The sequence below is a fragment of the Halobellus clavatus genome, from assembly GCF_900107195.1.
In the GTDB taxonomy this organism is placed as follows: Archaea; Halobacteriota; Halobacteria; order Halobacteriales; family Haloferacaceae; genus Haloquadratum; species Haloquadratum clavatum.
Genome location: NZ_FNPB01000006.1, coordinates 57,282 through 170,032, shown reverse-complemented (window position 1 = coordinate 170,032; position 112,751 = coordinate 57,282). Strand labels below are relative to the sequence as shown.

106 protein-coding genes (1 of these 106 only partly in view) are annotated in these 112,751 nt (G+C 64.9%); 58 read left to right on the top strand and 48 right to left on the bottom strand.

All coding sequences use genetic code 11. The features are described 5' to 3' along the window. Together BLU74_RS10640 and BLU74_RS10635 are read right to left on the bottom strand one after the other, a co-directional pair. Window positions 1-1,398, bottom strand: partial view of an RtcB family protein gene (locus BLU74_RS10640; RefSeq protein WP_089767266.1) — the 5' portion only. Its footprint begins 123 nt before the window's first position; only the first 1,398 of its 1,521 coding nucleotides appear in the window; it begins with the start codon at window positions 1,396-1,398; its stop codon lies beyond the left edge, outside the window. A 90-nt stretch (window positions 1,399-1,488) separates the two neighbouring features. Then, complete coding sequence (locus BLU74_RS10635; protein ID WP_089767265.1) at window positions 1,489-1,929, bottom strand: DUF5799 family protein; 441 nt, start codon at window positions 1,927-1,929, stop codon at window positions 1,489-1,491. A 133-nt stretch (window positions 1,930-2,062) separates the two neighbouring features. On the opposite strand from BLU74_RS10635, the gene BLU74_RS10630 reads away from it, so the two are divergent. After that, complete coding sequence (locus BLU74_RS10630) at window positions 2,063-3,343, top strand: HAD family hydrolase (protein ID WP_089767264.1); 1,281 nt, start codon at window positions 2,063-2,065, stop codon at window positions 3,341-3,343. Window positions 3,344-3,366: 23 nt separating this feature from the next. Here the strand turns inward: BLU74_RS10630 and BLU74_RS10625 are convergent, their stop codons facing one another. The 8 genes from BLU74_RS10625 to BLU74_RS10590 all read right to left on the bottom strand — a co-directional run bounded on the left by BLU74_RS10625 (window position 3,367) and on the right by BLU74_RS10590 (window position 13,980). Then, window positions 3,367-4,611, bottom strand: coding sequence for a hypothetical protein (locus tag BLU74_RS10625; RefSeq protein ID WP_089767263.1), 1,245 nt, complete (start codon window positions 4,609-4,611; stop codon window positions 3,367-3,369). Next, a complete protein-coding gene (locus tag BLU74_RS10620; protein ID WP_089767262.1) occupies window positions 4,611-5,816 on the bottom strand; it encodes a hypothetical protein in 1,206 nt (401 codons plus the stop codon). The genes BLU74_RS10625 and BLU74_RS10620 overlap by 1 nt, the downstream gene beginning before the upstream one ends. Before the next feature lie 21 nt (window positions 5,817-5,837). Continuing rightward, on the bottom strand, window positions 5,838-6,911 hold the full coding sequence (locus BLU74_RS10615; protein WP_089767261.1) for a hypothetical protein: 1,074 nt from the start codon (window positions 6,909-6,911) through the stop codon (window positions 5,838-5,840). Further along, complete coding sequence (locus BLU74_RS10610; RefSeq protein WP_089767260.1) at window positions 6,904-8,055, bottom strand: signal peptidase I; 1,152 nt, start codon at window positions 8,053-8,055, stop codon at window positions 6,904-6,906. The genes BLU74_RS10615 and BLU74_RS10610 overlap by 8 nt, the downstream gene beginning before the upstream one ends. Before the next feature lie 268 nt (window positions 8,056-8,323). Further along, complete coding sequence (locus tag BLU74_RS10605; RefSeq protein ID WP_089767259.1) at window positions 8,324-9,073, bottom strand: hypothetical protein; 750 nt, start codon at window positions 9,071-9,073, stop codon at window positions 8,324-8,326. Between the two features lie 90 nt (window positions 9,074-9,163). Continuing rightward, window positions 9,164-10,852 carry a vWA domain-containing protein gene (locus BLU74_RS10600; RefSeq protein ID WP_089767258.1) on the bottom strand — a complete coding sequence of 563 codons (1,689 nt, stop codon included), beginning with the start codon at window positions 10,850-10,852 and terminating at the stop codon, window positions 9,164-9,166. A 129-nt stretch (window positions 10,853-10,981) separates the two neighbouring features. Continuing rightward, complete coding sequence (locus tag BLU74_RS18935; protein WP_089767257.1) at window positions 10,982-12,790, bottom strand: vWA domain-containing protein; 1,809 nt, start codon at window positions 12,788-12,790, stop codon at window positions 10,982-10,984. A 185-nt stretch (window positions 12,791-12,975) separates the two neighbouring features. Further along, window positions 12,976-13,980: a SipW-dependent-type signal peptide-containing protein gene (locus BLU74_RS10590; RefSeq protein WP_089767256.1), complete on the bottom strand. Its 1,005-nt coding sequence runs from the start codon at window positions 13,978-13,980 to the stop codon at window positions 12,976-12,978. Window positions 13,981-14,401: 421 nt separating this feature from the next. Between BLU74_RS10590 and BLU74_RS10585 the strand changes: the two genes are divergently transcribed. Both BLU74_RS10585 and BLU74_RS10580 read left to right on the top strand, forming a co-directional pair. Then, complete coding sequence (locus BLU74_RS10585; RefSeq protein WP_089767255.1) at window positions 14,402-14,938, top strand: DUF7344 domain-containing protein; 537 nt, start codon at window positions 14,402-14,404, stop codon at window positions 14,936-14,938. 112 nt (window positions 14,939-15,050) lie between these two features. Further along, window positions 15,051-15,680 carry a hypothetical protein gene (locus BLU74_RS10580; protein ID WP_089767254.1) on the top strand — a complete coding sequence of 210 codons (630 nt, stop codon included), beginning with the start codon at window positions 15,051-15,053 and terminating at the stop codon, window positions 15,678-15,680. A gap of 42 nt (window positions 15,681-15,722) precedes the next feature. Here the strand turns inward: BLU74_RS10580 and BLU74_RS10575 are convergent, their stop codons facing one another. After that, window positions 15,723-16,562: a DUF8054 domain-containing protein gene (locus tag BLU74_RS10575; protein WP_139175717.1), complete on the bottom strand. Its 840-nt coding sequence runs from the start codon at window positions 16,560-16,562 to the stop codon at window positions 15,723-15,725. Window positions 16,563-16,707: 145 nt separating this feature from the next. On the opposite strand from BLU74_RS10575, the gene BLU74_RS10570 reads away from it, so the two are divergent. Both BLU74_RS10570 and BLU74_RS10565 read left to right on the top strand, forming a co-directional pair. After that, a complete protein-coding gene (locus tag BLU74_RS10570; RefSeq protein WP_139175715.1) occupies window positions 16,708-17,292 on the top strand; it encodes a DUF7344 domain-containing protein in 585 nt (194 codons plus the stop codon). A gap of 42 nt (window positions 17,293-17,334) precedes the next feature. After that, window positions 17,335-18,567, top strand: coding sequence for a mandelate racemase/muconate lactonizing enzyme family protein (locus BLU74_RS10565; protein WP_089767251.1), 1,233 nt, complete (start codon window positions 17,335-17,337; stop codon window positions 18,565-18,567). A gap of 151 nt (window positions 18,568-18,718) precedes the next feature. Here the strand turns inward: BLU74_RS10565 and BLU74_RS10560 are convergent, their stop codons facing one another. Together BLU74_RS10560 and BLU74_RS10555 are read right to left on the bottom strand one after the other, a co-directional pair. Further along, a complete protein-coding gene (locus BLU74_RS10560) occupies window positions 18,719-19,015 on the bottom strand; it encodes a prolipoprotein diacylglyceryl transferase family protein (protein WP_089767250.1) in 297 nt (98 codons plus the stop codon). Beyond that, on the bottom strand, window positions 19,008-19,655 hold the full coding sequence (locus tag BLU74_RS10555) for a hypothetical protein (RefSeq protein ID WP_089767249.1): 648 nt from the start codon (window positions 19,653-19,655) through the stop codon (window positions 19,008-19,010). Before BLU74_RS10555 ends, BLU74_RS10560 begins: the two co-directional genes overlap by 8 nt. Window positions 19,656-19,867: 212 nt before the next feature. Here BLU74_RS10555 and BLU74_RS10550 point away from each other — a divergent pair, with 212 nt between their 5' ends. Continuing rightward, window positions 19,868-21,571: a globin-coupled sensor protein gene (locus BLU74_RS10550; protein WP_089767248.1), complete on the top strand. Its 1,704-nt coding sequence runs from the start codon at window positions 19,868-19,870 to the stop codon at window positions 21,569-21,571. 74 nt (window positions 21,572-21,645) lie between these two features. On the opposite strand, the gene BLU74_RS10545 is transcribed toward BLU74_RS10550, so the two are convergent. The 3 genes from BLU74_RS10545 to BLU74_RS10535 form a co-directional block, all read right to left on the bottom strand. After that, on the bottom strand, window positions 21,646-21,972 hold the full coding sequence (locus BLU74_RS10545; RefSeq protein ID WP_089767247.1) for a 2Fe-2S iron-sulfur cluster-binding protein: 327 nt from the start codon (window positions 21,970-21,972) through the stop codon (window positions 21,646-21,648). A gap of 88 nt (window positions 21,973-22,060) precedes the next feature. Beyond that, complete coding sequence (locus tag BLU74_RS10540) at window positions 22,061-22,504, bottom strand: universal stress protein (RefSeq protein ID WP_089767246.1); 444 nt, start codon at window positions 22,502-22,504, stop codon at window positions 22,061-22,063. A gap of 51 nt (window positions 22,505-22,555) precedes the next feature. After that, a complete protein-coding gene (locus BLU74_RS10535) occupies window positions 22,556-22,924 on the bottom strand; it encodes a DUF7964 domain-containing protein (RefSeq protein WP_245705776.1) in 369 nt (122 codons plus the stop codon). Window positions 22,925-23,056: 132 nt separating this feature from the next. Between BLU74_RS10535 and BLU74_RS10530 the strand changes: the two genes are divergently transcribed. Both BLU74_RS10530 and BLU74_RS10525 read left to right on the top strand, forming a co-directional pair. Beyond that, window positions 23,057-24,841, top strand: coding sequence for a flippase activity-associated protein Agl23 (locus BLU74_RS10530; protein WP_089767245.1), 1,785 nt, complete (start codon window positions 23,057-23,059; stop codon window positions 24,839-24,841). Next, on the top strand, window positions 24,838-26,634 hold the full coding sequence (locus BLU74_RS10525) for a PAS domain S-box protein (protein WP_089767244.1): 1,797 nt from the start codon (window positions 24,838-24,840) through the stop codon (window positions 26,632-26,634). Before BLU74_RS10530 ends, BLU74_RS10525 begins: the two co-directional genes overlap by 4 nt. An 8-nt stretch (window positions 26,635-26,642) precedes the next feature. On the opposite strand, the gene BLU74_RS10520 is transcribed toward BLU74_RS10525, so the two are convergent. Beyond that, entirely contained in the window at window positions 26,643-27,596 is a 954-nt protein-coding gene (locus BLU74_RS10520) for a transcription initiation factor IIB (RefSeq protein WP_089767243.1), read from the bottom strand. 106 nt (window positions 27,597-27,702) lie between these two features. Between BLU74_RS10520 and BLU74_RS10515 the strand changes: the two genes are divergently transcribed. Further along, complete coding sequence (locus tag BLU74_RS10515; protein WP_089767242.1) at window positions 27,703-28,686, top strand: lamin tail domain-containing protein; 984 nt, start codon at window positions 27,703-27,705, stop codon at window positions 28,684-28,686. A gap of 137 nt (window positions 28,687-28,823) precedes the next feature. Then, complete coding sequence (locus BLU74_RS10510; RefSeq protein WP_089767241.1) at window positions 28,824-29,456, top strand: METTL5 family protein; 633 nt, start codon at window positions 28,824-28,826, stop codon at window positions 29,454-29,456. Window positions 29,457-29,469: 13 nt separating this feature from the next. Here BLU74_RS10510 and BLU74_RS10505 read toward each other — a convergent pair whose 3' ends face one another. From BLU74_RS10505 to BLU74_RS10490, 4 genes are all read right to left on the bottom strand, one after another. After that, window positions 29,470-31,122 (bottom strand): rhomboid family intramembrane serine protease, encoded by a 1,653-nt coding sequence (locus BLU74_RS10505; RefSeq protein WP_089767240.1) that lies wholly within the window; start codon window positions 31,120-31,122, stop codon window positions 29,470-29,472. Between the two features lie 150 nt (window positions 31,123-31,272). Continuing rightward, entirely contained in the window at window positions 31,273-31,551 is a 279-nt protein-coding gene (locus BLU74_RS10500; RefSeq protein ID WP_089767239.1) for a UPF0058 family protein, read from the bottom strand. A 74-nt stretch (window positions 31,552-31,625) separates the two neighbouring features. Further along, entirely contained in the window at window positions 31,626-32,867 is a 1,242-nt protein-coding gene (locus BLU74_RS10495; protein ID WP_089767238.1) for an RNA-guided endonuclease InsQ/TnpB family protein, read from the bottom strand. Between the two features lie 174 nt (window positions 32,868-33,041). Next, window positions 33,042-33,251: a ribbon-helix-helix domain-containing protein gene (locus BLU74_RS10490; protein ID WP_089767237.1), complete on the bottom strand. Its 210-nt coding sequence runs from the start codon at window positions 33,249-33,251 to the stop codon at window positions 33,042-33,044. Window positions 33,252-33,479: 228 nt separating this feature from the next. Here BLU74_RS10490 and BLU74_RS10485 point away from each other — a divergent pair, with 228 nt between their 5' ends. The 4 genes from BLU74_RS10485 (at window position 33,480) to BLU74_RS10470 (ending at window position 38,366) form a co-directional block, all read left to right on the top strand. Next, a complete protein-coding gene (locus BLU74_RS10485; RefSeq protein WP_089767236.1) occupies window positions 33,480-34,073 on the top strand; it encodes a molybdopterin-dependent oxidoreductase in 594 nt (197 codons plus the stop codon). A 97-nt stretch (window positions 34,074-34,170) separates the two neighbouring features. Continuing rightward, a complete protein-coding gene (locus BLU74_RS10480) occupies window positions 34,171-35,571 on the top strand; it encodes an isochorismate synthase (RefSeq protein WP_089767235.1) in 1,401 nt (466 codons plus the stop codon). Next, window positions 35,568-37,382, top strand: coding sequence for a 2-succinyl-5-enolpyruvyl-6-hydroxy-3-cyclohexene-1-carboxylic-acid synthase (menD, locus tag BLU74_RS10475; RefSeq protein WP_089767234.1), 1,815 nt, complete (start codon window positions 35,568-35,570; stop codon window positions 37,380-37,382). The genes BLU74_RS10480 and menD overlap by 4 nt, the downstream gene beginning before the upstream one ends. A gap of 66 nt (window positions 37,383-37,448) precedes the next feature. Continuing rightward, the gene (locus BLU74_RS10470; RefSeq protein WP_089767233.1) at window positions 37,449-38,366 is read left to right on the top strand and encodes a 1,4-dihydroxy-2-naphthoyl-CoA synthase; all 918 of its coding nucleotides are present in this window, start codon (window positions 37,449-37,451) and stop codon (window positions 38,364-38,366) included. Window positions 38,367-38,402: 36 nt separating this feature from the next. Here BLU74_RS10470 and BLU74_RS10465 read toward each other — a convergent pair whose 3' ends face one another. Then, a complete protein-coding gene (locus BLU74_RS10465) occupies window positions 38,403-39,389 on the bottom strand; it encodes a CPBP family intramembrane glutamic endopeptidase (protein ID WP_089767232.1) in 987 nt (328 codons plus the stop codon). A 98-nt stretch (window positions 39,390-39,487) separates the two neighbouring features. On the opposite strand from BLU74_RS10465, the gene BLU74_RS10460 reads away from it, so the two are divergent. The 6 genes from BLU74_RS10460 (at window position 39,488) to BLU74_RS10435 (ending at window position 43,929) form a co-directional block, all read left to right on the top strand. Then, window positions 39,488-39,829 carry a winged helix-turn-helix domain-containing protein gene (locus BLU74_RS10460; protein WP_089767231.1) on the top strand — a complete coding sequence of 114 codons (342 nt, stop codon included), beginning with the start codon at window positions 39,488-39,490 and terminating at the stop codon, window positions 39,827-39,829. 1 nt (window position 39,830) lies between these two features. Next, window positions 39,831-40,160, top strand: coding sequence for a hypothetical protein (locus tag BLU74_RS10455; RefSeq protein ID WP_089767230.1), 330 nt, complete (start codon window positions 39,831-39,833; stop codon window positions 40,158-40,160). Further along, complete coding sequence (locus tag BLU74_RS10450; protein ID WP_089767229.1) at window positions 40,157-40,462, top strand: DUF7521 family protein; 306 nt, start codon at window positions 40,157-40,159, stop codon at window positions 40,460-40,462. The genes BLU74_RS10455 and BLU74_RS10450 overlap by 4 nt, the downstream gene beginning before the upstream one ends. An 847-nt stretch (window positions 40,463-41,309) precedes the next feature. Next, entirely contained in the window at window positions 41,310-41,621 is a 312-nt protein-coding gene (locus tag BLU74_RS10445) for a DUF7522 family protein (RefSeq protein WP_089767228.1), read from the top strand. A gap of 294 nt (window positions 41,622-41,915) precedes the next feature. Next, a complete protein-coding gene (locus BLU74_RS10440) occupies window positions 41,916-42,866 on the top strand; it encodes a 1,4-dihydroxy-2-naphthoate polyprenyltransferase (protein ID WP_089767227.1) in 951 nt (316 codons plus the stop codon). 4 nt (window positions 42,867-42,870) lie between these two features. Then, on the top strand, window positions 42,871-43,929 hold the full coding sequence (locus BLU74_RS10435) for a mandelate racemase/muconate lactonizing enzyme family protein (RefSeq protein WP_089767226.1): 1,059 nt from the start codon (window positions 42,871-42,873) through the stop codon (window positions 43,927-43,929). Window positions 43,930-44,113: 184 nt separating this feature from the next. Here BLU74_RS10435 and BLU74_RS10430 read toward each other — a convergent pair whose 3' ends face one another. Next, window positions 44,114-44,950 carry a hypothetical protein gene (locus tag BLU74_RS10430; protein WP_089767225.1) on the bottom strand — a complete coding sequence of 279 codons (837 nt, stop codon included), beginning with the start codon at window positions 44,948-44,950 and terminating at the stop codon, window positions 44,114-44,116. Window positions 44,951-45,041: 91 nt separating this feature from the next. Between BLU74_RS10430 and BLU74_RS19485 the strand changes: the two genes are divergently transcribed. Continuing rightward, window positions 45,042-45,170 carry a hypothetical protein gene (locus BLU74_RS19485; RefSeq protein WP_281241842.1) on the top strand — a complete coding sequence of 43 codons (129 nt, stop codon included), beginning with the start codon at window positions 45,042-45,044 and terminating at the stop codon, window positions 45,168-45,170. Window positions 45,171-45,551: 381 nt separating this feature from the next. Here the strand turns inward: BLU74_RS19485 and pyrI are convergent, their stop codons facing one another. The 3 genes from pyrI to BLU74_RS10415 all read right to left on the bottom strand — a co-directional run bounded on the left by pyrI (window position 45,552) and on the right by BLU74_RS10415 (window position 48,304). Further along, window positions 45,552-46,022: an aspartate carbamoyltransferase regulatory subunit gene (gene pyrI, locus BLU74_RS10425; protein WP_089767224.1), complete on the bottom strand. Its 471-nt coding sequence runs from the start codon at window positions 46,020-46,022 to the stop codon at window positions 45,552-45,554. Further along, on the bottom strand, window positions 46,019-46,957 hold the full coding sequence (gene pyrB / locus BLU74_RS10420) for an aspartate carbamoyltransferase (RefSeq protein WP_089767223.1): 939 nt from the start codon (window positions 46,955-46,957) through the stop codon (window positions 46,019-46,021). The genes pyrI and pyrB overlap by 4 nt, the downstream gene beginning before the upstream one ends. 96 nt (window positions 46,958-47,053) lie before the next feature. After that, window positions 47,054-48,304 (bottom strand): Glu/Leu/Phe/Val family dehydrogenase, encoded by a 1,251-nt coding sequence (locus BLU74_RS10415; RefSeq protein WP_089767222.1) that lies wholly within the window; start codon window positions 48,302-48,304, stop codon window positions 47,054-47,056. Window positions 48,305-48,593: 289 nt separating this feature from the next. Here BLU74_RS10415 and BLU74_RS10410 point away from each other — a divergent pair, with 289 nt between their 5' ends. Together BLU74_RS10410 and BLU74_RS10405 are read left to right on the top strand one after the other, a co-directional pair. Continuing rightward, complete coding sequence (locus tag BLU74_RS10410) at window positions 48,594-49,361, top strand: IclR family transcriptional regulator (RefSeq protein WP_089767221.1); 768 nt, start codon at window positions 48,594-48,596, stop codon at window positions 49,359-49,361. An 86-nt stretch (window positions 49,362-49,447) separates the two neighbouring features. Beyond that, on the top strand, window positions 49,448-50,425 hold the full coding sequence (locus BLU74_RS10405) for an amidohydrolase family protein (protein WP_089767220.1): 978 nt from the start codon (window positions 49,448-49,450) through the stop codon (window positions 50,423-50,425). A 167-nt stretch (window positions 50,426-50,592) separates the two neighbouring features. Here BLU74_RS10405 and BLU74_RS10400 read toward each other — a convergent pair whose 3' ends face one another. Next, entirely contained in the window at window positions 50,593-51,378 is a 786-nt protein-coding gene (locus BLU74_RS10400; RefSeq protein ID WP_089767219.1) for a 2-keto-4-pentenoate hydratase, read from the bottom strand. 194 nt (window positions 51,379-51,572) lie between these two features. Between BLU74_RS10400 and BLU74_RS10395 the strand changes: the two genes are divergently transcribed. The 3 genes from BLU74_RS10395 to dmpG all read left to right on the top strand — a co-directional run bounded on the left by BLU74_RS10395 (window position 51,573) and on the right by dmpG (window position 55,199). Beyond that, window positions 51,573-53,057, top strand: coding sequence for an aldehyde dehydrogenase family protein (locus BLU74_RS10395; RefSeq protein ID WP_089767218.1), 1,485 nt, complete (start codon window positions 51,573-51,575; stop codon window positions 53,055-53,057). Between the two features lie 158 nt (window positions 53,058-53,215). After that, window positions 53,216-54,160, top strand: a complete 945-nt coding sequence (locus BLU74_RS10390) for an acetaldehyde dehydrogenase (acetylating) (protein WP_089767217.1) — start codon at window positions 53,216-53,218, stop codon at window positions 54,158-54,160. Then, window positions 54,153-55,199, top strand: coding sequence for a 4-hydroxy-2-oxovalerate aldolase (gene dmpG, locus BLU74_RS10385; RefSeq protein WP_089767216.1), 1,047 nt, complete (start codon window positions 54,153-54,155; stop codon window positions 55,197-55,199). Before BLU74_RS10390 ends, dmpG begins: the two co-directional genes overlap by 8 nt. 17 nt (window positions 55,200-55,216) lie before the next feature. Here dmpG and BLU74_RS10380 read toward each other — a convergent pair whose 3' ends face one another. Further along, complete coding sequence (locus BLU74_RS10380; protein WP_089767215.1) at window positions 55,217-55,603, bottom strand: VOC family protein; 387 nt, start codon at window positions 55,601-55,603, stop codon at window positions 55,217-55,219. Window positions 55,604-55,716: 113 nt separating this feature from the next. Here BLU74_RS10380 and BLU74_RS10375 point away from each other — a divergent pair, with 113 nt between their 5' ends. Beyond that, window positions 55,717-56,493 (top strand): 2-keto-4-pentenoate hydratase, encoded by a 777-nt coding sequence (locus BLU74_RS10375; protein ID WP_089767214.1) that lies wholly within the window; start codon window positions 55,717-55,719, stop codon window positions 56,491-56,493. Between the two features lie 322 nt (window positions 56,494-56,815). On the opposite strand, the gene BLU74_RS10370 is transcribed toward BLU74_RS10375, so the two are convergent. The 3 genes from BLU74_RS10370 to BLU74_RS10360 form a co-directional block, all read right to left on the bottom strand. Then, entirely contained in the window at window positions 56,816-58,492 is a 1,677-nt protein-coding gene (locus BLU74_RS10370; protein WP_089767213.1) for an aldehyde ferredoxin oxidoreductase C-terminal domain-containing protein, read from the bottom strand. A gap of 555 nt (window positions 58,493-59,047) precedes the next feature. Continuing rightward, window positions 59,048-59,836: an ABC transporter permease gene (locus BLU74_RS10365; protein WP_089767212.1), complete on the bottom strand. Its 789-nt coding sequence runs from the start codon at window positions 59,834-59,836 to the stop codon at window positions 59,048-59,050. 1 nt (window position 59,837) lies between these two features. Then, a complete protein-coding gene (locus BLU74_RS10360) occupies window positions 59,838-60,632 on the bottom strand; it encodes an ABC transporter ATP-binding protein (RefSeq protein ID WP_217635361.1) in 795 nt (264 codons plus the stop codon). Between the two features lie 228 nt (window positions 60,633-60,860). Between BLU74_RS10360 and BLU74_RS10355 the strand changes: the two genes are divergently transcribed. The 3 genes from BLU74_RS10355 to BLU74_RS10345 all read left to right on the top strand — a co-directional run bounded on the left by BLU74_RS10355 (window position 60,861) and on the right by BLU74_RS10345 (window position 63,740). Continuing rightward, the gene (locus BLU74_RS10355) at window positions 60,861-61,931 is read left to right on the top strand and encodes an ABC transporter substrate-binding protein (RefSeq protein WP_139175713.1); all 1,071 of its coding nucleotides are present in this window, start codon (window positions 60,861-60,863) and stop codon (window positions 61,929-61,931) included. Window positions 61,932-61,949: 18 nt separating this feature from the next. Further along, window positions 61,950-62,711, top strand: coding sequence for an ABC transporter permease (locus BLU74_RS10350; protein ID WP_089767209.1), 762 nt, complete (start codon window positions 61,950-61,952; stop codon window positions 62,709-62,711). Window positions 62,712-62,831: 120 nt separating this feature from the next. After that, complete coding sequence (locus BLU74_RS10345; RefSeq protein WP_089767208.1) at window positions 62,832-63,740, top strand: DMT family transporter; 909 nt, start codon at window positions 62,832-62,834, stop codon at window positions 63,738-63,740. A 15-nt stretch (window positions 63,741-63,755) separates the two neighbouring features. Here the strand turns inward: BLU74_RS10345 and BLU74_RS10340 are convergent, their stop codons facing one another. Both BLU74_RS10340 and BLU74_RS10335 read right to left on the bottom strand, forming a co-directional pair. Continuing rightward, window positions 63,756-64,484, bottom strand: a complete 729-nt coding sequence (locus tag BLU74_RS10340; RefSeq protein WP_089767207.1) for an SDR family NAD(P)-dependent oxidoreductase — start codon at window positions 64,482-64,484, stop codon at window positions 63,756-63,758. A 66-nt stretch (window positions 64,485-64,550) separates the two neighbouring features. Further along, window positions 64,551-65,993, bottom strand: coding sequence for an aldehyde dehydrogenase family protein (locus BLU74_RS10335; protein WP_089767206.1), 1,443 nt, complete (start codon window positions 65,991-65,993; stop codon window positions 64,551-64,553). Window positions 65,994-66,113: 120 nt separating this feature from the next. Here BLU74_RS10335 and BLU74_RS10330 point away from each other — a divergent pair, with 120 nt between their 5' ends. The 3 genes from BLU74_RS10330 (at window position 66,114) to BLU74_RS10320 (ending at window position 69,737) form a co-directional block, all read left to right on the top strand. Continuing rightward, window positions 66,114-67,103, top strand: a complete 990-nt coding sequence (locus BLU74_RS10330) for an amidohydrolase family protein (protein ID WP_089767205.1) — start codon at window positions 66,114-66,116, stop codon at window positions 67,101-67,103. A gap of 91 nt (window positions 67,104-67,194) precedes the next feature. After that, the gene (locus tag BLU74_RS10325; RefSeq protein ID WP_089767204.1) at window positions 67,195-68,538 is read left to right on the top strand and encodes an aminomethyltransferase family protein; all 1,344 of its coding nucleotides are present in this window, start codon (window positions 67,195-67,197) and stop codon (window positions 68,536-68,538) included. 440 nt (window positions 68,539-68,978) lie between these two features. Beyond that, the gene (locus BLU74_RS10320; protein WP_089767203.1) at window positions 68,979-69,737 is read left to right on the top strand and encodes an IclR family transcriptional regulator; all 759 of its coding nucleotides are present in this window, start codon (window positions 68,979-68,981) and stop codon (window positions 69,735-69,737) included. Between the two features lie 16 nt (window positions 69,738-69,753). Here the strand turns inward: BLU74_RS10320 and rdfA are convergent, their stop codons facing one another. Together rdfA and BLU74_RS10310 are read right to left on the bottom strand one after the other, a co-directional pair. After that, window positions 69,754-70,371, bottom strand: a complete 618-nt coding sequence (gene rdfA, locus BLU74_RS10315; protein WP_089767202.1) for a rod-determining factor RdfA — start codon at window positions 70,369-70,371, stop codon at window positions 69,754-69,756. A 27-nt stretch (window positions 70,372-70,398) separates the two neighbouring features. Further along, window positions 70,399-72,339, bottom strand: a complete 1,941-nt coding sequence (locus tag BLU74_RS10310) for an archaea-specific SMC-related protein (RefSeq protein ID WP_089767201.1) — start codon at window positions 72,337-72,339, stop codon at window positions 70,399-70,401. Window positions 72,340-72,984: 645 nt separating this feature from the next. Here BLU74_RS10310 and BLU74_RS10305 point away from each other — a divergent pair. From BLU74_RS10305 to BLU74_RS10295, 3 genes are all read left to right on the top strand, one after another. Then, on the top strand, window positions 72,985-73,746 hold the full coding sequence (locus BLU74_RS10305) for an IclR family transcriptional regulator (RefSeq protein WP_089767200.1): 762 nt from the start codon (window positions 72,985-72,987) through the stop codon (window positions 73,744-73,746). 109 nt (window positions 73,747-73,855) lie between these two features. Continuing rightward, window positions 73,856-75,526: an acetate--CoA ligase gene (locus tag BLU74_RS10300; protein WP_089767199.1), complete on the top strand. Its 1,671-nt coding sequence runs from the start codon at window positions 73,856-73,858 to the stop codon at window positions 75,524-75,526. A 71-nt stretch (window positions 75,527-75,597) separates the two neighbouring features. Continuing rightward, the gene (locus tag BLU74_RS10295; RefSeq protein WP_089767198.1) at window positions 75,598-76,908 is read left to right on the top strand and encodes an ABC transporter substrate-binding protein; all 1,311 of its coding nucleotides are present in this window, start codon (window positions 75,598-75,600) and stop codon (window positions 76,906-76,908) included. A gap of 78 nt (window positions 76,909-76,986) precedes the next feature. On the opposite strand, the gene BLU74_RS10290 is transcribed toward BLU74_RS10295, so the two are convergent. Continuing rightward, window positions 76,987-77,691, bottom strand: a complete 705-nt coding sequence (locus tag BLU74_RS10290; protein WP_089767197.1) for an ABC transporter ATP-binding protein — start codon at window positions 77,689-77,691, stop codon at window positions 76,987-76,989. After that, on the bottom strand, window positions 77,688-78,413 hold the full coding sequence (locus tag BLU74_RS10285) for an ABC transporter ATP-binding protein (protein WP_089767196.1): 726 nt from the start codon (window positions 78,411-78,413) through the stop codon (window positions 77,688-77,690). Before BLU74_RS10285 ends, BLU74_RS10290 begins: the two co-directional genes overlap by 4 nt. A 93-nt stretch (window positions 78,414-78,506) precedes the next feature. Here BLU74_RS10285 and BLU74_RS10280 point away from each other — a divergent pair, with 93 nt between their 5' ends. The 7 genes from BLU74_RS10280 (at window position 78,507) to BLU74_RS10250 (ending at window position 86,987) form a co-directional block, all read left to right on the top strand. Next, window positions 78,507-79,361, top strand: a complete 855-nt coding sequence (locus tag BLU74_RS10280; protein WP_089767195.1) for a branched-chain amino acid ABC transporter permease — start codon at window positions 78,507-78,509, stop codon at window positions 79,359-79,361. Then, the gene (locus BLU74_RS10275; RefSeq protein WP_089767194.1) at window positions 79,358-80,368 is read left to right on the top strand and encodes a branched-chain amino acid ABC transporter permease; all 1,011 of its coding nucleotides are present in this window, start codon (window positions 79,358-79,360) and stop codon (window positions 80,366-80,368) included. The genes BLU74_RS10280 and BLU74_RS10275 overlap by 4 nt, the downstream gene beginning before the upstream one ends. 119 nt (window positions 80,369-80,487) lie before the next feature. Then, entirely contained in the window at window positions 80,488-82,437 is a 1,950-nt protein-coding gene (locus BLU74_RS10270; RefSeq protein ID WP_089767193.1) for a 3-hydroxyacyl-CoA dehydrogenase/enoyl-CoA hydratase family protein, read from the top strand. 1 nt (window position 82,438) lies between these two features. Continuing rightward, window positions 82,439-83,629 (top strand): thiolase C-terminal domain-containing protein, encoded by a 1,191-nt coding sequence (locus BLU74_RS10265; protein ID WP_089767325.1) that lies wholly within the window; start codon window positions 82,439-82,441, stop codon window positions 83,627-83,629. A gap of 2 nt (window positions 83,630-83,631) precedes the next feature. Next, on the top strand, window positions 83,632-84,162 hold the full coding sequence (locus BLU74_RS10260; RefSeq protein WP_089767192.1) for a Zn-ribbon domain-containing OB-fold protein: 531 nt from the start codon (window positions 83,632-83,634) through the stop codon (window positions 84,160-84,162). 1 nt (window position 84,163) lies between these two features. Next, entirely contained in the window at window positions 84,164-85,786 is a 1,623-nt protein-coding gene (locus BLU74_RS10255) for a long-chain fatty acid--CoA ligase (RefSeq protein ID WP_089767191.1), read from the top strand. Window positions 85,787-85,835: 49 nt separating this feature from the next. Then, entirely contained in the window at window positions 85,836-86,987 is a 1,152-nt protein-coding gene (locus BLU74_RS10250; protein ID WP_089767190.1) for an acyl-CoA dehydrogenase family protein, read from the top strand. A gap of 152 nt (window positions 86,988-87,139) precedes the next feature. Here BLU74_RS10250 and BLU74_RS10245 read toward each other — a convergent pair whose 3' ends face one another. Together BLU74_RS10245 and BLU74_RS10240 are read right to left on the bottom strand one after the other, a co-directional pair. Continuing rightward, a complete protein-coding gene (locus BLU74_RS10245; RefSeq protein WP_089767189.1) occupies window positions 87,140-88,387 on the bottom strand; it encodes an FAD-dependent monooxygenase in 1,248 nt (415 codons plus the stop codon). 143 nt (window positions 88,388-88,530) lie between these two features. Then, entirely contained in the window at window positions 88,531-88,854 is a 324-nt protein-coding gene (locus BLU74_RS10240) for a hypothetical protein (protein ID WP_089767188.1), read from the bottom strand. Window positions 88,855-89,009: 155 nt separating this feature from the next. Between BLU74_RS10240 and BLU74_RS10235 the strand changes: the two genes are divergently transcribed. Further along, a complete protein-coding gene (locus BLU74_RS10235) occupies window positions 89,010-89,453 on the top strand; it encodes a MaoC family dehydratase (RefSeq protein ID WP_089767187.1) in 444 nt (147 codons plus the stop codon). A 117-nt stretch (window positions 89,454-89,570) separates the two neighbouring features. After that, the gene (locus tag BLU74_RS10230) at window positions 89,571-90,929 is read left to right on the top strand and encodes a methyl-accepting chemotaxis protein (protein ID WP_089767186.1); all 1,359 of its coding nucleotides are present in this window, start codon (window positions 89,571-89,573) and stop codon (window positions 90,927-90,929) included. A 60-nt stretch (window positions 90,930-90,989) separates the two neighbouring features. Here the strand turns inward: BLU74_RS10230 and BLU74_RS10225 are convergent, their stop codons facing one another. Further along, a complete protein-coding gene (locus BLU74_RS10225; RefSeq protein WP_089767185.1) occupies window positions 90,990-91,394 on the bottom strand; it encodes a universal stress protein in 405 nt (134 codons plus the stop codon). A 230-nt stretch (window positions 91,395-91,624) separates the two neighbouring features. Between BLU74_RS10225 and BLU74_RS10220 the strand changes: the two genes are divergently transcribed. Further along, the gene (locus BLU74_RS10220; RefSeq protein WP_089767184.1) at window positions 91,625-92,137 is read left to right on the top strand and encodes a gamma carbonic anhydrase family protein; all 513 of its coding nucleotides are present in this window, start codon (window positions 91,625-91,627) and stop codon (window positions 92,135-92,137) included. Window positions 92,138-92,406: 269 nt separating this feature from the next. After that, on the top strand, window positions 92,407-93,174 hold the full coding sequence (locus BLU74_RS10215) for an IclR family transcriptional regulator (protein WP_089767183.1): 768 nt from the start codon (window positions 92,407-92,409) through the stop codon (window positions 93,172-93,174). A gap of 27 nt (window positions 93,175-93,201) precedes the next feature. On the opposite strand, the gene BLU74_RS10210 is transcribed toward BLU74_RS10215, so the two are convergent. Further along, window positions 93,202-94,083, bottom strand: a complete 882-nt coding sequence (locus BLU74_RS10210) for a UbiA prenyltransferase family protein (RefSeq protein ID WP_089767182.1) — start codon at window positions 94,081-94,083, stop codon at window positions 93,202-93,204. A gap of 129 nt (window positions 94,084-94,212) precedes the next feature. On the opposite strand from BLU74_RS10210, the gene BLU74_RS10205 reads away from it, so the two are divergent. Next, on the top strand, window positions 94,213-95,766 hold the full coding sequence (locus tag BLU74_RS10205) for a class I adenylate-forming enzyme family protein (protein WP_089767181.1): 1,554 nt from the start codon (window positions 94,213-94,215) through the stop codon (window positions 95,764-95,766). Window positions 95,767-95,820: 54 nt separating this feature from the next. On the opposite strand, the gene BLU74_RS19305 is transcribed toward BLU74_RS10205, so the two are convergent. After that, on the bottom strand, window positions 95,821-96,330 hold the full coding sequence (locus tag BLU74_RS19305) for an anion permease (RefSeq protein WP_245705774.1): 510 nt from the start codon (window positions 96,328-96,330) through the stop codon (window positions 95,821-95,823). 45 nt (window positions 96,331-96,375) lie between these two features. After that, on the bottom strand, window positions 96,376-97,227 hold the full coding sequence (locus BLU74_RS19300; protein WP_245705773.1) for an anion permease: 852 nt from the start codon (window positions 97,225-97,227) through the stop codon (window positions 96,376-96,378). 133 nt (window positions 97,228-97,360) lie between these two features. On the opposite strand from BLU74_RS19300, the gene BLU74_RS10195 reads away from it, so the two are divergent. Further along, the gene (locus BLU74_RS10195; protein ID WP_175454615.1) at window positions 97,361-97,999 is read left to right on the top strand and encodes an MBL fold metallo-hydrolase; all 639 of its coding nucleotides are present in this window, start codon (window positions 97,361-97,363) and stop codon (window positions 97,997-97,999) included. A 15-nt stretch (window positions 98,000-98,014) separates the two neighbouring features. Here the strand turns inward: BLU74_RS10195 and BLU74_RS10190 are convergent, their stop codons facing one another. Next, entirely contained in the window at window positions 98,015-98,782 is a 768-nt protein-coding gene (locus tag BLU74_RS10190; RefSeq protein WP_089767180.1) for an ABC transporter ATP-binding protein, read from the bottom strand. 136 nt (window positions 98,783-98,918) lie between these two features. Here BLU74_RS10190 and BLU74_RS10185 point away from each other — a divergent pair, with 136 nt between their 5' ends. The 8 genes from BLU74_RS10185 to BLU74_RS10150 all read left to right on the top strand — a co-directional run bounded on the left by BLU74_RS10185 (window position 98,919) and on the right by BLU74_RS10150 (window position 106,497). After that, window positions 98,919-100,364 carry a CoA-binding protein gene (locus BLU74_RS10185; RefSeq protein WP_089767179.1) on the top strand — a complete coding sequence of 482 codons (1,446 nt, stop codon included), beginning with the start codon at window positions 98,919-98,921 and terminating at the stop codon, window positions 100,362-100,364. Then, on the top strand, window positions 100,357-101,058 hold the full coding sequence (locus tag BLU74_RS10180; RefSeq protein WP_089767178.1) for an acetate--CoA ligase family protein: 702 nt from the start codon (window positions 100,357-100,359) through the stop codon (window positions 101,056-101,058). Before BLU74_RS10185 ends, BLU74_RS10180 begins: the two co-directional genes overlap by 8 nt. Then, entirely contained in the window at window positions 101,058-101,459 is a 402-nt protein-coding gene (locus BLU74_RS10175) for an acyl-CoA thioesterase (protein WP_089767177.1), read from the top strand. Before BLU74_RS10180 ends, BLU74_RS10175 begins: the two co-directional genes overlap by 1 nt. Before the next feature lie 131 nt (window positions 101,460-101,590). Then, on the top strand, window positions 101,591-101,779 hold the full coding sequence (locus BLU74_RS10170) for a hypothetical protein (RefSeq protein ID WP_089767176.1): 189 nt from the start codon (window positions 101,591-101,593) through the stop codon (window positions 101,777-101,779). Window positions 101,780-101,969: 190 nt separating this feature from the next. Then, a complete protein-coding gene (locus BLU74_RS10165) occupies window positions 101,970-103,046 on the top strand; it encodes a cupin domain-containing protein (RefSeq protein ID WP_175454614.1) in 1,077 nt (358 codons plus the stop codon). Between the two features lie 182 nt (window positions 103,047-103,228). After that, a complete protein-coding gene (locus BLU74_RS10160; RefSeq protein WP_089767175.1) occupies window positions 103,229-104,560 on the top strand; it encodes an amino acid ABC transporter substrate-binding protein in 1,332 nt (443 codons plus the stop codon). Between the two features lie 21 nt (window positions 104,561-104,581). After that, window positions 104,582-105,460 carry a branched-chain amino acid ABC transporter permease gene (locus BLU74_RS10155; protein ID WP_089767174.1) on the top strand — a complete coding sequence of 293 codons (879 nt, stop codon included), beginning with the start codon at window positions 104,582-104,584 and terminating at the stop codon, window positions 105,458-105,460. After that, the gene (locus tag BLU74_RS10150; protein ID WP_089767173.1) at window positions 105,457-106,497 is read left to right on the top strand and encodes a branched-chain amino acid ABC transporter permease; all 1,041 of its coding nucleotides are present in this window, start codon (window positions 105,457-105,459) and stop codon (window positions 106,495-106,497) included. The genes BLU74_RS10155 and BLU74_RS10150 overlap by 4 nt, the downstream gene beginning before the upstream one ends. 181 nt (window positions 106,498-106,678) lie before the next feature. Here the strand turns inward: BLU74_RS10150 and BLU74_RS10145 are convergent, their stop codons facing one another. The 4 genes from BLU74_RS10145 to BLU74_RS10130 form a co-directional block, all read right to left on the bottom strand. After that, window positions 106,679-107,383 carry an ABC transporter ATP-binding protein gene (locus tag BLU74_RS10145; RefSeq protein ID WP_089767172.1) on the bottom strand — a complete coding sequence of 235 codons (705 nt, stop codon included), beginning with the start codon at window positions 107,381-107,383 and terminating at the stop codon, window positions 106,679-106,681. A gap of 124 nt (window positions 107,384-107,507) precedes the next feature. Further along, complete coding sequence (locus BLU74_RS10140) at window positions 107,508-108,386, bottom strand: fumarylacetoacetate hydrolase family protein (protein WP_089767171.1); 879 nt, start codon at window positions 108,384-108,386, stop codon at window positions 107,508-107,510. 75 nt (window positions 108,387-108,461) lie between these two features. Further along, on the bottom strand, window positions 108,462-109,361 hold the full coding sequence (locus BLU74_RS10135; RefSeq protein WP_089767170.1) for an SDR family oxidoreductase: 900 nt from the start codon (window positions 109,359-109,361) through the stop codon (window positions 108,462-108,464). Between the two features lie 18 nt (window positions 109,362-109,379). Then, complete coding sequence (locus BLU74_RS10130) at window positions 109,380-110,879, bottom strand: aldehyde dehydrogenase family protein (protein ID WP_089767169.1); 1,500 nt, start codon at window positions 110,877-110,879, stop codon at window positions 109,380-109,382. Window positions 110,880-111,166: 287 nt separating this feature from the next. Here BLU74_RS10130 and BLU74_RS10125 point away from each other — a divergent pair, with 287 nt between their 5' ends. Beyond that, window positions 111,167-112,663: an amidase gene (locus BLU74_RS10125; protein ID WP_089767168.1), complete on the top strand. Its 1,497-nt coding sequence runs from the start codon at window positions 111,167-111,169 to the stop codon at window positions 112,661-112,663. The last annotated feature ends 88 nt before the right edge of the window (window positions 112,664-112,751 follow it).

Genomic DNA, 112,751 nt, shown 5'->3' with positions numbered 1-112,751 from the left:
CGCACCCGATTGCGCCTTCACGTAGATCTTCTCCTGGTCGCGGAGTTCGTTCTGGACAGTCTCCCCCCAGAACTCGTTCTTCGCCTGCGTCCGACTCATCGTCCGCCCCGCGCCGTGAGCGGTCGACCCGAACGAGCGCGACAGCGAGCGCTCGCCGCCGCGGAGAACGTACGAACCGGCACCCATACTGCCGGGGATGATGATCGGTTGACCGACGTCACGGTAGGCCGCGGGGACCTCCGCCCGCCCGGCGGGGAAGGCGCGCGTCGCGCCCTTCCGGTGGACGTACAGTTCCCGTTGCTCGCGAGCGACGGCCTCGCCGCTCGACGCGGGTCGACCGTCGGCGTCGACGTCGACCTCGTGGACTTCCTTCTTGCCGATGTTGTGGGCGACGTCGTAGAGGAGTTCCATCTCCATCGCCTGCCAGTCGCGGTCGAACACACGTTCGAAGACCTGCCGCGTGCGGTGCATAATCAGTTGCCGATTCACCCACGCGAAGTTGATCGCGGCGCACATCGCGCCGTAGTATTCCTCGGCGAGTTCGGATCCGGCGGGGGCGGCCGCTAACTCCTTGTCGGGAAGCCTCTCGAGCAGGTCGCCGTGCTCCTGTTCGATCCGTCGCAGATAGTCCGAACAGACCTGATGCCCGAGGCCGCGGGACCCGCAGTGAATCAAGACGACGATCTGATCGGGTTCTAAGCCGAACTCAGCGGCCACCTCCGGACGGTAGATGTCGGTGACGCGCTGGACCTCGAGGAAGTGATTCCCCGATCCCAGGCTCCCGATCTGGTTCTTACCCCGGTCCTTGGCCTTCTGGGAGACGGCGTCGGGGTCAGCGTCGGGACGCATCCCCTCGTCTTCGCAGTGCGCGAGGTCGTCCTCGACGGCGTAGCCGTGTTCGAGCGCCCAGTCGATTCCGCGCGCCAACACGCCTTCGATCGTGTCGCGGTCGCCCTCGACGATACCGCCGCCGCCGAGTCCCGACGGCACGTTCGCGAACAGCGCGTCGACCAGTTCGGCCTCGCGCCCCACGACGTCGTCGTACGTGAGATTGGTCCGCATCATTCGGACGCCGCAGTTGATGTCGTATCCGATCGCGCCCGGTGAAATACAGCCGGTCTCGGCGTCCATCGCGCCGACGCCCCCGACGGGGAAGCCATAGCCCTGGTGACCGTCGGGCATACAGATGGCCCGGCCGACGATCCCCGGCAGGTGCGTCGCGTTGCGGAGTTGTTGGAGCGTCTTGTCGTCGGCGATCTGTTCCAGTAACTGCTCGCTGGCAAACACCCGCGCGGGGACACCCATCTCACCGTCGCGCGGAATCTCCCACACGTGTTCGCGGACGCGTTCGAGTCGGACGCCGTCGAAGACGCGAACGTCGTCGCTGTCGTCGGTCATATCCGGGGAGACGACGGCCCGGGAGGAAAGCGTTCTCCTCCTCGCCGACGGTCGCCGAGTTCGACGAATCGGCCGCCAGATGGCCCCGGACTATTCCTGGTAGGCGACTCGGACCTGTTCCCACTTGCCCTTGGACTCCAGGTGGTCCTGTAACGCGTCGGCGTACGCCTGTGTCAGTCGCTCGGCAGCCTCGATGCGCTCTTGATCGTTTCCGCTCGTCCCGTTGCTGAGGCCGAGGGCGTCCTTCAGCGAGTCGAGCACGCCGCCGGAGCTGTCCTCGCTCTCGCCGCCGCCCATCTGCGCCATCTGCGAGCGGACGTTCTCGAGTTCGGGCATAATCTGCGGCAGTTTCTCCGTATCCGCGACGATGCGTGCCCGGTCGGGGTCCTCGGCGTGTTCGATGTCCAACTCGGTCGCCGTCATAATGAGTCCCCACTCTTGACTACTAAAGCGCGAATTCGTGACGCGATCGTTGAACGCTTGATCGACAGTCATCCGGTCTCCGACGATGCTGTCGGTCCAATCAGCCATACTCTGGGATACGACTGTATCCGGTTTGAGCGTTTCCCTCGGCACGGCGGCCGCCGTGGCGGACTTTCGAGGCGTCTCACACACGGGGCCCCGAAGGGAGGTGTTTTTACTCACGAGCGAGTCGTGGGAACGTATGGACCGGTACGATCTCCTATACCGTCTCTACGAGGAGTACGAGACCGACACGCTCTACGATCTCCAGAACTTCGTCGACCTCTTTCCGCCCGTCGACTCCCGCGTGGCGCTCGAGTACTGGCAGGACGCCAGCGACGAACTCGAGGACCGCAAGCGCGAGATCGGTGAGTCGTTCGCGGCGGGCGAGACGATGGCCGAGGTTGCGGCCCGGGCCACGCGCGAACAGACGTTCACGGCGCTCGATCTCCACGCGGAGTACGGCCGCCCGGTGAACGCGCTGGTCCTCGACGTCGACGAGACCCTCCGCTCGGCCGGGCGGACGGACAACGAGATCCCGCGAGAGACGCTGCACCTCCTCACCGAGTTCTCCGAGGCCGGCGTCCCGATCGTGATCTGTACGGGCCAGACCCTCGAGAACGTGAAGGGATTCATGATTCAGGGGCTGGGGACCGAACTCGTGCACTCCGGGTCGTTGAGTATCGTCTACGAGGCCGGAACCGGCGTGTTCACGCCCGGCCAGGGGTCGGACACGAAGCGGTTGCTCTACGAGGGACTCGACGAGGAGATTCAAGACGTGTTCGCTCGCGTCCGCTCACGGGTGCTGACCGCCGCTCCGCCGGAACTCAGGCGGTCCGTCCACCTGCAGGGCAACGAGTTCAACGTCACCCTCAAACCGAACTTCGACGTCGGGAGCGACGCCGCCGCTGAAGTCATCGACGACGGTCTCGTCCACCTCATCGACCTCTTGGGCCAGTCGATCGTCGAGTGCGTCGAAGGCGTGGGCGACGTCGGAATCGGGAGCCGAGACCGCGAGCAAAAACCCGTGGAATCGTCTGAGTGGGCCCGGGCCTACTACGCCGCGGCAGACCCCGAGATCGCGGAGGTTCTGTCGTCCGAGGACGCCACCCCCGCCTGTGAGCCGGAGGACGTGCCCACGGAGGTGGCGACGCGGTTCGATCGGATCGACGTCGCGTACTACCACGCCGACGCGGCCGAGATCGGGTCGCTCGATCTGGACAAACCGACCGGCGTGACGGAAGCGCTGGACGTCCTCGGCATCGAGGATCCCTTCGTGTTGGTGATGGGCGACAGCAAGTCAGACCTCCGGGTGATGGAGTGGGCCGACGCGGCCGACGCCGGGATCGCCGCCGCGCCGGAACACGCCTCGCAGTCGGTTCTCGATCACGTCGAATCGCGCGACGATCTCGTGTACGGTCCGGGAGACGCCGGCTCAGTGCTGCGGACGGTGGCGGTCCTGAACCGGCTGGCCGTGTGGTGAAGATCGGGGGAATCGACGTCGCCTCAGGAGGTAAACCGCCCGTGGACCGACAGCGTCGTGCTGTCGCCCTGGATCTCGTTGCCGACGACGCTGTCGATCCGCCACTCGAAGCCCACCGAGACCGTCTCGTTGGCCCCGACCGGGACTGACTCGCTCGCTCCGCTCACAGACGCCAGCGGGACGAACGCGTTCGACCCGCCCGCGACGTAGCGGCGTACGCCGCTCTCGCGGACGACGACGATGCGGATGTCGAGGTTCGCGGAGAGTTCGCCGACCGATGGGGTATCGTCGACTTCCGCCTCCGGCTCGGTCAGCCCGTTCTCGTTGTCGACGACGCCGCCCACGGTGAGCAGGAGGGTGTCCTGCCCGGGATCCGGCGGGCCGAAGATCGTCTCCGACCCGCCGCTGCTCCCCGGCATTACGCCGCCCGCGGTGAAGAGCGCGGTCGTCGGGGTGCCGGTGCCCCCGGTCCCGTCCGTGCTGCCCTCGCGTTCGGCGTCGGTGCCGTCGGCGTCGGAAGTGCCACCGCTACCGCTGCCGCCGGTCGTTCCGCCGCCCGCCGTCTGCACCGACAGCGAGGGTCCGGCGTCACCGCGGGACGGCGTTCCGACGGAGTCTCGATCGACGCCGAGTCCCGTCTCGACGGTCGGGGTCCCGCGCTCGTCACCCGAGCCGAACGAAACGACCCGGGCCGCCGGTCGATCCACCGTGAACTCGTACTCGTCGGCGGCGTTCACCGACGTCACGGTCCCGTCCGTGGCGAACAGTCGGGCCGTCACCGAGATCGCGCCACGTCGGACCGCGACCGACCCGGGCACTGCCACGTCGAACCCGTCTGACTGGTCCGCGTCGAGGTACACCGTCCCCGGCCCGCCGACCGTGGACCCGATGTCGACCGTCCCTGCGGTGACCGCACCAGTCGTCAGTCGGGTGCTCTCCACCTTACTGCCGTCCGGGAGCCGGGAGCGAACGAGGAGTTCGATCCGGTCGACGTCGTCGCGAACGACGAGCGATCCGCCGAGCGATCCCGTCACCGTTCCCACGTCCCCGGCGTCGTTGCGGACGTCGACCGGGTCGGCGGCGGCGACGGTGAGCTGTGGGGCGTCCGAGAGCGCACTGTCCGACCCGATGCCGAAGGGCCTGTTCTCTAAGAGCGCTCCGCCGCCCGAGAGCGCTCCCGCTCCCGCGCCCATCAGTGCCACGCCGAGTACGACGACCAGCAGGAGTCGGCTTCTGGAGATACCGTCCGCTGCGTCGCGCGCGCCCATCAGGCCTCACCCGAAGCGTCCCCGCCCGCGGGGTCGGTGTCGCCGCCGGCCCCGCTGTCGGGAGACGATTCGGTGGTATCGGATCCGACCTCGTCGCTGCCGCTCTCGATCGTCCCGTCGGTCGCTCCGTGACCGGCAGCAGGATCTGACTCAGTGGATTCGCCCTCCGAGGCGGTTCCGCCGTCCGCCGTCGAACCATCACCGGCGGTGTCAGCCGCGTCGCTGGACGTCGAACCGTCGCCCGAGGCGTCCCCGTTGATGGCCGTCCCCTCCGGCGCCGTCGGGTCGTCGCTGTCGCCCGCATCGGTTGTCTCGTCGGACCGGGCCGTGACGGTCGGGGCGCCGCCGGAGCCGCCGTCCGCCTGAGTGCCGTCTGTCTCGCTCCCGTTCACGTCCGTCGCTCCGCCGCCAGTCGCGGACTCGTTGCCCGCTGGCTCGGAGGAGGTGGCTTCCTCCCCGGAGGTGTTCGCGATCGGGGCGGTTCCGACCGTTCCGTCGTCGACCGGTATGCTGCCGGTCGACTCGTTTCCGGACCTCTCGTCGACGAGCACCGTCGTTCCGTCGGCGGCCCGCTCGGCGTCCGCAGCCGTGTCGTTGGCAGCCGTGTGCGCGCTCTCGTTGCCGTCGACCGCCGTCGCCGTCCCGTTGGCGGTCTCGTTCCCGTCGGCGTCGCCGAGATCTGCCGCGGTCGGTTCCGCCCCGTCGACTCCCGTCGCGTTCGCGTCGGTTGTCACCGACGCGTTCGGCACGAACAGCCCGAACGGACTGAAGTCGTCGGTCGTCGCCTCCATCAGGTAGTGACCGCCGACGTCCCGCCTGACCGCGGTCTGCAGGTACGTCCAGCCGTCCGGGCCGCGGTGGCCGATCACGACCTCGTGCGGCTCGACGCCGACGCCGTCGATCCACGACTGCGAGATCCACACGGAGACCAGCGCGCAGCCGTCGCCCTCGACCTGGAACCACTCTGCGAGGCTGAGTGAGCCGGACGCGGCGGGGTGTTCGGGCACCTCGCAGGTCTCGAGCGGCTGGACGCGGAACGTCGAGACGGACTGGTCGGCCTCGAGGGTGAGGCCGACGTCGACCGACTCGCGGTCCGACAGCAGCGCGGTCGTCGCGCTGCCGGACGCGGACGCGACGAGGGCGAACGCGAACAGCAGGGCGAGCAGTCGTCGTCCGGACCGGGTCCCACCCGGCATCTGTGTCATCGTGGCCTCTCCATCGTCGTGTCACTCATCGTCTTCTTCCTCCACGGGTTCGACCACGACGGTCCCGTCGTCGTCGAACTCGTATTTCACCCAGTTGTCCCCGGAGCAAGGGTCGTTGGGATACCGCGACGGTTGGCCGTCAGCGGTGTGCTCGTTACCGCTCTCCCGCTCGTGGGTTGCGATCAGGCCGAGGTCGCTGTCGCCGCCGCCCGTCGTGACGCGGAATGGGGTCTCCTCGCCGTCGTACCGGAAGACGTCCATATACGAGGCGTACTTGAGCACGACGGTGTCGACGCCCGACGGAATCTCCGTCACCGTCAGCGTGGGGTAGTTCCCGCCGCACTCGATCGTCTCGAACGACAGGCCCGTCTCCTCGAACGATCCGTCGCCGCAGAAGGCGACGAAACTGATCGACGTGCCGCACTCGGGCTCGCAGTCGGGGCAGGCCGGCAGTCCGAGGTCGAACTGCTCGGGGTCCCCGAGGTGCCGCTCCTGGATCGCGCGGAATTCGAACTCGAAGCCGATGTCCGGAGCAGCGGCCTTACGACCCGTACCGCGTCCGCGTCCCGGCCTGTCGCCCGCCAACGGTTCGAGCAACAGCCACGTGAACGTCACCGTCCACGTCTCCGTGCTGCCCGCAAGCGCCTGCGTCGAGAGCAGTCCGCCGCGGCCGTACGCCTCGCGGAACGCATCGAGCGTTCCGGTGAACAGCGTCGTCGTGCCGGATCCGGGGCGCGTCAGTTCGAGTTCTACCTCGATCTTCGATTCGACATCGTCGCAGGTCGGGCACGGGGACATAAGCCAGACGAACGCCGGGTTCGTGTCGACCGAGAGCTCGAACGTCGCGGTCTGCTCCTCGTGGAGCACGAGTTTTCCGGTGTAAGTGCCGTCCGTCCACGACGGCGGTCGGAGGACGGCCACGTCGAGGTCGAGCGTGCCCGCGCTCAGTCGGGTCTTGACCTGTTCAGTGTCGGTGAGCAGGGCGGCCACACCGCTGCCCGAGGCGGCCGCCGCGCCCGTCGCCGCGGCCGCGTAGAGGACCGAGCGCCGCGAGAGGCCGCTCGGCCCGTCGCGCGAGCCGGCCGGGTCACTCATCGTCGCCTCCCGCGGGGCGGACGGACTCGGCCGTCTCGGGGTCGGCCGCCGGGGTGTCGTCGGCCGTCTCGGTGGGGTCCACCTGCCAGATCAGGTCCTCGTTGGCGGCTCCACCGCCGTCGGCGGCCGCTGTGGGTGACGAGATCGGGTCGTCCACGTCGTCGACGTCACTCTCTCCGGCCGCGTCGTCCGTCGTGCGATCGTCGGCGTCGCCCTGCTCGGACGCCGCACCGGACGCGTCGTCGTCCGGGTCGTCGCCCGCCCCGTCGTCGGCGTCCGCGCCCGATCGGCTCCCGGAGTGCAGCCCGATCACGAACAGGAGCCCGATCGCCGTTGCGATCGCCATCGTGATCGACCACGAGGTGCGGAGCTCGGAGGCGACGTAGGCGCTGTAGGGCAGGTAGACACCGAAGATCAGGATTATGATCTGGAGGCTCGACCGCGTCAGCGTGAGCGACGCGCCGCCGGAATCGGTGTCGTCGCCGTCTACCGTCGATTCCGCCTCCGGCCCGTCGCCGTCGGCTGACTGACCCTCGCCGGCGACAGTACCGGCAGCGTCGGTCCCGCCACGATCACCGTCGCTGGGGTCGGTACCGCCCGCCCCCGCCGTGCTTGTCGCTCCCGGCGCGGCGGCGCTGATCGACCCCACGAGGGACCGAAGCTCGGCCCCGACGAACAGGACCAGCGGGATCACCACGACCGCGGCGAAGCCGACGGGCGTGTTCACGAACGCGATGGCGTGGCCGAGCAGCGGGATCGTCAGGAAGACCGTTCCGATCACGCGGTCGTGCGTGACGAGGCCGCTGTCGGGGTCCTCGTTGGCGTCACCCTTGGTCAGATACGCAGTGCCGTCATCCGCCTCGACGACTTCGATCACCCGGTGGGTCGTCGGCGTCGCGCTGTCTGTCCGGTAGGTGATGACGTCCCCCGCCGCGATCGAGCCGACGGCGGCGTCGCGGACGACGACCACGTCGCCGGGGCTCATCGCGGGCTCCATACTCCCCGAGAGGACCACGAAGCTCTGGTCGGCGCCGACGACCTGCGGGACCCCGTAGACCACGAACGGGGCCACCAGCGCGATCAGTACGACGACACCGAGCACGTTCGCCGCCCGCCGGAGAGTGGACCGGTCGGTCAGCGACACTCGATCACCCCCACCGTCCCCGTGCCGTGGCGGCCGACCGCGACCCGTGGAGACGTGCCTGGGGCCGATCGAACCGTCGCGTACTGACTGTCTGTCACGTCTCTCAGGAGGCCGGTAACGGGCTTAGTTATCGATACGTTAGGCCCTTGGTGCCTGCGGGTATGACCGTCGTGAAGGTTCGTATCGACGGCGTTTCCAGGACGATTGTCGGGGGTTCGGTGGCGTAACGATACGTTAATCCGCGAGCGTCGAACGGTCGGTCCCGAGTTCATTCCTCCGAACACCTCCGGGGAACGAACCCGACGGTGAACCGCGCGCTGTCGCCCTGGATGAGGTTGCCCGCACCGCGGGGAATCTCCCACCGGAACGAGACGTAGACCGCATCGCCGACCGCGAGGCACGTCTCGCCGTCGCGCGAGAGGACGTAACCGTCGTCGAAGGTCGGATTCGCGTCCACCGCCGCCAGCGTGCCCGCCGCGATCGCCTCGTCACCGTCGGTCAGGAACGGGATGTCCTCGCTGCGGCCGTTGCCGGTCCCGACGCCCATATCCCGCCAGATGGAGATCGTTGCGGTCGTGTGGAGGTCACCCGCCGGGTCGCCGTCGTCGCCGGCCTCCCGCTCGGGTTCGGTCAGCCCGTTCTCAGCGGTATCGGACAGCGCGAAGTACAGCGCCAGCTCAGCGTTCTGAAGGGCGCCGCCGTCATCGAGGAGCGTCGCGCGGAGCGTGACGGCGCCGGTATCACCGGGCAGCACCGCCTCGTCGACGATCAGGCCGACGCCGCCCGTCGCGTCGGTCGAGACCGTCGTCAGGTCGGTGTCCGCGACGACGCTGTCGTTCACCGTCTCGCGCCAGTCGAGCGCGACCCCGGGCAGCGAGTCGCCCGACTGGATCTGCGCCGTCTGGGTCAGTTCCACCGGCGCCAGGCCGGCGGCTGCTCGGGCCGGCGCGGCACCGAGTGTGAGGAGGCCCGCTCCGACCGCCGCCGCGAGTATCCGTCGTCGAGTGAGGTGTGTCATGTAATTACTGCTTGGATGTTCGAAACGTTCGGTACGGGATCCTGCCGGATCCGACCCGCGAGGACCGGAGTCAGCGGTGCGGCGAGGAGCTTACGCGGTCTGTTGCCCGCTACCGTCGTTGTGACGGCACTGCTCGGTGTAGAAGCCCAGGTCGAAGCTCACGGAATCGGACTGTACTTCGTTGCCGACGCTCGTCGGGAGCCACCAGGCGAATCCGAGGTAATTGGTCGTGAGCGGCTGGTAGCAGTCGCGTTCCGGTGCCGTTTCGGACCCAGCAATCTCGTCGAAGGGGGTCGACTGATCCCCGTCGAGAGGGATTCCCTTCCCGCTGCTGAGCGCCGTGAGCGAGTCACGGAGCGAACCGCGGTAGATGACCTCCTCGCCACCGACCGTGGTGACGAAGCCGACGAGCTCGTTGATGATCTGCTGAGAGAGCCCGTCGGTGATGTTGATCCAGTCGCCACACTGGACCTGCTCCGACATCGTCTTGAGTTCGTCGGAACCCGTCGTATTGGGCGAGACGGCGAGCAGGCAGGCGTTCTCTTGGTCCACTCTGTTGAGAGCGGCGGTCCGCTCGGCCGGTGATCCGTCGTCGTCCTCGTCGGTGATGACCACGAGGATCTTCTTCGCGTCCGGCCGAAAGGTGAGGTTATCCAGCGCGAACTCGATCGCTTCAGACGCGTTCTCCGTTCCACCGCCGATGGTGAAACTAAAGTCCAGTTGCGTGGCGTCGGTCGTGATGTCGGTCACGACTTCGGTGATGTCGCCGTCCGTACCATCGCTGTTCGACTCGTAGGGGACGAGACCGAACGCCGCATCGACGTTCGAGTTCTGAAGCTGCGTTGCGACGCTGGTGATGTTCGTCTGGAGGAAAGACGCCTCGTTATCCATGCTTCCGGATCGGTCGTGGATGAAGGCCAGGTCGACTTTCCCGCCGGCCGCCTCCTCGCTCCCACGTCCGAGGACGTTGTCACCGTCGTCGTACCACCAGACGGTCTGGATCTCGTCGAGCAGTTCGACGTCGGACCCGAGCATATCTCCCACCGTGTCCCCGTCGACGAGGCTGAGCGACTCGTCACTCGCACCGGCGTCGCTGCTGTCGGCCTCGGGGTCAGTGATGCCACCTTCGCTGACCGCGATGGGCTGTCCCTGTAGCCAGATGTAGCCGGGGTTATCACAGAGGTGGAAGCTCAGCGTGAGTTCACCGAAGTCGCCCGGTTTCACGTCGTCGAGGTCGATGAGTGGGTTGTAGGCTTCCGCTTCTTCGTCGTATGTGTCTGCGTTGCGCGTCCGGAGCGCACCTTCCACAGTGGGATCGAGGTCCTGCGAAAGGTCGGCGCCGTCGGTACACACGTCGCCGACGGTCACCTCGTTCGTCGTCGCGCCGAACGGATCCTGGCTCCCGTCGCCGTCGGTGTCGGGGTAGGACTCGATCGCCGTGTTGGACATATACGCATCGAGGTCGCCCGCAACGACCCACACGAGCGGGTTCGCCGGATCGGGGAGCGGCACGTAGCCGGCCGTGTCATCGGGCGGCGTCCTGGTGACGTCGAGGCCATCGGCTGGATCCGGGAGGTCGTAGATCTGCGGGAACGAGTAGTGTTCCTCCCAGTCGACTTTGAGGTCGAGCTCGCCGGCCACGAGCTGATTGTCTTCGAACGATTCCTGGTCACTGAACAGCGCGCTGGTGCCGAGGCCGGCGCCCGCTGACGCCGCGCCGACGGCGCCGATCGCGCCGAGGACCTTCCGTCGGGAGAGGTCGAATTCGTATTCTGTCATTTGTGTTCCTCGCTGACCGTCGCACCGACGGTCGGTCCCCGTTTCGGGGAAGCCCTCGAGCGGAGTCGAACCGCCACTGGCCGTCGGGGGGTACCCCGAGTCCAAAGGGAGATCGTATGAGCCGTTCGCTCAGGCGGGTTGGCCGCTGCCGTCGTTGTTCCGCGCCTGCTCGGTGTAGAAGCCCAGATCGAACATCACGGAGTCCGATTGGACTCCGTTGCTGACCGCGTGCGGCAGCCACCAGGAGAAGCCCACGCAGTAGGTCGCGGAGGCGTCGAAGGGTTGGCGGTCGGCGTCGGTCTCCGGGTCCGCGAGCTCGTCGAAAGCGGTCTCGAGGCCGCCGTCGAGTGGCACGCCGTCGCCGTTTTGCAGCTCTGTCAACGCCTCTCTGAGGCTCCCGCGGAGGAACACCTCGTCGCCGGCGGTGATCTGTGCGGCGATGAGTTGAGCGACGGTGACGAGGTCTGGCCCGAACTCCGTGTTGTAGTAGTCCTCCACCGCCCCGGCGATCTGGCGGAGGATCGCGTTGAGATTGTCCGGTCCCTCGACGTTCTCGGCCTCCGCTTCGGTATCGGTGAGGACACCGGCGGTGAGAATATCGATCCCGCTCGATTCGATGCCCTGCGCGATGGTGATCGTCTCGTCGATCTCTTCTTGATTGATCGTCGCACCGGGGGACGTCCGTCCACCCGGGTACGGGCCGAGGTTCACGGAGGCGTCGCTCGTGGATACGGTGTACGTGGCGTTTTCGGCGTAGTTGGGCCCGCCGTCGGTCACGAGGAGGATTATCTTGTCCGCCCCCGGTCGCGCGGCGCTACTGTTGAGTTCCGCTTCCGCTGCCTCCAGCGCACCCGCCATCGGCGTGTTGCCGCCGAAACTGGTCAGTCGGTTCCCGACTTCTCCGTTCCCATTGCCATCCAGGAACTGCGTGACGGGACCGAGCTGGTCCGTGATGGTGACGGTCCCGCCACCGAAGGTCACGAGACCAGTCTGAACCGATCCGTCCGTGGGGAGCGTCTCGACGAAGGCGTTGGCGGCCTCGATGAGTCGGTTCTGCTTCTCGGCGGTATCGATCGACCCGGAGGTGTCCGCGACGGCCATAACGTCGACTTCGCCCGGCTCGATGTCGACGAGGTTGTTGCAGTTGTTGTCGTACCACGCGGCGACCTGGATCTCGTCGAGCAGTTCGACGACGTCGCCTTCGACCTCCTCGGACGACTCGGGCTCCATCACGCCGTTCTCGTCGGCCGCGACGTTGTCGGCGTTCATCCACACGTAGCCGTCGTTGTCACAGAGGTGCAGACTGAACGTGATCTCGCCGAAGTCGCCGGGTTTGACGTCCCCGATGTTTATCAGCGGGAGGACCGGATCCTCGGCGCCGTCGGCATACGTGTCGGCGTTCTGCGTCCGGCCGATCGTTTCGGATTCCAGGTCCGCGTACGCGCCGAGTCCGTCGCTCTCCCCGCCGACATCTGCCAGGACTTCACACGGCTCGGATTCCCCAATCCCTGGCCGGCCAGGGAAGCCGACCAGATCGAAAAGGTTCGCGGTCCCGTCGTTGTTGGTGTCGGGGAACGCCTCGATCGAGGTCTTGCGCATATACTCCGGCACGTCGCCCTCGTTCACGTAGAAAAAGGGCTCCTGTTCCTCGTCGAGTCCCGGCGGGAACGCGCGGTAACCGTCGGCAGGGGTATCCCGGATATCGAGGCCGACTGTCGGATCGCCGAATCCCTCGCCGTAGATCTGGGGGAACGAGTAGTGTTCCTCCCAGTCCATCTTGAGGTCGAGTTCGCCAGCGACGAGCCGGTTGTCCTCGAATGTTTCTTCGTCACTGAACAGCGCGCTGGTACCGAGTCCAGCGCCCGCTGACGCCGCGCCGATGGCTCCGAGTGCGCCGAGCACCGATCGCCGTGAGAGGTCAAATTCGTGTTCTGTCATAGTCTCCCTCCGTCGAGTGTCGCGGCCCGGTATGGACCGCGTCCCCGATCGGGGAACGCCCACCGGCGGAGTCGAACCGCCGTTCCGCGATCTCGCACGGGGTCTCCCCGAGGGGGACCCCCAGAACGTCGCGTCACGATCGCACCGAGTCGAACCGTGCTCCGAGTGGGTTGGGGGTCGAGTGTCTAGCTCGAGTTGTTGAAGCTGATCCCGCTACGCGGGTCGTCGTTGTTGCGGGTCTGTTCGGTGCTCCAGCCGAGGTCGAACTGGACGCTGTCGCCCTGGACCTCGTTGCCGACGTCGAAGGGGAGCTCGACCAGCATGTAGTAGGTGAACGTCCCGGGACCGGTGGTGTTCGCGCCGCCGACGAGTTGCGGCGCGTCGGGATTGTTCGTGCTGTTGGCGTCGTCGCTGCGGATGAGGACGCCCGAGCTGTTCGGCGGTTGGTTCGTGTTGTTGAATGGTGCGCTCGTCGGATCCGTGTCGTACGTCTCGACGAATTCGCGGAGGTTCGTGTAGTGGACGGAGTCGCTGCCCACTGTCGCGTTGCCGTCGAGGTCGGTCGGGGCGCCGTACGCGCCCACCGCAACGCCGCCCGCGTTGTTCGTCGTGCTGTCGAGATTCTCGAGGTCGGTGAGCATATTATTCGCGACATCACCGGCGTTCGTGACGGTGCCGTTGCCGTCATAGGCCGGGTCAGTCCCGTTGAATGTCCCCCAGTGGGTCACGAGTAGGGCCTCGCCCAGGTCGGCGCTGTTGCCGCTGTCACCCTCTGCCTCCTGCTCGGGCTCGGGGTTGGCTCCGCCGCTCTCGAGGAGGTTGTCCGCGTGAATCGTCACGTAGCCGGGGTTGTCCTCGACGTCGATCTCGAAGCAGTAGACCACCCAATCGCCGGGCTTGACGTCGTCGGCCTCGAGTCGGATGCCGTCGCCGTCGCCGGGCGACGCGCCGATCGTGGATTGGAGGCCGAGGTTGTCGTAGTAGATCTCGCCGGGGGCGTCCGAACTGTTCGCGACCTGCGTCGCAGTGACCGTCATATCGAGGGTCCCCGCCGTGATCGTGTTGTCCTCGAACGTTTCCTGATCGGAGAACAGCGCGCTCGTACCGAGACCCGCGCCCGCGGACGCGACGCCGATCGTTCCGAGTGCCGCCAGTGCCTTCCGTCGTGAGATTTCGAACCGTTCTGTCATGGTTTTGCTCCCCCGTGGGGGATGCCCACCGGCGGAGTCGAACCGCCGTCGCAGCTCCCGTTCGGAGACGGGGCGGCCGCGGCGTCCAGCGTGGGTCGTTTCGCATCTACCCCCACTGTGGATACCCCCATAGCTAATCGCGAATTTTCTAGGTTAACGGCCCTCTCGAGGGATTAACGGGCCGTTTCCGAGACGGCTCCTGTCCGAATTCGGGTGAGCGGGTCTCGAAAGCGGTGTCTCACCGAGACGCGCATAGTATTGTCGTCATTCCCGGTGAGCGCCGTCGGAAATGGGTCATTACCGGAGTTTCGCCGTGAAAACGTCGATCCATCACGGTTTTAAGCGACGGTTCAACCATCGAATCAGCCGTTCAACGGGATGATTACTATGCGCTTGCCGACGCGTAGCGTCTCAGTATCGTATGAGCCTCCGCACCTCGCATCCTGAGTCCATCCTTTCTGAGACAGACATCCACGACATCCTCCGGAACGACCGCCGCCGGCGCGTCATCGAGTGTCTGCAGGACCACCGCCGGGAGGTGATGCTGCGCGACCTCGCCGAGGAGATCGCTGAGTCCGAGACGGGGCAGACCCCCGCGCCGCGGAACATCCGCGACAGCGTGTACATCTCGCTACACCAGAGCCACCTGCCGAAGCTCGACTCGGCCGGCGTCGTCGACTACGATTCCGATCGCAAGACGATCCGGCTCTGTCGGTTCGCCCGGAAAGTCGATCAGTATATGGAAGTCGTGACGAAGTACGGCGTGAGTTGGGCGTCGTACTACCGAAGCCTCGGGACGATGGCGCTGTTTCTCGTGGTCCTTTCGCTGACCGGCGTGCCGCTCGTCTCCGCGATCGACCCGCTCGTCTTCGCCAGTCTCTTTCTTGCGCTCATCGCGGGGTCGACGCTATATCAGCTCTGGACGCGACGCTGGCTCTACCTGTCGCACTTCGAGTGAGCCGGGGAAATTCCACTCTTGTCGTGCGTGATTCGAACGTTTCAGGCATTCTCGGGGGTGATATTCGGACCTGAAGGCTTATCATTGACGAGTGGGCAAGCGCAGGTAGGCTATGGGAGAGCGTCCACTGCGACCGAATCAATCGCCGGCGATCGAGTCGACCGACGAGGGGTCCGCGCAGTTCCTGGCGGACCGGCTCTGTGCGGGGTTCATCGCCCACGACGAGCGTGACCGCGAGGAGGCCATCGAGGCCTTCGCCGACGTCGATCGCCGGCAGTTCGCCCACCTTGATGCGGGCGAGGTGCGCGAGGCAGCGGTGGCGTACGTCGACGCCCTTTGGGAGAAAGACGCCGTCGAGGACGCGTGTCGGGTCTGGGGGGAGATCGACCCGGACCGCGTCGCGGCGGCGGACTGGTCGGCCGTCGAGTCCGCCTTCGCTCGGCGGGCGGAGGTCGCCGGTATCGACCCGCGATACGCGTCGGCGAGCACGCGCGGGTGGCTCGAACACAAGACCGGCGGCGACTACTGGACTCCGCTGCAGCGGGCCCAACTGTACGAACTCAGGGCGGCGCTTCAGGACCCGACGTACCCCGAGAAGCCCCGCTCGGGGCAGTCGGGCTACGGGCCGGAACCCGCCCGGTACCTCCTCGGGGTCGAACTCCACGACACTCGGCAGTGGGCCGAGGCGCGACGCGCGATGCGGCCGTACTTCGCGTTCGTGCTCGAAGAACAGCCGGACTGACTGACCGAAGGGGAACGGCGAACGGACGGGACGCGGGCCGGATCACGCCCGCTGAGATTCCATCCGGAGGCCGCCCGGAGGGAGTCGCGCCTCGAACAGCCGAGTCCCGCAGTCGTCACAGGTCGCCGCGACCACGTCGACCGACCGGCAGCAGGACTCGACCGTCCCCTCGTCGAGCGAGACCACCCCGCCGCAGTCCGGGCAGTGATCTAGCCAGATTCGGAGTGCCCCGAGGAGTTCCAGCCGCGTTCGGTACGGAACCTCCGCCCAGTTTCCGACGCGGATGCGGAGTTCCGCGTCGGCGGCGAGATCCGCCAGGAAGGCGGTCTCAGACTCCCACTGGCCGAGGTGCCCCGCGTCGACCAGCGCGACGAAGGCGTTCGGACGGGCGTCGGTCCGAATCGGTCCCTCGACGTCGAGGCCGTCGAAGAGCGGACCGATCGTCGACGTCTCGGCCGTCTCGAGCGATTCGAGCCGGTCGTTCCAGGCCTCTCTGAACCCCTGCGAGAGGCAGAGGTCCTCGTCGCCGCGGCAGCGTTCGAGCGCGCCGGCCTCCACGAGGAACCGCTCGACGTCGACGGCGTCGGTGGAGTCCGAGTCGAACGCCGGCAGTGTGGAGTCGTGTTCGAACAGTCGGCGCACCGCGTCGGGCAGGTACCGCTTCGTCAGCGCCGGCGTCCCGGGAATCAAGTACCCGCGGAAGTAGATCGCCGCGACCCCCACGGCAGCGAAGGCGGCCGCCGCCGGGGGACTCACCGCGGCGAGGCCGACAGTCACTGTTGCGGCGATTACTATGTTGACTACCGTACACGGGAGACACCGGTTCTGGCCGGTGTACTCCGGTCGCCTCCAGTTGAATCGACGAGGGTTCGCGGTTTTCATCGGACGTCCTTCCCCCCCGTGAGCGTTAGCTAATCACCGATTAGAACTTGCTTCTCGGCTTCCGTGTGGTGAAATCCTCGGCCGAAAATCACAACCGGTTGTTATTAACAGGGACACTTATACTATCAAAGGATCATATAATAGTGTGACTTCCCCCAGCCTCGAGATGGAACGGCTCTCCGAGGCCCCCGAACCCGAGGAACCGGAGAACCTCACGGAGGAGGTACTCTTCGAGATACTGGCGAACCCACGCCGGCGGACCGTCCTCCGCGAACTGTCCAGGAACGAAACGTACGAGATCGGCATACTGGCCGAGTGCGTCGCCGGCGCCGAGAACGGTACGGCGGCCGGGGATGTCGCGAGCGAGGAGCGCAAGTCAGCGTACACGGCACTGCAACAGTTGCACCTGCCCAAACTCCACAGCGCCGGTCTCGTCGTGTACGACAAAGACCGGGGGACGGTCGAGCCGACGCTGATGAAAGAGGAGATCAACATTTACCTCGACGTCGTCCGTGGCAACGACATCCCCTGGCACGAGTACTACTTCGCGCTCGGGGTGGTGAGCCTGCTTCTGGTCGTCGTCGCCGCGTTCGACGTCTTCCCGTTCGGACTCTTCCCCGACATCGGCTGGGCGGCGCTCATCGTCCTGAGCTTCCTGATCTCAGCGAGCCTTCACTACCGCTCGCAGGCGGGAACGGGAATCGGGATCGGCCGGAAGCCCGAGCAGTGACCGTCTCCAAAGATTTACCTCATATCGAGTAAATTAGCTCGTATGGGAATCGACTACGCCGACTTGCACGACCCGAACGCGGAGTACACGATGCGGGAACTCTCCGCGGAGACGATGGGTGCGACCGCCAAGCGGGGCGGGGGCCGCGACGTGGAGATCACCGACGTCCAGACCACGATGGTCGACGGCAACTTCCCGTGGACGCTGGTCCGGGTGTACACCGACGCCGGCATCGTCGGGACGGGCGAGGCCTACTGGGGAGCCGGGGTCCCCGAACTCATCGAGCGGATGAAACCGATGGTCGTCGGGGAGAACCCCCTCGACATCGATCGGCTCTACGAACACTTGATACAGAAGATGTCCGGTGAGGGATCGATCGAGGGCGTGACCGTCACCGCCATCTCGGGCATCGAAGTCGCGCTGCACGACCTCGCGGGAAAGATCCTCGAGATCCCGGCCTATCAGCTACTGGGCGGCAAGTACCGCGACGAGATGCGGGTCTACTGCGACTGCCACACCGAGGCGGAAGCCGATCCCGAGGCCTGTGCCGACGAGGCCGAGCGCGTCGTCGAGGAGTTGGGATACGACGCGCTGAAGTTCGACCTCGACGTGCCCTCCGGCCTCGAGAAGGACCGCGCCAACCGCCACTTGCGACCGGGCGAAATCCGGCACAAAGCCGAGATCGTCGAGCAGGTCACAGAGCGCGTGAAGGACCGCGCGGACGTGGCGTTCGACTGCCACTGGACGTTCTCGGGCGGGTCCGCGAAACGGCTCGCGGCCGCCATCGAGGACTACGACGTCTGGTGGCTCGAAGACCCCGTCCCGCCGGAGAATCTTGAGGTCCAAGAAGAGGTCACGAAATCCACGACGACGCCGATAGCCGTCGGGGAGAACAGATACCGCGTCACCGAAGCGCGTCGGCTGATCGAGAACGGCGCCGTCGACATCGTCGCGCCCGATCTCCCGAAGGTTGGCGGGATGCGCGAGACGCGGAAGGTCGCCGACGTCGCGAATCAGTACTACGTCCCTGTGGCGATGCACAACGTCGCCTCGCCGGTCGCGACGATGGCCGCAGCGCACGTCGGTGCGGCGATCCCGAACGCGCTGGCCGTCGAGTACCACTCCTACGAACTGGGCTGGTGGGACGAACTCGTCGAGGAGACCGTCATCGAGGACGGCTCGATCGAGGTTCCCGAACGGCCGGGACTCGGGGTGACGCTCGATATGGACGCCGTCGAGTCGCGGATGGTCGACGGCGAGGAACTGTTCGACTGAGCCGCCGGAAGCTCGTCCTCACCGGCTTCGAAACCCCGATTGGGACGTGAAGCCGGGACCGACGAAAGCAGTCTCGCGGCGGAGTTCTGTACCAGCGCGCGGCGGTATTCGACAACAGTCCGCTGGGGATCGCCCACCGGAGTCCTGCGTCTCATCCTAACAGAAACGTCCCACCGACGACTAATACGAGGATAGAGAGGACTTGCCCTTCGGTGAACGGTCCGTACGTCGGGCGGTGTGTGTACTGCCTCGCGAAGTCGTTCAGAAACCGAACTACGGAGTACCCGCACAGATACACCACCAGCAGCGAGAACCGGGGTGAGTTGCCGACGAGCAGATAGCCGAAGAGGCCAGCGAAGAGCGCGAACTGGGTGCCCGCCTCGATCACCTCCCGGGGGAGCCCTCGGAGCGATCCGGCCGTTTGGTCCGCACCTCCCCCGTCACTCATCGATGGATGCGGGATCGATTCCCTGCGCCCGGAGCGCGTCGGCGGCGTCGTCGCCGGCGACTCGAATCGCGTACCCCGCGACCATCCTGGCGGTCTCCCAGTCCTCGTCCGTCACACACCGCTCGTCCAGGAGTGTGAGCCCCTCGTCGAGCACCGCAGCGGTCTCTGCGCGGAGGTCATCGAAGAGGCTGGCGCGGCGGGCCGCGGCCGCTCCCTGCCGTCCGGCGAAGAAGTCGATCAGTCGGGCGTGGGTCTGCAGCGTCACGAGTGGCCGGCCGATCAGCCCACCGGCGACCCGCTGAAGCGTCGACTCCCGGGCTCGAAGGTACGCGTGCATCGGCCCCGGCCCGCCGTCGTCGGGGTCCCACTCGTCAAGTTCGTCGACGACGCGCTCGCGGTGGTCGTGCTCCTGTTCGACGACCGACTCGAAGACGGCCCGGGCCTCAGTGTCGGACTCGTCGTCGACCCACTGGCTGAAGGTCTCGCGTGCGGCGTGTTCGCTCTCTGCGGCGGCGTCGAGCAGCGGCCCCGGTCGTGGGTCACCGCCCGCCAGTGCGCGAAGGAACTGTTCCGATCCGAGTCGAGCCAATGCTTCCGCCTCGTCGGCTTCCAGACGGGTTCTCAGCGCCTCGGCGTCCATACGTCCGGCAGAGTCTCGAAGGATATAGTACCGTCTGGAATCGGCGGTGGGCGGGTACCGCCATAGCCGGCGGTCCGGTGGGTGACAATCAGCGGAGTGCGGGACCGGAGAAAGAGACACGTCGCAAGTGAATTACGCTCCGCTTCCGCGTCGAATATCAGTCCTGATACGCAGGTGCTAATTGTCTTATGCCCGAATAGTGGAGTTCGTGTATGACAAATCAGCCCGCCGGCGTAACCAGTGAGACCCGTCAACTGGTCGACGGGGAATCACTGCTCGAAGATTTAGCGATCGACCAGGACGAGATGGAGTGGCGGAAGTCGTTCGTCCGACTGGACGAGACTGACAAGGAGCGGATGCAGGCGCTCGAATCCACGTTCGACGAGGTGGCGCCCGACGTCGTCGATCGGTTCTACGACCACCTGACGAGCGACCCGGCCGCGAACGAAATTTTCGGGCGATCGAGCAAGGGAATGGAGCAACTGAAGTCCGACCAGCAGGCCTACTTGCGCTCGCTCACCGACGGTGAGTACGGCCGAGAGTACTTCGCCAGACGCGCGAGGGTGGGCAAGATCCACGACATGCTCGATCTCGGTCCCAAGTTCTATCTCGGCGCGTACAGCATCTACTACGAAGAACTGCTCGGCGCGATCGGCGACTCAGTGAAAGCGGAGTTCGAAGAGCGCGACGGCGCTGAATCGGCTGCTTCGGAATCGACGAGCGAGCGGAACGTTCTCTCGGGGCTCATCGCCGGCGGTTCAAGCGACTCCTCGGCCGAGACGACGGACGATCGGGCCACCGACGTCGACGCCGCCGTCGACGCAGTCGTCGAACAAGCCACGTCGCTACTGAAAGTGCTCGCACTCGACCAGCAGGTCGCGATGGACACGTACGTCCACGCCTACAGCGAGGCCGCCCGCAAACAGGCCGAGCACCGAGAACAGTTGGCCAGAGAGGTCGAACAGGACCTCAGAGAACCGATCGACGACGTCTCCGAGGCCACCGAGATGGTCGCCGAGAACTCGTCGACGATCCGCGAGATCGCGGACAACCAGGCCACAGATATGGAGGAGGTCAGCGCCGAGATCTCCCAGATGAGCGCGACCGTCGAAGAGATCGCGGCAACCGCTGAAGACGTCGAGGAGACCAGCGACGAAGCGGCCGAGCGGGCGCGAACGGGTGAACAGGCGGCCGACGAGGCCATCGAGGTCATGGAAGACGTCGCGGCGGCGGCCACCGAGGCGTCGGCCGATCTCGAGCAGTTACACGAACAGATCAACGAGGTCGACGAGGTCATCGAAGCGATCGACGACATCGCAGAACAGACGAATCTGCTCGCACTCAACGCCTCCATCGAGGCCGCACGGGCGGGCGAGGCCGGCGAGGGGTTCGCTGTCGTCGCCGACGAGGTGAAAGAACTGGCCGCGGAATCGCGGCAGCGCGCCAGCGAAGTCGAGGAGACCGTCGGAGGCGTCCAGAAGAACGCCGCCGAGACCATCGAGAGCCTCTCGGAGACGACCGAGACGCTGCACGAGGGGATCGAACGCGGCGAGGAGGCGATGGACAGTCTCGACGAGATCGTCGAGGCGGTCGAACGAACCACCGAGGGGATCGCCGAAGTCGCGGTCGCGACCGACGAACAGGCCGTCAGCGCCGAGGAGGTGACGTCGATGGTCGAAACCGCTCGCGAGCAAGCAGAAGACGTCGCCGACCGTGTCGATGACGTCGCTGATGCGAGTCGCCAACAGACCGACCGGATGGCGTCGATCCAGGCGACCGTGGACCGGCTCGTGGCCGGCGACGAGGCTCCCGCCGAGCGGTCGCCGCCACCGCGAGGGTCTCGCGACGTCACTGTCCCCGACGTAGACGGAACGAGCGGACCGCTCGCCGAGACCGACGGCGGGTCAGAACAGTGAAGAACCAGGCGGTGACCGAGGAGACGTCGAAGGGGCCACAGAGCGACCCATAGAAACGACTGGGCCGATAGACCTCAGTCGTCGTCGGCTGTCGCTGCGGCGGCCGACGCGTCATCGTCGATACTGGGCGGGTAGACGCCGCGCTCGAGTTTGAGGTCGCTCTGCGGGCGCGCCATACACGTCAGCGCGTAGTTCTCTCGCTCCTCGTCGGTGAACCCGCGGGCAGCCGGCTGGGTCACTTCGCCCTCGATGATCTCTGCGGTACAGGCCAGACACATCCCGACGCGACAGGAGTACTCCTGTGCGATGCCGGCCTCGAGGCAGGCCTTGAGAATCGTCTGCTTATCCGAGATCTCGAGCGTTTCGTCGGTCCCGACGAACTCGACGGTGTACTCGGCCATACCGCGCCGTTCGGGAGACCACCTCAAAACTCTTTGCGAAGCGATCCGGCTGGACGCCACCGCGAGTCCCCGTCAGATGGGCGGGGCCTCACGCCTCCGACTCGTCCTCGTCGGATTGGACGGTCAACACCGGCACCGTCGCCGTCCGAACGACCTTCTCCGCGACGCTCCCGAGGAGGACGCGGCCGACCCCGGTCCGGCCGTGGGTACCCATAACGATCAGGTCGACGTCGTGTTCGTCGGCGTGATCCAGAATAGACTGGTGGGCGACACCGTTCCGGACGTCCGTCTCCACGTCTACCCCGGCGGCCTCGCCCGCGTCGACGACCGCTTCGACCGCCGTGTTCCCCTCTTCGCGGAGCGCTTCGGCGACGACCTCCGAACCCATCTCCAGCGACGAGTACGCCGCCGTGTCGACGACGTACAGCGCGAACACCGTCGCGTCGTACTGGCTCGCGAGTTCGATCGCGTGGTCGATCGCTCCCTGGCTGGCATCACTCCCGTCGGTCGGCACGAGGATCCGGTCGTACATCTCACCGCAACCTACAACGGGAGGGGTTTTAGAACATACCCACGGTCGGTTTCACGTCTCGGAGTCGTCCGCTGCGTCCGTCGCATCCGGGGGTGTGGGTTCGAAACTCCCGGGCGCATCCGCCGGTGTGAGTGTTTCGGGATCGTCGCCTCGGAAGCGGAGGATCGCCGCCTCGCAGGCCTGAAGACCGTCGACTCGCTCGGTCTCGTCGTCGAGTGTGACCGTCTCGACGACGGTCCACGACGGCTCCGCCGCGTCAAGGGCGAGTCCCTTGACCCACGTGTCCGTCGCCACGAGTACGCCGGAGACCCGTCCCTCGTCTTCGATCGGGACGGCCAACTCGAGCGCCTCCGCGGCGTTGAGCTGGAGCAGTTCCTCGGGGTCGAGCGGACGCGGGGGCAGCGATTCGACGACTGACATACCCTCGCTGGGAGCGGCTGGCGTTTGTGCGTTGCGAATCCGCTCCTTCGGCGATGAGGCAGGAACCGCTCGCGACATCGAGAGCCGCCGCGGATCACAAAACTTCTATCGCCCCGCCAGCGATGGGAGGCTATGTCATCCGAGGAGTCGGCCGAATCCCCGGTCTCGGCCGCCGCCACCCCGACGGACGCGTCGGTGCTCGGCGTCGCGTTCCGCCGGGATCGGATCGCCGCGCTCGTCGTCGCGATCGCCGTCGTCGGCGTCGCGCTCAGACTCCTCGCGCTGGGGGCGCGCCCGCTCCACTGGGACGAGGCGCGCGTGGGCTACTGGGCGCTTCGCGCCCTCGACACCGGTGCCTACCAGTATCGACCTGTCGCCGGCGGGCCGCTGGTCCACCTGCTGGCCCGCGCCTCGATTACCGTGCTCGGACCCACCGAATTTGCGGCCCGGGTTCCGATCGCGCTTCTCGGAGGCGCATTACCGGTGACGGCGCTGCTCTTTCGCGACCGACTGCGCGACGGCGAAACGGTCCTGTTCGCGCTCGTGCTCGGCGTCCAACCGCTGGTGCTCTATTACTCCCGGTTCCTCCGCGGCGACGTCCCGCTAGCGGTGTTTGCGCTCGCCTTCCTCGGGTTCGCGCTTCGGGCCTGGGATCGCGAGAGCCGTCGCGACGCCTACGCGGCGGCGTTTATGCTCCCGCTGGCCGCGTCCGCTTCCGGATTCGCCGCGGGCTACCTGTTCTGTTGGATTGCGGCGTGGGTGCTCGTCGTCGAGCAACGCCCCGTCGCGACCGGGCGCGGCGCGGCCGTGCGGGCAGCCCTGCGAACGCTCCGACGGCGACTCGCCGGGAGCGTGACTCCTGCCGCGCGCGCGTCCCTGCTCGCCGTCGTCACGACGGTGTTCCTCTTTGCGCCCCGGAAGGGCCCTGGCGTCAGGGCCGGACTGTACGACCCCGGCGACGTTCCGGTCGCGATATACGAGGGGACGCTCGGCGCACTCTGGCGGTTCGTCGGCGTCCGGATCGTCCATCGGGCTCCCGAGGGGACCCACGCCATCCTCCCGTTCGTCAGTGACGCGATCGGACTGCTGATCGCGGTCGCCCTCCCCGTCTTCGTCGCCGGGGTGACCGTGACGCTCCCCGTCCGGTACGCGCGGATGCAACGCCCGCTCGTGGAAGGAGTCGGCTACTGGGGCCTGCTCGCGGTCGTGGTGTTCCCCACGATAACGGAGGTCTCCGCTCCGTGGGTGCTCGTTCACGTCGTGGTTCCGTTGTCGCTCCCGGCGACCGTCGGATTGGCCGCGCTGCTCAGACGGGGCGTCGCCGCCGCCTCGCAGTCGCACCGCTCCGCGGTCGACGTCGCGACGGTGGTCGCAGTCGTGCTCGTCGTCCTCGCCGTCGGGGCGCAGACGGGCGCAGCGGCCGCCAGCGGAGTGTACGGCCCCGCTGACCGATCGAATCAGTACGCACAGTACGCCCAGCCGAGCGACGACCTCGAACACATCGAAACGGCCGTGCGGGCCGCCGCCGACGATGGCTCGGCCCCCGCGGTTGCGTACGTCGGATCCGCCTTCAGCGTCCCCGACGAGGGGTCGCTCAGGTCACCCCCGGTCAGCGACGCGTTCGGGGCGCGGTTACCCCTCCCGTGGTACGTCGAATCGGCCGGTGGAACGGCGACGAGCGCGGTGAACGCTTCGGCCTTCGCAGCGCGATACGAGGGTGCGCGAGCGCCGCCGGTCGTCGTCGCCGATCCGGCACATCGCTCCTCGCTGTCTGCAACGCTCGGGGACGAGTACGAGGCCACCACGTCTCGACTGGGACTGTGGAACCGCGACGTCGTCGTGTTTGTCGACCGACGGGTCGCAGCGCGCGGAAGCACCACATCTATCCGACCCGAAACCGGACTGTCCGAGAAATGACCGGCGGGATCTGTATCCTGTACGTCGACGGCGACGCGGACCGCCGGACGTCGACGGCGAGCGCTCTCGACGATGCCGACCAGCGGTTCACTGTCACCACTGAACCGCGCACGACAGACGCACTCGATCGACTCAGGGAGGACCCCGACTCGATCGACTGTCTCGTCTCGGAGTACGACCTCCCGGAGACGGACGGGCTGACGTTTCTGGAACGCATTCGCGACTATCGATCGAAACTCCCGTTCGTCGTGTTCACCGGAGACGGCAGTGAGCGACTCGCCAGTGCTGCGTTCGGCGCGGGCGCGACCGACTACCTCTCGCGGGAGTTCGACGATGCGTACGACCGGCTATCGACGCGGATCGCCGACGCCGTCGCGGAGTTCCGCGAAGCGCGGACTCAGGAGCGCGACCGCCGCCTGTTCCGGAGGGCCATCGAGGCCTCTGGGCACTCGGTCTATTTCACCGAGCGAGACGGCACGATCCAGTACGTCAACTCGGCCTTCGAGGAGGCGACGGGCTACACGGCCGCGGAGGCCCGCGGACAGACCCCTCAGATCCTCAAATCCGGCGTCCACGACCGGGCGTTCTACGAGGATTTGTGGGATACCATCCTCGACGGGGACGTCTGGCGGAACGAGATCGTCAACAAGCGCCGGTCGGGTGAGCGATACGTCGTCGATCAGACGATCGCCCCCGTGAAGAACGGGTGCGGCGAGGTCGAGTGGTTCGTCGCTGTCAACGCCGATATCACCGAGCGAAAGGAACACAAAGAGGAACTGGAACGGAGCCGAGAGCGCCTCCGCGCACTCCTGGAGAACTCGCCGGACGCGATCGTCGTCCACGCACCGGACGGCACCGTGGTGGACCTCAACCGGCAGACCGTCGACGACCTCGGGTACGACCGCGAGCAACTGCTCACGATGAACGTCGCGGACTTCGAGGTCGAGAAGGACGTCGAGGAACTCCGGTCGATGTGGCAGGGGATGGAGACCGGCGAGCGGGTGGAGATCGAGGGGCGACACCGCCGGGCCGACGGATCGACCTACCCGGTCGAGGTGTGGATTACCAAGGTCGAACTCGAAGGGGCGACGCGCTTTATCGCCTTCAGCCGCGACGCAACCGAGCGCCACGAGTACGAACAGGAACTCCAGCGGCAGATCGACCGACTGGAACAGTTCGCGACGGTGGTCAGCCACGACCTCCGGAACCCGCTGAACGTGGCCTCGGGCCGTCTGGACCTGCTCGATCAGCGTGTCGACAGCGAGCATCTCGACGTCGCCACCGACGCGCTCGATCGGATGGCCGAGTTGATCGAAGACCTCCTGATCCTGGCCCGGGAGGGCGGTCAGGCGACCGATCGGGAGCCAATCGATCTGGGTGCGATGATCGACCAGTGCTGGCAGATGATCGCGACCGCCGACGCCTCGCTCGAGGTCGACATCGAGCGGGAAATCGCGGCCGACCGACCGAGGCTCAAACAGCTGCTCGAGAACCTCGTCCGCAACGCGATCGAACACGGGGGCGACAGCGTCACCGTCAGGATCGGGGAACTCGACGATGGGTTCTACGTCGCGGACGACGGCCCCGGCATTCCCCCCGAAGAGCGAGATCACGTGTTCGAGACGGGCTACTCCTCCGACGAGGACGGAACAGGCCTGGGGCTCAACATCGTTCGGCAGATCGCCGAGGCCCACGGCTGGGACGTCCGCGTCGTCGAGAGTGACCACGGCGGCGCGCGGTTCGAGTTTCTCGGGGTGGAGACAGCGACGGTGGCGAGCGGAGAAGCGGTCTGAACGGACGGCTAGCGGAAGCCCATCGCTTCGATCTGTTCTTGATATCGGTTCCGGATGGTGACCTCTGTCACCTGGGCGACGTCAGCGACCTCACGCTGGGTCTTCTTCTCGTTACAGAGCAGTGACGCGGCGTAGATCGCCGCCGCCGCGAACCCCGTCGGCGACTTCCCCGAGAGCAGTCCCTGTTCGGCGGAGACATCGATGATCTCGGTGGCCTTCGATTGGACCTCCTCGCTGAGTCCGAGCGAGGAGGCGAAGCGCGGAACGAACTGCTTCGGGTCGACGGGTTTCAGTTCCAGGCCGAGTTCCTGTGAGATGTATCGATACGTCCGACCGATCTCCTTCTGGGGCACGCGCGAGACCTCCGCGACCTCGTCGAGAGAGCGGGGGATTCCCTCCTGGCGACAGGCAGCGTACAGCGCGGAGGTGGCGACGCCCTCGATTGAGCGGCCGCGGATGAGGTCCTCGTTGAGCGCGCGCCGGTAGATCACGGACGCGACTTCCCGTACCGATCGGGGGACGCCGAGCGCGGAGGCCATCCGGTCGATCTCCGAGAGCGCGAACTGGAGGTTTCGTTCGCCCGCGTCCTTCGTTCGGATTCGCTCCTGCCACTTCCGCAGGCGGTGCATCTGCGAGCGCTTCTCCGAGGAGAGCGAGCGGCCGTAGGCGTCCTTGTCCTTCCAGTCGATCGTCGTCGTCAGCCCGCGGTCGTGCATCGTCTCGGTGATCGGTGCACCGACGCGGGACTTCGACTGCCGCTCGGAGTGGTTGAACGCGCGCCACTCGGGGCCGCGGTCGATCTGCTGTTCGTCCAGCACCAACCCGCAGTCGTTGCACACCAACTCCCCCTGGTCGGCGTCGGTGACGATGTTCGACGATTCGCATTCCGGGCAGACGAGCCGCTCGTCGTTCGTCTCCTCGGACTCCTGCTCACGCTGGCGCTGGCGACGCGAACGTTCCATTATAAGGTTTGTGGTGAACGCCGTATTTAAACCTTTGTGTCAGAATGCTTACGTGATGCTTCCGGCGACCAAACCTGTATACGCGTCGCAGCCACAGACGTGACCGATGCGTGGGTGGACAGCGCTTCTCGCACTCGTCGTGCTCTCGGGGTGTCTGTCCGGCCTCCCGGCGGCGGAGCAGACGCCCACTGCCGATCCCACCAGTCACTCGGCGGCGACGTCGTCGCTGCCGGGCGGGGACGCGGTCCGCGTGACCGTCACCGAGGTCGTCGACGGCGACACGATCAAGATCGCGTACGCGAACGGAAGCCGCGATAGCGTCCGACTCCTCGGGGTCGATACGCCGGAGGTCCACGTCGAGAACACGCCCGACGAGTTCGCTGGTGTCCCCGACACTGAGGCCGGCCGACGCTGCCTCCGACAGGCGGGGGAAGCCGCCTCAGCCTACGCGAACGAGCGGCTGGCAGGCGAGACGGTGACGATCAGGTTCGACGAGCGCGCGGACCGCCGGGGCTACTACGACCGACTCCTCGGCTACGTGATCGTCGACGGCGAGTCGTTCAACCAGGCGCTGCTCCGACTGGGTCACGCCCGGGTCTACGAAAGCACATTTACCGAACGTGAACGCTACGAGGTGACGGCGGCCGACGCCAGAGCGGCCGGCCGTGGCCTGTGGTCCTGTGCCGATCCGGACGCAGAACTCGACGCCGGGACCGACGCGTCGTCCGAGACGGTAACCCCGATCGCCGACGGCGGCACCGGACCCCTTCGCGTGGCGGACATCCACGCCGACGCTGCGGGCAACGACCACGAGAACCTGAACGACGAGTACGTCGTGTTCCGAACCGCTGCGGACACTCGGGTCGACCTGTCGGGGTGGACCGTCTCCGACGCCGCGAACCACACGTACACGATCCCGGACGGGACCGTTCTCGACCCCGACACCGAACTCACACTCCGCACCGGGAGTGGCACAAACGCCGAGACGACGCTCTACTGGAACGCGGAGAGTGCCATCTGGAACAACAACGGCGACGAGATCGTGGTCCGGAACGCCAGCGGCGCGGTCGTGGTACGGCGATCGTACTGACCGGCTGGGGACACCGAATTACCGACCGTTTTCGAGAAGACTTTTTGTATTATCGGGGGGTATCTTCTCCTGATGCAACCGATCGCCGCGCCGCCGGTACCCGCAGCCCCAGCCGCGTCGCGAGGGGGGTGGCGGTGATGGCGACGAAATCCGCACTGGAGACCCAGCTGGCCGTCGTCGCGGGCTTCGAGGACCCCCGAGCCGACCTCGAACAGTACCCGACGCCGCCGGAACTGGCCGCCCACGTCGTCCACGTCGCTGATCTGAACGGGGACATCGAGGACCGAACAGTGGTCGATCTCGGCACCGGAACGGGGATGCTGGCGCTCGGGGCCGCGCTCCGCGGACCCTCACGGGCCATCGGCGTCGATATCGATCGCTCGGCACTCCAGACGGCGACGGCAAACCGCCGCCGAGTCGGCACCACTACAGCGGTCGACTGGATCCTCGCGGACGCGACGCGCGTGCCGTTGCGGTCCGATGGGCCGACGACCGTTCTGATGAATCCGCCCTTCGGCGCACAGCATGGAAACGAGCACGCCGATCGCGCGTTCTTGCAGACGGCCGCGGAACTGGCTGCCGTCTCGTACTCCGTCCACAACGCCGGCTCGAAGGAGTTCGTCGAGTCATTCGCCGCGGACGAGGGTGGAACGGTAACCCACGCGTTCCGCGCGACGCTCGACGTCGACCGGCAGTTCGACTTCCACGAGGCGGAGTCCGAAGCCATCGAGACTGAGGTCTACCGGATCGAGTGGACCGACAGCGAGTGAGCCCCGTCGCCGGCTACTGGTAGGTCTCTTCGGTGAGTAACCGCAAACGCGTCTGCCCGTAAGAAACGTACACCTCCGAGCGATTGCGTCGGAACGTCAACCCACCGACGGTTACCGACTCGTTCTTCGCCGGAAGCCCCGCGCTCAGCGTCTGGTTCTCGTGTTCGACCTGGATGTAGTACTGGTCGGTCTCGGGAACGACCGTCACGTTCCGGCCCGCAAGTTGTGGCCCCGCCTGGACTGGCTTCGAGGTGTAGACGATCTCCGCGGAATCGGCCTCACCGAGCGCGACCCGGTACGCCGTGCCGTTGCCGAGTACGTTCCACCCGTCGCGCTGCGCGTACACCGTCTGGCGCCAGCCGATGCCACCGACCCGGACCGGAACCTGCCCGGCGAACGCCAAGCGCCCCTTCGGCACCGCCGTCGTCCAGATGCCCCGGTCCTCGCTCCGGACGATCACCCCCGACGTGTTGACCGCCGTGGTTTCGCCGAACGCCTCCACCTCGATCACCGAGACGAGTCCGTTCTGGACGTTCTCGGCGTAGGTCACCTCATAATCCCTGACGGTTCGTTCGTCGCCCGGGAGGTCGCCCGTGTCGGCGGTGAAGAGATTCGCCGGGACGGCCGGTCCCGCGAGGGCGGCCGTCACGAGCAACAACACGCCCGCAGCGATGTGCCAGCGCTCGACCACGCCACTGTCGAGACGAATGTCCCACGAGAACAGGGGGTCGTCACGACCGACGACGACTGCGGCGACTACGAGCGCCAGGAATGCGACCAGGACGACGCCGAGAGCACGGTAGAGAACGTACGTCTCACCGCCGCGGTACCAGTAGACCGCCCACAGCGATTGTTCGGCCCCGAAGAGGAGCGTTCCGAGCCAGAGCCGGCGCGCGCTGGGGCGATCCGCCCGTGGCCCGGCGCGCACGATGGCGACTCCGATCAAAACGCCGATCAGCAGCCCTAAGGCGTGCCCCTGGATCGCGATGTCGGCCCACCAGGGGGAGATGTAGCCCGGGCGGCCGCTGGCGGTGAGGACCGGCGACCGAAGCGCGTTGTACACGAGTCGAAGGAGTCCGCCCGCCGCGAGCGCGATGACGGTCCCGAGGGGATACGCGACGAGCGCGGCGCCGGCGAACGCGAACACGACGCCCGAGAAGCCGATGATCGGCCCCAGTGCGAACGCGGACGTGAGGAGGCCGACGCCGAAGACGGCCAGGGGAAACAGCAGGAACGCGCGGACGAATGGGTTCGTCTGGAGCGACGAGAACGAGTGTGTCCCCCGCTCGCGGGGGAAGTGGCTCCAGGCGTACTCGGCCAACGGCGCGAGCGTCAGCGTCCCCACGAGATTCCCGATCAGGTGGCCCGCGCCGTTGTGTGAGAACGCCGCGGTCAGGATCCCGAGCGGGTAAAAGTACGACCACGCCCGAAACGGGATCGTCACCGGCGAGTACCAGTTCCCGTAGCCACCCTGGACGAACAGATAGACCGCGAGGACGAGTCCGGCCGAGACGAGTGTTCCCCAGGGGACGCCGAGCACGAACCGTCGTCGGAGTGTCGCTCCGAGCGTTCCGCCACCGCCGAGCAGAAAGACGCCCCCCAGCGAGATGGCGAGCGCAGCGACGACGGCGACGCGGAAGAGGAGATCGAGCGGAAGAACGTCCATCGTGGGAGTGGAGTCGTCGGACGGTTAAGAAACCACGGCGTCACCGAGGGTGCCCGAACCGGGGTGCAGCGAGGGCTCCGGACTGAGTCAATCCGAAGGTCGGACACCCCACTTTGGCGAGGGATGTCGGCGTGGTGAGACCGCGGCGAGTCAGATCTTGCTCTCGGCGTCCTTGGCGAGTTCTTCCATCCGCTTGCCGACGCGGCCGGCGTTCGAGAACTCGTCTTCGCTCATCGCCGTCGCGAGCGCGTTCCCGAGGACGAAGACTGCGTGTTTGTGTTCACTCTTGGACTTGTGGACGTGCGAGGGGTCGACGTCGAGGTTCTCGTACTTGGCGAAGATATCGCCGTCGACGTTCTCTCGCGCGGCGAAATTGTCCTTGATGATGACCATCTGCTCGTGCAGTTCCAAGAGTTCGTCTTTGTGCATAGACGTGGATACGTGTGAGGCCGTGTTAAGGATTATTGGTGGGCGCTGACACGCCTATGTGAATCGCCTCGGGGTCAAGCCCCGAGGCTTCCCGTTTCTACGACGTGACTTGCAGACACAGACTCGAAGTGAGTCGTGTCCGTAGCGGTCACAGTCTCCACGGGCGTGTCTTCGGGCCATCCCAGCCCTAATTCAGAAAAACCTCTCTGCAAGACGTTCATCGCCGCGTTCGCGTCTCTGTCCGTCTCGAACCCACACGACGGGCACGAGTGTTCCCTAACCCAGATGGGTTTCGCTGTTTCCACACCGCACGATGCACACTCTTTGGTTGTGCCTCGTGCTTCGACCTGCTTGACGTGACAGCCGTACAGGTCGGCTTTGTATTCGAGGAGCGTAATGAATTGTCTCCACGCCGCATCCTGCTTGTTCCGAGCGTTATGCGACTGTTCGAGCATTCCCTTCACGTTCAAGTCCTCAACGAATACAGCGTCGTACTCTCGGACGAGCCACGTCGTGATCTTGTGCTGGTAGTCCAGCATCTTCCGCTTGATGTGACGCTTCACCTTTGCCACTTCCCGGCGTTGCTTCTCGTAGTTGTTCGACCCCTTTTCTTTCCGCGACAACTTGCGTTGTTCACGGCGAAGACGCTCGTACTCGTCTTCGAGGCCGAGCCAATCCACGATCTTGCCGTCGCTAGTGTGGATGTAGTTCTGGATGCCAAGGTCAATCCCAACGCTGTTGCTCGTATCAAGCGAGTTCACGTCGGGTTTCTCGGACAGGTCAATGTCGTCGGTTTCGAGGCCGAAGGAGACGAACCACTCTCCGGTTGTCGCCTTCTTGAACGTGACCTCTTTGATGATGGCGTGGTCGGGAATCGGGCGGTGGTAACGGATTTTGACCCAGCCGATTTTGCTGAAGCGGACGTAAGCGAACCTGTCACGGCCCCTCTTTTCATCGAGGTCGAAACCGGACTGGTTGTACGTCACGCTTCGGTACTCGGTGGGTGATTGCCGTTTGAGCCGGCCAACGTTGTACCCCTTCTCTTTCTTCTTGCGAAGATTCGAGAGGTTGCGGTGGAAGCGTGCGACGGTGGCTTGCGCAGCTTTCGAGTGCAGTTCACCGAACACAGGCCACCGTTGTTTCCACTCGGGGAGTTTGTTGTTCTGGTCGTACTCGGACGGTTTGTCGTCCTCGGGACTGTTTTCGTAGTCCCAGCGGACGTGGTTGTAGAGTTGGCGATGAACGTCGAGATGGTGTTCTAGTCGCTCCGCTACCTCTTGTGTCGGGTAGGCGCGGTAGCGGTGACTGTATTCCATCGCTGTCTCTTGATTAGTAATGTGTTAAGTTAATGGTTTGTATCCCTGCGTGTCGGCTTCATCCCCGAGGTCAAGCCTCGGGGTATTCGCCTTGTCCGCTGATAAAAAGACGGCGGTCCACCGGCGTCACGAGACGGAGCGGAGACAGCGCGTCGATGCGAACAGACGGCAGTCTCAGAAGACGTACTCGTCTTCGTGACCCATCATTCCGTCATCTTCGAAGCGATCGTCCTCGTCCATCGGGCCGCTTGTCTTGAACGCACGAATCCCCGTCGAGAGCAGTTCTTCGATGGCTTCCTCGCGGTTGACGAACTCCCCCTGGTCGACGAGTTGGGCGATCTGCATCTCGAGGTGTTCGGGGACGTTGATATTCACCTTGGGCATCTGAACGTGAGGGGGTTTGGATCCGGGTTATTTAAATTCTGCGGCGCTCTTTCAGGGTTCGAGAAACAAAATTTTTTGATTCACGTACGTCTCTTTTTTCTGCAATCACGATAATATCTCATAGCATAAAATGCGGCCGACCGTGGCCAGCGGGAACTCCCCCGAAAGATCCCGGCACGGAGCGACCCGGGCCGAACGGTGTATAGGGGCGCACCCCCAACTCACGGTATGGTCGAAGACGCGACCGAACTGTATCGTGAGTACGGAGACGACCGTCTCCCGCCGGGGCAGCGTGAGTTCGACGAGTTCCCGGTGCTCTCGAAGAGCGGCACGCCGTCGTGGGATCCCGAGTCGTGGTCGTTCGACGTCTGGGGCGCCGTAGAGAACGAGTTGTCGTTCTCCTATCAGGCGTTCCGCGACCTCCCGTCGACGACGCAGCGCCAGGACTTCCACTGCGTGACCGGCTGGAGCGCGCTGGGGTGTGAGTTCACCGGCGTCCCGTTCCCGGAGATCACCGAGCGGGCGGGCGTCCGCTCGGACGCCGTTCACGTGCTGTTTCACGCGCTCGACGGGTACACCACCGACCTTCCGCTCTCGGACTGCCAGCGCTCGGAAGTGCTGTTCGCGTACGGGCGCGGCGGCGAAGACCTCGCGGAGCCACACGGCGGACCGCTTCGCGTCGTGACCCCGCACAAGTACGCCTACAAGGGGGCGAAGTGGGTCGAGGGCGTCGAGTTCCTGACCGAACCGGAACCGGGGTATTGGGAACAGCGCGGCTACTCCGATACCGCCAACCCCTGGAACGAGGAACGCTACGGCTGACGACGTGCGCCCAGAGCGAAGCGCCGAAGAATCCGCGAACAGTGTCCGAATATCGGTAATAGTCAAATAAAAGAGTATGGCGTCCTCAGATCCGGCAATGGAATCGTTGCGGACCGATGCGGCTGAGTGCCACCTCGTCAGCCGCTCGGTCCCCGTCCCGGCGCCGTCGTTTCGAGCGGTTCTCGATTCGGCCGACGCGCCGCGGACGGTCTGGAGTGCACCAGACGAGGCCTCAGTCGTCGGCAGCGGCGCGGCCGCGACGCTGACCGCAGATGGGCCGGAGCGGTTCGACGACATTCGGGAAGCGGCGCAGTCACTCTTCGCTTCCGGCGACGTTCACGCCGGGACCGAAGCTGCTCGGCCGCGGCTGTTCGGTGGATTCGCCTTCCACGCCGACAGCGCCGATGGAACGCCCTGGGCGGACTTTCCCGGGGCACGCTTCGTCTTCCCGCGCGTGCAGGTAACCTGGACCGGCTCCGAGGACCCCGACGAGAGCGCCGCGGGAGATGGGCGGGCCGACACCGGCGCGTGGCTCACAGTCAACGCCGTCGGTCCCGACGTGAGCGCCGCGGACGTCGAGTCGCGACTCGCGACCGAACGCGAGCGGCTGACGTCGCTCCCGGCACCCGGACCCGTCGACGGGCCCCCAGGCGTCGGCGATCGGCGTCGAACGACCGCGCTGGGAGACTGGCGCGTCGGGGTGGAAACCGCGGTGAATCGGATCCGCTCGGGGGACCTCCGGAAGGTCGTGTTAGCCCAGGCGCTCGAAGTCGACCTCGACGGTGACCTCTCGATCGCCGACGTCCTCTCCCGACTCGGTGAGCGGTATCCGGAGTGTTACCGTTTTCTGGTCGAACCGGAACCCGCCGAAGACAGTCCGCAGACCTCGTTCTTCGGCGCGACGCCCGAGCGGCTCGTCTCCGTCCGCGGACGGACGGTCGAGACAGACGCGCTGGCGGGGACGACCGGACGCGGAGAGACGCCTGCCGAAGACGAGTGGCTGGCGCAGGAACTGGCCCGCGACGAGAAGAACGCACACGAACACGACCTAGTCGCCGAGACCGTCGAAGAACAGCTCGCTCCCTTCGCCGCCTCCGTTTCGGCGGGGCCGCGTCGTGTCAAGCGACTCGCGACCGTTCAGCACCTCTGGACCCCGATCACGGCGACGCTCGACAGCGACGAACACGTGCTGTCGCTCGCGGAAGCGCTTCACCCGACTCCGGCGGTCGGCGGGCTTCCACCGGAGACGGCTCTCGAAACGATCAGAGAGATCGAACCCTTCGACCGCGGCTGGTACGCCGCTCCCGTGGGCTGGATCGACGCCGCCGGGTACGGGACGTTCGCCGTCGCGCTCCGCTCGGCCGTCGCCCGCGAGGAGACCGCGACGCTGTTCGCGGGCGTCGGAATCGTCGCTGATTCCGATCCCGACCGGGAGTGGGACGAAGTCCAACTGAAGTACCGACCGATCCTGGACGAGCTGGAGGTCGATGGGGAGTGACCGGGCGAGATCACGGGGACGGCTCCGACCGGAAGGCCGATCATCGCGGTTCCGATCCGAACCGAAACACGCTGTGGGCGCGGGCGTTCGTCGACGAACTGGCCGCTGCCGGCGTCGATAGCGTCTGTCTCTCCCCCGGAAGCCGATCCACACCGTTGACCGTCGCGTTCGCTCGCCACGAGGACATCCACGTGTTCTCACATCTCGACGAGCGTGCCGCCGCCTACTTCGCACTGGGACGCGCCCGCCGAACCGGAGCGGTGACGCCGCTCGTCTGTACCTCGGGGACGGCCGCAGCGAACTATCATCCCGCGGTGATCGAGGCGTCGCAGTCGCGCGTCCCGATGCTCCTCCTGACGGCGGATCGACCCCCGGAGATCCGCGACTCGGGGGCGAATCAGACGATCGACCAAGAGAAGCTGTACGGTGACGCCGTCCGGTGGTACCGGGACGTCGCAGAACCGGAGGCGACGCCGCGAAAACTCCGCTCACTGCGGACGACGGCCGCCCGGGGCCTCGCGAAGGCCCGGGGCACGCCCGCCGGGCCGGTTCATCTCAATTTCCCGTTCCGGAAACCGCTGGAACCGACGCCGGTCGAGGGCGACGTTCCTCCTGACCTGCCGGAAAGCGCCGTCGAGGGTAGAGAGGCGGCGTTCGTGGGCGTCGAATCGGGCCGGCCGGAACTGGACGACGACGCCCTCCGAAACCTCGCTGCGGACCTCTCCGAACCGCGAGGGCTGCTCGTCGTCGGCCCGAGCGACGCTCCGGGCGTCGACCCCGAAGCCGTCGCCGCGTTCGCTCACGCCAGCGGCTTTCCGGTGCTCGCCGATCCGCTCTCGGGCGTCCGCTACGGGGGATTGGTCCGGACGGCGCCCGTGATCGGTGGCTACGACGCGTTCCTCGGCGAGCGCGTGCGAGAGGCGTGGCCGGACCCGGACGTCGTCCTCCGGATCGGGGCCTCGCCGACGTCGAAACCGCTCCGAACGTACCTCGCCGCGACCGGGGCGTCTCAGTACGTCGTCGATCCGGCCGCGGGGTGGCGGGAAGCCGAGTTCACTGCGACGGATCTGGTGGTCGCCGACCCCGCACGCCTCCTCGGTCGGCTCTCACGCCTCCTCACTGGTCCCGGTGACCCCGGCTGGCGTGAGCGGTGGGTCGACGCCGACGCCGCTCACTGGGGGATCGTCGACGATGCGGACGACGCGTTCTGCGAGGGGCGGGTCCTCGAGGACGTGGTCGATATCGCCCCGGATCCCACGACGCTGTTCGTCTCGAACTCGATGCCCGTCCGCGATCTGGACCGGTTCGGAGCCCCCGCGACGACGTCGGTGACCGCGCTCGGGAACCGCGGTGCCTCGGGCATCGACGGGATTGTCTCGACCGCGCTCGGTGCCGGATCGGCGACGACCGACGACCTGACGCTCGTCACGGGGGATCTGGCCTACTACCACGATATGAACGGCCTGCTGGCGCTCGGCCGCTGCGACGTCGAGGCGACGATCGTCCTCGTCAATAACGACGGCGGCGGGATCTTCCACATGCTCCCGATCGAGCAGTACGACCCGCCGTTCACGTCCCAGTTCGTGACGCCACACGGCCTCGACTTCGAGTCCACTGAGGCGCTCTATGACCTCTCGTTCGCCCGAGTCGAGGGTGCCGATCGGGAAGCGTTCCGCGACGTCTACGCGACGGCGACCGAGGCGGACGGTTCGCACGTGATCGAAGTGACGACCGACGCGGAATCCAGCCACCGGGTCCGCGATGCCCTCCGCGAGCGGACGGTCGAGGCCGTCCTCGACGTGACGACGTAGTCGGTGAGCGAGCGGCGGCCGCCCGGCCAAACGAATCTTTTTGCGGATACCGTCCGGCGTCTCGGTATGGTCTCTGAGATCTTCGAGACGACGCGCTGGGAGCAGGTCGACGGCGCCGACGCCTTCGACGACATCACGTACCACCGAGCGACCGACGTCCCGGCGGTCCGGATCGCCTTCGACCGCCCGGAGAAACGCAACGCCTTTCGTCCGGGGACAGTCGACGAACTGTACGCCGCACTCGACGACGCGCGGAAGAAAGCCGACGTCGGCTGCGTCCTCCTGACGGGCAACGGACCCTCCGACGAGGACGGCGGGTGGGCCTTCTGCGCCGGCGGAGATCAATCTGTCCGCGGCGAGTCGGGCTACGAGTACCGCGAGGACGACGACGCCGACGAGGCCGACGACCCGCTTGTGCGAGAGGCGAAGGCCGGCCGACTCCACATCCTGGAGGTCCAGCGTCTCATCCGGTTTATGCCGAAGCCCGTCATCGCCGTCGTCCCCGGCTGGGCAGTCGGCGGCGGCCACTCGCTGCACGTCGTCTGCGACCTGACCCTCGCCTCCGCGGAGCACGCGAAATTCCTCCAGACTGATCCCGACGTCGCTTCCTTCGACGGGGGCTTCGGTTCGGCGTACCTCGCGAAACAGATCGGGCAGAAGAAGGCCCGAGAGGTGTTCTTCCGGGGAAAGACCTACTCGGCCGAGGAGGCTGTCGAGATGGGAATGGCCAACGAGTCGATTCCCCACGAGGAGTTAGAGGAGGTCGCCCTCGAGTGGGCCGACGAGATCACCGACAAATCGCCGACGGCGATACGGATGCTCAAGTACGCGTTCAATATGACCGACGACGGGATGGTCGGACAGCAGGTGTTCGCGGGGGAGGCGACGCGACTGGCGTATATGACCGACGAGGCCCAGGAGGGCCGCGATGCATTCCTGGAGAAGCGGGATCCGAACTTCTCGCAGTTCCCCTGGCACTACTGATCTCCCGCACTTGAGAAGAGCATCACACCACGCGACTCACTCCGTCTCGGAACCGTTCCGACCACCGAGCCGCGTCCACGCCGTGACGCTATCTTTGACCCCAAGCGGGCCGTCTCGCCAGCGGATGTACGCCACGAGGAGCACACCACCAACGACGGCGAAGACAACGCGAGCGACTCCCTCCTCGCCGATCCAGAAGGCGGGGCCGACCACGTCGAGGGCGATCAGTTCGGGCGTCTGCTGTGAAACGCCCAGACCGAACACCGCACTCATCGTGAAGTTGTAGAAGACGTGAAACCCGATCGGGAGCGCGAGATCGCCTGACAGCACGTAGACCACCCCGAATACCAGCCCGGCGACTATGTAGTATCCGTAGGCGAGTGGATCGCTGATTTTGCCGCCGTGCAACAACGCGAAGATGACAGTGCTGACTACGATGGCCAGTCCGGCAGCGGCCCACTGCGGGACGTATCCATCGGCCCCTTCGGCGAGGTTCTTCAGCATCGCCCCGCGGAAGATGAACTCCTCCCAGGACGCCAGAACGCCGATATACACCAACACGAGGAGCATTCCCGGCAGGAAGGGGAGCGACTGCGCGCCCTGAGTGAAACCTGATACCGTCGCCCACCCGGCGGCCAGCGCGACGAGCATCGTTCCCGCGTTGGCGAGCGTCGCGACCGCTCCGCCGACGACGAAGGAGTAGATCCACTCGCGTTCGAGCGCGAATCCGTACCCGGCAACTGGTCGCCGATCGAGCACTCGCCCACCGCCGAGAATGGCGGCACCCAGGACGATACCCATCAGACTGAGTTCCAGCAGTTCGCGTACTGGATGCTGGAATCGCGGTCGAACGACAGTCACGATCAGGCCGAAAGCCAGGAACGTGATCACGAGCGGCAGGACTGCACGCAGCGGGGCGCGGATCCGATGTGAATCGTAGTTCCACACTGGACAGGTGAGGAGTCGCCACACCGACTGGAGTCTGTCTGGGACTGTTCCATCGATTGTCGTTTGTAACGACATACGAACAGCAAGGGAGGAGGAGGAGGAAGTCCCACAGGCACGGCTTCCGACCCGGAAGCGCGGGGTTCTTTTTTATATCTCTCTGATAGCATAGAGCTATGGACGGAGACGAGGAGGAGCTCCTCGCGTTGCTCGACGACGAGTACGCACGGGCGATCCTCGTCGAACTCACCACCGAACCAATGTCCGTTTCGGATCTCTGTACGGCCTGTGAAATGTCGGACCCGACGGTCTACCGGCGTCTCGACCGATTGCAGGCGCTCGATCTGGTGACTGATAAGCAGGCTCTGGACCCGGACGGCCACCATCACAAACGCTACGTCGCAAATCTCGAAGACGTGACAATTACGTTCGATGATGGGGCTTACGACGTGACCGTTACCCGGCCGTCGTCGAATCCGGCTGATCGCTTCACCGATCTCTTCGAGGGGTTGTCATAACATGTTCGCGCTACTCGGACAGGTGCGGGCCCCCGGGGCTGACCTCTCGATCGCTATCTCCGTCTTCGTACTCTCAGCCGTCTCTATCGTGCTGTCGGGAGTTATTGCGGTGGTGCTGGTCCGTGGCTACCGCCGTGGCCCGGGCCGAACGGGAATGTTGTGGCTCGCAGTGGGGTTGCTCCTCCTCACGACGGTTCCCGAACTCCTGCGAATCGCCCTGCCGACAGTGACTGGCGTCGACACGGTCGGGCGCTCGATACTCGTCAGTGCCACCGAACTCGCGGGCCTGGGCGCGATCCTGTGGAGTGTCTTCGGGGAGGGAGCGAGATGATCGCGCTCGCTCCGCTGCCCGGCGATCTTCTGTCGCCCGCGACCGTCGCGGTGGTATCGCGCGGGCTGACGGCCGTCGTCGGTCTCTTCGTGGCCGGGTTGGCTTACAGAGGGTACCAGCGCAACGATGCCTCGAAGATGCGGACGCTCGCCGTAGGGATTGGGCTCCTGACTGGCGGCGTGTTCATCGTCGCTACCGGCGTCGATCGGGCGGGTGGCAGTCCCGGAGTGGTCTTGGTCGCTCGCGGCGTCGTGACCGTCCTGGGCCTCAGTGCTGTGTTGTACGCCCTGGCTTTCGAGTGAAGGGGGACTTGCAAACGCTACTATCGTTGGTGTACGAGCGACGCCAGAGCGCCGGCGTGAATCGTGCAACCCGTGATACTATTCTGGTAATATGGTTTGCTACGCTGGCGTCCCCAGTCCCGCAGGGAGTGTATCTGGCAGGAAGGCAGGTGGCCCACTGGCTGTACGCACCGCGGGCATAGGTGTCGGGGCAACCGGTATCGCCAGACAGCACATCGAGATGGGGACTGCGCCCCTCGCTCGAGAGGTCGCACAGGCGATCGGTGGGGACCCCGCGATGGCATCCATCCGCTTGATCGGGCCCGCTGTCGCTATGGGTGCCGTCGCGTTCGGTCTGCCGTGGGTTTTCAACCGTAGGCGATCAGTGGCCGAACGACACGGCGTCGGTTTGAGACGGTTTGGGAGACGCTGTGAAGACACCGGTCGTGTGAAACGAGGGCGTTTGAGGAACGACATCGGCCGTACTGTGCGACTGCGCGAAGAGAGACGAATGTCGTCGAATTACCTCTTTGAACTTGCTTGGGCCGCCAGCGATACTCGCAAATTGCGACACCCATCCCTGCGAGATGAGGACTGCGGAGGAACGGCAGGTATCCATACGACGGGAGCGGATCCTCCTCGCCGGTTCGGTTCCCTCGAATTCGTATCGTTCAACCCACTGATAGCGTATTCGAGACTGCTCAGGTTTTTGCGTAGAGCCGGTGATATACGAATATGTCAAAAACTGCCGACATCATTCATACTGTCGGACAGAACTATGTGAAAATCATCGGCACCTCGTGGGTGCCAAACTGATTCACGAACTTCTGTCCGACAGTATCAGCAGTTCGAGGAGGCCACGCATCGTGTGGTCGCTGACCTACAGAGCGTGGATTTCGGGATCAGATTTGTCCGAGAGGACATCAGAGACCGCTACACAGACGTTGACTTCGAGGAGGCCTATAAGATGATTATGGGCCATCTCGTCGCGAGCGATGACTTCAAATCACTCATTGGAGAACAGGCGTGCCGAGTGCAGACGTTGTTTTTCACCGACATTATCGTATTCATTATTCCGTCTACACGCCACGAGGCGGTGTTCGCTTCCTTCGATTACGACGAGGATTTCCCGGTGGATCAGTTCGTCCAGCAGATCTCAGAAACTGCGCCGGATGAGTAGTAGCTATTCGCGTTGCGGGTATTCGACGCACTATACGATGGGAGTCCGACTCGGCCACCCAGACTCTCCCGTGACTCGCGCCGGCGAAGCCGACATCGATACCGGGACCGGGGCATCGAAATTGCCACTGCCTCCGTGGTCACCGGGCAACCGGTTCTGTCGGGAGGGTACCGGATCGTCGGCACTGTCTCGCCTGGCATTCTTTGGGGTTGGAAGCGACGGACAGGGCCACCGCCGGAGGGTAAAAAAGGTGAATGAGAAGTTTCACGCCGTCCCCGCCCGGAGGGACTCTTAATGAGTACGCAGGACATCAGTCGGCGGGAGGCGTGGGTGATCGCGGCCCGCCCCCAGACGTTGCCCGCTGCGGCGTCGCCCGTGATCGTCGGGACGGGACTGGCGGTCCACGACGCCGTCTTCGCCGCCCTTCCGGCGCTCGCGGCGCTCGTGGGAGCGGGACTGATCCAGATCGGGACCAACTTCGCGAACGACTACTACGACGCGATCCAGGGAGCGGACACCGAAGATCGGGAGGGATTCACCCGGGTGACCGCAGGGGGACTCATCGATCCCGAGTCGGTCAAGCGAGCGATGTATCTCACCTTCGCCGCGTCGATTCTCCTTGGGACCTACCTCGTCCACGTCGGCGGTGTCCCGATCCTGGTGATCGGCCTGCTCTCTGTCACCTCCGGGATCGCCTACACCGGTGGTCCATACCCGCTGGGCTACCACGGGTTGGGCGACCTCTTCGTCTTCGTCTTCTTCGGCCTCGTCGCAGTCGCGGGCACGTATTACGTGCAGGCCGCCGCAGCCCTCGCAGACCCGCTCACCGTGGGCATTCCACCAGAGACGCTTCCGATGGCAGCCATCCTCGCCGCCCTCCCAGTTGCGGCGCTTTCGACGAACATCCTGGTCGTCAACAACGTCCGCGACAAGGAGGAGGACGCCACGACCGGCAAGCGAACCCTGGCAGTCAGATTCGGCTACGGGTTCGCCCGCGCGGAGTTCCTCGCGATGCTGGCACTCGCCTACGCCGTGCCGCTGTGGTTCGTGGTCCGGCCGACCTTCACCCCGCTCGTCCTGCTCCCGCTCGCCACGCTCCCGTACGCGGTCAAGATCACCCGGACGATGCTTTCTGAGACGTCCGGCGAGATACTGAACCCGACGCTCGAACGGATGGGCCGGTTGCTTGCGGCCTTCTCTGTCCTGTTCGCCGTCGGGCTCTCGATCCCGGAACTCCCGCTCTGAGCCGATGGACGTCACCCCCTTCTCCCTCGATCTGTCGTCGCCGCTGGCAACCGCGTCGGGGCCCATCGAGCGCCGGAGCGGGTACCTCGTCAGGATCGAGGCGGACGGCGCGGTCGGACTCGGCGAGGCGACACCGCTTCCCGGGTGGACCGAGAGCGATGACGAGTGCCTTGACGCGCTGAGCGGCGACAGCGCCAGCGGAGTCACGCCGGCGACACCGGCCGCTCACCACGGTGTCGAACTCGCCCGACTCGACGCCGCCGCGCGGAGCGCAGACGTGTCGCTCGCAGCGCTGCTCGCCGACGGGGTGGCCGAGTCCTCCGACGGGGATCGCCCGGCTCCGGCGGACACCGTGCCGGTCAACGCGACCGTGGGCGACGGCTCGGTCGCTGAGACAGAGACGGCGACGCGCGAGGCCGTCGAGGCCGGCTACCCCGCAGTGAAAATAAAGGTGGGTGCCCGGTCGGTCGACGCCGATCTGAATCGAATCAGGGCGGCGCGGGCGGCCGCAGGCGACGACGTCGAGCTCCGAGCCGACGCCAACGGAGCGTGGGATCTGGACGAAGCCCGGCGGTTTCTCGACGTCGCTGCGGCGCTCGATCTCGCGTCCGTCGAACAGCCACTGCCGGCCGCTAACGTGAGTGCCCACGGCGAACTCCGCGGCCGGGGCGTCGACGTCGCGCTCGACGAGTCCCTCGCGGCCGTCGGTCCCGACGCGGTCCTCGAGCAGGACGTGGCAGACGTCGTGATCTGCAAGCCGATGGTTCTCGGCGGGCCGCAGCGGGCGCTCGCAGTCGCCACAGACGCGGCCGAGCACGGCGTATCGACCGTCGTGACGACGACGATCGACGCCGTCGTGGCCCGGACCGCCGCGCTGCACGTCGCGGCCGTGCTCCCGACGCCGCGGGCCTGCGGACTGGCGACCGGGAGCCTGCTCGAGGGCGATCTGGCTCCGGATCCGGCACCGGTCGAACGGGGACGACTGACTGTTCCCGATGGGGCCGGTCTGGCCGGCGGCGCGTTCGATTCGCTCCGGTTCGACGCCGATAGCGGACGGAGGTGAGGGCTACGCGCTGCCCGAACCCGGGCGCGAGATTATTATCCGCTCCGACCGAAGGAGACCTATGGCAGACCCGACGCCGGAACAACGGCGCTTGCTGACCGGACTCTTCGTCTTCGCGGGCCTGGTGTTCGTCGGTGGAATCGTCGTCGTCGCGTTTCTCGCTGGGGCGATCTGACTCGGCGGCTCACTCGGGCCGATGGGTGGCACCCGAGCGGCTGTCGGCTCCTTTCCGACGGATCGCCGCCGCGGCGTTGCTAGCGTCGTAGCCGAAGTAGACGTTCTCGCCGTACTGCTCGGCGACGTCCGCGGCTCCGACTAGGTCGTCGAGATCGACGTCCACCGCGTACAGTTCGACCGAAAAGGTCGCATCGAGCGGGTCCAGCCGGCTCTGGAACCCCTTGGCGATCGTCTCGAGCCAGTAGGTCGTCCCGTAGTGCGTGTCGTAGAGCGGGACGACGAATTCGTCGACGTGATCGGCCAGCGCCGGGAGGTCGAGTCCGGCGCGACGGTAGAGGTGGCCCTCGTAGGGATCCGGGTACAGCGTGAGATGTACCTCGCCCGGGATCCGATCAGCCGCGGCCGCGACGAACGCCGTGATCTCGTCGGCGCGCCACGCGAACCACTCGTCGCGGTCGCTCTCCGCGAAGCGGCGCTCGCAGCGCTCGCAGTGACAGAATCCCTCGCGCGGGAATCCGACGTCGTCGAGTCTGACGGGGTCGTTCTCCTCGGCGCAGTCTTCGACGATTTCGAGCAGCCCCGCGCGGTACTCCTCGTTCGTGGGACAGATGTAGGACCAATCGAAGTACCGGCGGTCGCGCGTGGCCAACTGTCCGTCCGCATCGACGGGGACCAGGTCCGGATCCGACTCCGCGGCCGCGTTGTCACCGAAACAGGAGACCATATTCACCGCGTTCGAGAGCGGGGCCGCGGCGCGCCCAGTGACGTCTTTGACTTCGTAGAACCCGACGTCGAATTCGCCCCAGTCGACTTCTTCGGCGTTCCGCGTGACTACACCGTACATACCCGCCGTTTCGGGCCGAGCGGTATCAACCGTTCGCTCGCTCGTCGGACGCAGGAACGTTCTTTTCGCTCGGGTGAGAAGGCACGGTCGTATGTCGGAGTTCGAGACCTACGAGTGTACGGCCTGTGGCGAATCGTTCGCAGCCCTCCCGGACGCCAACGCTGCCACGAACGGGTACTGCTCGCCGGCGTGTGAAGTCGAAGGGAAGGGACTGCACTGATCGCAAGCTAAAGAAGCGTGGCCTGCGGACGCCGCGTCAGGCTGGCGTCCGGAGCGCAACTGCAGGGCGGTGTGTGGGGACCGCCCGAGGTTCCGGGAGTTATTCGTCGTCGACTTCGACCTCGACGGGGTCCTCGCCGCCGGAGACGACGAAGTAGACGAGTGCGATGAGGGCCAGTACCAGGATGAACTTTGATTTTCCGGACATACCCGAGGGTACAGCGTCTCGGTACAAAGTGGTTTCCCTCCGCTGTGGTGAACTCCTGTCGGTGCTGGCCGGGCGCACACGACCGCGGTCAGATCAACAACCCATCTCGCCGGGGAGCGGAACAGCGACGAGGCCGGGACCGGATCGAACCGCGTCGAGTCGGATTCCGTCTGATCAGGTGACGTCGAGGTGTTCGGCCACCTCGTCCTCGCGGACGATCTCTCCGCAGTAGTCACACCGGAGTCCGTCCGAGAGGACGGCGAACCGGGTCGCGACCGGTTCCTCGGCGTTGGTGATGCAGTTTCGGTTCGGACAGGAGAGGACGCCGGCGACGGCGTCGGGTCGGTCGATCCGCTTCTTGTCGACGACGTCGTACTCGCGGATGATGTTGATCGTCGCTTCCGGGGCGATGACCGAGAGGACGTCCACTTCCGACTGGCTCAGCTCGCGGTCCTCGACCTTCACGATGTCTTTCTTCGCGAGTTTGTCCGACGGGACGTTCATCCCGATGGAGACGCCCTCGCCGCCGGAACCGTCGATGCCGAGCAGCGCGAGGACGTTCAGGGCCTGGCCGGCAGCGAGGTGGTCGATGACGGTCCCGTTGCGGATCTTCGAGACGCGGAGTTCGCGATCGGTGTCGCTCATTCGTCTCCTCCCGTCGTGTCTGTCTGCGCGTTCTCGAGGAGCATATCCAGCAGCGCCATTCGGACGGGGACCCCGTTGTGTGCCTGCTCGAAGTACTTCGCGTGGGTCGTCTCGTCGACCTCAGGGGCGATCTCGTCGACGCGGGGCAGCGGGTGCATCACGGTCAGGGAGTCCTTGGCCGCCTCGAGGTCGTCGGTGTCGATCTGATACTCGCCGGCCACTTTCAGGTACTCGTTCTCGTCGGGGAAGCGCTCGCGCTGAATGCGGGTCACGTAGAGGACGTCGAGGTCCGGGAGGACTTCGCCGAGCTCGGTGTGCTCACGGACCTGCGCGCCAGACTCGTGCAGGTCGTAGCGGACGCTCCGTGGAAGCTGGAGGCTCTCGGGACTGACGAAGTGCTGTCGGATGTCGAAGTTCGTCAGCGCCGACGCCAGCGAGTGAACGGTCCGCCCGTACTTCAGATCGCCCATAATCCCGACCGTGACGTCGTCGAGTCCCGCGTTCTCTCGCATCGTGTAGAGGTCCAAGAGCGTCTGTGTCGGGTGTTGTCCCGCCCCGTCGCCAGCGTTGACGAGCGGAACGTCGACGAATTCGGTCGCCATCTTTGCCGAGCCCTCGAGCGGGTGTCTGAGGACGAGGGCGTCGGCGTACCCCTCGACGACGCGCATCGTGTCGGCGAGCGTCTCGCCCTTCTTCACCGACGAGGATTCGACCGAGCCCATATCGATCGTTTGGCCCCCCAGACGCTTCATCGCGGTGTCGAAACTCATCCGCGTGCGGGTGCTCGGCTCGAAGAAACAGAGGCCGAGAATCTCGCCGCGCCGGCGCCCTTCCCAGGCCCCCGGGTCGGCGTCGATCTCCGCTGCGCGGTCGAGCACCGCCTCGATATCGGCCCGCGAGAGCTGAGTCGCGGAGATGAGGTGGTCCTGACGCATCGTGTACGTCCCCGGGGGGAACGAACTTGAATGGCTCGGGTCGACGCCGGTGTGACTGCTGTCCGCACAGAACTGAGCCCGACCCGCAATCGCCGATCAGGGCCAGTTACCGCCCTCTCGATACGATTCGATGATCCGCTGGCTCGCGACGACGTACGCGGCCGTCCGGAGATCTGGCACCTCGAAGGTGTCGAACGCGGTCACCAGTTCGTCGAACGCGTCGGTGATGACGGCTTCGAGCTCGTCGTTCACCCGTGACTCGGTCCAGCCGAACCGCTGGCGGTTCTGGACCCACTCGAAGTACGAGACGGTCACGCCCCCGGCGTTCGCCAGGATGTCGGGCACCACGTGGACGTCGCTCTCGGCGAGAACGTCGTCGGCGTCGGGAGTCAGCGGCCCGTTGGCAGCCTCGACGATCACGTCGGCCTGCACGTTCGTCGCGGTGTCGCGGTCGATCGCGTTCTCCAGCGCCGCCGGCACGAGCAGGTCGACGTCGAGAGTGAGCAGTTCCTGGTTCGTCATCGCCTCCGTCTCGCCGTATCCCGAGACCGCGCCGGTCTCGCCCTTGTACGCCTTCACCTCGCGGGGATCGAGTCCGTCCGGATCGGAAATCGCGCCCGAGGAGTCCGAGACGGCGACGACTGTGGCCCCGAGGTCGTCGATGAGTTTCGCGGCGACGGAACCGGCGTTTCCGAACCCCTGAACGGCGACGGTCGCCCCCTCGATGTCGCGATCCAGATACTCGAACACCTCGCGGGCGCTCAGCATCACCGAGCGACCCGTCGCTTCGACGCGCCCGGCGCTGCCGCCCGAGGAGATCGCTTTCCCCGTGATGACGCCCGGTGCGGTGGTCCGTTCCAGCGTCTCGTAGGTGTCTTTGAACCAGTTCATCTCGCGCTGGCCCGTGTTCACGTCGGGCGCGGGAATATCGCGGTCGGGGCCGATCAGCGGCCGCAGTTCGGTCGCGAACGACCGCGTGAGCCGTTCGAGTTCCGTCGTCGAGTACTCGCCGGGATCGACGACGATCCCCCCCTTGCCGCCTCCGTACGGGATATCGACGACCGCGCACTTGTAGGCCATCCACCCGGAGAGCGCCTTCACTTCGTCGCGGGTGACCCCCGGGTGATACCGGATGCCGCCCTTGTAGGGACCGCGGTCGCCGTTGAACTGCGAGCGAAAGGCTTTGAATCGTTCGAGCGACCCGTCGTCCATCGTCACCGAGAGATTCAGTTCCAGAACGCGTTCTGGGTGTTTCAGTCGCTCGACGATGTCGTCATCGACATCGAGATACGCCGCCGCATCGTCGACCTGTTCCTGTAAACTCTCGAACGGATTGACCTCGGCCATACACGAACTTCCGTCGGTAGCATTTTAACAACTGGTGAATCCTCGTTCCGTGCCCCTTCACCGTGTTTCCAGTCCAGGCATCGATTGGTATACAAGCGCGCCGATTACAATTACTATATAGTTTAAATCTTATCTATATTGTATTTGCGTGAAGCTACGTGTTGCCAATTTTCTTGAGAATCAAAGTACTATGTCGATTAATAAATTTGTAGCTGTTTCTCTCTGGCCGGTTCTCTCCGACTGGTTTTCATACCGAAAATGTAAGTGTCTCTTGCTGCTTCGAAACGGTATGACAAAGAAGGCGAATCACCCCGTCAGGACGACCGAGAAGACGCTCGAACTCATCGAGACGTTAGACACCGACGACGGGTTCCGCCTCAGCGAACTCGAAGACCGACTGGAGATGAGCAAGAGCGGGATTCACAACCACCTCAGCACGCTCCGCGAACACGGGTACGTCGAGAAGGACGGCGACGAGTACTCGCTGAGCCTCAAGTTTCTCTCGCTCGGGGGGCACGTCCGGAGCCGGTCGTCGCTGTACCGCCACGGGCGGTCGAAGATCGACCAGTTAGCGGACGATACCGGAATGTTGGCGAACCTCGCGACCGAGGAAAACGGCCGAGCGGTGTACCTCTACCAGTCCCGGGGGCAGTACGCCGTCAACCTCGACACCCACGTCGGATTCCGCCTCCCGCTGCACAACATCGGGATCGGGAAAGCCATCCTGGCGTCCCTGCCCCGCGAGCGTGTCGAGGAGATCATCGATCAGTGGGGACTCCCGAAGGCCACTGAAAACACCATCACTGACCGGGAGGAACTGTTCGAGGAGTTGGCCCAGATCGACGAACGGGGCTACGCGACTGACGACGAGGAGCGCACCGAGGGGCTCACCTGCATCGGTGCGCCGGTCAACCTCGGCGGCGAGGTGCTGGGTGCGATCAGCATCTCCGCGCCGACGAAGCGGCTGGGGAACGCGGGCTTCGACGACGACATCACCGCCGAAGTCGAGAGCACCGCCCACGAACTCGCACTCGATATCAAGTATGCCCGACAGTAAGCCGGGGCGGACGGCGCGGCGACCACTCCGAGGGCACGCACCACAGTGAGAACAATTATGACTACGGTCCGGCGTAGTACCTACGTATGCCGGAAATCGTCGACGGATACACCCACATCCTGACGGAGCACTTCTTCGAAGAACTGACAGATCGGTTCGGCTTCCAGGGACTCTCCGGACGTCCCGAGTTCCTCTGGGACGTCGAGAGCCGCAAGGAGGATATGGCTGACTACGGCGTCGACAAACAGGTCATCACCCTCGCACTCCCGACGCTGTTCCAGGGAATGGACCACGACCTAGCTCTAGAGATCACCAAACTCGCGAACGACGAGGTCCGACGGCTCGCCGACGAGCATCCTGACGACTTCATTCCGGTGGCGACACTCCCGAAAGTGAGTGATGCGTTTCTCGCGGAGTTCGACCGCTGTGTGAACGACCTCGATATGAAGGGCGTACAGATCTTCTCGAACGTGGACGGCAAGCCGCTCGATCACGAGGAGTTCTGGCCGCTCTTTGCGGACGCCGAGGCGACGGACACGCCGCTGTGGATCCACCCACAGCTCTGGGAGTGGTACGACTGGGCCTCCGAGTATATGGAACACCGCCTCTTCGGCTGGCCGTTCGATACGACGCTCGCGCTCTCTCGGCTCGTATTCGGCGGTGTGATGGAGGAGTACCCGGACCTGAAGATCGTCTCACACCACGGCGGCGGTATGGTCCCGTACTACGGGAGCCGCATCGAGATGTTCTATCAGCAGCGACAGGCCTACCCCGAGAACTATCCGGAGTTCCACGAGAACGCCGCAGACCTCTCCCGACCCGCCGAGGAGTACTTCAAGAAGTTCTACGCCGACGCCGCGGTCTCGGGGTCGACGTCCGCACTCGAGTGCGCGGAGACTTTCTTCAACGACGGGAACCTCGTCTTCGGGACCGACTACCCCTTCAGCCCCGAGCGCGGTCGCCGCACCGTCGAGGTCACTATCGACGCCGTCGAGGAGATGAACGTCGGCACCGAGGCCCGCGAGGACATCTTCGCCGGCAACCTCTACGAACTGATCGAGTAGATCCGTTTTCACACTCGAAATTCGCTGCCGGGCCTCCGGGGAATGACAAACAGACGTACAAATGTTATGGTTTCTCTACTGGCAGAGATATCGTTTCAATCTGTGCGATCGAAGACCGCAGAGATAGCAATTATACAGGATGTGTTTCGAATGTGAAAACGCGGCCGTTACTCCGCCCGAATCTCCATCGATCCGAGGTTCGAGAACTCGACGTGGTAGACGTCTCCGGGTTCGATGTCGATCGCAGCCGAGATGCCGCCGGTCATCACGAGTTCGCCCGCGCGGAGGTGGTCGTCGACGTCGTCGAGACGCTCGGCGAGCCAGGCGACGGGCCGTGCCGGGTTCCCCATAATGTCAGCACCGATGCCGGTGGCTTCGACCTCGCCGTTGACCGAGACGGCGACGCCTTCCATCTTCAGGTCCAGATCGGTGACGTCCCGGTGCTGTTCGCCGACGATGACCTTCCCCGCGGACGTCAGATCCGCGATGACGTCCTGCGCCGAGGGGATCGCCCATCCCTGGAATCGGCTCTCGAGGATCTCGACGACGGGAACGACCGCCCGAGTCGCGGTGAGTACGTCAGTCGTCGTCACCGGCGGTTCGAGATCTTCGTCGAGGACGACACCGATTTCGGCCTCGATCCGGGGGGCGATCATCTCGTCGGTCGGGATCGGCTCGTTCTCCAGGACGGTCTCGTGGGCCACGTATCCGAAGATCGGCTCCGGAATGCCGAGTTGCTCCTGTTTCGCCTCACTGACGAGGCCGAGTTTGTGGCCGACGACATCGTCGCGGCCGGCCGCGCTGAGTCGGTCGAATACCTCGAACTGGATCTGATACGCCTCTTCGGTGGTGAGTTCGGCGTCGTCGCTCAGCGGCGGGATCGGTTCCTTGGTGTCGTAGGCTTCATAGAGCCGCGTCGCGAGGTCGTCGATTTCGTCCTGGCTGAGTGGCATACACCCTCTACGTTCGCTGGTGCACTGATTATACTTTCGACAACGGACGCCGCGGACGGGCACACTCCGCTCCTTCCTGCGATCGCCCCGCGAGACGTAAGCGAATGTCCTTCCATCTATCCCGATTAATCCAACTCAGTAACTGGTTCCGGTGGCGACACCATTTTACTCTCCTATCCCGTACTACGCTTTGTATGTCAGAAGCTGAGGTAGCCCAGGACATCTCTATCGACGCGTTCTGGAACGCCCTCTACATCGACGGCGAGTGGGTGGCGCCCGGCGACCGAGCGCAACTCGACGTAACGAACCCGGCCAACGGCGAGACCGTGACACAGGTCCCGGCGGCGACGGCCGCGGACGTCGACGACGCCTACGAGGCCGCTGTCGAGGCACAAGAACAGTGGGAACAGACGACGCCCGACGAGCGCGCCGCGGTGATCCGTCGGACGGCAGACCTGATCGACGAGTACGAGGCCGAGATCCGCGAAATCCTCGCAGTCGAGAGCGGGGCGGCGAAGCCCCGACAGGACATCGAACACGGCGGGACGGTCACCTTCGTCCACGACGCCGCCTCCTTCGCCTTCCGGTCTTCGGGCGGGCACAACCAATCGAAGATCCCCGGGAAGGAGAACATCATCCAGAAAGAACCCGTCGGCGTCGTCGGCGTCATCTCCCCGTGGAACGTCCCGATGAAGCTCTCGATCCGCGCAGTCGCGCCCGCGATTGCTCTTGGTAACAGCGTCGTCCTCAAGCCGGCCCGAGAGACGTCGATCTCGGGCGGACTCCTTCTCGCGCGACTCTTCGAGAAGGCAGGTCTCCCCGACGGCGTCCTCAACGTCGTCCCCGGCAAGGGTAGCGAGGCCGGCGATCGGACCGCTGCACATCCCGACAGCGACGTGATCGCCTTCACGGGATCGACGCCGGTCGGCCAACTCGTCGGCCAGAACGCGGTCGATCACTTCGCCTTCCCCGCGCTGGAACTCGGCGGCAACAATCCCCACGTGGTTCTGGAGGACGCCGATCTGGATCAGGCAGTCGCCGCGGGAACCTTCGGCTCCTTCTGGAACCAGGGACAGGTGTGCATCTCCATCAACCGCCACCTCGTTCACGAGTCCGTCTACGACGAGTACGTCGAGCGACTCGCCGATCGCGCCGCATCGCTGGAGATCGGCGATCCCACCGACGACGACGTCGTCATCGGTCCCATCATCAACGAGGACCAGCGCGATGAGATGATGGCATACCTCGAAGAGACCCTCGAGCAAGGAGCCACGCTCGAAGCCGGTGGTGCGGCCGACGGCCTGTTCGTCGAACCGACCGTCCTCTCGGATGTCACGAACGATATGGCGGCCGCCTGCAACGAGCACTTCGGTCCCATCGCACCCGTGATTCCCTTCAGCGACGACGAGGAGGCGGTCGAACTCGCGAACGCCACCGAGTATGGACTCGCAGCGTCTGTCCACTCCGAGGACCGCGGTCGCGCACGCGACGTGGCCGACCAGATCGACGCCGGGATGGTCCACGTCAACGACCAGACGGTCAACGTCGAACCGCACGTTCCGTTCGGCGGGATGAAAGACTCGGGGATGGGCCGGTACAACGGCAAGTGGATCATCGACGAGTTCACCGAGACGAAGTGGACGTCGGTGCAGCGCGAGCCCCGCGACTACCTCTTCTGAGGCACAGCGCGAACCGCAGAATCCCGCCCGGAGTTCGTCGCTGACCGACGGCCGTCGGGGAGTCGCATCCGCTAGTCGCGGCCGAGATCGGCCCCAGTCGCGGCCGTCAACGGGTCCGTAGGCGAAGTTATTTGTACGGTAGTTTCGTACTTATCACTATGTCGTTAGACGCGGCGATCGTCGGTCCGGGTAACATCGGCACCGACCTGATGTACAAGATTCTCGACCGGGGGGAGAACATCGACCTCCAGCGGATGGTCGGAATCTTCCCGGTCGAAGAGAGCGATGGGCTCCAGGCCGCCGTCGACGAGGGCGTCGACGTCGGTACCGAGGGCATCGACAGCATCAAAGCGCACGCCGACGAGTTCGATCTCGTCTTCGAGGCCACGAGTGCGGGCATCCACGAACAGCACGCGCCCGTGTACGAGGATCTCGGGCTGTTCGCAGTCGACCTCACGCCCGCGGCGATCGGTCCCTACACCGTCCCCGTGGTCAACGCCGACGACGTCGTCGCGGAGGGTCACGAGAACGTGAATATGGTCACCTGTGGTGGCCAAGCGACGATTCCGATCGTACACGCCGTTGATCGGGTTTCGAGCGTCGAGTACGCGGAGATGACGTCCCACATCGCCTCGAAGAGCGCCGGCCCGGGAACGCGACAGAACATCGACAAGTTCACGCAGACGACCGCCGCGGGCCTCGAGGAGGTCGGCGGCGCCGAGGACGGCAAGGCGATCATCACGCTGAACCCGGCCGAACCGCCGATTATGATGCGGAACACGGTCTACACGATGGTCGACGAGTCCACCGACGTCGACGAGGTCCGCGACTCGGTCGACGAGGTCGCCTCCGACGTACAGTCGGACGTCCCCGGTTACGAGATCACGCTGGAACCGGAAGTCAAAGCGCAGGACGACGTCGCTTTCGACCTCGGCGATTCGATCATCCTCACGACGATGATCGAGGTCGAGGGCGAAGGGCAGCACCTTCCCCCGTACGCAGGCAACCTAGACATTATGACGAGCGCAGCACTCGGAACAGCAGAACGGGTCGCAGAGCAATCGATCGAGGCCGACGTCGCCGGAGGTGTCAGCGATGACTGACGAGGTCCGGATGGTCGATATGACCCTCCGCGACGGGATGCACGCCGTCGATCACCAGTTCACCCCCGAGGAGATGGCCGACGTCGCCGCGGCGCTCGACGCCGCGAACATGGACGTCGTCGAAGTCTCCCACGGCGACGGGATGGGCGGCTCGTCGATCAACTACGGCTTCGCCGCGGCCGACACCGAGGAGTACCTCGACGCCGTGGTCCCCGAACTGAACGACACGGAACTGTCGGTGCTGCTCCTGCCCGGCATCGGGACGGTCGAAGAGATCGATATGGCGATCGATCGCGGGGCCGACATCTGTCGGGTCGCGACCCACGTCACGGAGGCCGACATCTCGGAGGATCACTTCACCTACGTGAAGGATCGCGGACTGGAAGCCAATGGGCTCCTGATGCTCTCACATATGGCCGAGCCCGAGCGGATCCTCCACGAGGCCGAGTTGATGCAGGAGTACGGCGCTGACGCCGTGTACGTGATGGACTCTGCGGGTGCCCTCCTGCCGAGCGACGTGCGCGACCGCGTGGGCCTGCTCGCCGACGAACTCGATATCGAGGTCGGCTACCACGCCCACAACAACCTCGGACTCGGTATCGGGAACACGCTGGCAGCACTCGACGCCGGCGCAACCACGGTCGACGGCTGTCTCCGCGGCCTCGGCGCCGGTTCGGGTAACGCACAGATCGAGGTGCTCGTCGGCGTCCTCGACAAGGCCGGCTACGATATCAACCCGGACTTCTTCGGCGTGATGGACGCCGCCGAGGACGTCCTCGTCCCGATGATCTCCGACGACGAGATGCCCGAACTCGACAACGATTCGCTGATGCTCGGGTACGCGGGCGTCTACTCCTCGTTCCTGCGGCACACCCGTCGCGTGGGCGAGAAGTACGACATCGACCCCCGCGAGATCCTGGTGGAACTGGGCGAGATGGAAGTCGTCGGCGGTCAGGAGGACCTGATCACCGACGTCGCCGCGCGTCTCGCAGAAGACCGCGACGCCGGAACCGCCGCGGAAGCGGCCTCCGACGACTGAGCGGCGCGCTGCAGATTTTACAGGTCGTCGCGCGGTTCGACCAGTTCGATCATGTGACCGTCGGGGTCGGTGATGAACGCCACACGGGCGCTCGCCCCGGTCGAATCGAGCGGGCCACGGAGCAGTTCCGTGTCCGTCTCTTCTTGGAGTCGTTCGACCTCCGCGTCGGTGTCGTCAACCTCGAGTGCCAGGTGGTCGAACCGACTCCGAGTGGCCTCGCCGAGGTCGTGGTCCTCCTTGTGCTTGAACTGGATCTCGGCCGCACCATCGCCACGCACGTAGAGGTTCGTCGCGCCGTCGCCGCCGACGAACTCGTTGGTCTTCTCGAGTCCGAGGGCCCCGACGTAGAAGTCAAGCGTCTCCTCGATGTCCGATATCCAGATCGCGCTGTGGATGACGTCCATACCGGTACGGCGCGAGGCGGCGACATAAATCTCGGGGATCGACGACGGCGCGGGGGACAGTCGGACGACGACAGGACACCAATCTATTTGACGACCCGCCGGATAGCGTTGGTATGGTCACAGCAGACACCCGCGACCAGTTGGCCGAATCGCTGTACACGGCGCTCCGTGAACAGTCGCCGATCGACCGGCTCACGGCCGAATACGACCTCTCGATCTCGGACGCGTACGACATCCAGACCCGGCTGATCGACCGTCGCCTCGACGACGGAGCGGAAGTCGTCGGTCACAAGGTCGGACTCACCAGCGACGGCATTCAAGAACAGCTGGGCGTCGACGAACCCGACTTCGGCCGCCTCCTCGATACGATGTTCGTCGAAGGCCGCGAGATCCCGAGCGAAGAGCTCCTGCAGCCGCGAGTCGAACCAGAGATCGGATTCATCCTCGACGAGCCACTGGAACCGCCGGTGACCTACCTGGACGTCCTCGACGCGACGGGGTCGGTTCTGCCCGTCGTCGAAGTCATCGACAGCCGCGTTCGCGACTGGGACATCCGCATCGAAGACACCATCGCCGACAACGCCTCCTCGGCGCTGTACGTCGCTGGCGAACGGACGAGCGTCCCCGAGACCGACCTCTCGCTCGAAGGCGTGAAGCTGTACAAGAACGGCACGCTCGAATCCTCCGGCGTCGGGGCGGCGGTCCTCGATCACCCGGCCCGGTCGGTCGCGTGGCTCGCGAACACGCTCGCCGATCTCGACGAGACGATCGAGGCGGGCCACATCGTGCTGAGCGGGTCGCTGACGCCCGCCGTCGACCTCGCGCCCGGCGACGTGATCTCGGTCGAGTTCACGTCGATCGGCACGGTGAACGCCCGGTTGAGTGAGTAGGGCCGATGGGGGGCTTCGGCGCGAACTCCGGCCCAATCAGACGGTCCTGACCCACCGATCCCGGGACGGAGCGACTGGACTCCGGTGTGTTCGCTGGTGATTGCCGTCCCGGGGGCGCGTTGGGATACCCGGTGATCTTTCGGCGGCTCGAATGGTGAGTAATCGACTTCGGTGAAAAAGAGGCTACCGAGTACCTCGAAATCCCGTCCGTTCAAACGGCCGCAGCCGGAGAGTACACCATCTCGAAATTGTCTGGTCTGTCACCCGCTAACCGACGTCAACGGTCGAAGTATGGCAGCTCTCACTCCCCGCTCGATCCCGATCAGTCGTCGGCCGCTTGCGCGAAGTCCGCGACGAGGTCGCCGGGGACGTGTCCGTCGTCGGTCCACCCGCGTGCGTCGTAGTACTCCTGGATCGACGAGTCGAGGTCCGGGAGGTCGTACGGGAGGCGGTCGTCCTCGGCGTCGCGGCCACGCTGGTTCGCGAAGTGCCGTTCGAGGGTCACCACGCGGTCACCGACGGCCAGCAGGTCCTCGTAGTCGGTGCCGAACAGCGCCTCGAAGATCTCTTCTTCGATGACCCGACCCAGCCCGAACTGACAGAGGACAGCGCTGTCGCGGACGGCGTTGCGGTTCTCGTGATCGATGATGAAGTCCGCTTTGCCGCTAGTGCCTTCGGCGGGGATCACGTCGTTGTACTCCGGAATCATCACCGTCGAGTACATGTGGTCCGCACCGCGGTTGGCGACGGCGTACGAGAGGCCCTGTCCGTGGACGACGCGCCCGTCGTGGGCGGCGAAGTCCATCCCCTTCACGGTCCAGTTCTCGACGCCGAGTTCTTCGTGGGCCCGGTCGATGCCTTCAGCGAGCGTATCGCCGATACCCTCGCGGTGGGCGATCTTCTCGACCAGTTCGTGGATCAGTTCGACGTTGCCGAACTCGTCCTCGCTCGCGAGGTATGCGGCGATCGTGTTGCCGCAGGAGATGGTGTCCATCCCGAGGTCGTCGCACATATCGTTGGACTTCATAATGTCGACGATGTCGTCGACGCCGGAGTTGCTCCCGAACGCCATAATGGTCTCGAACTCCGGTCCCTCGGTCTCCAGTCCGGTCGCTTCGTCGCGAGTCGGGAGTTTACACGCGAAGGCGCACACCGAGCAGGCCGCCTTCTTGTACTTCTTCTCCTCGACGCGGTCGCCGTTGATCTGCTCGACGCCCTCGAAGGACTGATCGGCGAAGTAGTGCGACGGCAGCGAGAAGTTGTCGTTGAGGACCTGCACGAGGTGGGTCGTCCCCTGTCGGCGGAAGATGTCGTCGCTCGTGGCCGCCTGTCGGTGGACGTCCATCTGGATATCCTCGTTCGGCATTTCGAGCTCCGGTGCGGAGTCGCCCGCGAAGGAGATGCACTTGACGTTCTTCGATCCGAGGATCGCACCCAGGCCGCCGCGGCCGAACGCGCGCTCGTCGTAGGTCATCGCCGAGGCGAATCGGACTTCGTTCTCGCCTGCCGGCCCGATGGTGACGAGATTTTCGCTCTCGAGTCCGTGCCGCTCGTTCATCTCCTCGGTGACTTCCGGAACCGTCGCGCCTTCGAGCGCTGAAACCGTCTCGAATTCGATGCCCTCGTCAGTGACGTGGACGGCCAGCAACTCGTCGCTCGCCCCGGTGAGTTCGACTACGGAGTGACCAGTGCCGACGAAGTTCCGCGAGAGATAGCCGCCAGCGTTCGAAGAGAGAATACCGTCGGTCAGTGGGGAGAGCCCCGTCATATTCATCCGGCCGGTGAAGCTCATATCGGACTGCTGGAGCGGTCCGGCGGCCAGATAGACCCGGTTCTCCGGGCCGAGCGGGTCGGCGTCGAACGGGATTCGGTCGTGCGCCAACTTCGTCGAAATCCCCCGTCCGCCGATGAACTCCTCGAGTTCCTCGTCGATGGTGGTCGTCTCCGTCTCCCGGTCACCGACGTCGATGGTCAAGAGTGATCCTGTCGCGTGGAGCATACTATACGTATGCATAACCCGATACAAAAACTATTCGCAGACGGCGCCGCAGCGCACATTCACCCGACAGCGCGGCGGATTGTGGAGCGGGCGACGGGTGGATCGACGCCGATGGCGGCGTTCGCACGAGCGCAGCGAGGGTGCGTGTACTCTGAAGCTGCCCCCATCGCTCGGTACACTTCGACCGACAGACAGTCCGGCTCCCACCGTCTCCGTGGGGCACTGTCCCCCGCGCCCTGACGATCGGAGACTCGCGTTTTACTTCTGAAAATTCCGAGGAATAATTGTATCTTGTTTCTCTCGGTTTATTATAGCCTAGAATAAGAATCCGTTCTGTGTTCCTACACAATACTAGATAATTGTAGATAATATATGAAGTAGTTGTATATTGCGTTTCTCGGCCGTTCTCTCTGTCAGCCTTAGCAAATGGATACGTTCCACCGGACGTCGGGGCAGTTCGTTTCCATCATCGGGAGAGAGCGACACTCCTGCCAGTCGTTTATTTTCGTTTTGAAAATAAGGGCCGCTATAATCGGTGGCGCACCCTATGGCCGATCACTCAGTCACGCGGACGCCTTCGGCGTCGGGTCGCCACCGCATCACGCGCTCGTGGAGGGGTGCGAGGACGCCGTATTCGACGACGATCAGGAAGACCACGAAGATGATGAGCCAACTCATCATCGTCGGGAGGTCGTACTGATCGAAGTACCGTCGGAACATAAATCCGACACCGCGGGTGAGGAGGAACGCCTCGACGAGTAGCGTGATCTTCCACCCGATCGAGAGGGCTGAGCGGAAGCTCGCGAACAGGAACGGTGCGAGTTGGGGGACGATGATGTCGGTGAACATCTGCACCCGATCCGCGCCGAAGAATTCCGCCATCTCGGCGAGGTCCGAATCGAGGTTCCGTGCGCCCTCCCACATATTCAGTGCGACGAAGGGTGTGATGACGACTGGGACCGCGAAGAACCCGCTGCTCGCGTTGAACCCGATCCAGATGGCCGAGATGAAGACGATCACGAGCGATGGGATCGCGAGCCAGGCGTAGATCCACGTCGAGATGGTGCTCTCGAGCGTTTCGCTCCGCCCGAGCGCGATCCCCAGAAGTGTTCCCAGGATCATCGAGACGATCAGTGACGCGAAGAGCATCTCGATCGTCTTCCAGACGTGGAAGTAGAACATATGATCGTACGGTCCCGGCGTCGTCAACACCGTAACGAGCGAATCCACCGTCTCCGGAAGTCCCGGGAGGACCTCCGGGTAGGTGATCCCGCCGGCGTACCAGATGGCGAGAAGGGTCGCGATCGACGCCACGCCGTACCCGAATCGCTGCGTTCGGTTCATCTCACTCCACCACGTGCTCGTGGAACTCTCTGTACAGTTCCGCCTCGCGCTGGGCGATTTCGGGGTCGTCGTACTGGCGCGGCCGGTCGATTCCGATATTCCGCCGGGCGAACATCTTTCCGTTGGAGTTCATCATATAGAGGTAATCCGAGAGGAACACGGCCTCGTTGATGTCGTGAGTGACGAACAGGATCGTCTTCTGCTCCCGCTGCCAGATGTCGAGTAACTCCTGCCGGAGGTCGCGGGCCGTGATCTCGTCGAGACTACTGAACGGTTCGTCCATCAGGATGATCTCGGGTTCGATCGCGAGCGCTCGTGCGATGGCCACCCGCTGTTTCATCCCCCCGGAGAGGCGTGTGGGATAGTTATCGCCCTCCGTGTCGAGATTGACCATCTCTAGGTACCGGGTTACCCGCTCGTCCCACTCCGATTCCGGCACGTCCCGGGCTTCGAGCGCGAACTCGATGTTGCCTGCGACGGTTTTCCAGTCCAGCAGGCGCGGCTCCTGAAAGATATAGCCGAGGGAGAGATCGTTGGGGGTGACGTCGCGGCCGCCGCGCCGCATCGTCCCCTCGGTGGGTTCGACGAGCCCCGAGATGACGTTCATCAGCGTGGTCTTTCCGCAGCCAGAGGGACCGAGCAGCGAGACGAACGCGCCGGATTCGACGTCGAGATCGACTTCGTCGAGCACCTGGATGCGACCCTGCCCGGGCCTGGGATAGTGCTTGACGATGTCACGGAGTTCGAGGGTCTCGCCCGTGGTCTCGGACGATACAGATCGTTCTTCGGCTGCCATCATCATCGCCCTCCGGGGTTCCGCAGGAGAATAGCTGTGCGGGGATGGTCTCGGAACATAGATCGTGTGAACAGTTAGCGAAAGACGTGAGGATCATAATAATCTTTCCATAGCCCCGGGCGACTCCCGTCCGGTGCCGCGGGCCAAGGTCCAGAAGTGTCGAGAGCCGATGGATCTATCATAAACGTTCCCGGTATTTTTATTACCATAGACTATGGTGGTCGATGTATGCATCGTGTTACCAGAAGGCGTTTTATTACCGGCACGGGTGCGGTCGGCGTTGCCGGACTCGCCGGATGTAGTGGAGGCGGCGACGGAAACGGTGACGAGAGCACGGAGACGGCGACCGAGAGCGATTCCACGGCCACGACGATGGGGTCAGCCGACGGTGGGATGACCTCGGTCCGCATCCTCCTCCCCGAAGGGACGATTCACTACCCGATGTACGAGGCCGCCACGGACGACGGCGTCTTCGAGGACGAGGGCATCGACCTGACAGTCGACTACGCCCCCTTCGGCGCACAGGTCCAGTCGCTCACCGGTGGTGAAGTCGACGTCAATATGGTGTCGATGATGCCCTACGTGAGTAACTACCTGAAGGGCGAAGACCTCGTAACGTTCGGCTGGAACGGGTGCCTCCAGAGCATCAACGCGCTGTACACGCGGGAAAGCAGCGATTATATGTCGATCAGCGACCTCGAAGGCCAGCGGATCGGCGTCTGGTCGTGGGGGTCCTCGACCGTTCAAGCGTTCCAGGCGGTCGTCGCGGAGGAATCGGGCCTCCGAATGCGTCAGGACTTCGAGACGACGACGGCGGCGCCGCCGGCGCTCCTCGGCCTGCTCACGGACGAACAGGTCGATGGGGTGATCAACGTCAGCGGCCTCACCATCACGATGGAGGCGCAGCCGGATACCTACCGTCGGCTCTCGCAACTGAACGCGATGTGGCGCGAGCGCGCGGGGTACACGCTGCCGCTCACCGCGTGGTTCACGTACTCCGACTGGTACGACAACAACACCGAAACCGCAGCGGGACTCCTTCGCGGCGCAGAGGCAGCCGCCACCCACTGGCGCGAGAACACCGTCTCCATCCTCGAGGAGTACGGCGAGACCGCCTCGGTCGACACCCAAGCGAAGGTCGACGTGGTCGACGAGTGGGCCAACGACGAGCAGGTCTTCCGCGGCGGGTGGGACTCGGGCTACCGGGACGCCACCTGGCAGTTCATCGAACTGATGAACCAGTACGAGTTCGTCGACGAAGTACCCGCCCAGGACGAACTGCTCCGGAATCCGCTGTAGCGGCTGGCCATCGTTCTAATGAAATCTTATATTACTGATAGAAACCTCGGTAAGAAGGCCCTCGTGGCCGTCGTGCTACTGGCCGCCTGGCAGGTCGCCTCGCAGTTCTTCGCCTACTACGTGTTTCCCAGTATCCCGGAGTTGCTCACCGCCACGCAGACGGTGATCTCGGACCCACAGTTCGGCACGTATCGGGGAAATGTCACGGACACCTTCCGCCGGCTGTTGGCGGGCTTCGCGATCTCGGTCGTCGTCGGCACGATCGTCGGCACCGCGATGGGCCTCCGCGAGGACGCCGAAGCGTTCCTTCGGTCGTGGATCGTTCTCGGCCTGTCCGTCCCGGCCATCGCCGTCGCGTTCGCGCTCATCATCGCGATCGGCATCTCCGAGTGGGTCCCGGTGCTAACGGTCGTGATCGTCGGCGTCCCCTTCGTCATCCTGAATATGTGGGAGGGGACCCAGGAACTCGACCCCGAGATCACCGAAATGGCGGACTTCTTCGGGGCGAGTACCCTGCAGAAGTATCGCGACATCCTCTTGCCGCAGGTGCTTGAGTACCTCTTCCCGTCGATGTACTGGGGTCTGGTCGTCTCCTGGAAGGTGCTCTTCATCGCGGAGGTGTTCGGTGCGGGCTCGGGTGTCGGCTATATGGTCAACTACTGGTTCCAGCAGCAACGCGTCGACCTGCTTCTCGGGTGGGTTCTCATCCCGGTGTTACTCATCATCCTCGCTCAGGAAGGCCTTCGCGCTGCTGAACACCGACTGATGAAGTGGCGCTGATCCCGTGATGATCGTGCGAGTATTCGCCGCCGTCTCGGTATCTTCAGTTGGGGTCAGCGCGCGTATCGACTGCCTCGGCCACTCCGCCGATTCGGGCAGATCGAGCCAGGGAGCCACGATATGACGCCCGTCGGTGACGTGTTCAGCGTCGGCGTCCTCCTTGCGGTGCTCGGGGCGTGCGCGCTCGCGGTGCAGTCGCTGTCGATCCGTTACGGGACGATCACCAGCGACTCATCTGACGCGCTCGTGATCGTCCTGGCGGTGAATATCCTCGCCCTCGTGCCAGCGGCGTTCGTCCTCGGCTCACCGCTGCAGGAACTCACGCTGCGCTCGCTCGCCGCCTTCACCGCGGCGGGGCTCTTGGGGACGATGGTCGGGCGAGCGATGCACTTCGAGGGGATCAAACGGATCGGCTCCAGCCGGGCAGAACCGATCAAGGCCTCACAGCCGCTGCACGCCTCGCTGGTGGCTGTGGTGGTGCTCGGCGAGGTCGTCTCGCCCGGCCACTTGGTCTCGATGATCGCCATCGTCGCCGGGATCGCGATCATCACCTACGAACACGGTCGGGGCGGCCAGACGGCGGGCAATACGGGGTACGTCGGCCTCGCGTTCCCCTTCGCCGCGGCGTTCTTCTATGGGATCGAACCGACGTTCGCCAAACTCGGATTCGCCGAGGGTGCAGCAGTCCTGACGGGGCTGACAGTGAAGACCGTCAGCGCCGGGCTCGGCTTCCTCGTGTATCTGTGGTGGACGCAAGGGATCCCGGATCTCCGCGAGGTCGAGCGCGAGGAACTCCCGTGGCTCGTGGGTGCAGGTCTCGCGAACACCGTCTTCCTGCTCGGGTACTACGGCGCGCTGGAGGTAGAGCCGGTCTCGCTCGTCGTGCCGCTGGTGCAGTCAAGCCCGCTCGTGGTGATCTTCCTCTCCGTCTTCTTCGTGAGCGACGACCTCGAACGGATCACCCCGCGGCTCGTCCTCGGGGCGCTCGTCGCGGTCGGCGGAGCCATCGGCGTGACGCTCCTGAGTTGATGGCGGATCCGCCCCTCAGTAGTAGGAGAGTCCGGGGTCGGCGTTGATCGCCTGTCCCGTCATCGCGCTGCTGTCGGGGCCGGCGAGGAAGGTCACGACGCCCGCGATGTCGTCCGGTTTCACCACACGATCGAGCGCCTGTTTCTCGACGTAGTCTGCTAAGTATGCCTCGCCGGCCTGCTGTGAGGCCTCCGACCACGTGTAGCCCGGCAGCACCGCATTCACTCGCACGTCCAGGTCACCCACCTCGGCCGCCATCGCTCGCGTCATCGAGAGCACGGCCCCCTTCGAGGCGACGTAGTGCAGGAACCCCGGGACGCCCATCGTCACCACCGAGGAGGAGATGTTGACGATGCGACCGCCACCGGAGAGATCCTCGAGTGCGTGCTTTGCCGCGAGAAACGGCCCCTTGGCGTTGACTGCCATCACGGTGTCCCACTCGTCGGCGCTGATCTGGTCGAAGCGCTTCTTGTCGGTAACGAGCGGTGCGTAGTACGCCGCGTTGTTGACCAGGATATCGACGTCAGTGCCATCGAACACGGCCGCCATCGCGTCCTCGTCGGTGACGTCGGCCTCGCGGTAGGCGGCGCTCCCGCCGGCGGCTTCGATCTGCTGGACCGTCTCAGATCCGTCGGCGACGTCGACGACGATCACGTGCGCGCCGTCGCTTGCGAGACGCTCGGCGATGGCTCGTCCGATCCCCGTCGCAGCACCGGTCACGACCGCGGTCTGGTCTGTGAACATCAGGTGGGAGAACGCCTTCCCAGCCTATAACCATTGGCGTCGCCCGGGAGCGCGTGGGACCGACCGCTACTCCTCGACGGAGCCGATCTCTACGTTGATCGTCTTCAGCTCCGTGTAGTGATCGACCGCCTGCATTCCCTTCTCGCGTCCAAGCCCGCTCTTGTTGTAGCCGCCGAACGGCGTCTGGGGCCGGGACCCGGCGTACTGATTCACCATCACGCTGCCCGCCTCGATACCGTTGGCGACTCGATGAGCGCGGTCCAGCGTGTTCGTCCACACCGTCGCGTAGAGGCCGTAGTCGGTGTCGTTCGCCCGCCGGATCGCCTCTTTCTCGTCTGCGAATTCGTAGAGGCTAATCACCGGACCGAAGACCTCCTCACAGGAGATAGCCGCGTCGTCGTCGGCCCCTTCGATGATCGTCGGTTCGTAGAAGGTGCCCTCGCGGTCGGCCGGCCGGCCCCCGGTGAGCACTGTCGCTCCGTCGTCGATCGCTGCTTGGACGTACTGATCGATCTCCGCGAGCGCATCTTCGGAGATCACCGGACCGAGGTCCGGGTCGTCGATGCCGGCCCCGAGTTCGAGGGCGTCGACGGCGTCGACGTACCGTCGTGTGAACTCGTCGTAGACGTCCTCGTGGACGAAGACACGGGTGGTGGCGAAGCAGACCTGGCCGTTGATCATCGTCATCGCCTGCATCGCGCCGTCGACGGCGTCGTCGAGGGGAGCGTCTTCGAAGACGACCGCGGGGCTCTTTCCACCGAGTTCTAAGACCGTGGGCACGACTCGGTCGATCGCGGTCTTGCCGACGAGCTGCCCCGTCGAGACCGACCCGGTGAAGGTGAGCTGGTCGACGCGATCGTCCGTCGTCAGCGCCTGACTGGTCTCGACCCGCCCGGGGACCACGTTGAACAGGCCGTCGGGCAGGCCCGCCTCGCTGGCGATCTCGGCGAGTGTGAGGATCACCCGGGGTGCGAACGGGGAGGGCTTGACGACGACCGCGTTGCCGGCGGCCAGCGCCGGTGCGACCCCACGGAACGTGAGGAGCACCGGCGCGTTCCAGGGGACAATCTGGGCGCTGACCCCGATCGGCTCCCGCCGGGTGAACGCCTGGTTCGTCTGGCCAACGGGGAGGCTCTCGCCCTCCACTTTGTCTGTCATCCCGGCGTAGTAGTCGACGTAGTCGATGGCGCTGTCCACGAGGCCTTTCGACTGACCGAGCGGCCGGCCGATGGCTCGCGTCGCGAGTTCGGCCAGTTCGTCGACGTGACGTTTGAGCTCCCGGGCGACCTGGCGCAGGATCCGACCGCGCTCGATGGGATCGATCGCCGCCCACTCGGATTGGGCCGCGACGGCCGCGTCGAGTGCGGTGTCGACGCCGTCAGGCCCGGCGCTCGTGACCACGGCGACCGGTCGGCCAGTCGAGGGATCGGTGACCCGGAACGTGTCGTTTCGCCGGTGGTAATCGCCGTCGACGAACATCCCTCGGTGTGGCACTCGGCCTTCGGACATACCCGACGGTACTGGAGAGCGGCTATTAGCCTTTACTCCCGGGCTGGCGGGCGTCTCGAACGGGGGAACCTACCTGATCCACAGTATGTTTTAAGTAACGGTGTACCAAAGTGCGAAACGATGCCAGAGATCATAGACGCGACCTCGCACATCATTACCGACGAGGTTCTCGACACGCTCGAGAAAGTCCATCCCACGGACGAACTCTCCAGCCTCCGGAACGCACCTCGAATGTCCGACGTGGAAGGGCGTATCGAGTACTTGGACAAGAACGGGATCGACCGGCAGGTCATCGACCTCGCGGCCCCGATGATCTGGCAGGACATTGACCCCGACAACGGGATCGAAGCGACCCGCGTCGCCAACGACGAAATCGCCAGGATCGGCGAGGAGCACGACCGGTTCATTCCGGTCGGCACGGTGCCGTTCCTCACTGACGAGTACGTCGACGAGGCGCGGCGCTGTATCGAGGACCTCGGGATGCACGGGATCCAGATCTTCTCGAACATCAACGGCCGGATGCTCGACGACGACGACTTCGAGGAGTTCTACGCCACCATCGACGATCTCGACGTCCCGCTGTGGATCCATCCCCAACTGGCAGACTGGCACGACTACGACACCTCTCACACGTGGATCTACAAGATGCTGGCGTGGCCGTTCGACACCAACATCGCGCTCGCCCGACTCATCTTCTCGGGGATCCTTGACCGCTATGAGAACATCGAGGTCATCTCGCATCACCTCGGCGGATCGTTCCCCTACCAGGTCGGCCGCATCCGCTCGTGGTACCAGACCCGGACGGAGGAGCCCGAACTGTATCAGAACCCCGCGATCGCCGATCTCTCCGAGCCCCTCGAGGCGTACTTCGATCGGATCTACGGCGACACCGCGGTCAGCAGCCAGGGTGAGTCGTTCCCGCTGGAGTGCGGGCTCGAATTCTTCGGCGCCGACAACGTCGTCTACAGCGCGGACTACCCGTTCGGCCCCGACAAGGGCCAGTACTGGGCGACCGAGATCATCCCGCTCATCGAGGATCTCGATATTCCCGAAGCGGACAGAGAAAAGATCTTCTCCGGGAACATCAAGCGGCTGCTCGACCTGGAGTAACGCCCGCGTTTGCGCTGTCGAGCGATCAGCTCGCGGTTCATAATTTGCCGCGGAGACTGTTATTATTAATGTTCGTCGAGCCCTTCGCAGTATGGACCCCGAGGAGATCCAAGCATCCGGTGATCCAGTCGAGGTGCTCCGCCGCAAGGGTGGGGACTACACGAACAACTTCCCCGTCGTCCCCAACGAGATTACGAACTGGCTCGACGAACAGCGCGCGGTGACGGAGACTGTCTCCCTCGCAAATCTCTCGCATCACATGACCTCGCTCCGCGTCACCGGGCCTGACGCGGAGACGCTGCTTCGCGACCTGAGCGTCAATAGCTTCGAGCACTACGAGGTCGGGACGGCGAAACAGCTGGTGATGTGCAACCCCAACGGCCACATCATCGGCGACGGCCCGATGCTCAAACTCGCCGCGGACGAGTACTACAGCGCTGGGATGCTGGCGGCCAACTGGGTGCGCTACAACGTCGAGACCGGCGAGTACGACGTGGAAATCGAGACCGAACCCCGCACCTCTGCGCAGGCGGGCGATCCCGAGAAGTTCGTGTTCCAGGTGCAGGGCCCCAACGCGCGGCCCGTGCTCGAACAGGTGACAGACGCCGACCTCGACTCCATTCCGTTCTACAGCTTCGATACGGTCGAACTGGCGGGGGTCGAGGCGATTGCATTGGGTCACGGGATGTCCACGGAGTTCGGCTTCGAGTTCATCGGTCCCTTCGAGCAGGCAGACCACGTCCGCGAGGCTATCGTCGAGGCGGGCCAGGATCACGGGCTCCGACAGCTGGGCTCGAAGGCTTATCACACGCTCTCGGTGAAACTCGGCTGGGTCCCGCCGGGCGTCCCACCCCTGTACGACGTCGAGGAGATGGCCGGATACCGGGCGTGGCTCGACGCCGACAGCCGGGAGGCCACGTACTCCATCGACGGGAGCTTCGTCTCGGAGGACATCACCGACTACTACATGGACCCGATCGAACTCGGATACGAGAAACTCATCAGCTTCGATCACGACTTCGTCGGCCGTGAGGCGCTCGAGGCCAAGGTCGAGGACCCCGACCGGACGCTGGTCTCGCTGGCCTGGGACGAAGCGGACGTCATCGACGTGTATGCCTCGCTCTTCCGCGACGGTCCGAGTAACAAGCTCATAGAACTGCCACGGATCGGGTGGGGCCGCGCGAACTACGACGAAGTGCTGAAAGACGGCGAGTTGGTCGGGCTCTCGCACTCGCGGTCCTACGAGTACGACGCCGGCACCATCATCTCGCTGTGCAGCATCGACGTCGACCACGCGGACCCGGGCACAGAGGTCACGCTCGTGTGGGGCGACGAGGACTCACCGAACCCGAAAGTCGAGCGGCACGAACAGACCGAGATCTCGGCGACGGTCGGTACAGTCCCGTACTCGCCGGATCGACGGAAGGGCGAATAAGTGACGCACCGGTCCGTCGAATCGCTGCTCCTCGAGCGCGACCGCCTGCAATCACGACTCTCTCGAACCTTCCACCGTCCGCCGTAGCACCGGTTTTCCGACAGTCTCGGAATTATTTATATGAATGATTGTGATAAATACCCGATGTCGGCAGAGTCCTAACATATGTACTTGTGTTATGCGATCCGAGCGGTGGACACCCGTGACCCGTCGTGGGGTAAACCTGCGGCTGATCTCGATACGACAGTTTCGGAAGAGTGCGAACCGCGTGCACGGGTGTTCAGTCGCGTCACACGACGACGTGGTCCGTTTTCCATCGAAAATGCGGGATTACGCACAGCTATATATGTGATTGTATTCCGAAACTGTCGGAATACCGTTCCGTCTCCCGATCTAATCGCAAAGCTAAGGAGTCGGGGCGGCAAACGGAACGTAAGACAATGACAAACGATGCGGTGAAGTTGCGGTCGATCCAGCGGGTCTCCGAGATTATCGAACTGTTACAGGAACACGGTCCAATGGGAACCACCGAGATCACAGAGTCGCTGGACGTCCCGACGAGTACCGCTCACGACTACCTCTCGACGCTGTATGACCTCGAATATCTGATCAAGGTCAACGGGAAGTACGACCTCGGGCTGCGGCTGTTGGATCACGGCATCGGGGCGCGAAATCGGCATCCGATCGCACGCGAAGGGAAATCGACGATCGAACAGTTGGCGAATACGACGGGCGAGGCAGTCTGGCTCGTCACCGAAGAACACGGACAGGCCGTCTACCTGGATTACGCGCTCGGCGAGTACGCGGTTCAGACGCACGCTCGCATCGGCACTCGGTCTCACCTACACTATCTCGCCTCTGGGAAGAGTATCCTCGCGCACCTCCCCAGAGAGCGTGTCGAGCAAATCCTCGACCACCGAGGACTCCAACAGCAGACCTCACGGACCGTCGACTCCCGGGAGGCTCTCTTCGAGGAACTGGAGGCCACTCGGGAACGCAACTACGCGCTCAACGATCAGGAGAACGTCAGGGGCGCCCGCGCGATAGGGAAGGCCATCATCGTCGACGGCGACGTCGTCGGCGCGATCAGCGTGGTCGGACCAGCGAATCGGCTCACCGACCAACAACTGGAGAACGGACTCGTCGATCGGGTCCTGGGTGCGGCGAACGAACTCGAACTCAAACTCAGTCAGGCGTGAGACTGCGGCCGTGGCCTCACTCCCGTTGGCACTGACACCCGCGCTCGTCGAGGAACTCCGCCACCGAGTACTGCTCCCCGCACTCCTGACACAGCACCTGCAGGTCGAGCAAGACCTCGAACGCCCCCGCGTCGATCCGTTCGGTCTGCCTGAGCTTCTCGATCCGCTCTTCGGTGACCGAGAGCGTGCGTGTCATCAGCCGCTGGATGCTCTGGAGGTCCTTTTCGACTTTCTCCTGATCCGAGAGCTTTCGGTACTCAGCGTCCCGGTACTCCGTCAGGAACGATCGGATCGCCTGGTAGCTGACGAAATCTGACTCCAGGTCGTCGACGTCGATCCCGTTCTGCTCCAGTCGGTTGCGGGTGTCGGTCCGGACCCCGGTACTGACGTTGTCTTCGGTGAGGTTCCGGTACGTCGAGTCGACGTCGCTCTCCAGAGCGCTCATCCCCGCATCGATGAGTGCCTGCTCTAAAAGTTGTTTGTTGAAGTAGTCCGCCAGGTCCCGGAGGCTCGTCCGCTCGACGCCGTCGCCCGTCCACCGCACCTCCAGTTCGTCGCCGAGTCCGCGGAGGTCGTACTCTTCGATCAATCGTGCGACCTTGCTCGAGGGTCTGCTGTCGGTCGTGTTAGCCATAGATTGAATTGTGCCCGAAAGCTCCGGTTAGATAGACGTCACGCGCGTGAAGTCGTCGTCGAGGGCCTGTGCGTCCTCGGGCAGGAGTGCCACCACGAGGAAGTCGGCGTAGTCGGCGAAGTACTCGACGAGGGCGGCGATCCGGTCGGAGTCGATCGCCTCCAGCGAGTCCAGCAACATAAACGGCACCGACTCGTGGAGGTCGTGGACCAGATACCCCGCCAGCGCGAAGATCAGCCCGGTTACCTCTCGTTCGCTCTCAGAGAGGTGGTCGATCGTGTCCTCGTACGCCGCCCCGTTCTCGGTCGTCCGGACGATGTGGAGCTCGAACTGCGTCTCCGCGTCGCTGGCATCGTTCGCTTCGATCCGCTCGATCCAGATCCGTTCGATATTCTCGTAGGCGAGCAGGTCGAGGATCGACTCCATATGTTCGTTAAACGACGCCACCGCCTCGGCCTCGATCTGATCGATCTTCGTCCGCTGATCGGTGAGTTCGTCGACGAGTTCCGAACGCTCCTCCCGGAGTTCTTCGGCGCGTTCGACGTCGTCCTCGATCGCTTCGATCTCGGCTGTGACCTCGTCGAGTTCGGACTCGAGGTTGTCGATCTCGAACTCGAGCTGATTGGCCTCCTTGTGGAGCGAGAGGATCTCGTCGAAGTCCGCGGATTCGAGACTGTCGACCTCTGATTCGAGGGATTCGACGTCTTCGGTCAGCGACTCGCGCGTCTCTTTGAGCGCCTCGACCTGTTCGTTCCGCCGGTCGAGTTCGTCGTCGATGTCGTCGAGTTTGCGCTCGATCTCCGTGCGGCGACGCTGTTTTTGCGTCGCCTCCCGCTGTTCCTCCTTGCGGTCGTCGAGGTCGCTCTTCACTTCGTTGAGCGTTTCGACCTTCTCGCTCCGGAGGTCTTTCAGTCGCTCGATCGTGGATTCAATCTGGTCGCGACCGACGGAGGAACCACACGTCCAGCAGACGACCGTGTCGTCGTCGCCGACCAGCTGATCGGTCACTGAGTTATCGCCCGTGGCCGCCCCCCCGCCGTCCTGGAGCAGTTCGTAGTCCTCTGCTTCGAGCCGCTCTTCGTTGTATTGGATCAGGCTCCGGAGCTCGTTGATTTCGGTGTTCAGTTCCTGTCTCTGACTCCGGAGACGGTCGATCTCGGCCTCCAGATCCCGGTGATCGCCCATCGGCGTCTCCGGGAGTTCGTCGAGGTCCTCTTGCAACTCGCTCCGTTCCCGCTTGAGCGAGGAGATGCTCTCGTTCTGTCGCTCGATCTTCCGGCGGACCGATTCGAGCTCCGAGCGAGTCTCTCGGAGGTCCTGCAGTTTCGATTCGAGTTCAGCCTGCTCTTTGCGGCCCTGCTCGACGTCTCGGCTGCTGTCGTCGATGTCCGCTTCGAGCGCAGCGAGTTCCTCTCGCTTGTCTTCGATCTTCTCCTGTAGCGTGGTGCGCTGTCGTTCGAGATCCGGTAGGTCACGCTTTCGCGACTCGATCTGGGCCAGTTCGTCGTTGATATCGCCCTTCTTCGTTTCCAGACGTCGGATCTCGTCGCGGATCGCCTCGACGTCGACGGGCCGCATAATGACGTCTCGGAGCTGCTCCTCTCTGGCAGCCGCCTGTCGAGCGTTGTTCGTTTCCAGCAAGAACGCGAAGAGATCGGCAACGTCCGGATCGTCGAGGTACGGTTCGCCCTCGAACTGGACGCCGTCGCCGACGCGTTTCACCGTCCGCTCGTAGGTGTTCTCACCGAGTGTCAGTTCTACCTTCCCTTGATCGGCGTCGCCTTTGAGTGAAACCCGCTGACTCCCCATTGCACACATAATCGAGCGCAAGAAGGAGGTCCGGTTCGTCGCATTCTTCCCTGTCAGAACGGTCACGCCACGAGGAATCTCTACGTCAGTGTGGTCGATCCCACCGATGTTCTCGACCGTGAAATGAGCAGACTCAGTCAGTTGCTCGGAGGCAGCCATACCCGTCACAACTGTCTATGTGCATATATACTTTGTGTAGCTACTCAGTCGCGAGTACGTTTCTGCTGCGGACTCCATTCGAGATTTCCGAACAGACGGTGTGGGTAACCGTCACGCGACGCCAACGTCAGACCAGGAGTACTGTGTGATCCTCGAAACAGCGCACCGCGAAGTCGAGTCTCGACCGAATCCGAACCGCTCACGTTGCAGACGGTCACACAGCGCCGGAGGATGTCGACTCAATCGCCGCGATGCCGAGATAACAGTTGTACTTCCGTTATTGCCCGTGCACAAGAGAATCGGGTAGGAAGGAGTACCTCGGCGAAGGAGCCGAACCGGGCGTCGCATCCAGAGACGACTCAGCCGATCGGAGACAACACTGCCGTCAGGCGTCGATCGAATTGCCTTCGAGTTGCTCAACTGTGCCTGTGGGTATCTCGAACGCCACTGGGCAGCGCCAGGACCGCTGCCGTCGTCGAATTCGGCGTCGCCGAGACAGTACCTTGTCGCATTGGCCGCGCAGATAACTCCGCAGCCGCCGCGAACGACCGGTTCGCGTCGAGCGGGCCGTGCATTATTCCGCTGACCTGTGCGTTCGAGATAACCGCAGTATTTAGGTCGCCGGAGTCCTAGGCCCCGACAAGGATGACAGACGGTCCACCCCCGCTGAAGACGATCCAACGCGCCTTCGAGATTCTGGACCTGCTCAAACGAGAGAAACAGATCGGTGTCGCGGAACTGGCACAGACGCTCGACCTCCCGAAGAGTACCGTCCACGACTACCTCCGGACCCTCCGCACGATGGGCTACGTCGTCAACGAAAGCGGTAGCTACCGGCTCAGTCTGCAGATCCTCGAACTGGGTGGGCAAGTCAAGTACCGGAACCGGCTCTTCCACGTGGCCAAACCGGAACTCGAACGCCTGGTCGAGGAGACCGGCGAGCAGGCCAGCATCAACGTAGAGGAGCGGGGCGAGTTCGTCATCCTCCACACCGAGTTCGGGGCTGACTCGCTCCGGCTCGGGATCTACCCTGGTCTCCGGACCCCGATTCACACGCACGCCGGCGGGAAGGTGATCTTAGCCCATCTCCCCGAAGAGAGGATCGAACAGATCGTCGCGAACCACGGACTGACCGCGCGGACCGAGTACACGATCACGGATCCCGACGACCTCGTCGAGGAACTCGCGACGCTCCGTGAACAGGGGTACGGCGTCGACCGAAACGAGCAGGTCGTCGGTATGGGGGCGGTGGCCGCACCGGTCCAGATCGAAGATCGGGTCGTCGGCTCGATCGGCATCGTCTGTCCGAGCGACCGACTCCTCGAGGAGGACTACCGCGAGACGCTCGCCGCCGAGGTGCAGAAATCGGCCAACATCGTCTCGGTGAACTATCAGTACGCCCCGTGATCGCGGTGGAACGGCCGTTCGAATATCTCGTACGGGCCGACGCCGGGGTATCTCTGCTCGTCGCACCGACAGAATATTTAAGATAGGTAATTACAATTCTCCGATACCGATGGCCGAACCACGCGAACTGGAAAAGTATTACTACCACGAACAGGGCTTCGACACGATCGAAGAGATCGAAGAGTGGTTCGAGTGGCAGGTGCCAGCGCAGTTCAACATCGCGGAGTACGTCTGTGACCGGTGGGCCTCGGCGCGGAAACACCGCGTCGCGCTGTATCACCGGGGCCCCGACGGCGACGAAGCGGCGTACACGTTCAGGCAGGTGCAGCGCTACGCGAACCGGTTCGCGAACTACCTGGTCGACCAGGGAATCGGCCCGGGCGATCGGGTCGCGATCAACGGGACCCAGCGCCTCGAATCGCTCGTCGGTCACCTGGCAGTGTTCAAGATCGGTGCCGTCTCGGTCCCGCTCACTGTCCTCCTGGGCACTGAGGGCCTCCGCTACCGGCTCTCGGACTGCGAGGCCGACGCGTTCCTCGCTGACCGCGGCGCGATCGAGGCGATCCGATCGATCCGCGACGACGTGGACTCGCTGGATCTGGTGGTCACGAACGACGCGTTCGACGACGCGGACGAAGTGAACTTCTGGGACGCGATCGAGACCCACGACCCGCAGTTCGAGACGGCGGCGACCGACGCCGATGAGACGGCGTTCATCATCTACACGAGCGGAACGACCGGCCAACCGAAGGGGGTCGTCCACACCCACCAGCACCTCCTCGGCGAATTGCCGCAGTTCCTCAGCCTGCAGGGGCAAAACACCGACGACGACCAGGTCCTCCGGACCGTCGCGGAGTGGTCGTGGATTATGTCGCTTCCGGGGGTCGTGCTGCCGGCGCTGTTCTATGGGATCCCGGTCGTCGGCTACTCCGGGCGTGATTTCGATCCCGAGATCGAGTTCGAACTCACCGACGCCTTCGGCATCACGCACCTGAATCTGCCGCCGACCGCCGTGCGGATGATGATGCAGGTCGACGACCCTCGCGGGCGGTTCGATCTTTCCAGCGTCCAGTCGTTCACGACGGGTGGGGAGTCGGCCGACGAGAGCATCATCCAGTGGGTGACCGAGACGTTCGAGAACGCGTCCTTCCTCGAAGGGTACGGCACCTCGGAGATCGGCGGACTCGTCTCTGACGATCCCGCGGTCGGCCTCTCGCACCGCGTCGGATACTTCGGTGTTCCGTCGGTCGGCCACGACGTCGCCGTCTTCGATCCCGAAACCCACGAACGCATCGACGAGCCCCACGAGATCGGTGAACTCGCGGTCCGGTACGGCGAGGATCCGATGCTGTTCGAGGCGTATCTGGAACTCCCCGAAAAGACCGACGAGACGATTCAGGACGGTTGGCTGTTCTCCGATGATCTCGTTTCGTTCGACGAAGACGGGTTCTTCCGCTTCCACTCGCGGGCAGACGATCTGATCATCAGCTCGGGCTACCGCATCGCGCCGAAGGAGATCGAGGAAGCGATGCTCACCCACGAGGCGGTCCAGAACGTCGGCGTCGCCGGCGTCCCGCACGACACGCGCGGCGAAATTCCGAAGGCGTTCGTGGTTCTCGAAGACGGCTACGGGCCGAGCCCTGCGCTCGTCGAAGAACTCCAAGACTACGTCAAAGACCGACTCGCGAAGTACGAGTATCCCCGTGAGATCGAATTCGTCGACGACCTCCCGAAGACGACGACCGGGAAGATCCAGCGGCAGTCGCTCCCGGACCAATAACCCTCTGGTGTGCCCCGATTTTCTTAACCTAGTAGAAAGATATAAATATAACCAATATATCAATAGAAACTATGTCATCCGGTAACGGCACTGATTCGGGCGCGACAGACAGACGAAACTTCCTACGATTGACCGGAGCGAGCGTCGTCGCCGGTGCGTTCGCCGGCTGTATGGGCGGCGGTGACGGTGACGGTGACGGCGGAACCGATGCCAGTGGTGGGACGAGCAACGGCGACGGTGCAACCACCGGAACGAGCAGCGGGGGAAGCGGTGAGATCGTCGTCGGCGGGCTCCAGCCCTATACGGGCCCGTACGCGCAGACGACACAGGAGTTCGTGGACGGCTTCAACTTCCGCCGCGAGGAGATCAACGCGAACGGCGGCGTGCTCGGTCGAGACCTGATTTTCGAGGACCGCGACACCCAGTTGGACCCGGCGGAGGCGAGTACGCTCGCGACCGAACTCATCGAGGCGGAGGACGCCGTGGCCCTCACGGGCTCGATTTCGAGTGACATCGGGCTGACGGTCGCCCCGATCGCAGAGCAGAATCAGGTGCCGCACGTCCCGCAGTTCGTCGGGAGCGCCGACTTCCTCACACGTGACTCGCGGTACAACTTCCGGATGGGACTGGCTCCCGCCCCGACGAACGCCCGCGCTGTGGCCCAGTTCATCGAGGACCAGGGCTTCCAGAGCGTCGGCGCCATCGTCGCGGACTACTCCTACGGTCGGAACTGGGAGGCGAGTATGAACCAGCTCTTCCCGGACGATATCGACCTCCAGATGGAGGTCGCTCCGTTCGGTGAGAGTTCCTTCACCACCTACCTCCGATCGATGCCCGACGACATCGAACTGCTCATCTCCGCCAGCCACCCGCCGGGCGTATTCACCATCTACAATCAGCTTCAGGGCCTCGACAACGTCAATCCGGACTACGTTATCGGACGGAGCGACGCGAAGCTCTCGGCGAACGCGCTCGGTGACTCTGTCACCCAAGGGTTCCTCGCACAGACGCAGCCCGATCCCTTCTCCGATCAGTACGCCGAAGTCGCACAGCGGTACTACGACCAGACCGGGAACTGGTTCGGCGCATTGAACGCCGTCGGGTACGTCGTCGCCGACCTCATCGGGACGGCGATCGAGGATGCGGGCGAGGCGAACCCCACCGCGGTCGCCGAGTCGATTCGCAACGTCAACCTCGATACGCTGTTCGCCTCGCCGATCCAGTACACTGAGTGGGGCGAACTGGAGAATCTCGTCCAGCTGATGACTGCCTTCGAAACCGGTGCACCGGACTACTACCCCGACGGGAGCGTGAACCTGACCGAGCAGTTCCGCTCCGAGCCGCTTCCGGCGTACGACCCGTCGAGCGACCTCCTGTCGTAATCCGACGGCGCTCGGCTGAAAAAGCGGGCCTTCTCCCACGGGTTCGGTTCGAGACGTAGCCAGTGAGTGCCGACAGCGCTACCCGCGGAGGTAGCCTTCTTTGATCGCGTCGCTTTCGAGCAGTTCCGCTCCACTGCCTTCGGTCTCGATCCGACCGTTTTCGAGGAGATATCCGCGATCTGCAAGCTGGAGCGCTCGGTCGACGTGTTGCTCGACCAGAATGACGGTCACGTCGTCAGAGATCTCTTCGATCGTCTCGAAGACCTGTTCGGCGAGTTGCGGGGCCAGCGCGTTCGAGGGTTCGTCGAACGCTAACACCTCCGGTTCCGCCATCAGTCCGCGACCGATCGCGAGCATCTGCTGCTCGCCGCCCGAGAGCGTTCGGGCGTTCTTGTCTCGGCGGTCTTCGAGGACGGGGAACATCTCGAACACCATATCGCGGTTCTCCGCGAAGTTCTCGCGCTTGGTGAACGACCCCATCCGGAGGTTGGCTTCGACGGAGAGGTCGCCGAAGAGATTGCGCTCCTCGGACACCTGCACGAATCCCCGTTCGACAATCTCGTCGGACGGGACCCTGCTGACGTCTTGTCCGAGGACTTCGACGCTGCCGTTCGTCGGTGTGAGGATCCCCGAGAGCGTCTTCAATAGCGTCGTCTTGCCGGCCCCGTTCGGCCCGACGATCGAGACGACCGAGTCCTCCTCGCGCACTTCCAGTGAGATGTCCCAGAGTACCTGCAGATCCCCGTAGTGGACGTCGAGTCCCGACACGTCGACGAGCGTCACGATTCGACCTCCCCCAGATACGCCTGCGTGACCGCTTCGTTCGAGCGGATCTCCTCGGGTGTCCCGTCGGCGATCTTCTCACCGCGGTTGAGGACGATGATCCGGTCGGTCACGCTCATAATCGCCTCCATAATGTGTTCGATCCAGAACACGGAGACTCCCCGCTCGTCGCGTGCACGCTCGATGGTCTGCGTGATCTCGTCGATCTCTTTCGGGGTCAGGCCTGCACCGATCTCGTCGACGAGGATGAGTTCTGGCTGCGCGGAGAGTCCCTTCGCGAGCTCCAGTTGCTTTCGGTCGGCGATCGTCAGCGATCCGGCTTCCTCCGATTCGAGGCCGTCCAGTCCGACGAACTCGAGCGCGTCGCGGGCACGATCTTCGGCCTCGTTCATCGAGACCGACTCGCTGTTCCCGAACACGGCGCCAGTCAGCACGTTTTCGAGGACTGTGGACTCGTTGAACGTCCGGACGGCCTGAAACGTCCGCGCGACGCCGCGCTGCGCCACTTGGTTCGGCGTCTTCCCGACCAGTTCTTCGCCGTCGAAGTCGATCGATCCCTCGTTCGGGGGATGGACGCCGGTGATCGTGTTGAACAGCGTGGTCTTCCCGGCTCCATTAGGGCCGATCAGTCCCACGATCTCCTCCTCGCCGATCGAGAAGTCGACGCCGTCGACGGCGACGAGCCCGCCGAATCGCTTGGTTACGTTGGTGGCGGTTAGCACAGGCTCGGCTTTCCCACGATTCTACATAAAGAATTCGGTACCGCGAATCCACTATCCATAATATTTATACACACAGTCACAAGATGGCTGACTATGCTTGCCAGAGGTGCAGAGTTACTTGTGGACGGGTTGGCGAGGGGGATGATCCTCTCACTCCTCGGATTGGGGATCACCCTCGTCTTCGGGTTGGGGGGAATCCTCAACCTCGTACTCGGGGTGTTCGCCGTTGTCGCCGTGATCGTGTGTTCATTCATCCTCGGCGTCGTGCCAGAACTGCTCGTGGCTGGTGTCGGTGGCGTCGCTGCCGTGGCGTTGTTCGCATTGGTGGTGGACCGATCGGTCCTCTCGCTCGTGTACGAAGAGGAAGGCGAGGACCGCGAACTGCTCGGCATCTTCGTCACCCTCGGGCTCTCGTTGCTCTTCGAGGGGCTGCTCTTCGTGTTCTTCGCGGATAGCTTCTTCCTCGAGAGTGACGTGCCGTCGATCGATCTCGGCGGCGCCAGCATCACGGGATCGTCAATCGCCGTCATCGTCTCCGCGTCGGTGCTGTTCGGCCTCATTTATTACTTCTTCAACTACACGTACCTCGGGATCGCAACCCGGACCGTCATTCAGGACGAGACCGGCTCGATCCTCTGTGGGATTCGACCCCGACGGGTCCAGTCGATCGTCTTCGTACTGAGTGCGGCGATCGCCGGCGCAGGTGGGATCCTGTACGCGCTCGACGCGGAGGTGGCCCCGGCGAGCGCCTTCGAGTTGACGACGTTCGCGATCATGGTCTCGATCGTCGGCGGTGTCGATAGTATCCGTGGCACCGTCGCGGCAGGTATCGTCCTCGGCATCATCATCACGGTGGCAGGCGCACTGTTCGGTTCGTACCTGTCCACCGTTACGCTTTTTGCCGCTGCAATCGCCGTGCTGATTTACAAGCCGGAGCAGATATCATGAACGTGACTCGCGACCGTCTCGTCACCCCGCTCGTGTTCGTCGCACTGTTGGCAGTCCCGCTGCTGTTCTTCGATCCCTCGACGACTTACATCTCCCGACGCTTCATCCGGGTGATCATCTTCGCCATCTTCGCGATGGCGCTCAACATCATCTTCGGAGAGACCAATCAGCTGATCCTCTTTATGGGCGGCATCGCGGCAGTCGGCGCCTACACGACCGCGCTGTTGGCTCAGTATCTTGGGATCTCACCGTGGCTCACGCTCGTCGTGGGCGCGTTGTTCGCGGGGACGTTCGGCGCACTGGTCTGTTACGTCGCCGCCCGTCGACAGTTCACCGTGATCGTCCTGGCGATCGTGACGTTCGCGTTCCAGATGATCATCTCAGAGGTACTGGTCGGCCTTCGGGACATCACCCGCGGGAGCACTGGCTTCCCGTTCCGGGGGCTCGAACTCCCCGCCGTCGAGCAGCTGACCGGACTGGGGCCGTTTGCGGTCCAGTTCTACGTGCTCGTCGCGATCTTCGCGGCGGTCCTCGGCGTCTACACCTGGCTGAAACGCTCGAAGTACGGACTGGCGTTCGCCGCCATCCGCCAGGACGAATTCGCCGCCCGGGCGACCGGCGTGAACGTCATCCGGCTGAAGGTGTTCGCCGGATTCGTGGCGACGTTCATCATCGGCCTCGTGGGGCCGTTCTACGGACAGACGACCGGGCTCATCATCCCGTCACTGTTCAGCTTCAACACGGTCGACGTGCTGGTGCTCATCGTCTTGGTCCTCGGTGGCCTCCGGTCGCGGTACGGTCCGCTCGTCGGCGCGGCCGTGGTGATCTACATCGACAACTTCCTGGGTAACTTCGGACAGTGGCGGACCGTCGCGTTCGGCATCCTGCTGACAATCCTCTTCCTCTACTTCCGGGACGGTATCGTCCCCTCCCTGCAGTCGCTGGTGGACGATCGGGAGTTCCCGGCGGCGCTCAGTGGTGCACTCGGACGTGGCAAATCAAAGTAGCGGCCTCAACCCGCGTTCGACGGGGAATCGTCGAAACCGAGTCAGTCTGCGGTGGTCTGCGATGTGACGGAGCGCGTAACAGCACCGACACATTAAATATGAACGATCCGAAGTTTTAGATGATGGACGCAGAAATCGAGAGCCTTGCAGTCCTCGGAGCCGGCAGTATGGGTCACGGTATCGCGGAGGTGGCCGCGATCGCCGGCTACGATGTCGTGCTTCGCGACATCGAAGAGGACCTCGTCGAGGACGGATACGAACAGATCGAGTGGAGCCTCGAGAAACTCGCCGAAAAGAACCAGATCGACCAGGATCCCGACGACGTGCTGGCGCGAATCTCGACGATGGTCGATCTCGAGGCGGCGGTCGCGGACGCCGACCTCGTGATCGAGGCCGCGCCCGAAGATCTGGAGATCAAGCGGAACATCTTCGCCGACGTGGACGCGGCGTCGGGCGAAGAGACGATTATGGCCACCAACACCTCCAGTCTCCGGGTCGGCGACATCGCCGAAGCGACCGATCGCCCGGAGTACGTCTGTGGGATGCACTTCTTCAACCCGCCGGTGAAGATGGACCTCGTAGAGGTCGCCGCCGGCGAGCAGACCGCAGCAGCAGTCATCGACGCCGGCGTGGAATTCGTCGAGTCACTCGACAAGACGCCGATCCGCGTCAGAAAGGACGTCCCGCAGTTCGTCGTCAACAACGTCCTGACCCCGTTCATGGGCGAAGCCGGATTTATGTACGACGAGGGCGACGTCGAGATCCAAGACGTCGACGCGGCGATGGTGTTCCAGCGCGGCTATCCGATGGGCCCCTTCGAACTCAACGACTTCGGCGGGCTCGACATCTTCTATCATAGTCGCGAGCAGTGGGACGACCCGATTCCGGAGTCGATCAGCTCTCGCGTCGACGCGGAGGACCTCGGTCGGAAGACCGGCAAGGGGTTCTACGACTACGACGACGGCGAGGGTGTCAACTACGAACCCACTGACGGCGAGGGGATCGACACACTCCGGATCGAAGCCCGAATGATCAACGAGGCGGCGAAGCTCGTCGGCGACGACGTCGCTGACCCCGAAGATATCGACATCGGAATGCGACTGGGCGGCGGACTGCCCGAGGGGACCTGCCGAACCGGCGACAAACTCGGCCTCGACACCGTGCTGGAGAAGCTCCGAGACCTCCACGAGCGGACCGGTGCCGAGCGCTACGAACCGGCCGACTACCTCGTCGAGCTGGTCGAGAACGGCCACACCGGCGAGAAGGCTGGCAAGGGCTTCTACGACTACAGCGACGGCGGTCCGTACCACTACATCAGCCACGAACTCACCGAGGAGGGGAAACTGCACGTCCTCTTCGACCGCGAGGAGCGGCTCAACGCCTTCTCGACGGATATGTTCAACGAGGTCCAGCGGCTCCTCGAGACAGTAGACGATGAGGACGTCGCCTGCGTGGTCTTCGAGGGGGCCGGCGACCGGGCGTTCTCCGCCGGGGCGGACATCACCGGCTTCACCGTCGCCGAACCCACTGACCTGGCGAGCGTCGACGAGACGGTCCAGACGATCTACGAGTACCCGCGGCCGACGGTCGCGAAGATCGACGGCTTCTGTCTCGGTGCGGGACTCGAGATCACGCTCGCTTGTGACCTCCGGTACGCGACCGAAGGCTCCCGACTGGGCAGTCCGGAGATCGACCTCGGACTGATCCCCGGTGGCGGCGGCACCCAGCGCCTGGTGCGCCTCGTCGGCGAGCCGCGGACCAAAGAGCTGGTCTATCGCGGGATGCAGTTATCGGCTGATCAGGCCGAAGACTGGGGCATCCTCAACCGCGCCGTCGAGGCAGACGAGTTCGAGGAGACGATCGACGACGTGGTCGACGACCTCGTCAACGGCCCCCAGACCGCGCTCGAAGTCGCGAAGCAGGTGATCCAGGAGGGCCAGGACGCCAGCCTCGATACGGGGCTCTCGCTGGAGGCGCAGGGCTTCGGCCTGCTGGCGACGACGGACGATATGCTCGAAGGTGTCGCGGCGTTCAATCAGGATCGCGAACCCGACTTCGGGGGTGACTGACGTGACGCGAAACGTCGGCATCGTCGGCGGCGGTCACACCAAGTGGGGGACCAGAGAGGCCAGCTATAAGGATCTGATACAGGAGGCCGGCAAGGCCACCTTCGACGACACGCCGAACGTCGGCCCCGAGGACGTCGAGGGGCTCTTCGTCGGGAGCGTCCAGCCCGAGCGGTTCGCGTTCCAGACGCACGTCGCCCCGATGGTCGCGGAACTGCTCGGCATCGACGTCGACAGTATGATCGCCCGGACGGAACTCGCGTGCGCCAGCGGACAGGCGGCGCTCCGATACGCGTGGCTGGCGATCGCTGCGGGGCAGTTAGACACCGCCCTGGTGCTGGGCGTCGAGAAGATGAACCTCCCGCGGGAGTACGCCCCGGAGGCCCAGGCCAGTATGGCCAACGTGATGGACCGGGAGTTCGACGGCGTCAACGGCTTCAACGCGCCGCCGTACTTCGCGATGATCGCCCAGCGGCATATGCACGAGTACGACACCACGCGCGAGCAACTCGCGCAGGTGGCCGCGAAGAACAAGACCCACGCCGCCTCCAACGCGTTCGCGCAGTTCCAGAGCGAGGTTTCCGTCGACGAGGTCATCGACTCGTTCGAGCTCTCGCCGCCGCTGTGTCTGTACGACTGCAGCGGGGTCACCGACGGCGCGGCCGGCCTGATCCTGATGAGCGAAGAGAAGGCGCGCGAAGTGAGCGACGAGGCCGCCTGGATCACCGGCAGCGGGCAGGCGTGCTTCTCGGGCAACTCGATCAACAACCTCCCGTCGATGTCGGCGTGGCCGCAGGCGACGACCGCGGCCGAGCAGGCGTACGATCAGGCGGGCATCGACGACCCGCTCGAAGAACTCGACGTCGCGGAGGTCCACGACTGCTTCTCGATCAGCGAGATCGTCGAATACGAGGATCTCGGCTGGGTCGAGAAGGGCGAGGGCGGGAAGTTCATCGAGGATGGCCGGAGTGAACTCGACGGCGACATCGCCGTCAACCCACGCGGCGGCCTGCTGGGTTGTGGCCACCCGCTGGGAGCGACCGGCGTCTCCCAGGCGCTCGAAGTGTTCAATCAGTTCCGCGGCACCGTCGAGTCCGACCGCCAGGTGCCCGCGCCGGAGACGGGCCTGATCCACAACCTCAGCGGGAGCGCCTCGGTGCACAGCGTGATGACCCTCTCGCGGGAGCGACCCTAACAATGACCGACCACTACGACCCCACAGACAGCACGGACACGCGCAACCATATCCGGACCGACGGCGGCAGAGACGTCGTCGAACTCCCCGATCAGGTCGAACTGCCGCGGCTGTTGGACTTCTACGAACTGCAGACCGAGGAGACGACCGAGATCGCGGAGTTCTACGACAACCTCCGGGAGGGACAACTCACGACGACCGAGTGTCAGGACTGCGGCGAACTGCACTTCCCGCCGCGGATCGTCTGTCCCGAATGCCAGAGCGACGACTTGGCGTACGTCGACCTGCCGCACGAGGGAGAGTTGTTCGCCTTCTCGACGGTCCGCGCCGGTGCCCCGATGGGGATGGAAGACGACGTGCCGTTCGTGATCGGCATCGTCGACCTCGGCGAGATCACCCTCTCAGCGCACCTCGACGACGCCGAGTACGACGACCTCTCGATCGGCGACCCCGTCGAACTCAAGATCGTCGAGATCGACGGCCCGGTCGACCACGAGCGGGTATTTTATCGCTTCGAGCCCAAAGAGACCTGAGATGAAAGACTACGAGCTCACCATTACGAAGTTCCTGCAGCGAGCCGTCGATCTCTTTAGCCACAAGGAGATCGTCTCCAAACTGTCGGACGGATCGCTCCACCGCTACACGTACGCGGACGCCTACGAGCGGATCTGTCAGCTCGCTCACGCACTCGACGACTACGGGCTCGAACTGGGCGACCGGGTGTCGGTGATGGCCGTCAATCACTACCGCCACTACGAGTTGTACTTCGGTCCCTCCTGTAGCGGCCGGAGCATCCATACCACGAACCACCGGCTTCCGGAGCACCACCTGACCGAGATCATCAACGAGGCCGAAGACCGACTGCTGTTCGTCGATCCGGCATTCGTCGAGACGGCCGAAGCCGTGGCCGACGACCTCGAGACGGTCGAACAGTACGTCGTCCTCGACGACGAGGTGCCCGAGACCTCGCTGGATCCCGTCGTCGACTACGAGTCGTTCATCGCGGGCTACGACACCGAATACGACTGGCCCGAACTCGACGAGGAGCGCGAGTTCGCGCTGTGTTACACCTCCGGTACCACGGGGCTCCCGAAGGGCGTTCAGTACCGGCACCGCCGAATGTTCCTGCACACGCTCGTCCACGGCCACGTCGACGTGTTCGGTGTGAGCGAAAACGACACGGTGATGCCGGTAGTGCCGATGTTCCACGTCAACGGCTGGGGCTTTCCGTACTCGGGGACGTTCTACGGGTCGAAGCTGGTCCTCCCGGGACAGCACACGAGCCCCGAGGCAGTCGCCGACCTCATCGCGGCCGAGGACGTGACCGTCGCGGCGGCGGTCCCGACGGTGTGGATCGACATGGACAGCTACCTCGAATCAAGCGAGAGCGAGCCGCTGGAGAGCCTCGATCGAGTACTGACCGGCGGGAGCGCGCCGCCGGCCTCGCTGATGCAGAAGTTCGAGGAGGTCTACGAGGCGCCGATATACCAGGGCTACGGGATGACCGAGGCGTCGCCACACCTGGCGAACACCTTCGAGACGACGCAGATGCAAGACCTCCCCGACGAGGAGGGGTACGAACTCAAGCGGAAGGCCGGCATCCCCGCGCCCGGCGCGCAAATCCGCCTTCGGACGCAGGACGGCGAGCCGGTCCCACACGACGGCGACACCCCGGGCGAGATCCACGCCCGCTCGCCCTGGCTCACCGACGGGTACTTCAAGCGTCCCGAGGCCAACGAATCGTCCTTCGAGGACGGCTGGTTCAAGACGGGCGACATCGGAACGATCGACGAGTACGGCTACCTCGACATCGTCGACCGGATCGACGATGCGATCAAGAGCGGCGGGGAGTGGATCTCTTCGGTCGAACTGGAGATCTCGCTCATCGACGCCGACGGGGTCGGCGAGGCGGCCGTGATCGCGGCCCCACACGAGAAGTGGCAAGAGCGCCCCGTCGCGTTCGTCGTCACCGAGGATGACTCCATCGACGAGGCGTCGCTCCGCGAGCACCTGTTGGAGACGTTCCCGAAGTGGTGGCTGCCCGACGTCTTCCGGTTCGTCGATGAGATTCCGAAGACGACCACCCAGAAGTTCAACAAGAAAGACCTCCGCGACCAGTTCATCGAGGAGGAGGGCGAACTCCCGCTAGAGCAGTAACGCACCGGCGCACGAACATCTCGAACACGGAACATCAACGGCGAACACGATGGAATCAGACCTACTCACCGACGCGGTCGTTCCCGACGCGGCACAGGACCTGAAAGCGCACGCACGCGACTTCGCGGAGACGGAGCTGCGGCCTCGCGCGAGCGAGTACTTCCAGTCGGCGGCGTATCCGGTCGACATCGTCGAAGCGGCACACGACGCCGACCTCGTCGCCCAGGAGATCGACGAGGCGTACGGCGGTCCCGGTCGGTCCCTCGACGAAATCGTCGCGACCGTCGAGGAACTCTTCCGGGCGGACGCCGGCCTCGGCTTGGGCATTGTCAGTCAGAGCTTCGGCACCGAAATCCTCCAGGAGTTCGGGACGGAGGCCCAGAAGGAGACGTATCTCCGTGCGGTCGCCGAGGGTGAGAAACGGACGGGAATGGCGATCTCCGAACCCGACACGGGAAGCGACCTGGCGGGGATGGAGACGACGGCCCGACTGGACGGCGACGAGTGGGTGCTCAATGGCGAAAAGTACTGGATCGGAAACGGCATCTCTGGCGACTACATCACCGTCTACGCGAAGACCGAGGACACCGACGACCGTCACAGCAACCACTCGCTCATCTTGGTCCCGACCGACGCACCCGGGTACGAGGCCGAATCGATCCCCGAGAAGATGGCCTATCGGGCCTCCGAGCAGGCGCACATCGTCCTCGACGACTGTCGCGTGCCAGAAGAGAACCTCGTGGGCGAGCGCGGCCAGGGGTTCAGGATGGTCGCGGAGTTCTTCAACTCCGGCCGGGTCCGGGTGGCGGCGCACGGCATCGGCCTCGCGGCCGCCGCCATAGAGGAGGCCTGGGAGTTCGTCCACGACAGAGAGGAGTTCGGCCAGGAGGTCGCCGATTTCCAGTCGGTCCAGCACGACCTCGCGGAGATGCGGATGGAGTTCGAGAGCGCTCGCGCGCTCCTGTGGCAGGCCGTCGAACAGGTGATGCACGGCGAGGACGCCGAGCGCTGGGCCGCGATGGCGAAAGCCAAGGCCACCGAAGTCGCCGCCGAGTGCGCAGAGACGGCGATGAAACTGCACGGCGGTCGGGCGCTCCTCGACGACGAGCGGGTCACCCGCGTCTACCGCGACGTTCGGATGCCGATGACCTACGAGGGCGTGGGCGCGGTCCAGCGGGACCTGATCTATCGGAACTTCTGATCGCCGGCCCTCGGATCGTCTCTCACCTTCGGTAGTATTCTTCGCAAGCGACAGGTCCACAAAAGGATCGTGAGACGGTGGGCCGCTGTACGGCTGTCGGTCGCTCGGAACGTACCGCAAAAAATGGGATCGATGACTTCCTCGGGGAGGAGTCAGTAGTTGGCGCGGCCGGTCGAGGCGATGGGCGGTGCCGTGTGCGGACCGTACGGCGCGTCGTCGAGGTACTCGCCGGCCGGTTCGAAGTAGTCGGCGAGCGACGCGGCGGCCTCCTTTCGGAGCACCGTCACGGGGCTGTCGCCCTGGAGGTAATCCAGCGCCTCACCCGCGGCGTCGATGTTGTACTCTGCCGCGCGCTCTCGACGGGCCGCGTAGAGTTCGACCTCGTCACGGGCGACGGCGTCGTTCGAGCGCATCGCGACGGCGACCGCCGAGGCGGCCTCGTCGGCGTCGGCGACGCAGGAGTTCATCCCGCGGGCACCGAACGGCGCGAGCAGGTGTGCGGCCTCACCGGCGAGGAGGACGCGACGGTGCTCGTCGACGAAGGAGTCAGCCTGCACCTGGAGGAACTTGTACGTCGACGTCCACTGGATGTTGTCGACGTACTCCTCGCCCATAATGTCGCGGACGAACTCACGCATCCGTTCGTCGCTCGCAATCTCGTCGGGGTCGTCGTCGCCGAGACACTGGATGTCGAGCCGCCAGCCGCCGGTGAACGGCACGAGCATCACGTTCCGGCCGTCGGCGTGGGGCGAGTCGTAGTGGAAGAGCCGCTCGAACGGGATCGGTTCCTCCTCGATGGAGTTGTCGTCGAGGGTCTCGACGTCGACGATGATGAACGAGTTCTCCGATTGGGTCCCTTCGAACTCGGAGCCGATCTCGTTTCGCACCTGCGAGCCGCCGCCGTCGGCACCGATGAGGTACGGCGTGTCCCACTCCTGCCCGTCGGCCGTTTCGACGTGGACGCCCTCGGGCGTCGACTCGACGGTCTCGACGCCGGCGTCCCAGTGGATGTCGATGCCCGCTTCGTCCAGCGCTTCGTGCATGTACTTCTCGGTGACGACCTGCGGGAGGCTCGAGAAGTGCGGAATCTCGCTGTCGCCGCCGGGGTTGTCGTAGGTCCGTCGGAAGACGGTCTTGCCGCGCCACTTCGTGTGACGGGTGGGCCAGACGAGCCCCTCTTCGACGAGGTCGGTCCCGAGGCCCGGGTGAATCCGTTCGAGGGTTCGGAGCGTCGCACCGTGGACGTAGATGGCCCGGCTCCCGTCGCGGTCGCGGTCCGCGGAATCCGCCTCGACGATTGCCGCGGGCACACCGCGCGCGTGGAGTGCAAGCGCTGCCGTCATCCCCGTCGGTCCCGCACCGGCGATCAACACTGGCTGATCGGAGTCAGTTGAACTCATCGTCTATACTGTATGCTTACGACAGGCTCTACATAATTATTGCGGTCAGACCGGGGTAAGAACGGCGAAAACGCCCGATTCGGTCGATAGACCGGTCGGTGGTCGGTCGGCGGGCGGTGCGACTGCCAGTCGGAGCGATCGCCTCAGTTCAGGCCGAGTTTCGTCGCGACCCAGTGGTCGCGGACAGCGAAGACGAACTCCTCTTCGTCGTCGTACTCCGTCGTCTCCGCGACGAAGTCGTCCCACTCGCCGCGGGGAATCAGATCGAGTTCCGACGCGGCGGACGCCGAGGACGGACTCGCAGCCACCATCTCGTCGAAGGTGTCGAAGTCCGTGTGCGCGGTCATAAATGCCTCGTCGAACAGTTCCTCGAGCGGAACTTCCTCGTCTTCTGCGACGATGTCGCGCGGGTTTGGCAGGTCTTCAGCTTCCTCGGCAGCCTCTTTGAGGTCGTCCGGTAACGCCATATTTGCCACTTTGGGCTACCATATGTAAACCTTTCTGGTCCGCTCGTGAGCCCTTCGCACACGCGCCGATCTGTCGGCACGATTCGGAGACGGCTCCCGACACGAACCGCGTCGCCGTCGAAGGATTTTCTACGTCGGCACCCCAGTAACAGGTAATGCAATACTACGAGGATATCGAGGTCGGGACGACTGCTTCCTTCGGCTCTTATGAGGTCACCGCCGAGGAGATCAAAGAGTTCGCCGAGAAGTACGATCCGCAACCGTTCCACGTCGACGAGGAGGCGGCTGCGGACTCGATGTTCGGCGAACTCGTCGCCTCGGGGTGGCACACGATGGCGATGTGTATGCGAATGGTGAATCAGAATCCCGATCCGGTGGCAGCCATCGCCGGGATCGGTGCTGACGACATCCGATGGCACAAGCCCGTGACGCCCGGACTCCAGCTCGAACTCCACACCGAGATCGTGGACAAGTGGCCCTCGGACCGCGACGTCAGTGGGTTCATCACGCGCGGCATCGAAGCGCGCGACCAACACGGCGATGCGGTCGTCACCTACGAGACCACGGCGCTGGTGAAGACTCGCGCGTACGACGAGTGACTGCACCGGGTCGCCGGCCGGGCTGAATGGCTAGCTCCGAATGGGGGTGACCAAGGAGTATCACCATTGAAAATCAGCCGGACAGGTTAATGTATCCGTATCAATCATCAGTGAGTGATGACGAAGCAAAGCCCGGTGCCGCGGGACGCAACGCTCGCCCCCGACTTCTCCGACATCCGCAACGACGCCGAACGATACCGCGCCGAACGCGATCACTGGCGCAGTTTGTTCAACCAACTCGCTGCGGAGATCCCCGAGCCCGTGATCGCCGTCGACGACGACGGCCGATTGACGCACTGGAACGAGATGCAGACGGAGTTCACTGGGCTGCCGGCCGAAGAAGCACTCGGAAAACCCGCCCACGAGGTGATCGGGACCGAAGACGTCACCGAGACGCTCGCCGAGAAGGTCGCGCGGACGGGCGAGCGGATCAGAGAGACCGAGGTTCGAACGATCACGAGCGCCGACGGCGAGAAGCGACACGGCCGAGCGATGGGCGTTCCCCTGACGACGCCCGAAGGTGAGGTCGCGGGGTCCTTCGAGATCCTCTATCGCGTCACTGACCTCGTCAAGCAGCGGAAGTCGATGCAGGAAGTCCAGACCCGAGTCCGCGAAGATCTCGAGGGCACCGTCGCGGGCCTCGAAACTGCGTCCTCGCAGGTGACAGACAACGTCGACGTGATCGCCGAAGTCGCAGAGCAGGAGGCCGAACACGTCCGGGAAGTCGACGACGAGATCCAGACGTTCAGCGCGACGACCGAAGAGGTCGCCGCGAGCGTCGAGACAATCTCGACGCAGAGTTCTGAGACGGCCGATCTCGCCACCCAGTCGGAGGAGTCGACGAACGAGTTGCTGCAGACGGTCGAAGACGTCGCAGACGCCAGTGATCGTATGGCAGACGACGCGGTGGACCTCGCAGACCGGGTCGAAGAGATCGACGACGTCGTGGCCGTGATCGACGACATCGCCGACCAGATCAATATCTTGGCACTGAACGCGTCGATCGAGGCTGCCCGTGCCGGCGAGGCTGGCGAGGGCTTCGCAGTCGTCGCCGACGAGGTGAAGTCACTCGCCGCGGAATCGAAGCAGGAGGCCGAGCGGATCGAAGGCCTCGTCGAATCGATCGCGACGATCGCCAAAGAGACCGTCAGTGGAGTCGAGCAAACCGCCCAGCGCGTCGACGAGATCGAGGCCCAGATCGAGACCGTGAACGCGAATCAGCGCGAGATCCAGGACGCGATCGCGGACGTCTCAGAGCAGTTAGAACAGATCGCGACCGCGACCGACGAACAGGCATCGAGCGCTGAGGACATCTCTGCGATGCTGGGAACGACCGTCGAGGGGGTCGAACGGATCGCCGACGAAGTGGCCGAACTCGCCACCGCCAATCAGCAACAGAGCGAGCAGGTCGCCGAGATCCGGCAGAGTGTCGAGTCACTGGAGCGAAACCTCGACTCCGTAATCGACGACAACTGAGTCGGCGAGAGTCGCCAAAAAAACCGATTCGACGGGGATTCGCGGCCACCGGGCGGTTCGTTACTCTTCTTCGGGGGTGCTGCCACAGACCAGCACGGGACGGTGGGTGCCGAGGATGACGTCCTGCGTGACACTCCCGAACAGCGCCTTCCCCGTGGGCGAGCGCTTGCGCCCGCCGACACAGATCTGATCGACGTCGTACTCGTCGGCGAACCGCAGGATCTCGTCCGACGACGACCCGCTGGCCTCCAAGAGGTTGACGTGGACGCCGGCGGATTCGAGCCGTTCTTGGGCTTCTCGAACCGCCTCGACCTGCTGGACTGAGGCCCCTTCGGGATTATCGCTGAACACGTGGAGTATGTACACCTCCGCGCTCTCGGCGGTATCGACGATGTCTCTGATCGCGTTGGTCTGTGCGCGCGCCTGTGGGATTTCGTCGTCAAGTGCAAGCAGTATTCGGACCATACGTCATTTCCACCGGCCACCTACTTATAATTCCACGGTCGTTCTCGGTGAATCGGCCGGCGCACACTGCCCGTCCGTCCGACGATTCGGGCGCACACAACGACTGTTTCAGCGCTGTTCGACACAGTCGAATACCGTGCGTCGTCGAAATCGGGACACCGGCCTGTGCGGCCGCACTGAATCCCGCACCACGCGTGGGTTTTATCACCGATGCTGACCGCCTGGTCTCTATGCAGCGCACGTTCGAAGCGATGAAACCGACGGTAGCCGAGACGGCGTTCGTCTCGGAGATGGCGTATCTCGTGGGCGACGTCACCGTCGAGAGCAGGGCGAGCGTCTGGCCGTTCGTGTGTTTGCGCGGTAACGACGGCGGGGTGACGGTCGGCACGGAGACGAACGTCCAGGAGTTCACGACGCTCCACGGGGCCACGCTCGGTGACGCCGTCACGGTCGGGCACGGGGCCGTCGTCGATTACGCGGAGATCGGCGATCAGACGCTCGTCGGGATGCAGAGCGCGGTGATGCGGGGCGCAACCGTCGGGGATCACTGCGTGGTGGCCGCCAACGCAGTCGTGCTCCAGGAGCAGACCATTCCGTCGGGACACCTGGCGTACGGGACGCCGGCGGAGACTCGTCCGTTGACCGACGATCAACGTGCGCAGATCGAGCGAACGCACGAGACGTACGTCGAACTCGCCGAGCGGTTCCGGGCCGCTGGCCTGGGTCGCGATGAGACGGCGTGACCGGGCGACCAGCGATATAGACGTGACACGGCATCGAAGCAACCCACCGACGAGTCGACCGAGGCCTCCGTCGCAGGCCAGAATCTTCGTATTTTGTTCCTGAAAATTCAGAACTCGTGTAGTAACAGCCGTACGGTTGTTATGAGATCCGGTTTGAACACCGATATTCGCTCCCATCGAACAAAACTCGGGCCCAGCGGGAGTCACATTCAGCGTGAAGCCGAAAATCCACACGATAAATACTTAATCGCTGTTCCGTGAGCATAGGTATGGGACGGGACGCAACTGCCGGGCGCGGCATCAAGTCCGACGAGAAACTGTTCGACATCGTCGAACTGCTCCGTGATCGAAACGGGGCCGGCGTCACCGAGATCGCTGACTCTCTCGGGGTCGCTAAGAGCACCGCGCACGGGCACCTCACGACGCTCCGCGATCGGGGATTCGTCGTCAAGCGGGACAACAGGTACCATCTCGGATTGAAATTCTTCGAGTACGGCCAGTACGTCCGCGGCGAACTGGACATTTTCCAATCGGGAATGGTCGTGGTCGACCGACTCGAGCGGGAGACTGACGAGATGGTCTGGCTCATCACCTACCAGAATGGCAAAGCGATGTACGTCTATGGCCGCGCCGGCGACAACGACATCAACGTCAACGCGCTCTTGGGAACCCGGGCGTATATGCACTGTAACTCCGGCGGGAAGGCCATTCTCGCCAATCTCTCCGACGGACGAGTCGACGAAATCATCGACCAGCACGGGCTCCCCGGAAAGACCGACAACACGATCACTGATCGCGACCACCTCGACGAGGAACTCGCGCGAATCAGAGAACAGGGCTACGCGCTCAACCTCAGCGAGGACATCGAGGGGATCCAGGCGATCGGCGTCCCGCTCACCGTCGACGATCAGATCCAGGGCGCGCTGAGTGTCGCCGGACCCGCCCACCGGATGTCGAAAGAGCGGTGTGAGGGTGAGATCCTGGATCGACTGCGGGCGGCGACCGACGAGATCGATCTCACGCTCGCGTATCAGTAACGGCGGCGATGGGCACCGGGGGGTCCGTCAGCCGAGGCCCAGTCCCGCCGAGCGCAGGAGGGCCGCGCCGACGCACCGGCCGTTGCACACCGCGAAAAACAGCGATGCGGCGAACGCGTAGGTGAGTCCCATCTGGAGACGAACCGTTCGTTCGTCGTCGGTCGTCACGGCCGCCCCCAGGCACCCGAGCGGCCCCACCGCGGCCGCGAGTGCGAGCAGTGGGTCGATAGTGAGCACGCCGACCACGCCCGCGACGGCGATCGCGACCGTCCACACCGCCGTCGCCCCGAATATGCCCGCGGCGATGCGGTCGGCGGCCACCGACCCGAATCGCACCGGGATGGTCTGCTTGTCGATCGACCGATCGAAGTCGGCGTCGAGCGCGTCGATGCTGATCTTGATCCCCGCGAGGAGGCCGAAAAAGGCCGCGGCGACCGCGAGGACGCGCGAGTCGATCGCCGACTGGGTGGCATAGCCGCCGATCACCACGAGCGCGATGCCGAGTGGGTAATCGACGGTGACCGTGACCGGGTGCTGATCGAGATACGGTGCGTGGGCCAGCGCGAGCGCCAGCAACCCGAGTACCGAGAGTCCGGCGATCGGGGTCGCTATGCTCCCCAGCGCCGCCGCGAGCGCGAGTACCAGACCGGCCCCGAGACGGATCGCCCACCGGAAGGCCGGGACGGACAGACGCGGCGTCTCCTCGCCGCGGTGGTGTCCATCGACGTAGCCGTCTCGGAGGTGCGCGACGTAGAGGGCAGCCCCAGCCGCGAACGCGTGGAGCGTTGCGGCCGGCAGCGCTAGCCGCTCTCCGGGAGCCAGCACCGCCGCGTAGACAGACATCCCGACCGCCGGGAGCATAAACGTCGGGCGCACGTACGCGAGGAGCCCTCCAGTCACGCGCGACATACGCGGTCGGTCCCGCTATGCAGTGATAAAACCACTCCTCAGGCGACGAGACCGGCGCCGATGTGGACGGTCCATCCACAATCAAAACAATTAATGTCGCAGTTCCGTTGTTCGCTTCTAACGCTCATTATGAAGCTCAACGACGCGCTTGCCCGAACGGTCAGGTGTTATCCCGACAAACTCGCACTCGTGACCGACGACGGGCGATCGTTCACGTACGCCGAACTCGACGAGCGGAGCACACGGCTGGCGAACGCGCTCAGCGAGCGGGTCGGGGCGGCGCGTGTCGCCGTCCTGACGATCAACGACGCCTCGTCCATCGAGTCGATGTGGGCGGGCAACAAGCGGGGGTCGGCGACGGTGCAACTCTCCTACCGAGCCACCGTGACCGAACTCGCCGATATGGCCACGACGGCCGACGCGGAGCTGCTCGTCTTCGACGACCACAACGTCGAGGACGCCGTCGAACTGGTCGACCGCGGCACGTTCGAGCGGGCGATCCACGCGGGCGAGAAGTCGGTCGACCACGAGGCGATCGAGTCCTACGAGGCCGTCCTCGACGACGCCTCCCCTGAACTGGACGCGTCGCTGCCGCACGGCGAGGAGTGCGCGGTCCTCCACACCAGCGGGACCACGAGCGTCCCCAAGACCGTCCAGTTCGACCAGGAGCAACTCTGGTACGGGGCCGTCCAGGTCATTATGGAGCACGGCATCGACGAGACCGACGTCGCGCTGTGCACGTCGCCGTGGTACCATATGGTGACGACCGACGCCTGGCTGTACCCGCACTTCGTGGCCGGCGCGACCGTGGTCCTGCACTCGACGTTCGAGCCCGAGGAGGCACTGGATCTCATCGAGACCCACGGCGTCACCGGACTGCTCGCGGTCCCGACGCAGTTGAAGACGCTCAACGACATCCAGCGCGGTGACGGGCGGACCTACGACACCGACACCATCGGGTACATCCGAACCGGCGGCGCGATTGTCACGGAGAACCTCATCGAGGAGACGCACGAACACATCAGCGAACACGTCTATAACACCTACGGGATGACCGAGGCGGGGCCGGACCTCACCTTCGCGCATCCGAGCGTGCAGGAGGAGCATCCCGGCACTATCGGCAAGGAGTCGTTCACCTGGGAGATCCGCGTGGTCGACAGCGTGCCGCTCGACGAGCACCCCGACCCCGAAGCGACCGTCGACGCCGGCGAACGGGGCGAGATCATCGCCCGCGGTCCGGGGATGTCTCACGAGTACATCGACAACGACGAAGCGAGCGAACGCTCGTACTTCGACGGCTGGCTCCGCACTCGCGACGTCGCGCGGATCGACGAGGACGGCTATCTGTACATCGTCGACCGCGTGGACAATATGATCGTCAGCGGCGGCGAGAACGTCTACCCGGCCGAAGTCGAGCGCGTGCTCGGAAACCACCCCGACGTCATCGAGGCCTGCGTCTTCGGCCGGGACGACGAGCAGTGGGGACAGGTCGTGACCGCCGTCGTCGTCGTCGAGGAAGGCCAGGAGCTGACCGACGACGAACTCGACGAGTACTGTCTACAGCACGACGGCCTCGCTGATTTCAAACGCCCGCGGGCGTACGCGATCACCGAGGACGAGCTGCCACGGACCGACACGGGGACCATTATGCGCGAGCAGTTGATCGACAAGCACTTCGACTGACTCGACGCGCCCCAGTCGTTCGTTCACAACCGTCGATCGGCGGCCGGCCGCTCTTCAGAACAACAGCACGAACAGACCGATCTGAATCGGCAGGAGGACCACGTACGTCGCGACGGTGCAGACACTCGCCATCCGACTGAGTTCGACCGAATCGACGACGCCCAGTCCCAGGATGCCGACGAGCACCGCCGACTGATAGGGGAAGAAGTACGCGTTCAGCGCCACGCTCTCGATCATCGCGATCGGGACCAGGGGGAGCCCAGTGCTCTGGGCGAAGGAGACGAAGACCGGCGTGATGACGCTCGCGACCGCGAGTCCCTCCATCAGGAACGCGAGTCCGGCGGAGATCCCCAGCACGAAGAGCAGGACCACCGGGAGCGAAGGGTCCGCCGGAAGGTACGACAACAGCGACTCAGCCGCCAGGTCGGTGAAGTCGGTTCGCTGCAGGCCCTCGGCGATCGCGAAGATCGCGCCGAGGAAGAAGAGGATCGAAAAGTCGGTCTCGCCGATGGCGTCGTGATCGATGACGCCGATCTTCGGGGCGAACGCGAGCAGAGCGACCACGACCGCCCCGAACAGCGGATGCAGTCCGTGGACGAAGTCTGTCTTTCAGATCACGGCGCCCACCGAGAGGAACCCGAGCATCCGTCGCTCGGAGGGCGAGGCGGTGGTCATCTCGATGTCGGTATCGGTCATCGCATCGCGGCTACTCGGTCGATAGAGGAGATAGGTGACCGCCACGATCACGGCGACGCGGCCGATCCCCATGACCGGGCCCATATACAGCGCCCACTGGGCCCACGAGATTGCGGGCCCGCCGCCTGACTCCACGAGGCCGCTGACGATGATGTTCGCGAGCGAGGCGGTCAGAAACCCCGAGCCGCCGTAGTAGGTCGCAAACAGCGGGCCGAGAAAGAGTCCGATCTTCGCGCTGCGTTCGGTGAACAGGTCGCCGAGCGACTTGAGGATCGGCGCGAGGATGAGCACCCGGACAAGCGACGACGGCACGAGGACGGCGAGCGCCAGGCTCCCCAGCGAGAGGACGATCAGGAGGTAGCGATACACCGCGACCGCATCGGTCGTGATCCGCTCGGGCATCCGGCGGAGCGTGATCCGCTCGACGAGTTCGGCCAGACCGCTCTCGCTGGCGGCCTCGCCGATCAGGAGGCCGACGACGACGAGCCAGGTGGCCGGCGAGCGAAAGCCGAAGAGGGCCAGTTCGGTCGAGAACCCGACGCCCATGAGACCGATTCCCACGAGGGCCGTGAACCACGGTCTGACCGGCGTCCCGATCCAGAGCGCGACACAGAAGACGGTGATCGCGAGCATCCGGACGGTATCGGGCGCGAAGGGCGCGTACTCGAGCACGCTGCCAGCCGCGAGGACGCCGGCGGGCAGCGAGAGCCAGGAGGGATCGAACGGAATCGTCGTGAGCGCGCGCGTGGGGAGTCCATCGATCATAGCGGGTCGTTGCGAAACGTGTCACCGCGGTCCGTTATGAGGATGACGATGCGTCCGGCGAGCCGTCGGGCGACACGAGTGCAACCCCCGCCGCGACGTACGTTTATTACCCCATACGATGTAGGCTGTGCTGATGACGACAGCACTCCCAGACATCACTGAGATCGCACCGGACGTGTACGACATCACCGTCAAGGAGGCCCCGGACGCCCGCTGGCGGGTGTTCCTCTTCGACGGAGAGACGCCGACGCTCGTCGATGCAGGGTTCGAAGACACCGTCGACGTCGTCGCCTCGGCCGCCGAGGAACTCGGCATCACGCCCGCGCGAATCGTCATCACACACGGCGACGGCGACCACGTCGGCGGGCTCGCGGGGCTCGTCGACCGATTCGATCTCGAATCGTGGGTGCCTGAGGGGGTCGAGGTCGACATCGAACCGGATCACCGCTTCGGCGACGGCGATCGGGTCGGGCCGTTCACCGCCGTTTCGGTCCCCGGGCACGCGCAGGGCCATCACTCTTTGGTCGACGGGGACCGCGGCATCGCCGTCATCGGCGACGCGCTGTTCGGATCGGACGCCCGAGGCCTGCCCTCGGGGTACTACGTCCTCCCGACGGCCCACTACTCAGCGGACCTCGGTCGGGCCGACGAGGAACTGTCGAACTTGCTCGAGTACGACTTCGACGTCGGCCTCGTGTATCACGGCTCCAGCGTGACCGAGAACGCGAGCGAGAAGATCGCGGCGTTCGTCGACTTCGCGGGTAAGCGCTGAGCGCTGCAGTACCAGTCAGTCGCCCGCGATAGCTTCGTCGTCGGCGACGGCGTCTGAGAGGTCCTTTCCGGCGTGCTCGCCGAGATAGGCCTCGATGACTTCGTCGTCGTTCTGGATCTCGTCTGGCGTCCCCTCGGCGATGAGTTTCCCGTTGTCGAGCACCATCACGCGTTCGCTTACGGACATCAGCGCACGCATCACGTGATCGATGAGGAACACCGTCTTGCCCTCGTCGACAATGTCGCCGACGAGGTCGATGATGCCCTCGGTCTCTTCGGGGTCGAGGCCGCCGGCGACCTCGTCGAAGAGGACCATCTCGGGGTCAGTCGCCAGCACCCGGGCGATCTCCAGTCGCTTGAGTCCCCCGACGCTGAGTTCGCCCGGGTCGGCGTGCATCTGATCGCCGAGGTCGACGAACTCCAGCATCTCCCGTGCTCTCGCCCGCGTGTCGTCGAATTCGCGGCCGCCGTACTCCGCGCCCACGACGACGTTTTCTAAGAGCGAGAGGCTCTCGAACGGCCGGACGATCTGGTGGGTCTTCGCCAGCCCGCGGTGGCAGATCTCGTGTTGACTCTTGCCGGTGATCTCGTCGCCGTCGAAGTACACTTCGCCTTCCGTCGGCGGGTGAACGCCCGTGATCGTCCGGAAGAGCGTACTCTTGCCCGCGCCGTTCGGCCCGATGAGCCCGACGGCCTCGCCGCGCTCGACGGTGAAGGATACGTCCTCGATCGCGACGACCCCGCCGAACTTCTTCGTCAGGCCTCGGCCTTCGAGTAGCGTCATTGCCGTCCGATACCCTATGCACAATCATAAACTTACGGAATGTGCGAATCGCGGCCGCTCGTCGAGAGCCCCGGCAGTTGTGACCGAGCGAGACACAGTGGAAAACGCTTTGTCGGAGTTGTGGCTATGGTTGGCTGTGACTCTTGGTGAGCTATTCGATCCCTCGGGCGTCGCCGTCGTCGGCGCGTCGAAGACCGAGGGCAAGATCGGATACGAGGCGATGGCGAACGCAGCGACGTTCGACGGTCCCGTCTACCCCGTGAATCCCTCTACGGAGGGCGAACTGTTCGGCCGGGAGTTCGTCCCGTCCGTGACGGAAATCGACGGCGAGGTCGACCTCGCGCTCTGTTGTGTGCCGGGGCCGGCCGTCCCGGACGTCCTCGAGGAGTGTGGCGAGGCCGGCATCGGCGCGGCGGTCATCTACGCCAGCGGGTTCGCCGAGGCCGGCGGCGAGGGCGAAGCGCTTCAGGAAGCGGCTGTCGAGGTCGCCGACGCGTACGACATCTCGCTGCTCGGTCCCAACACGAGCGGCTTCATCGTCCCGTCGCTGGATCTCCGGTGTTCCTTCGCCAGCGGGGCCGAGAAGGTCCCCGAGGGGAACATCGCTGTCGTCGCCCAGAGCGGGGGCGTGGGACTCGTCTTGGCGTTCCAGTCTCGACGCCAGGGCCGAGGCGTTTCCGCGGAGGTCGGTCTCGGGAACCGCGCCAACGTGGGCTTCGCCGAGGCGGTCGAGTACTTCGACAGCGACGAGAAGACCGACGCGATCGTCCTCCACATCGAGGGCACCGACGACGGTCGTCAACTGCTGGAAGCCTGCCGGGAGAGCGAGACGCCCGTCGTCGCCTACAAGGTCGGACAGTCCGACGTGGGCGACTTCGCTGAGTCGCACACGGGCGCGCTGACGGGGGATCACGAACTGTACACCGCGGGGTTCGAACAGTACGGCACGCCGACGGTCGACGCGACCGACGACCTGCTCGACGCGGCCGCGGCGCTCGGCACCGCACCCGAACCCGACGGCCCGAACGTGGGTGTCGTCACGGCCCAGGCGGGCCCGGGAATCATCATCACCGATCGCATCCAGCGCGCCGGCGGTCGGTTGCCGGAACTGACCGCGGAGACCCAATCGCGGGTGGACGAGATCCTCCCGGGAATCACCTACGCGGACAACCCCGTCGACACCGGCCGGCCGATGCCTGCGTTCGGCGAGGTCGTCACCGCCGTCGCCGAGGACGACCGCATCGACATCGTCCTCGTCTACGAACTCTTCGAGGAATCGATCGGGTTCCCGATCGACGCGCTCGAAGGCCTCGCGTCGCGCGTCGACAAGCCGGTCCTCTTCGCGACCGAGGGAATCGAGGAGGATCTCAGCGCGGCGCGATCCAAGTTGGAGGCGATCGGAGTCCCGACCTTCCCGACGCCGGAGCGTGCCGCCGACGCCGCCGGCACCCTGGCGCGGTACGCCCGATTGTACGCCGAGGAGACAACCGTGACGGACGGTGGCGGCGACGACAACGGGGGTCACGACCGGACTGTCACCGACGTCGGCGGCGACACCACGGGGGTGGCCGACGATGCGTGAACCGGACCCGATCGCGTCGGCTCGTGCAGACGGTCGACGCACGCTGACCGAGGCCGAGGGGAAGGAGCTGCTCGCGTCGGTCGGTATCGACACGCCACCCTTCTCGGTCTGTGAAGACGCCGAGGCCGCGGTCGATGCGGCGGCAGCGATCGGCTACCCCGTCGTCGTGAAGGTCGCCTCGACGGCAGTCACGCACAAGAGCGACTGGGCCGGTGGCGTCGGCGTCGCGGTCGGCCTCGACTCAGCCGATGCGGTACGGGATGCCGCGTCAGCGATCGCTTCGGCGGCCGAGGAGCGGGGAATCGACGCCGACGTCCTCGTCGAGTCGGCGATGGACACCGAGCGCGGGACCGAGGTCATCGTCGGAGGGCTCCGGGATCCCTCCTTCGGGCCGGTCGTCCTCACCGGACTGGGTGGGGTCTTCACCGAGGTCTTCGAGGACACGAGTCACCGCATCGCGCCGGTCGATCACGCGGAAGCGCGCTCGGCCGTGGAAGACCTGCAAGCCATCGAACTGCTCCGTGGCTATCGCGGGGCCGAGCCGGCGGACGTCGACGCGCTGGCGGCCGCGATCGCGGCCGTGGGCGATCTCGTCGTCGAGCACCCGATCGCCGAACTCGACGTCAACCCGGTGCTTGCGCGGACCGATGGAGTGATGGCCCTCGACGCTCTCGTGGTGCTTGAGGATCACTAATGTTCGAACGAACCTGGACGGTCCGCTTCTCGGACACAGACCCACACGGCATCGCTCACTACCCGCGCATCGTCGACGCGCTTCACGAGACCTCCGATATGTTTATGCAGGAGATCGGGTTCCCCTTCTGGGACCTCACCCAGAACTACGACTTCGGGTTCCCGCTCGTCGATATGGGCTTCGAGTTCGAGGCGCCGCTGAACGCGGGCGACGAGGTCCGGATCACCCTGACGCCCGAACCGAGCACGCGCGCCGTTCGCTTCGTGTACGAGGCCTACGTCGGCGACACGCTGGCGTTCTCGGGCTACGAACAGCGCGTCTGCGCGGAGACGGGCGGCGGCGGAGCGGTGGAGATCCCGGACGAAATCTACGAACAGTTCGAAGAGTACGCCGAGGAGTAACGCGCTCCGGCCCGGCGACTGAGCCGGCCGTCGAAACCGTGTCCCGCTGCCCACGGGACGAGCGTCATCACCGGGCGTCTCGGTGGGGGCCGGGCGATACCCTTTTTAGAGTAACGAGGCATTCATTGTGTATGGCGGAGTTCGAAAACCCGTATGCGACGGAGGATCCGTTCGTGGAGGCACACTTCGACTGTCTGGAGTGTGGCGGCAAACTCTGGGAGTACGCCATCCAGCGCCAGATGGTGTGTGAAGACTGTCGGGCGCTCTTCACGACCGAAGAGGTGTTCAGTGCCCAGGCGAAGCCGCAGGCCGAAGCGTAATCCGACGACAGCACGAAGCGTCGAGTGATTCGCTGGCACCCGGATCGAGGAGTCCCACGGAGCCAAGCGCGTCAGAACCCCGAAAACGGGCCGGTGCGATCGTCTCTGTCGGCAAGAGCCGCGGCTCCGTCCGCCGTGCTCCGTGAACACGTCCAACACACTTATTATCGAGTTCAACCTACAAAACCGTATGGCACAGCAAGAACCAGAGGAACTCCTAGAGATGAGTTCCGACACCTGGGACATTCTCGAGGAGCACAACCTCCAGCCGCTGTGGGAGATCGAGGACGATATGGGGAACGCCCTCGAGGACCCCGAGGCGGAGATCTGGAAGTGGGAGGACATGCAGGAAGCGATCGACGCCATCGAGCGCGACGTTCCGATCTCGGAACTCCCGCCGGGCTTCCAGCGGCGGGTCGCCGTGCCGATCAACACCGCGCACGCGATCTCGAACTCGATCTACGTGGGCGTCCAGACGGTCTCGCCCGGCGAGACCGCGCCCTCGCACCGTCACGGGGCGAACGCCCTGCGGTTCACCATCGACGGACACGAGGACATGAAGACGGTGGTCGCGGGCGAGGAGTTCCCGATGAAGGACAACGACCTGATCACCACCCCACAGTGGGAGTGGCACGATCACGTCAACGAGAGCGACGAGACCGCCGCGTGGCTCGACGTGCTCGACCTGCCGCTGGTCCTCGACTCGCTCAACGCGAAGAACACGTTCGAGTACCACGAACTCGAACGACAGCCGGTCACCAAGAGCCAGGGGTACTGGGCGTCCCAGTACGGCCGCGGTCGCGCCCAGGAAGACCTCCAGGGCGACGACATTCCCGGTCCGTTCGACGGGATTCGCGAGCCGACGCCGCCGTATCGATTCCAGTGGGACAATATGGTCGAATCGCTGCATCAGCGATCCGACAACAACGACCCCAACCCGCACGACGGCTACAGTCTGGCGTACGTCAACCCGGCGACTGGCGAACCGCCGCTGTTCCCGACGATGTCGTTCCGCGCGCAGTTGATGCAGGAGGAGACCGACCCGCACTTCCACAATATGACGGAGGTCTTCTTCGTCATCGAGGGCGAGGGGGCCACTCACGTCGGCGACAAAGCGCTCGAGTGGGGCAAGTGGGACACCTTCATCGTCCCGCCGGACGAGATCCACCACCACGAACCCGACGGCGAGGCGACGCTGCTGGCGATGACTGACCGGCCGGTCTACGAGGCGTTCAACCTCTACGCCGAAGCCACGCCGTCCTCGTAACGACACCGCCTGTCTTTTTTGGCTCGGTCCGTCCGACGCGCGACTCGACTTGTCGTGAAACTACCACGTCCAGTAGCACCGGCGCCAACTGGGATCCCAGCAGCGTCCCCCGGTGCGAGGCCGCGCGCGTTCGCACGAACCACCCATATTTATATCCCATAATAATTAACGTCGCGTACGGTATGGCTCGTGATGACACAATTCGACGACGGACGTATCTAAAAGGAGCAGGCGCGGCCGGCTCGGTCGCGATCACTGGCCTCGCCGGGTGTACCCTCGGTGGGGACGGGGGCAACGGCGGCGACGACGGTGGTGACTCCGGTGGAGACAGCGGATCAGACGGCACTGACAGTGGAACCGAAACCACCGACAGCGGCGACGACACGACGCCGCTCACGATCGCTGCGACCGTCCCTGAGACGGGGGCGTTCTCCTCACTCGGGCAGGACCTTCGTCGAGGCTACGAACTCGGCGTCGAGCGGATGAACCAGAACCTCGACCGCGAGGTCGAACTCATCATTCGAGACGACGAGAGTGACGCCCAAACGCTTCGCGAGCAACTCCAGGCCATCGTCAGCAACAACGACGTGAACATGATCTGGGGGAGCTTCTCCAGTCTGCTCGTCACTGCGGGAAGCGCCTTCGCGGAGAATCAGAACCTCCCCTTCATCGGGATCGCATTCGCGTACGAGGAGCCGCATCGAAACGACAACTACGAGTGGACCTTCGCGCCCTTCCCGAAGTCTCGGGACGTGGCGCGGTCGACGCTGGGAACGATCGAACTCCTCCCCGAAGAAGACCGTCCGACCAACATCGGCATCTGGGAGCCCAACTCCGGGTGGGGCGAGGAGCAGGCCAACTACTGGGAAGACGTCCTCACCGAAGCCGGCTACGACGTCGTGATGCGCGAGGTCTTCGAGATCGGATCCTCGGACTTCTCGACGCTCATCTCGCAGGCACAGAACGCCGACGTAGAAGCCCTGCTCTCGAACCCAACGCCCGGTGGCGGCATTACGGCTGTCAACCAGATGTCTGACAGCGGGTGGGCGCCGGATATGCTGAAGTTCGTCCGCGGTGCCGACCCCTCGGCGTGGTGGTCCGCGCTCGGTCAGGCGGGCGCGTACGCACTGATGTGTCCCGGCTGGGTGCCGGGGCTGACCGGCAACGGCAACGCGCAACTCCGTGAGACGTTCTTCGATGCCTACGACACTGACGCCCAGTATATGCCGGTCAACGTCGGTGGGTCGTACAATCTGACGCAGGTCGCAGAACAGGCCGTCTCAGCGGCTGGCTCCGTCGAACCGGAAGCGGTCCGGGATGCACTGCGGAACACCGAGTTCGAGACCGTCATCGGAACGTTCAGCTTCGAGGACAACGGGCTTCCCTCCGAAGGCGAACTGACCGCACCGACCGGGCAGTGGTGGGACGGTGCGCAGCGGCTTGTCTTCCCTGACACCGACTCCGAACGCGCACTCGACTTCCGCTACCCGATCCCTCCGTGGAGCGAGCGATGACCACGGCAATCCACGCGTAATATGGTCGCATCCGACCTCGTAACGCAGTCGATCGCGAACGGGCTCCTCCTCGGGGGCATCTACGCCCTCGCAGCCCTGGGTCTCTCCCTCGTGTTCGGGATCATGGACATCGTGAATCTCGCGCACGGGCACATCCTGATGGTCGGGGCCTACATCGCGATCGTCATCTTCGGCGCTCTGGGCATCACGCCGCTCGTCGGGATGGTGATCGCCATCGGGGTCCTCTTCGTCTTCGGCGTCGTCCTCCAGAAGGTGCTGTTGGAGCACGTCGTCGGCGAAGGGCTCGAACAGCCGATCATCGTGCTGTTCGGACTCGCGTTGATCCTCCAAAACGTCGCCCGCGAGGTGTTCGGTGGCGACGCCCAGACCGCCGGGATCGGGATCCCCGGGAGCGGAATCGATCTCGGGTTCGCGTTCCTGTCGTTCCCCCGCACCGTGACGTTCGTCGTCTCGGTCCTGCTCATCGTCGGCACGTGGGCGTTCTTGCAGTACACGAGCACCGGGCAGGCGATCCGCGCGACCGCCCAGAACCGGACGGCAGCGAAGTATATGGGCATCAACACCGACCGGATCTACGTCATCACGCTCGGTATCGGGGTCTCGCTCGCCGGTGCGGCCGGCGCGCTGCTGTCGATGATATTCCCGATCGATCCGTACATCGGCTGGTCGTACCTGCTGACGACGTTCGCCGTGGTCGTCCTCGGCGGCGTCGGCAGCGTCCTCGGCACGCTCGTCGGCGGGTTGATCATCGGCGTCTCCGAGAACCTCGGGGCGCTGTTTTTGGGCGGCGGCTACCGCAACGTCGTGAGTCTCCTCATCTTCCTGGGCGTGCTGTTGGTGCGACCACAGGGCCTCTTCGGCTCGGGGGGTGACTCGTGAGCCTACTCGAGCGCGCCCCCGGCGGGTCGCTCGCCGACGACCGACGTGTCCAGGCCCTCGGCGTGGTCGCGGTCCTCGCATTGGCGGTCGTCCCGTTCGTCACGACCGACTCCCTGACGGGGCTCATCCTGACGGGACTCGTCTACGTGATGCTCGGCGTGTCGTGGAACCTGATCGCCGGGTACGCCGGGCAGATTTCGCTGGGCCACGCGGCGTTCTTCGGGATGGGCGCGTTCGCCTCCGCGTGGGTGACGACGCCGTCGGGCGCTGGCCTCCCAGAGGCGCTCCAGATCCCCGTCGTCGCCGCCGTCCTCGTTGGCGGGGTCGTCTCCGCGCTCATCGCGCTCGTCATCGGCCCGGTCATCTTCCGCCTGACGGGGCACTACTTCGCCATCGGGACGCTGGCGCTCGCAGCCGTGATCGAACTCGTGATGAACGACCGCCGGGACCTCACCGGCGGCGCGACCGGGTACTACGTCAACGCCGACATCGGCCTCGGGGAGACGATCTCTCACGGCGATATGATGTTCTTCCTGACGCTCCTCGCGACGGTCATCACCGTCTGGGTGACGTACTACATCGTCCGGGGGCCGGCCGGTCTCGGAATGAAAGCCATCCACGACGACGAGGAGGCCGCGAGCAGCCTGGGCGTCAACCCGCTGAAGTACAAGATGTACGCCTTCGTGGCGTCCTCGTTCTTCGCGGGGATCGCCGGCGCGCTGTACGCGCACTTCTCGCTGTACATCAACGCTCAGTCGACCCTCGCGGTCACGTGGACCGTCGACTCCCTCGTGGTCGTGATCCTCGGTGGTATGGGCACCTTCGCGGGGCCGTTCTTCGGCGCCGGGCTGTTCCTGCTCTTAGACAACGGCCTCTCGGCCATCGTCGGGGGCTGGGCGGAGGCCGTCGAGGGGATCTTGATCATCCTCTTCATCATTTTCCTCCCGAGTGGCCTCTACGGCCTCGTCGACGACTATCTCGTCTCGGAGACTGCCGACACCGGCGGCGAGATGGACGCCGACGTTGCAGACGACTGACCGGGCCGTTTTTTCGGCGGGGATTGCTCACTTCTCGCGGTGAATCGTTCGGATCCGACGACGGCCAAGAGAAACGCCATCGACGCGGGTGTCCGAAGGGGACCGGTCCGCCCGCCGAACCCGTACCGACGATCGGCGTGGAGGACGGGTTCCGTCGCAGAACACCCCGTCGCGTTCGACCTCAGGCCCCGAGGTACGACTCCTCGACGCGCTTGTCCTGTGCGAGTTCCGAAGCCGTGCCCGAGAGCGAGATCTCGCCGGTCTTGATCACGTAGCCGCGGTCGGCGACGCGCAGGGCGTTGTAGATGTCCTGTTCTACGAGCAGTACCGTCGTTCCCTCGTCGTTGATCCGCTGGATCGCCTCGAACACGTCGTCGACGAGGACGGGTGCGAGCCCCAGGCTGGCCTCGTCCAGAAGGAGGAGGTCCGGTTCGCTCATCAGCCCGCGGCCGATGGCGAGCATCTGCTGCTCCCCGCCGGAGAGCGTGCCGGCGGTCTGCGTTTTGCGTTCCTCGAGTCGCGGGAAGATGTCGTAGATCCGTTCGAGTCGCTCCTGCATTCGGCTCCGATCGAGGTGCGCACCGAGTTCGAGGTTCTCGCGGACGGTGCTCTCGGTGAAGACCTCCCGTCCCTCCGGAACGTGTGCGACGCCCTTGGCGACGACTTCCTCGTGCGGCAGGTCGCCGATCGACTGGCCCTTGTACCTGATTTCTCCGGACATCGGCGAGAGGTCCCCACAGATAGTCTTCAGCGTCGTCGTCTTCCCCGCACCGTTCGCGCCGAGGAGCGCGACAGTCTCGCCTTCCTCGACTTCGAGACTCACGTCCCAGAGGACCTGTACGTTGCCGTACGCGACATCGATGGCGTCCACTTCGAGTAGTGACATTGACTACCACGTGGATTGTCACGGTCTTTCTTAAGCCTACCTTTCGGTCGACGCGCCGCGGGGAGCTCACCGGTCACTTGGCCAGAAAAAGAGCGATGTGCGCAGAGCGCGCGCCGAGTGCAGCCTACTCCTGCCCGCCCTTCTGGACGTTCGCGTCGGCGTAGCTCACGTCGCGGCCGGTGACGTCGACGGTCATCGAGCCCACGTCCTCGATCTCGGCGTCGATGGTGTCGCCGTCGTGTAGTTCGCTGACGCCCTCGGGCGTGCCGGTGGTGATGACGTCACCGACTTCGAGGGTCGCGCCGAGCGAGGCGTACTTGACGACGTCCGCGCAGGTGTAAACCATATCGCCGGTGTTCTCGTACTGGCGGCGCTCGCCGTTGAGTTCGAGTTCCATCTGGAGGTCCTGCGGATCGTCGATCTCGTCGGCCGTGACGACGCACGGGCCGATGACGGTGAACGTGTCGTAGGACTTCCGGTTCGAGCGGTCCTGATCGCCGCGCAGCGAGATGTCGAGGAGGATCGTGTATCCGAAGATGTGGTCCCAGGCCTCCTCGGCGGAGACGTCCTTCGCCTCCTCGCCCATCACGAACGCGAGTTCGACCTCGTGGTCGGTGCGGCGGTCCTCGAACGGCAGTTCGATCCCGTGGTCCGGGCCGACGACGCTGGAGGGGGCTTTCAGGAAGTAGCCTTTGTCCTTGATCGAGAACCACTCGTCGGTGGTGATGTCCTTGTCGGAGATGGCCTCCTCGATGTGGTTCTCGTAGTTCAGCGGCGCGGCGATGACTTTGCCCGGACGACCGACCGGCGAGCCGATCTCGACGTCCTCGACGTCGTGATCGGGAGCCTCGTCCTCGTACTCGGAGGCGTCGTAGTCGCCCTCGATGTACTCCACGAGCGGTTCGTCGCCGTCGAGGCCCAGGCGGTCGGTGAGGTCGATCACGCCGTTGCCGTCGTCTGTGAGCAGTCCGAGCTGATCGTCGTCGTAGCGGACGAATCGCATACCCGTGAGTTCGTCGGAATCGGTGATAAAAGGTTCCGTTCGGGCCGCGAGCGTGGCTCGGGCCGATCGGAAGTCCTACAGGTGACTCTCGGTGCGCGACAGGTCGACGTCGGCCGCGACGTCCTCACGGAAGTGCGCCGCGAGCGAGTCGAGCGTCCAGCCGTCGGGCTCGACGCCGACGGCGTCCATCGCCGGGTCCGAGAGGACGCCGACGCGGTCGCCGCCGGCGTACAGCGTGCAACCGGTCACTCCCTCGCTCGCGTCGCTCGCCAGATAGGCGACGAGCGGAGCGACCTTCTCGGGCGGCATCTCCTCGCGGGTGTAGGGGCGGTGCTCCTCGGGGACCGTCTCGGTCATCCGGGTATACCCGTTCGGCACCAGCGCGTTGACCCGAACGCCGGAGCGCAGCAGTTCGTTCGAGACCGAGCGCATCATCCCCAGGACGCCCGCCTTCGCCGCGGCGTAGTTGGCCTGCCCGAGACTGCCGCGAGCCGCGCCGGCGCTGACCGCGAGATACGAGCGCTGGCGGTCAAATCCCGCATCCTCGTCATCGTCGGCCGCGTCGCGCCAGTGTGCGCCGGCCGCGCAAAGCGGCGCGAACTGACCGGTGAGGTTGGTCTCGAGGACCTCGCGCCAGTCTTCCTCGGAGAGTTTGTAACTGATGCCGTCGCGGAGGATGCCCGCGAAGTTGCAGACGAAGTCGAGCCGACCGTACTCGGCTACGGTGTCCGAGATCAGCGTCTCGGCGTAGTCGAAGTCGCTCACGTCGCCGTGGTGGGCGATCGCCGTGCCACCGGCCTCGCGGATGTCGCTCGCGACGGCTTCGGGGACGGACGCGTCGCTTCCGGTCCCGTCGACGGCCGCGCCGAGGTCGTTGACGACGACGCGAGCCCCGTGGGAGGCGAGTTCGTGTGCGGCGGCTTCACCGAGGCCGTTGCCGCCGCCCGCGACGATGCAGACCGTGTCCTGAAGCATTCCGTTCGTGACCGTGAGTTAGAACGGGTACTCGCGCGGTTCGGTCTGCAGGGAGATCCACTTCTTCTCGGTGACCTCGTCAAGGAAGTCGTCGCTGTTGTATCCGCCGAGGCCGGAGGCCTTCGTCCCGCTGAACGGAACGTGCGCCTCGTCGTTGATCCCCTGATCGTTGACGTGGACGTTGCCGGTGTCCATCCGTTTCGCGATCTCGAGACCCTCGCCGATGTCGCCGGCGTGGACCGACCCCGTCAGGCCGTACTCGGTGTCGTTCGCGATCTCGACCGCCTCGTCGACGTCCGAGAACGGAATCACGGGTGCGATGGGACCGAAGTGCTCGTTGCAGGCGGCCGCCATGTCGTTCGTGACGTCGGAGAGGACCGTCGGCTTGACCACCAGCGAGTCGTCGACGCCTTCGACGTCGGCCGTCTCGCCGCCGGTTTCGAGCGTCGCGCCAGCTTCGACCGTGCGCTCGACGTAGTCGAGCATCTCATCGCGCTGGGACTCGTTGATGATGGGTCCGATGACGACCTCGTCGTGGGCGTTACCGGCGGGCAGCGACTCCGCACGCTCGGTCAGCTTCTCGACGTACTCGTCGTAGACGGACTCGTGGACGACGTGGCGGTTGATGGAGATACACACCTGGCCCTGGTGGATGAAGGACCCGAACACCGCAGAGTTGATCGCCTCGTCGATGTCGGCGTCTTCGGTGACGATGTGGGCGTTGTTGCCGCCGAGTTCCATCGCGGGGACCGAGAGGTTCTCCGCCGCGAGCCCGGCGACGTGCTGGCCGACCTCCGTCGAGCCAGTGAACGCGACGACGTCGCTGTCCGGATGACTGGCGAGGTGGTCACCGATGTCGGATCCGGAACCGGTGACGACGTTGATCACGCCGTCGGGGATGCCGGCCTGCTCGGCCAGGCGGGCCCAGAGCAATCCGCCGACGATCGGCGCGTCCGTCGCGGGCTTGAGGACGACTGAGTTCCCGGCGGCCACGGCCGGCGCCAGCGCGCGCGCCGTGAGATTCAGCGGGAAGTTCCACGGCGAGATGACCGTGACCACGCCCTCGGGTTCGCGGTAGACGAGGTTGTCCTTGCCCGGGATGTTCGAGCCGGCGGTCTCGCCTTTCATCCGCCGCGGCAGCGTCGCGGCCTCGCCGAGGTGGTCCATCGTGATCTGCACGGCGGTCTCACCGACGCCGTGGATGCCGCCGATCTCGGCCGTATTCAGCTCGATGACTTCCTCTTGGTGTGCGTCGAGTTCCTGGATGAGGCCCTGGATGGCCTGCTCGCGCGCGGCGGGGGGCTGTTCGCCCCACTCCTTCTGGGCTTCGACGGCCGCCTCGTACGCGGCGTCGACGTCCGCTTCCGTGCCCGCGGGAACTTCGGCTACGACCGCCCGCGTCGAGGGGTCCTCGACGGGTGTGCTCTCCCCGCTCTCGGATTCGACCCACTCGCCGTCGATATACAGTTTGTTCCAGTCCGCGTCGATACTGTACGGTGACTGGCCTTCGAGTGCCATACAATACCATTAGGCGTAGCACTAATGAAAGTTTGGTCAGATGCCCGGTTTTACCGGCTGTTACCCCGGTTACATCGGTGATATCGGAAATTTTCTGTACCGCGGTCCTGGGGGTTCGTCGTGGCGGAACAAGGGGACGGCCGTGGTCGGTGCACGCACAGACGCTTGGTCTGTGATCATCGAGATGTTCCACGAGCCGTGGATGGCCGTTCCTTCGTCTCCCTGCCGGGTCGGCCGCAGTGTGTCCGGTACGCTTTTTTTCCGCCCGCCCGACTCCCAGGCCGACTGTGGCAAGCCCTGACTCACCACCCCGACTCGAGGAGGCGACGGTCTCCGATATCCACCGCGCGATGGCTGCGGGGGACCTGACGGCCCGGGAACTGACCGAGTGGCACCTCGACCGGATCGACCGCTTCGACGACCGGCTCGGGGCGTTCATCCACGTCTCCGCTGACGTCCGCGACCGCCTAGAGGAATTGGACGAGCGGTTCGAAGCGGAGGGGCCGGTCGGCCCGCTCCACGGAATCCCGGTCGTCCTGAAGGACAACGTGGACGTGGCCGGGACGCCGACGACGGCCGGTTCCCAGGCGCTGGCCAACGCCTTCCCGCCCGACGACGCCACGATCGTCCGCCGGCTGCGGGAGGCCGGTGCCGTCGTCCTCGGGAAGACCAACCTCGACGAGTTCGCCCGCGGCGGGGACGGATACAGCCCGCTCGGGGGACAGATCCACAATCCCTACGACCTCGACCGACATCCGGGCGGCTCCAGCGGCGGGACGGCGGTCGCCCTCGCGGCGAACCTCGCCGTCGTCGGTATGGGGACTGACACGGGCGGCTCGGTCCGGCTGCCGGCGGCCTACACGAACACCGTCGGGCTCCGTCCCACCGTGGGACTGGTGAGCCGGGACGGGATCGTCCCCAACGCGCTCACCCACGACACGGCCGGGCCGATGGCTCGGACCGTCGAGGACGTCGCGGCGGTACTAGACGCCATCGCCGGGTACGATCCCGCCGACCGAGCGACCGCGAGGGGACACGGCCGGCGGCCGGGGCCGCCCGAGGGGAGCTACCGTGACTCACTCCGAGAGGACGCCCTCGACGGGGCACGGATCGGCCTGCTCTCGGGGACGGTTGAGGCCGCGCACGACGAGGTCACGACGGTCCTCGCGGAGGCCGAGCGCGAGATGGGACGGTTGGGCGCGACCCTCGAGCGGACGACGGTCCCGGACACCGACCCGGGCGAGGCCTGGCGGGATCTGAACCTGGTGAACCGCGAGTTCGCGCGCGACCTCGACGCGTACCTCCCGACCCTCGAAGGCGACGCCGTGCCCTCGACGCTCGATGAACTGATCGAATCCGGCCAGTTCCGCGACGACTACGAGGAGACGTTCCGGGAGTGCGCGGACGTCGACGCCGGGGCGCTCGGTGCGAACGTCGAGTACCTGCGCCGGCGGGTCGGGCTCGGGGAGTTCCGCGACCGCGTTCTCGAGGTGTTCGCGGCGGACGACCTCGACGCGCTCGTCTATCCCACGGCCGCCGTCCCGCCGGCCCCGGTCGGCGAGAACGTGCCAGTGAGCGCTCTCAACACGACGCTGACGGCCGCGGCCGGACTTCCCGCGCTCACGGTTCCGGCCGGATTCACCGACGAGGAGGGCCTCCCCGTCGGCATCGAGTTCGCGGGCCGGCCGTTCGGAGAGGCGGACCTCCTCGGGATCGGGTACTCCTACGAACAGGGAACGGGGCATCGGCGGCCGCCGGACGCGTTCAGGAGTGCTGCTGACTGAGCGGACTCACTCGCCCACCGGGACGATGACGCGATGCCGTCCCGGACACGTGGCGACAGAGAGGCGGACGGTGGCAGGACGCCGGTCC

What these genes read in the sequence shown, in the direction of transcription:
- BLU74_RS10635 (WP_089767265.1), bottom strand. Translation starts at nt 1,929, where the DNA reads ATGGCTGATTGGACCGACAGCATCGTCGGAGACCGGATGACTGTCGAT.
- BLU74_RS10630 (WP_089767264.1), top strand. Translation starts at nt 2,063, where the DNA reads ATGGACCGGTACGATCTCCTATACCGTCTCTACGAGGAGTACGAGACC.
- BLU74_RS10625 (WP_089767263.1), bottom strand. Translation starts at nt 4,611, where the DNA reads ATGGGCGCGCGCGACGCAGCGGACGGTATCTCCAGAAGCCGACTCCTG.
- BLU74_RS10620 (WP_089767262.1), bottom strand. Translation starts at nt 5,816, where the DNA reads ATGACACAGATGCCGGGTGGGACCCGGTCCGGACGACGACTGCTCGCC.
- BLU74_RS10615 (WP_089767261.1), bottom strand. Translation starts at nt 6,911, where the DNA reads ATGAGTGACCCGGCCGGCTCGCGCGACGGGCCGAGCGGCCTCTCGCGG.
- BLU74_RS10605 (WP_089767259.1), bottom strand. Translation starts at nt 9,073, where the DNA reads ATGACACACCTCACTCGACGACGGATACTCGCGGCGGCGGTCGGAGCG.
- BLU74_RS10600 (WP_089767258.1), bottom strand. Translation starts at nt 10,852, where the DNA reads ATGACAGAATACGAATTCGACCTCTCCCGACGGAAGGTCCTCGGCGCG.
- BLU74_RS18935 (WP_089767257.1), bottom strand. Translation starts at nt 12,790, where the DNA reads ATGACAGAACACGAATTTGACCTCTCACGGCGATCGGTGCTCGGCGCA.
- BLU74_RS10590 (WP_089767256.1), bottom strand. Translation starts at nt 13,980, where the DNA reads ATGACAGAACGGTTCGAAATCTCACGACGGAAGGCACTGGCGGCACTC.
- BLU74_RS10585 (WP_089767255.1), top strand. Translation starts at nt 14,402, where the DNA reads ATGAGCCTCCGCACCTCGCATCCTGAGTCCATCCTTTCTGAGACAGAC.
- BLU74_RS10580 (WP_089767254.1), top strand. Translation starts at nt 15,051, where the DNA reads ATGGGAGAGCGTCCACTGCGACCGAATCAATCGCCGGCGATCGAGTCG.
- BLU74_RS10575 (WP_139175717.1), bottom strand. Translation starts at nt 16,562, where the DNA reads ATGAAAACCGCGAACCCTCGTCGATTCAACTGGAGGCGACCGGAGTAC.
- BLU74_RS10565 (WP_089767251.1), top strand. Translation starts at nt 17,335, where the DNA reads ATGGGAATCGACTACGCCGACTTGCACGACCCGAACGCGGAGTACACG.
- BLU74_RS10560 (WP_089767250.1), bottom strand. Translation starts at nt 19,015, where the DNA reads ATGAGTGACGGGGGAGGTGCGGACCAAACGGCCGGATCGCTCCGAGGG.
- BLU74_RS10555 (WP_089767249.1), bottom strand. Translation starts at nt 19,655, where the DNA reads ATGGACGCCGAGGCGCTGAGAACCCGTCTGGAAGCCGACGAGGCGGAA.
- BLU74_RS10550 (WP_089767248.1), top strand. Translation starts at nt 19,868, where the DNA reads ATGACAAATCAGCCCGCCGGCGTAACCAGTGAGACCCGTCAACTGGTC.
- BLU74_RS10545 (WP_089767247.1), bottom strand. Translation starts at nt 21,972, where the DNA reads ATGGCCGAGTACACCGTCGAGTTCGTCGGGACCGACGAAACGCTCGAG.
- BLU74_RS10540 (WP_089767246.1), bottom strand. Translation starts at nt 22,504, where the DNA reads ATGTACGACCGGATCCTCGTGCCGACCGACGGGAGTGATGCCAGCCAG.
- BLU74_RS10535 (WP_245705776.1), bottom strand. Translation starts at nt 22,924, where the DNA reads ATGTCAGTCGTCGAATCGCTGCCCCCGCGTCCGCTCGACCCCGAGGAA.
- BLU74_RS10530 (WP_089767245.1), top strand. Translation starts at nt 23,057, where the DNA reads ATGTCATCCGAGGAGTCGGCCGAATCCCCGGTCTCGGCCGCCGCCACC.
- BLU74_RS10525 (WP_089767244.1), top strand. Translation starts at nt 24,838, where the DNA reads ATGACCGGCGGGATCTGTATCCTGTACGTCGACGGCGACGCGGACCGC.
- BLU74_RS10520 (WP_089767243.1), bottom strand. Translation starts at nt 27,596, where the DNA reads ATGGAACGTTCGCGTCGCCAGCGCCAGCGTGAGCAGGAGTCCGAGGAG.
- BLU74_RS10515 (WP_089767242.1), top strand. Translation starts at nt 27,703, where the DNA reads ATGCGTGGGTGGACAGCGCTTCTCGCACTCGTCGTGCTCTCGGGGTGT.
- BLU74_RS10510 (WP_089767241.1), top strand. Translation starts at nt 28,824, where the DNA reads ATGGCGACGAAATCCGCACTGGAGACCCAGCTGGCCGTCGTCGCGGGC.
- BLU74_RS10505 (WP_089767240.1), bottom strand. Translation starts at nt 31,122, where the DNA reads ATGGACGTTCTTCCGCTCGATCTCCTCTTCCGCGTCGCCGTCGTCGCT.
- BLU74_RS10500 (WP_089767239.1), bottom strand. Translation starts at nt 31,551, where the DNA reads ATGCACAAAGACGAACTCTTGGAACTGCACGAGCAGATGGTCATCATC.
- BLU74_RS10495 (WP_089767238.1), bottom strand. Translation starts at nt 32,867, where the DNA reads ATGGAATACAGTCACCGCTACCGCGCCTACCCGACACAAGAGGTAGCG.
- BLU74_RS10490 (WP_089767237.1), bottom strand. Translation starts at nt 33,251, where the DNA reads ATGCCCAAGGTGAATATCAACGTCCCCGAACACCTCGAGATGCAGATC.
- BLU74_RS10485 (WP_089767236.1), top strand. Translation starts at nt 33,480, where the DNA reads ATGGTCGAAGACGCGACCGAACTGTATCGTGAGTACGGAGACGACCGT.
- BLU74_RS10480 (WP_089767235.1), top strand. Translation starts at nt 34,171, where the DNA reads ATGGAATCGTTGCGGACCGATGCGGCTGAGTGCCACCTCGTCAGCCGC.
- BLU74_RS10470 (WP_089767233.1), top strand. Translation starts at nt 37,449, where the DNA reads ATGGTCTCTGAGATCTTCGAGACGACGCGCTGGGAGCAGGTCGACGGC.
- BLU74_RS10465 (WP_089767232.1), bottom strand. Translation starts at nt 39,389, where the DNA reads ATGTCGTTACAAACGACAATCGATGGAACAGTCCCAGACAGACTCCAG.
- BLU74_RS10460 (WP_089767231.1), top strand. Translation starts at nt 39,488, where the DNA reads ATGGACGGAGACGAGGAGGAGCTCCTCGCGTTGCTCGACGACGAGTAC.
- BLU74_RS10455 (WP_089767230.1), top strand. Translation starts at nt 39,831, where the DNA reads ATGTTCGCGCTACTCGGACAGGTGCGGGCCCCCGGGGCTGACCTCTCG.
- BLU74_RS10450 (WP_089767229.1), top strand. Translation starts at nt 40,157, where the DNA reads ATGATCGCGCTCGCTCCGCTGCCCGGCGATCTTCTGTCGCCCGCGACC.
- BLU74_RS10440 (WP_089767227.1), top strand. Translation starts at nt 41,916, where the DNA reads ATGAGTACGCAGGACATCAGTCGGCGGGAGGCGTGGGTGATCGCGGCC.
- BLU74_RS10435 (WP_089767226.1), top strand. Translation starts at nt 42,871, where the DNA reads ATGGACGTCACCCCCTTCTCCCTCGATCTGTCGTCGCCGCTGGCAACC.
- BLU74_RS10430 (WP_089767225.1), bottom strand. Translation starts at nt 44,950, where the DNA reads ATGTACGGTGTAGTCACGCGGAACGCCGAAGAAGTCGACTGGGGCGAA.
- BLU74_RS19485 (WP_281241842.1), top strand. Translation starts at nt 45,042, where the DNA reads ATGTCGGAGTTCGAGACCTACGAGTGTACGGCCTGTGGCGAATCGTTC.
- pyrI (WP_089767224.1), bottom strand. Translation starts at nt 46,022, where the DNA reads ATGAGCGACACCGATCGCGAACTCCGCGTCTCGAAGATCCGCAACGGG.
- pyrB (WP_089767223.1), bottom strand. Translation starts at nt 46,957, where the DNA reads ATGCGTCAGGACCACCTCATCTCCGCGACTCAGCTCTCGCGGGCCGAT.
- BLU74_RS10415 (WP_089767222.1), bottom strand. Translation starts at nt 48,304, where the DNA reads ATGGCCGAGGTCAATCCGTTCGAGAGTTTACAGGAACAGGTCGACGAT.
- BLU74_RS10410 (WP_089767221.1), top strand. Translation starts at nt 48,594, where the DNA reads ATGACAAAGAAGGCGAATCACCCCGTCAGGACGACCGAGAAGACGCTC.
- BLU74_RS10405 (WP_089767220.1), top strand. Translation starts at nt 49,448, where the DNA reads ATGCCGGAAATCGTCGACGGATACACCCACATCCTGACGGAGCACTTC.
- BLU74_RS10400 (WP_089767219.1), bottom strand. Translation starts at nt 51,378, where the DNA reads ATGCCACTCAGCCAGGACGAAATCGACGACCTCGCGACGCGGCTCTAT.
- BLU74_RS10395 (WP_089767218.1), top strand. Translation starts at nt 51,573, where the DNA reads ATGTCAGAAGCTGAGGTAGCCCAGGACATCTCTATCGACGCGTTCTGG.
- BLU74_RS10390 (WP_089767217.1), top strand. Translation starts at nt 53,216, where the DNA reads ATGTCGTTAGACGCGGCGATCGTCGGTCCGGGTAACATCGGCACCGAC.
- dmpG (WP_089767216.1), top strand. Translation starts at nt 54,153, where the DNA reads ATGACTGACGAGGTCCGGATGGTCGATATGACCCTCCGCGACGGGATG.
- BLU74_RS10380 (WP_089767215.1), bottom strand. Translation starts at nt 55,603, where the DNA reads ATGGACGTCATCCACAGCGCGATCTGGATATCGGACATCGAGGAGACG.
- BLU74_RS10375 (WP_089767214.1), top strand. Translation starts at nt 55,717, where the DNA reads ATGGTCACAGCAGACACCCGCGACCAGTTGGCCGAATCGCTGTACACG.
- BLU74_RS10370 (WP_089767213.1), bottom strand. Translation starts at nt 58,492, where the DNA reads ATGCTCCACGCGACAGGATCACTCTTGACCATCGACGTCGGTGACCGG.
- BLU74_RS10365 (WP_089767212.1), bottom strand. Translation starts at nt 59,836, where the DNA reads ATGAACCGAACGCAGCGATTCGGGTACGGCGTGGCGTCGATCGCGACC.
- BLU74_RS10360 (WP_217635361.1), bottom strand. Translation starts at nt 60,632, where the DNA reads ATGGCAGCCGAAGAACGATCTGTATCGTCCGAGACCACGGGCGAGACC.
- BLU74_RS10355 (WP_139175713.1), top strand. Translation starts at nt 60,861, where the DNA reads ATGCATCGTGTTACCAGAAGGCGTTTTATTACCGGCACGGGTGCGGTC.
- BLU74_RS10350 (WP_089767209.1), top strand. Translation starts at nt 61,950, where the DNA reads ATGAAATCTTATATTACTGATAGAAACCTCGGTAAGAAGGCCCTCGTG.
- BLU74_RS10345 (WP_089767208.1), top strand. Translation starts at nt 62,832, where the DNA reads ATGACGCCCGTCGGTGACGTGTTCAGCGTCGGCGTCCTCCTTGCGGTG.
- BLU74_RS10340 (WP_089767207.1), bottom strand. Translation starts at nt 64,484, where the DNA reads ATGTTCACAGACCAGACCGCGGTCGTGACCGGTGCTGCGACGGGGATC.
- BLU74_RS10335 (WP_089767206.1), bottom strand. Translation starts at nt 65,993, where the DNA reads ATGTCCGAAGGCCGAGTGCCACACCGAGGGATGTTCGTCGACGGCGAT.
- BLU74_RS10330 (WP_089767205.1), top strand. Translation starts at nt 66,114, where the DNA reads ATGCCAGAGATCATAGACGCGACCTCGCACATCATTACCGACGAGGTT.
- BLU74_RS10325 (WP_089767204.1), top strand. Translation starts at nt 67,195, where the DNA reads ATGGACCCCGAGGAGATCCAAGCATCCGGTGATCCAGTCGAGGTGCTC.
- BLU74_RS10320 (WP_089767203.1), top strand. Translation starts at nt 68,979, where the DNA reads ATGACAAACGATGCGGTGAAGTTGCGGTCGATCCAGCGGGTCTCCGAG.
- rdfA (WP_089767202.1), bottom strand. Translation starts at nt 70,371, where the DNA reads ATGGCTAACACGACCGACAGCAGACCCTCGAGCAAGGTCGCACGATTG.
- BLU74_RS10310 (WP_089767201.1), bottom strand. Translation starts at nt 72,339, where the DNA reads ATGGCTGCCTCCGAGCAACTGACTGAGTCTGCTCATTTCACGGTCGAG.
- BLU74_RS10305 (WP_089767200.1), top strand. Translation starts at nt 72,985, where the DNA reads ATGACAGACGGTCCACCCCCGCTGAAGACGATCCAACGCGCCTTCGAG.
- BLU74_RS10300 (WP_089767199.1), top strand. Translation starts at nt 73,856, where the DNA reads ATGGCCGAACCACGCGAACTGGAAAAGTATTACTACCACGAACAGGGC.
- BLU74_RS10295 (WP_089767198.1), top strand. Translation starts at nt 75,598, where the DNA reads ATGTCATCCGGTAACGGCACTGATTCGGGCGCGACAGACAGACGAAAC.
- BLU74_RS10280 (WP_089767195.1), top strand. Translation starts at nt 78,507, where the DNA reads ATGCTTGCCAGAGGTGCAGAGTTACTTGTGGACGGGTTGGCGAGGGGG.
- BLU74_RS10275 (WP_089767194.1), top strand. Translation starts at nt 79,358, where the DNA reads ATGAACGTGACTCGCGACCGTCTCGTCACCCCGCTCGTGTTCGTCGCA.
- BLU74_RS10270 (WP_089767193.1), top strand. Translation starts at nt 80,488, where the DNA reads ATGATGGACGCAGAAATCGAGAGCCTTGCAGTCCTCGGAGCCGGCAGT.
- BLU74_RS10260 (WP_089767192.1), top strand. Translation starts at nt 83,632, where the DNA reads ATGACCGACCACTACGACCCCACAGACAGCACGGACACGCGCAACCAT.
- BLU74_RS10255 (WP_089767191.1), top strand. Translation starts at nt 84,164, where the DNA reads ATGAAAGACTACGAGCTCACCATTACGAAGTTCCTGCAGCGAGCCGTC.
- BLU74_RS10250 (WP_089767190.1), top strand. Translation starts at nt 85,836, where the DNA reads ATGGAATCAGACCTACTCACCGACGCGGTCGTTCCCGACGCGGCACAG.
- BLU74_RS10245 (WP_089767189.1), bottom strand. Translation starts at nt 88,387, where the DNA reads ATGAGTTCAACTGACTCCGATCAGCCAGTGTTGATCGCCGGTGCGGGA.
- BLU74_RS10240 (WP_089767188.1), bottom strand. Translation starts at nt 88,854, where the DNA reads ATGGCGTTACCGGACGACCTCAAAGAGGCTGCCGAGGAAGCTGAAGAC.
- BLU74_RS10235 (WP_089767187.1), top strand. Translation starts at nt 89,010, where the DNA reads ATGCAATACTACGAGGATATCGAGGTCGGGACGACTGCTTCCTTCGGC.
- BLU74_RS10230 (WP_089767186.1), top strand. Translation starts at nt 89,571, where the DNA reads ATGACGAAGCAAAGCCCGGTGCCGCGGGACGCAACGCTCGCCCCCGAC.
- BLU74_RS10225 (WP_089767185.1), bottom strand. Translation starts at nt 91,394, where the DNA reads ATGGTCCGAATACTGCTTGCACTTGACGACGAAATCCCACAGGCGCGC.
- BLU74_RS10220 (WP_089767184.1), top strand. Translation starts at nt 91,625, where the DNA reads ATGCAGCGCACGTTCGAAGCGATGAAACCGACGGTAGCCGAGACGGCG.
- BLU74_RS10215 (WP_089767183.1), top strand. Translation starts at nt 92,407, where the DNA reads ATGGGACGGGACGCAACTGCCGGGCGCGGCATCAAGTCCGACGAGAAA.
- BLU74_RS10210 (WP_089767182.1), bottom strand. Translation starts at nt 94,083, where the DNA reads ATGTCGCGCGTGACTGGAGGGCTCCTCGCGTACGTGCGCCCGACGTTT.
- BLU74_RS10205 (WP_089767181.1), top strand. Translation starts at nt 94,213, where the DNA reads ATGAAGCTCAACGACGCGCTTGCCCGAACGGTCAGGTGTTATCCCGAC.
- BLU74_RS19300 (WP_245705773.1), bottom strand. Translation starts at nt 97,227, where the DNA reads ATGATCGATGGACTCCCCACGCGCGCGCTCACGACGATTCCGTTCGAT.
- BLU74_RS10195 (WP_175454615.1), top strand. Translation starts at nt 97,361, where the DNA reads ATGACGACAGCACTCCCAGACATCACTGAGATCGCACCGGACGTGTAC.
- BLU74_RS10190 (WP_089767180.1), bottom strand. Translation starts at nt 98,782, where the DNA reads ATGACGCTACTCGAAGGCCGAGGCCTGACGAAGAAGTTCGGCGGGGTC.
- BLU74_RS10180 (WP_089767178.1), top strand. Translation starts at nt 100,357, where the DNA reads ATGCGTGAACCGGACCCGATCGCGTCGGCTCGTGCAGACGGTCGACGC.
- BLU74_RS10175 (WP_089767177.1), top strand. Translation starts at nt 101,058, where the DNA reads ATGTTCGAACGAACCTGGACGGTCCGCTTCTCGGACACAGACCCACAC.
- BLU74_RS10170 (WP_089767176.1), top strand. Translation starts at nt 101,591, where the DNA reads ATGGCGGAGTTCGAAAACCCGTATGCGACGGAGGATCCGTTCGTGGAG.
- BLU74_RS10165 (WP_175454614.1), top strand. Translation starts at nt 101,970, where the DNA reads ATGGCACAGCAAGAACCAGAGGAACTCCTAGAGATGAGTTCCGACACC.
- BLU74_RS10160 (WP_089767175.1), top strand. Translation starts at nt 103,229, where the DNA reads ATGGCTCGTGATGACACAATTCGACGACGGACGTATCTAAAAGGAGCA.
- BLU74_RS10155 (WP_089767174.1), top strand. Translation starts at nt 104,582, where the DNA reads ATGGTCGCATCCGACCTCGTAACGCAGTCGATCGCGAACGGGCTCCTC.
- BLU74_RS10145 (WP_089767172.1), bottom strand. Translation starts at nt 107,383, where the DNA reads ATGTCACTACTCGAAGTGGACGCCATCGATGTCGCGTACGGCAACGTA.
- BLU74_RS10140 (WP_089767171.1), bottom strand. Translation starts at nt 108,386, where the DNA reads ATGCGATTCGTCCGCTACGACGACGATCAGCTCGGACTGCTCACAGAC.
- BLU74_RS10135 (WP_089767170.1), bottom strand. Translation starts at nt 109,361, where the DNA reads ATGCTTCAGGACACGGTCTGCATCGTCGCGGGCGGCGGCAACGGCCTC.
- BLU74_RS10130 (WP_089767169.1), bottom strand. Translation starts at nt 110,879, where the DNA reads ATGGCACTCGAAGGCCAGTCACCGTACAGTATCGACGCGGACTGGAAC.